The organism is Sulfitobacter undariae (genome assembly GCF_014196805.1).
In the GTDB taxonomy this organism is placed as follows: Bacteria; Pseudomonadota; Alphaproteobacteria; order Rhodobacterales; family Rhodobacteraceae; genus Sulfitobacter; species Sulfitobacter undariae.
On record NZ_JACIEI010000002.1, the window covers coordinates 1 to 113,347 of the forward strand.

Consider the following 113,347-nt stretch of genomic DNA (forward strand, 5'->3'; position numbering starts at 1 on the left):
AACGTATCTCTCTAGACAATGTTATAAATATAAACGCCGCGCAGCTCATCCTGCGCGGCGTTTATTCGTTCAAACAACAAAATAACATCAACAAAAAAACAAAAAATAGGCGCAAATTGTATCCAAATGCCACACGGGATGGTGGGTAAGGGCTTGAAGGAGACGACAATGTCTTTGTCGTAATTGTAGATCACGAGCTCACAAGCGCTGATTGAGCCTGCTGCAGCCAAACTTACATTCCTTACAGCGTAAAAGTAGGTGTGTCCCCTTGACTTCACAGGCTGTGCGCGGTGTAGCTTCGCGCGATATATTTGTTTGTTTTGGCCTCTGCCAAGAGACATTCACCGTCACAAGAGGGACCACTATGCACGCCTATCGTAACCAGACTTGCGCCGACCTAAACACAACAAACGTGGGGGACAAAGTCCGCCTTTCCGGTTGGGTTCACCGTGTCCGCGATCACGGGGGCGTTTTATTCATCGACCTACGTGACCATTATGGGATCACCCAATTGATTTGCGATGGCGATTCACCTGCATTCGCTGAGCTGGAAAAAGTTCGTGCTGAATGGTGCATCCGTGTGGACGGCGACGTAAAAGCGCGTGCAGCTGAACTGGTGAACGAAAAAATTCCGACGGGCGGTATTGAGATCTATGTCCGTGACGTTGAAGTCCTTGGGCAAGTAAACGGCGATTTGCCATTGCAGGTTTTCGGTGAGCAAGAATACCCAGAGGAAACCCGTCTGCGCTATCGTTACCTTGATCTGCGTCGCGAGAAGATGCAGCGCAACATGATCTTGCGCTCAGATGTGGTTAGCTCGATCCGTCAGCGCATGTGGGATCGGAAGTTTAAAGAATTCCAAACGCCAATCATTACCGCCTCCTCTCCTGAAGGGGCGCGCGACTTTTTGGTGCCGTCACGTTTGCACCCTGGTAAGTTTTACGCACTACCTCAAGCACCACAGCAGTTTAAGCAATTGTTGATGGTATCGGGTTTCGATAAATACTTCCAAATTGCGCCGTGCTTCCGTGATGAAGATCCGCGCGCAGATCGGTCGCCAACAGATTTCTACCAACTCGACCTTGAGATGTCGTTTGTTGAGCAGCAAGATGTGTTCGACACGATCCAGCCTGTGCTGACAGGCATCTTTGAAGAATTCGGCGGTGGCAAAGCTGTGGATCAGGAATGGCCGCAAATTTCTTATAAGGATGCCGCGCTCTGGTATGGTTCAGACAAACCTGATTTACGCAACCCGATCAAGATGCAGGTTGTTTCCGAACACTTCGCAGGTTCCGGCTTTGCAATTTTTGCAAAACTGCTGGAGCAGGAAGGCACCCAAATCCGTGCGATCCCAGCACCTACTGGTGGTAGCCGCAAGTTCTGTGACCGGATGAATGCCTTTGCACAAAAAGAAGGCCTGCCCGGCATGGGGTATATCTTCTGGCGTGATCAAGGTGAGGGCATGGAAGCGGCTGGCCCACTGGCCAAGAACATTGGGCCCGAGCGCACCGAAGCCATTCGCCAGCAACTCGGGCTGGGCGTCGGTGACGCGGCCTTCTTCCTTGGTGGTAAGCCGAAAGCATTTGAATCTGTTGCTGGCCGCGCCCGGAATGTGATCGGAGAAGAACTGGGCCTGACAGATCAGAACCGCTTTGCCTTCGCTTGGATCGTGGATTTCCCGATCTACGAAAAAGATGAGACAACGGGCAAGATTGACTTTGAACACAACCCTTTCTCCATGCCCCAGGGCGGGATGGAGGCACTCAACGGTGATCCGTTGGAAGTGTTGGGCTATCAATATGATCTGGCATGTAACGGGTATGAATTGGTTTCGGGCGCGATCAGGAACCACCGTCCCGAGATTATGTTCAAAGCCTTCGAAATTGCCGGTTATGGCCCCGAAGAAGTGCGCAAGCGTTTTGGTGGCATGGTCAACGCATTCCAATACGGTGCTCCACCCCACGGCGGTTGTGCGGCAGGGATTGACCGTATCGTGATGTTGCTCGCCGAAGAGAGCAACATCCGTGAAGTGATCTTGTTCCCGATGAACCAGCGTGCCGAAGATCTGATGATGAATGCACCAAACGATCCAATGCCGGATCAACTGATGGAATTGGGTCTGCGGGTTATCCCACAAGACTAAGTTTTAAAGCGCCGCAGGATACTGCGGCGCTTTTGCGTTAAGAACCACGTTGCACGCCGTATTCTGTGCTTGGCGCGGAGCGGTATGCATCATATCACTTTGCTATGAATGATTTTGATCAAACCACTGCGCCATTGGGCGCGCTTGTCCCTGACTGGACCCCGCCACCTGTTCCTGATTGGGATGAGGTTGAAGGGCAATTTGTCCGCTTGGAGCGGCTGGATGCGGATGAGCATGCCGCGTTGCTTTACCGTTCATTTGCTGGCCACGATGCCGTTTGGGACTATTTGGGCTATGGTCCGTTTTCCTCGGCGGCGCAGTATCACCGCTGGGTGCGTGATCAGGCAGAGCTTTCTGATCCACGGTTTTATGCGATTAAAAACCTGAAATCAGGAAACTGGGAGGGTGTGGCAAGTTACCTTCGTATCGCGCCGAGCGCAGGCTCGATCGAGGTGGGGCATATTAACTTTAGCCCTGCCTTGCAACGAACCCCTGCAGCGACAGAGGCCATGTATCTTTTGATGTCATGGGCTTTTGATGCAGGGTATCGTCGGTACGAGTGGAAGTGCAACGCGCAGAACGCAGGATCACGCAGCGCGGCGCAGCGGCTTGGCTTTAGCTTTGAAGGTGTGTTTCGTCAGGCGGATGTGGTCAAAGGACGCAATCGGGATACTGCGTGGTTTGCCGCCATTGATAGTGAATGGCCAGCGCTGAAAGAAGCCTATCGAGCGTGGTTGTCACCTTCGAACTTTGACAGCGAGGGGCAGCAGCGTGAAAGCCTCGGCGATATGACACGTCTTGTGCGGGTGTCGGATGACCCGTTCCTGAGCCAGCACCGCTAGATCGCGATTTTCTGAGAGAGGCGTTGCTGTATCAGACCTGCGATTTGCGCGGTTTCGGATGTAGCGGTTGCGCCTGCAGACCGTTTTTCGGCAAGTGCCAGTGCGGCCTGTTCCATTCGCGCATCTGCGACGGAGCGGGCAACGCCCTGTAAAAACTGCGCCACGTAATCCAGTGCTTGGTCGTTGGGCAAATTGTCCAGTATGTCAGCCACGTAATTGATATCATCATGGTAGGCCAGTTCGTCTGGCGATACTAATTCATCAACCATGCTGCGCAAACCGGGGGGATGGCGGTCAATAGGCAAGGCGGCCAGTACCAGCTGCTGAAAAACCGCAAGTGATGTGATGGGTTTGCTCAAGAAACCCTGCGCGCCTGCGGCCATAGCCTCGGCTTCCAGTATGTCATTCCCAGAAGTGGCAAGCACCACGCTTTTTTCGATTTCGGCATTTGCTATTTCAGCAATCAAATCGGCACCGTTGCCATCGGGTAGGCCCATATCAACCACGACAATAGAGGGGCGGTACACTTGCAGGTGACGCCGTGCAGACCGGATGCAGTCCGCTCTTCTGATCCGCGCACCAGAACGTAGGCACAGCAGGCGCATCGCCTCACAGGCGTATCTACTGTCCTCTACGACAAGGATGGTCAAACCTAACAAGGGGCGTGCGGCGGTTGGGGCCATATGCGGGGCAGAAAATGGATCGTTTGTGTCCATGGTGTTCTCCGATTCCTTATCAACTACCCTATGGTTACGTAAGCATAGCTAAGAGGGAGTTAACGCGCCGCATTGCACCGCCGCGTTTTGCATCGCATAACGATCCAAATTCATGCTGTGAGGAGAAAGTTATGATCGGACGTCTAAACCATGTGGCCATCGCTGTGCCTGACCTTGAGGCGGCAGCCAACCAGTATCGCAATGCATTGGGTGCAAATGTGGGTGCACCGCAAGATGAACCGGACCATGGCGTGACGGTCATTTTTATCGAATTGCCAAACACCAAAATCGAACTGCTCTATCCGCTTGGTGAAAACTCTCCCATTCAGGGGTTTCTCGACAAAAACCCATCAGGCGGGATTCATCATATCTGCTATGAGGTAGATGATATCATTGCTGCGCGTGACCATCTTTTGACAACGGGCGCACGTGTGTTGGGAACAGGCGAGCCGAAGATTGGCGCGCATGGCAAACCGGTGATTTTCTTGCACCCCAAAGATTTCAACGGCGCACTGGTAGAATTGGAACAGGTATAATGGGGCCGGTCTCAGCTATCGTTCTCTATGCGATCACTTGGTTCATGCTGTTCTTGATACTCATCCCGATCCGCGTGCAAACCCAAGGCGACCTGAACGATATCGTGCCCGGCACACACGCAGGTGCGCCAGAGCATCACAACCTCAAGAAGAAGGCGCTGTGGTGTACCCTGATCGCCTTTGTCATCTGGGGGGCGTTTGTGGCGATCATTCTGTCTGGCAAGATCAGCGTCGATGATCTGGAGAACTGGATGGGGCAGGGTGTCCCTGCGGCAGCAAGTGGAACAAGTGAGTAAACGTTGCCGCCCCTAAAATGGGGATCAACAAGTTAAGCAGCGGGATGGAAAGTGGCATGGCCATCAGAGTTCCCGCTGCCCAGATTGTCACGAAATTCTTGCGGCGCAATTGTTTTGCGCGCTTGCGGCCAACGCGGCGCATTGCGGCTAGAGTGTAGTATTCACGCCCCAACAAGAACCCGTTGACGGCCCAAAAGATGAAAATCGCAACGGGGGCGAAGACCACATAAAGGATCATCGCCAGAACATTTACGCCTATAATCACACCCAGAAAATTGACCGTATCACGCAATGCTTCTCCAAAAGGGGTGCGGGGGCTTTGTGGCATGTGGGGGTAATGCACCGCCTCAACCGCGTCGGCGACATCATCAAGGAACAGCGATGTGATCGCTGAGGCCACAGGGACCATTAAGAAGATTGACAGCACCAACATCACTAAGGCGGCGCTCCAGCTGAACAGATCGTTGATCCATCTGACTTCGCCTAGAACGGGCAGTAATGTGCTTTCGCCACTCAACCAGTCCACCAGCCAGATAAATCCAGACGCTACACCAATCAGAAGTGCCAATGTCAGGCCAACGCCGATCATCAAAACACGGCGAAATCGTGGATCACCGATTTGACCCAATGCGAGGCCAAATGCCTTAAAAACAGTATCTAAAGCCATGTTGTAAGTTCCTCTACATCGGGCCGGGGGCGATCAGGTGGGGTGCTGGTCTCAGTACCGATGTGGATCAGCCCGGCAATGCGTTCATGAGCGGCAAGGTGAAGCCCCTGCTGCATAAATTCGCGGTCATGACTGACCCAACCGCTAAGCCAATTCGCACCCCACCCCGAGGCAAGGGCGGCATTCACCAGCGCCAAGCATACGGCACCAGCAGAATAGGTTTGTTCCAGCGGCGGGATTTTTTCGGATGGTTTTTGTACTTCGATGATGGCGATCGCCAGATGGCCTTGATCGAACTGTGCACGGCCCTTGGCGGTCTGTTCTGGGTCCATGCCCAATGCCTCGCCACGCGCCTGCGCCAGCTGTGCCAGCGCGGCCATCGCTGCCGTATCAATTACGATAAACCGCCACGGCTCCAGCTTGCCATGATCAGGGGTGCGGGCTGCCGCCGTGAGTATCTGGAGGAGCGCAGGACGGTCGGGCACAGGTGTCGTCAAGGTCTTGGCCGGACGCGAGCGGCGGGTGAGCAGGAAATCAAGGGCGGCAGGATTTGGTGTGGGCATTTTTTATAGTCCTAACTCGGTGGCCATGTCGTCAATGAGCTGTTTCTGAAACGCCAGCACACGCGGGTTGGGCTGGCGGTTGCTGAGCGCCTTGTGCATCGGATCGGCGGCATGAATGTCGCTGCCTGACATCTCTTGCAATACAGCGTGTCCGCAGAAGGGGACATAAACTTCAGAATAGCCGCCTTCATGCACCACAACCAGTTTGCCGTCACAGATTTCTGTAGCTGTTTGTTTGATGCGCGCGGTCATAGCGCCAAAGGTCTGCGCCATGGCGAGCATAGACCCCAACGGATCAGGGGCGGCGCAATCATAGCCGCATGCAACAATGATGATGTCAGGCGCAAAAGCTTTGATTTGCGGAATCACAATGGTGTCGAGCGCATGTAAGTAGCCTTCATGGCCCATGCCCGCAGGCAAAGGGAGGTTCAGGTTGAAACCCTCTCCTGCACCTGTGCCACGGTCATGCAGCTTACCTGTTTCCAGAGGATAGTTGCCTTCTTGGTGTAGCGAAATGGTCAGCACATCGTCGCGGCCATAATACATGGCTTCTGTGCCGTTGCCGTGGTGCACATCCCAATCCAGAACCACCGCGCGTTTGATCAGGCCTTCGGCCTTGGCAGTTTCAATAGCGATAGGAATGTTGGCCAGCAGGCAAAACCCCATCGGGCTATCGGGCTCACAGTGGTGACCGGGGGGGCGGGAGAGGGAATAGGCGTTGTCCAGATCGCCGCTTGCCACGGCACGCACCGCAGCAATCGCGAGACCAGCGGAGAGCGTTGCGATTTCATATCCGCCTTGGGCAAAAGGCGCGTGATGCCCGATTTCGCCACCGCCTGTGTCGGAGGTGGCTTTGAATGCATCGAGATAGGAGTCTGGGTGAACGCGCAATAGGTCTTCGCGTGTGGCTTCTGGTGCTGTGCGCTTATCCAGCGTGTCCGTTAGGCCCGTGATATCCATTAAATTCTTCAGGCGGCGTTTGGTTTCCGGGCTTTCGGGCAAGCTACCTGCGGCGAGGGGCTGCACCAATCCGCCAATCGGCATAGTGCCTGCATAATTGCCGCCCGCGTGCCAGAATGTGCGTTCGTCCCAGAAAAAACCTGTGCGCATAATCGCCTCCTTTGTTTGGGGCGAAAGTGGCAAAGTGGCGGGGGATTGTCCACGGCCTATAAGGCTATTGCGATGTGTCCTACCTGCTGTAATGGTCAGCGCAAAAGAGGGAGAGGCACAGTGAAGATCAATATGGAAAACGGGCAACCCTTGATTGAAGCAACGGACCTTGGCCCGCTGTTGGGGTTAGAGCCTGCATCTGTGCCTGCGAAAATGCGCAGCGGCGAAATCACCAGCCGATTTGAGACAGGAGAGGGCGAGGATGCAGGCCGATTCCGCCTGACGTTTTACCACAATCAAAAGCGCATCCGCCTGACCTGTGCCCAAGACGGCACCGTTCTTTCGACCTCGCGCATCCCTGTTGGCAAGCCCGCCTGATAGGGTATCGGCACTATACATCTTTACAAAACTAGTTGTTTGGTTATGAGGGGGTATGACAAATGACCTATCTACTCAAAACGCCGCACAGGCGCTTGCCGCTTTGGGGCATGAAGCACGGTTGGATGTGTACCGCTTGCTGGTGCGGGCCGGTGTTGAGGGGTTGAACGTGGGTGAAATTGGCGAACAGTTGAACCTGCCTGCCTCAACCATGGCGCATCATTTGCGCAGCTTGGTTCAAGCGGGTTTGATTACCCAAGAACGCCAAGGCCGTGAGATTTTGAACCGTCCGGATTTTACCGTAATGAACAAGCTGACAGATTTCCTGACCGAGGAATGCTGTTCTGGCGTCGTCCGTCTGTGCGGCGCGGGCAAGTGAACAAGCGTGGCAAAAAGAACTATAAATCTAGAGATGTGATTGTTTAGAGCCTTATTGATGATACCCCTTTTCCAACGCTATCGGCCTGCCATCGGTTTGGGGGTCACCCAGATCATCGGATATGGCGCATTGTATTATGCCTATGCGGTGCTGTTGCCCCTGATGGCTACTGATTTAGGATTATCACTGTCACAGGTGTTTGGGGTCTTATCTATTGGATTGTTTGTGGGCGGGTTTTCCGCCCCGATCGCGGGTATTTTGGTGGACCGTTACGGCGGGCGCTGGGTGATGACAGGCGGGGCCTTAGCGGCGGGGATTGCGCTTGTATCGCTCTCTCAGGTGTACGGCAGTCGGTCGCTTTTGGTGGCCATCCTTGCAACGGAATTTGCGGCGATGTTTGTGCTCTATGATGTCGCATTTGCCACGCTAGCGCGGTTGAAAACCGATGTGCCAACGCAATCCTCGATATCGGTCGTGACCTTGTTTGGCGGTGTCGCCTCAACGATTTTCTGGCCACTGACGTTGTTTTTGTCCCATCAGATCGGTTGGCAATCCACATGGATGGTGTTGGGCGGCATCATGCTGCTGGTTTGCGTACCGATACATTGGTTGTGCCTAAGCGGTACGGTCAGGGGGCCAAGCGAAAAGGTGCAAGCAGACGTCAGAGAGGATTGGCCAGAATTGCCAACCGACCAACGTCTGCGCGGCATGGTATGGATGGTTTTGTCGTTTGTGCTGTCCGGTTATGTGATGGGCGCATTGATGACGTTATGGGTCACTAACGTCGAAAGCTTGGGCCACTCCGCCGCAGTGGCGGCTTTTGCGGGCGCGGTGATCGGGCCTGCAAAAACACTGGGGCGGGCGTTGGAACTGTGGTTCGGGCGCAATTTGCATCCGCTGACCACCAGCTACGTCAGTCTGGCGTTGATCCTTGTGGGGTTCAGCGCATTGTTAGGCTTTGGCACCACGTTGACGGGGTTGCTGTTCTTTGCATTTTTCTTTGGCATGGGCGATGGGATCAAAACGATCACCCGTGGCACGCTGCCCTTGGCGTTGTTTGGCGCAAAAGGGTATGGGGCGCGGCTGGGTTGGATTTCATTTGTGCGTATGGGTGTGAACGCTTCGGCCCCGTTTGTTTTTGCCTATCTGTCACAGGTATACGGCGGCTGGGTGTCTTTTGCGGCAATGGCGGCCTGTGTCGTGGCCGCGCTTGTGACGCTTGTCTTCATCCCCGATCCTAGAAAAATTACACGTCTGCTCGGGCGTTCGTAGCAGGGCGAGGGCCGCAGCATCTGCACGGCCCTCGCGATGTGTTAGCCAACCATGCCAACGATCTCATAAGTTTTCTTGAGGATCGGCGCCGAGATTTCACGCGCTTGTTCGGCGCCATGGGCCAGCAGGCGGTCAATCTCTGTGACGTCACTCATCAGGCGGGCCATTTCGGTTGAGATTGGGGCGATTTTGGAGACAGCCAGTTCTGCCAACGCAGGTTTAAACGTGCCGAACTGCTGTCCGCCGTGATCCGCCAGAACTTGCTCAACCGTTTGGTCGTTCAGCCCCGCATAGATATTCACCAGATTGCGCGCCTCGGGGCGGTCTTTCAGGCCTTCAACCTCGGATGGCAGTGCATCGGGGTCTGTTTTGGCTTTGCGGATTTTCTTGGCAATGGTGTCGGCGTCATCTGTCAGGTTGATGCGGCTGGCATCTGACGGGTCGGATTTGGACATCTTCTTGGCGCCGTCACGCAGCGACATGACCCGCGTTGCCGCACCCTCAATCACAGGTTCGGTAATCGGGAAGAAATCAACGCCGTAGTCATGGTTGAACTTGGCCGCGATATCGCGTGTCAGTTCAAGGTGTTGCTTCTGGTCTTCGCCCACTGGCACATGTGTTGCGTGATAGATCAGGATATCCGCAGCCATCAGGGCAGGGTAGGCGAACAACCCGAGCGAGGCCGCTTCGGCGTTTTTTCCTGCTTTGTCTTTCCACTGGGTCATGCGGCCCATCCAGCCCATGCGCGCAACGCAGTTGAAAATCCACGCAAGTTGCGCGTGCTCTGGTACTTGGGATTGATTGATCAGAATGGATTTTTCTGGCGATACACCCGAAGCGATAAACCCGGCAGCCAATTCACGGGTGCTGCGTTTCAGATCCGCAGGGTTTTGCGGAACAGTGATCGCGTGCAGATCGACCATGCAGTAGATGGATTGAACGCCCTTGTCCTGCGCATCGGCAAAACGCTTGAGCGCGCCCAGATAATTCCCCAAATGCAGGTCACCAGACGGCTGAATGCCAGAGAAAACGCGGGGGGTGAATGTGGTTTCGGTCATGGAACGCTCCGATGGGGCTGGAAATGCTGTTGCAACGGGCTTACCCATGGCACAGGTTCCCGTCAACTAGACCTGAAAGAAGCATAATGTCAGACCCTTTTAATACCAGTTTCGAACCCCCTGTTAACAAATTGCCGCCAGTTGTGATTATCCTCTTTGTCATCATGGCAGGAATTGAGCTGGCTCTCACCTTGGGGAGCGCGGGTTTTGTCGGCGGTCCGACTGCGATTGGCTGGCGTTTACAGCTGGTGCGCGACTGGGGGTTTTCGGGTGATATCTTTGATGCGATGTTGGCGCAGGGGTATTGGAGCTGGGAAAATCTGGCGCGACTGGTGACCTATCAGTTTATCCACCTCAGCTTTACCCACGCGTTGATTGCAATTGTACTGATGCTGGCGCTTGGCAAAATGGCTGCAGAAGTGATGGGGCAGTTTGCGATGCTGGCGCTGTTTTTACTGTCGGGCATCGGGGGCGCATTGGCCTATGCGCTGCTGCTAAATGATCCGGTGTGGTTGGTCGGGGCATACCCATCGGTTTACGGATTGATCGGGGGCTATAGCTTCTTGCTGTGGCGCAAACTGTCGGCCAGTGGTGGCCAGCAGTTGCAGGCGTTTAGCCTGATTGCGATGCTAATGGGCCTGCAACTGGTCTGGAGCGTGTTCACGTATGTTGGGTATGGCTGGGTCGCTGAGCTGGCAGGGTTTATCTGCGGTTTCGGGATCAGCTTCCTTTGCGCTCCCGGAGAGTGGGGGCGCATTCTGGCAAAGCTGCGGCAGCGTTAAACCTTAGGTCTTTGGGCTGCGGCGCATGGCGGATTTGAACTCGCTTAACTTGAACGCGCCGATCAATTGACCTGAGCCAAAGTAAGACACTGCGGCAATCACGATCAGGATCAACAGCCCAAGACCGCGCCAGCCGCGCATGGCCAGTAATGCCCCCATCTGCAAGTCGAAGAACCACAGCGTCACACCCATGATCAGGCTGGCGGCGATGATGCGCCAGATGCGCTTGCGGAAACGTGCATCGAATTTGGCGGCCTCCCCATAGCGCCGCGCCCCAATGGCCAATAGCGCGTACATAGCCCAGCCTGCGGTGGTGGCCGCGATGGCAGGTGACAGCCAGCCCACAACTGGCGCCAGACCAATCGCTAGCCCCGCGTTGATCACCATTGCCGCGACGGCAAAGTAAAAGGGGCGTTTGGTGTCGGCACGGGCAAAATACAGCGGTTGCAGCACTTTTTGCAGTACAAATGCAGGCAGACCAAGGCCATAGATCATCACTGCTGTCGCAATAGCCGCAGCATCGTCAACGGTTGTCGCGCCGCGCTCAAATAGAACCGAGACCAGTGTGAGGGGGATCACCACCAGCGCCACCGATGAAGGGATCGTGAGGGCAAGTGAGACTTCGGCAGCACGGCTGAGTGTGGTTTGTGAACCCGCAGTGTCATCAGCCTTGAGACGGCGAGACAGATCAGGCAGCAGCACAACCCCGATGGCAATGCCCACCACACCTAAAGGAAGCTGGTAAAGGCGATCCGCATAGCTGAGCCACGCAACCGCCCCGTCATAGAAACTGGCCACTTGGCGGCCCACCAGCAGATTGATTTGCACAACTCCCCCCGCCAGCGCAGCAGGAGCGGCGATGATTGCAAGGCGTTTGAGATCAGGTGTCAGGCGTGGGCGTTTGTTCAGCCGCAGAGTGAAGCCTGCCCGCCGTGCGGCCCACCAAACCAACGCCAGTTGCCCGATGCCTGCGATGGGAACGGCGATGGCCAAAAGGTTACCAACTTGCAACGCTTGGGTCAGATCATTGCCAACATCCGGTTGTCCGATAGCCGCGCCGATCAGAACTGCGGCTATGAAAATGATGTTCAGCACCACAGGTGCCGCCGCAGCCGCCATAAAGCGCCCCGTTGCGTTTAGGACACCTGAAATGAGCGCCGCCAGAGAGATGAATAGAATATATGGAAAGGCCAGCCGCCCGTATTCAACCGCCAGATCAAACCGCGCGTCTTCGGCAAAGCCCGAGGCCATCAGATAGACCAGACCGGGCATAGCTATAATGCCGATGATCGTGAAAACCGTCAGGATCAGGGCCATTCCCACAAAAGCGTCTTGTGCAAATCCCTCGGGGTCGTCGCCTGACTCCAGCCGTTTGGAGAACATCGGCACAAATGCCATGTTAAACGCCCCTTCGGCAAAGAAACGGCGGAACATATTGGGCAGGGAAAAGGCCACCAGAAAGGCTTCGGCCACGGGGCCAGAACCAAGATAGGCGGCGATCATGACATCACGCACAAAGCCCAGAACGCGGCTGAGAAGCGTCCATAACCCTACAGTGAAAAAACCGGACATCAGGCGGATAGGTTTCATGGGAGCGCGGCCTTTTTTGTGGATGTGTCTTGGCGTAGCGATTGCCGCGTGTCAGCGCAATTCCCTTTTACCCGCCTAATGAGCCCTCGGCGGGTTTTGCCGATCTGGTGCAGGGTGTAAGTGCCCTGCCAATACGCCGTTGATTGTCTGAAAATAGAGTCAGGTCTTCGCCCGCTCTACCCCTTCGGTGATGGCTTCACGCAAACGTTTATCAAGGGCGCGTTGTTTGCTCTCGGAATGGTATTTGAGGCCAAACATGTCCTTCACATAGAAGGTATCGACAACCTGCTCACCGTAGGTCGCGATCACGGCATTTGCGATATACACATTCGCCCCCGCCAACGCCCGCGCCAGATCATACAGCAATCCGGGACGGTCACGGGTATCGACTTCGATGATCGTGTATATTTCGGAGCCGTCATTATCAAAGGTGATGTGGGTGGGAACGCGGAATGCTTTTTCGCGCTTCTTGACCTTGTCACGTGATTTGAGAGCATCTTGCGCGATGACTTCACCGCGCAGGGTTTTTTCAATCATCTGTCGCAGGCGCGGCAGCTTGGACACCTCATAGGCGTTGCCTTCACTGTCCTGAATCCAATAGGCATCTGTGACATAACCGTCTTTTGTTGTGTAGCTGCGGGCATCCACAACATTGGCCCCTACCAGCGCCAATGCACCAGCCAGCCGCGAGAAAATGCCGTGGTGGTCGGCCATAACAAAACACGCACGAGTGGCATCACGGTCTTCGTCGGGGTGCAGATCAATCAGGATGGAGGAAGGATCAAGGTTGCGCAGCAGATTTGCAAAAGCCACATGTGCTGTGACGTGCATGCCTTGCCAATAGGGGTCGTAATGGCGGGCGGTCTCCGCTTTGAGATCTTTTTTCGGCCAATCAGGTAAGGCCGCACGCAGCGCCTTTTTAGCCTCGGTGCCGCGGCTGGTACGGTTGAGGTCTTCTAATCCGGTTTCAAGCGCGCGTTTTGTTTGTCTGTAAAGGCTACGGATCAATGCAGCCTTCCAGTTGTTCCACGTATCCGGCCCGACACCGCGAATGTCGCAGACAGTGAGGACGCACAACAGATCAAGCCGTTTCACCGTTTTCACAGCTTTTGCGAAATCACGCACAGTACGGGGATCGGAAATGTCGCGTTTTTGCGCCATATCGGACATCAGCAGGTGATAGCGCACCAGCCATTCAACGGTATCAACCTCATCGGGCTTCAGCCCCAGACGCGGTGCAACCTTACGTGCAATCTGGGCACCAAGGATCGAGTGATCTTCTGGCCGCCCTTTGCCGATGTCGTGCAAAAGCAATGCCACATAAATGACCTTGCGGTTTATACCGCGCTCCAGAATTGTTGAGCAAACGGGAAGCTCTTCTTCAAGCTCGTGCTTTTCGATCATTGCCAGATTGGCGATTGTCTGGATCGTATGTTCGTCGACCGTATAGCTGTGATACATGTTGAACTGCATCATCGCCACAATAGGCTCAAACTCGGGGATAAACGCGGATAACACGCCCAATTCGTTCATACGCCGCAAGGCGCGTTCGGGGTTCCCGTGTTTCAGCAGCAGGTCTAAAAACAGGCGCTGGGCTTCGGGTGAATTGCGAAGGCTGTCGTCGATCAAGTGCAAGTTGGCTTTGATCGTGCGCATGGCGTCAGGGTGGATCAACATGCCTGTGCGCAGGGCTTCTTCATAGACATGCAACAGATTGAGTGGATCATTCAGGAATGTGTCGGTGTCGCGGATGTCGATACGGTTATGCACAACGACATAACCCTCTTTGATCCGGGGACGGCGGCGGAACAGCCGCTCTAGTAGGGGTTCGGATTTAACGTGCATGTCTTCCAGCTTGGTCAGGAAAATACGTGTCAAATCGCCCACAGCGGTGGCGTGACGGAAATAGGCCTGCATAAAGACTTCGACGGCGCGGCGGCCTGCGCGGTCTTCGTATTGCATGGCTTCGGCAACGCTGACCTGCATGTCAAAAGTCAGCTGTTCTGTGGCGCGTTTGGTCAATAGATGCAGGTGCCCACGCACAGCCCAAAGAAAATTTTCGGCCGCTTTAAAGGTTTCGTATTCATCGACACGAAACACGCCTTTTTCCACCAAATCAGCCGAATGCTGGACCCCGTGGATGAATTTCGCAATCCAGAACAACGACTGCAAATCGCGCAATCCGCCTTTGCCTTCTTTTACATTAGGCTCAACAACATAGCGCTGGCCCTGTTTCAGGTGACGTGAATCGCGTTCTTCCAGCTTTGCCTCGATGAAGTCGCGACCAGATCCAGAAAAGAGTTCCCGAGTCAGCGTTTCATCCAGCCTTTCCGCCAATGCGGTATCGCCACAAACATAGCGGTGTTCCAGCAGGGCAGTCTGGATGGTGTAGTCTTCTTTGGCCAGTTCAACGCAATCATTGATTGTGCGGCTGGAGTGGCCCACCTTCAATTTCAGGTCCCACAGTAGATAGAGCATCGATTCAATGACGCTGCTGGCCCAAGGGTCGATTTTCCCTGGAAGCAGAAAGAGCAGATCAACATCCGAGAAAGGCGCCATTTCACCGCGTCCATACCCCCCTACGCCAATCACGCTCAGTACAGCGGCGTCAGAGGTCGGATGCAGGTAGCGTGTGGCGACCATCAAAACGGATTTGACCATGCCATCCGTGAGGTAAGTATAAGATGCCGTCATTGAAGCTGCGTCAAAGGGAGAGCGGGCAAAAGCTGCCGCAATCACTTCACGGCCTTTTGCTTGGGCATCGCGCAAAATTTTCACTGTTTGCGCGCGCAGTGTCGCTTCGTCGCTGTTGCTTGCGGCGGCAGCGATTTGCGCATTTACGTCTTCATGGTCGTAAATGTCGTTGGGTGCGGCACCCAATCTTGGCGCAGTTGCCATGTCTGAGTGCCACCTTTCTTTATATGTCGCAGGTTGCTTCAGAACCCTGCTCCGCCAAAGGCTTTGGGTGCAGCTTCCAGCAAGACAACTTGATTGTTGCGAATAGTCGCAACCGCAAGACCGCGCTGGTTTGTGCCATCAGGACGCAAACGGAAGATGCCATGTGCCCCCTTAAAGCCAGCACCTTGAGTCAGGGACGCTGTGGAAAGCGCCGTTTTCTTACCGCCTTTTACAAGCGAGCCAACAGCCGCGATGCCGTCAAATGCCAAACCTGCGATATCTAGAGGGCGTTCACCATATGCAGCCGCATAGCGCGAAGCAAATGCAGCGCTTGCACCGGGATCAGGCAGAGCAAACCATCCCCCTTGGATGCCAGGCAATGCCAGTGTTTGTGCAGGAATGTCCCAACGGCTCAGGCCTATGTACTGTGATGATGCGTTGGTCACACCCGCAGCAGGCAGCATATCTGCCAAGAGGGGAAGGGCGGTGGATGAATTGGCTGTCATGAACAACGCATTTGCACCGGTGCTTTGCATGGTTGCTTTGACACGCGGTACAGCAGCACGCACGGCCTCTTGGCTGAGGGCGTATTCAACGCTTCCCGATAGGGTTGCACCATTGGCCGAGATGGCTTGCTGGATGGCGTTACGGCCTAACTGTCCACCGATGTCATTGGCATGCAGAACGACAATTTTATCTTTTCCGGTGCGTTTGGCATAGCTCACCAGACGGTTGGCGGTGTTGTCAAATGTTGGCCCAAGCACAAAGACGTTGCCGCCAGCGATTGTTGTGTTGTTCGAGAAGGACAGAACATTCACGCCTGACGCTGCAACAGCAACACCTGCTGCGTTCGCTGCTTCGCCATAGACCGGCCCGAGAATGATTTTAGCGCCATCTGCAACAGCTTGCGACGCTGCAGTTGCTGCTGTGCTGGCCTGTCCGGCTGTGCCGTAAACACGCAGATCAATTTTGACACCGCCTAGATCACGAATTGCCAGACGTGCAGCGTTTTCCAGATTTTTGGCAAGTAGGTTGTCTGATGCTGAACCGCCACGCGGTACAAGCAGCGCAACCGCGACAGGAGCCGTCGGATCAATTTGAGGGCCTTTGTTGCTTGTCATCGCCGGATCACAGGCGGCTAGCAACATCGCGAAAATCGGCAACAAAAGTAGCCGGATCGGCTTTCGGATGGTGCGCAGGATGGCAAACATGGTAACAGTACTCCCCAGTCAGTGGTGTGTAGGAAATTTTCCTACACTATAATTGTCGCAATCATATCGTGTCCAAGAGGCGGGTCCAGCGTTGAATATCCATAAGCAGAAGTTAGCGCCCGGAATTACCTTTGTGGGTGTCCCTATTGGCACAGCACGCGACATTACATTGCGCGCACTCGATGTCTTGGCCAGCGCCGATATGTTGGCCGCCGAAGACACGCGCAGCTTGCTAAAGCTGATGGATATACATGGTATTCCGCTGGACGGGCGCAAGATTACGGCCTTGCACGATCACTCTAGTGAGGGCGCCATGATGCGACTTGTAAAGGCCGTTCAGGATGGAAAATCAGTTGCTTACGCGTCAGAGGCGGGGATGCCCCTGATTGCCGATCCGGGGTTTGAACTGTCACGTGCGGCTGCTGCGGCTGGCATTAACGTGACCTGCGCGCCGGGCCCGTCTGCTGTGGTGACAGCGTTGGCCTTGGGCGGTTTACCTACGGACGCTTTCCATTTTGCAGGATTTTTGCCCAGCACCAAGGCTGCGCGTCTGAGTGCGTTGGAAGGGTTGCGAGATGTGCGTGCGACGTTGGTTTTCTACGAATCGCCTAAACGTGTCGGTGCCATGTTGCGGGATGCAAAAGGCGCCTTGGGCGAGGGGCGTAATGCCGCGGTTTGTCGCGAGCTGACGAAAAAATTCGAAGAAGTCCGGCGCGGCACCTTGAGCGAGTTGGCGGAGTATTACGATACAACCACACCCAAAGGCGAGATTGTGGTCTTGGTGGATCGTGGAGATTTAGCGACTATTAACTCGGATGATTTAGAAACATCGTTGAAGGCCGCGTTGGAAGAATTGTCGATGCGTGATGCCGTGGATTTGGTTGCCAAGGCACATGCGCTACCACGTCGACAGGTCTATCAGGCTGCCTTGGAGCTAAATACAAAAAAAGGCTGAAACCTATGACCCTTCCAAATGGCCGCTCTCATCGCGGAGCTATGGCGTTTCACGCAGGGTTGGCAGCGGAAGGGTGTGTTGCGCAAGATTATGAACGGCGAGGGTTTCGAGTTGCGCGTCAGCGCTGGCGCGGAAAACGTGGTGAAATTGACCTGATTGTGCAGGATGGCGATGGCCTCATTTTCATAGAAGTGAAACAAAGCCAGAGTTTCGACCGCGCTGCGCAACGACTGAGCGCCGCACAAATGCGCCGAATATACGCCAGTGCCGAAGAGTTTCTGGGGACACAACCCTTGGGAAGTCTGACGGATGTACGTTTTGACGTGGCCCTAGTGAATGGGCACGGCGAGACACAAATAATTGAAAACGCCTTCGGACACGCTTGAAGGCATTGCGCCGAACGACTTGCTTTGTCATCAGTAGAACAACAGCAAGGAAGAACCCATGAAAATTGCATTTCAAATGGACCCCATCGGGGACGTGAATATCGACGGAGACAGCAGCTTCCGCCTCGCCGAGGAAGCACAGGCGCGGGGGCATTCATTGTTCTTCTATACGCCAGATCATCTGGCCTATCAGGAAGGCCGCATCACCGCGCGTGGGCATGACATGACCGTGCAGCGTGTGGCGGGAAACCCTGCTGTGCTGGGCGAAATGCGAGAAGTGGATTTGGCGGAATTTGACGTGGTTTGGCTACGTCAGGACCCGCCATTTGACATGCACTATATCACGTCGACGCATCTTTTAGATCGGATTTCTGATACTACTTTGGTTGTGAACGATCCGTTTTGGGTGCGCAATTTTCCAGAAAAACTTATGGTTCTGGATTTTCCAGACCTGACGCCGCCAACTACGATTGCGCATGATCTGGCGACGATCAAAGCGTTTAAGGAAAAGCATGGCGATGTGATACTCAAGCCTCTGTACGGCAATGGCGGCGCTGGTGTTTTCAAGCTCACCAAAGATGACCGCAACCTTAGCTCCCTGCATGAGCTGTTTACAGGATTTTCGCGTGAACCTTTGATTGTTCAAAAGTTTCTGCCTGATGTGGCAAAAGGCGACAAACGCGTGATTCTTGTGGATGGTGAACCCGTAGGCGCGATCAACCGCGTTCCTGCCGAAGGAGAGACGCGCTCAAATATGCATGTTGGCGGCCGTCCGGAAAAGATCGGCTTGACGGAACGTGACAAAGAAATCTGCGCACGTATTGGCGGGGTGCTCAAGGAAAGGGGGCAGATATTTGTCGGGATCGACGTGATTGGTGACTATCTGACCGAAATTAATGTCACTTCCCCAACCGGTATTCAGGAGCTTGAGCGCTTTGATGGTGTGAACATCGCGGGCAAAATCTGGGATGTGATCGAAGCAAAACGCGCATGAGCATGATGCTGCGGCTTATAAATCCGTGGCTGAGGTTTTTTGAAAAACGGCGTATCCGCAAGGGTACGCCGGCAGGCCTGCGCCGCGTACTTGAATTGCAGGCCCGCCTGTTCTTCCGTGCGCCGCGCGGTACTGTTCGAAAGTGGATCTCTTTGGGGGGTGTTCCCTGTTTGGAACTCTCCTCGCAAGACGTGCAGCCGCGTAAAGTTTTGCTTTATATCCATGGGGGAGGGTTTGTTTTTGGCAGCCCGAACACACATGCAGCGATGATTGCCCATTTGGGACAACGAATTAGAGCGCGCGCGATCATGCCCAAATACCGTTTGGCCCCCGAACACTCCTTTCCTGCGGCACCACAGGATGTGCGTGCTGCATGGGACGCGCTAATCAGGCAGGGGGTGGAGCCTGCCGAAATCGTTTTGGGCGGTGACAGCGCTGGCGGCGCGCTTGCTTTCGGGTTGATTGCGGCGTTGCAAGCTGAAGGGGCTGCACAACCGGCGGCAGTATTTGGGTTTTCGCCTTTGACGGACCTGACGTTTAGTGGTCAGTCGTTTAAGGAGAACGCCGACAGCGACGTGCTTTTGCCTGCGGACCGTGCTGCAGAAATGGCCGCAATGTTCCTGCATGGCCAATCTGCGACGCACCCGTCTGTCAGCCCGTTGTTTGGTGATTTCAAAGGCGGCCCCCCTGCATGGATCACAGTCGGGGATACCGAAATCTTGCTAGATGATTCTCGCCGATTGGCCGAGCGTTTGCGTGCAGATGGCGTTGCCGTTGAGATCACCGTGCGACATGATCTGCCCCATGTTTGGCCTGTGCTGCACAACATTCTGCCCGAAGCCCGCCAGACACTGGATACCTTGGCGGAGTGGATTACGCGACAATGGAGCTAGGGAGCCTGAAGCTCACTGCTTCAGCGACATGGGGTTTGCGTACGTCAGCGGAGGTGTCGAGATCGGCAATGGTACGGGCGACCCTGAGCACACGGTGGTAGCCACGCGCAGAGAGGCCAAAACGCTCTGCTGCGCGGATCAGTAAATCCTGCCCTTCCGCGTCTGGCGCGGCCATTTGCTCTAACACATCGCCCTCGGCATCCGCATTGCACCGCATATTGGGGTGAGAAGCAAAACGCGTTGATTGAACTGCACGTGCCTGCGCGACCCTTTCAGCCACATCCGCAGAACTATCGCCCGAAGCAGGTAGGTTCAGGTCCGTGTAGCTGACGGGGGGCACGTCTACGCGTAGGTCGAAACGATCCATCAAAGGGCCAGAAATGCGGCCCATATAGTCTTCGCCACAGTGGGGAACGCGTGCGCAGGCGCGGGCGGGGTCAGGCAAATAGCCGCATTTGCAGGGGTTTGCTGCGGCGACGAGCATGAAGCGGCAGGGGTATTTCACATGGGCATTTGCGCGGCTGATCATGACTTCGCCTGTTTCAATCGGTTGGCGCAGGGTCTCCAGCACGTTGCGAGGGAACTCGGGGAATTCATCCATGAACAACACGCCGTTATGCGCAAGGCTCACTTCGCCCGGCTTTGCGTTTCTGCCGCCGCCGATGATGGCGGCCATAGAGGCGGTGTGATGGGGTTCTCGGAAAGGGCGGGCGCGGCTGATACCGCCTTCATCCAGCAGCCCTGCGATGGAGTGGATCATCGACGTTTCCAGTGCTTCTGCGGCGGAAAGAGGGGGCAATATGCCCGGCAATCGCGCCGCCAACATGGATTTTCCTGATCCCGGGGTCCCAACCATCAGCAAATGATGTCTCCCCGCGGCGGCAATTTCTAGCGCGCGTTTGGCGCGCTCTTGACCTTTGACTTCGCGCAGATCTCGGCTGTGATCCATCGGGGCCACTTCGCCCGGTTCTGCGGGGGGCAGGGGGACTTGGCCTGTATAATGGCGCACCACATCCCCCAGTGATCGGGCGGCAATCACCTGACAGGCGTTCACCCATGCCGCTTCCGCACCTGACCCGTGCGGGCACAGCAGGTTGCGGTCTTCTTGGGCGGCGGCCATGGCCGCGGGCAGAGCGCCTAATACGGGGATCAGTGAGCCGTCCAAGGACAGTTCGCCTAGTGCGACAACGGTTTCGATCACATCTTTGGGCAAGATTTCCAATGCCGCTAGCAAGGCAAGGGCGATCGGCAGATCAAAGTGACTACCCTCTTTGGGCAGGTTTGCCGGGCTTAGATTTATCGTGATACGTTTGGAGGGCAGGGCGATGGCCATTGATGTCAGCGCTGTGCGCACACGGTCCCGCGCCTCGGATACGGCTTTGTCAGGAAGGCCGACAATCGAAAACGCGGGCAGTCCGGGGGTGACGGCGCATTGCACTTCTACAATGCGCGCCTCAACCCCCTGAAATGCAACGCTATAGGCGCGTGCCACCATCGTCCTGCCCCACACTTATCAAAGGATTAACGGTACAGGGTTAATGATTTAAGAATGGTTAACGCTGATTATGCGGGCCAAGCTTCTGCGCGTCCTACAGGGGCGTAGGGGAATGGATCATATGTGGTCTTTAGCCCTTCAGCACGCCATTGTTGAAAAGCAGGGTCGCTTATCGCTGTGTTACAATAGGTCTGTGCAGCCTCTGATACGGGTAGCGCATAACCTGTGATCCGTGCACAGACAGGCGCATAGAAAGCATCAGCCAGCGAGTAGGCGCCAAACAACCATGGGCCATCTGTGGCTTTTTCGCGGGCAAAGGCCCAGAGGGTTTCAACCCGCGCCAGATCGGACTTGATCTCTTCCGAGGCCACAAAATCTGCATCCACATGCGCCAGTTGCATTGGGCAACCGCCCCGCAGGGCGCCAAATCCAGCAACCATTTCGGCACAAAGCCAGCGGGCGCGCATACGTGCTGTCGGGTCAGCGGGCCACAACCCTGCATCCGGGTGCCGTTCGGCCAAAGTCTCAGCCATAGCGAGGCTTTCGCCAATCACGTCGCCTTCTGGCGTGCGCAGGGCAGGCACCAATCGGGCGGGCGCAAGCGTGGCCATGTCTTGTGCCATTGTCCCGCTATAGAGGCCGATCATTGTCTCGCGGTAGGGCAAATCAAATTTATGCAACATCAACCAGCCGCGCAAAGACCAGCTTGAGAAGGTGCGGTCACCGATAAAAAGTTCATATGTCATTGTTTATACTTCTTGCTACATCTGCGGTAACGCTATGCGTCTTTGTTCAAGCAGACAAATTCATTTGCGTTTGCAAGGCCATCACGGCACGTGATTGATCTGCGCGACCTCCCAATCGTCTTTCCCTTGATGTCGTAAAGTAGTGACCGAAATATTGTCGATTTTATGGGCCATCGCTGCAACGGCTGTGACGCCAAGTGCACGTTGAACCTGTGTCAGGATCACACCGAAATGCGCAACGGCGATGATGTGGGCGTCAGGGTGCTCCGCGTTCAACCGATCCACCACGGCGCTGACCCGCGCTTGGGTTTGGTTCCAACTCTCACCATCTGGGGCTTGGATGTCACCGGGGTTGTCCCAAAAGGCGCGGCTAAGCTGGGGGTCACGGGCTGCGACCGCATCAAAACGCATCCCGTCCCAAATGCCGAAATTGATCTCGCGCAGGTCTGTTTCATGGGCAAGGCGAGTGTGGCGGGGCAGGGTCAATACATCTGCCGTTGTGACCGAGCGGATAAGGTCGGATGACACCAGCAATGCTCTGTCAGGTAAGTGATTGCGCACGCGGTTAATCAAATCTGTGTCAGACAAATCAGCAGGGACATCGCGCCAACCCACAAAGGTTTTTTCATGTGTGGGGCCATGCCGGACCCAATGCCACGTGGTCATGAAAGCTGCCCCTTTAATATTTGCGGCAGGCCCGCAACCACCAACACCGCCACATCTGCTTGGCGGGCCAATGCGATGTTCAGCCGCCCTTGGGCCTCACGGAACTGGCGGGCCAGTTTATTGTCTGGAACGATCCCGTGTCCGACTTCGTTTGAGACGATGACCCACGGCGCGGCGCAGGTGCGTAGGGCGTTCAGCAATATGTCGGTCGCTTTACCTATATCCGCTTGCTGCATCATTTGGTTACTAAGCCACATGGTCGCACAGTCGATTAACACAGGCGTATCGGCGCTGAGATTGGCAAGGGGTAGCCCTAGATCAAGAGGCTCTTCTACCGTGTGCCAACGCCCGTCACGCCGATCTTTGTGGACCTTGACGCGCAATTTTGTTTCATCGTCACCAGCCCAGCCCGTGGCAAGGTAAGTGGCCTTCAAGTTATTGGAAAGAATGTAATTTTCGGCCCACTCCGACTTCCCAGAAGCAGCTCCGCCTAGAACGAATGTCCCATTGGGCAACATTTTTTTCGACCTTCCGTGAACTAATTCCCTGTCTGGTGCGTAGATATAACAAGGCGTCACCACAAGTCGACACAATGAAACAGGGATTTGGATCAAATGGCTAGGGCAATTGCGCAGGATTTTTCACTCACCCGCACGGCAATGAAGGCCGAGCTGCTGGATGCAGAGACAGAATTGAAGCTGGCTTATGCGTGGCGGGACGAGAAGGATGTTGAAGCGCTTCACAGGTTGATTAACGCTTACATGAGATTGGCCATCTCGATGGCGTCGAAGTTCAGACGTTATGGCGCCCCTATGAATGACCTGATCCAAGAGGCTGGACTGGGCCTGATGAAAGCGGCTGAAAAATTTGATCCTGACCGTGGTGTTCGGTTTTCGACCTATGCGGTCTGGTGGATTAAGGCGTCTATCCAAGATCATGTGATGCGCAATTGGTCGATGGTACGCACGGGATCTACCTCTTCGCAAAAGTCATTGTTCTTTAACATGCGCCGCGTGCAAGCGCGGATTGAGCGGGAGTCAAACAGCGCAGGCGAGACATTGGACAAGCATCAGTTGCTTCAGATGATCTCGGCTGAGATTGGCGTGCCTTTGCGTGACGTAGAGATGATGGATGGGCGTTTGTCTGGGTCTGATTTTTCGTTGAATGCAACGCAGTCCGATGAGGATGAAGGCCGCGAATGGATTGATGCGCTGCAGGATGATAGCGCACAGGCCGCTGAAAACGTTGAGCATACGCATGATACCAAACAATTGCGTGAGTGGCTGTTGGCTGCGATGGCGGCGCTGAACGAGCGCGAGCAGTTCATCATCCGAGAGCGCAAGTTGCGCGATGAACCGCGTACGTTGGAATGTCTGGGCAAAGAGTTGAGCCTGAGCAAAGAGCGTGTGCGGCAACTGGAGGCCGGCGCCTTTCAGAAAATGCGGAAATCGCTTGAAACGGAGTCCCAAGAAGTGTTCCACTTTTTAACATGAAAAGATTAAAAACGCCTCTCACAGTTCTAAGCGCTGGCCTAATGGTCGCGTTTTTCTCCACTTCCGTAGCTGCCGAAATTCCGGCGGTTGCCCGTGACGCACAAATTGTGGTGTTGGGAGAACAGCATGACAACCCTGAGCATCACCAAAGGCAGGCGGAATGGGTCGCGGCATTGTCGCCCCGCGCCGTGGTTTTTGAGATGCTCACACCTGAACAAGCCGAAGCCGCGAACTTTGAATGGACAGATCAAGGTGATCTTGATGCTGCGATTGGTTGGGCGGACAGCAACTGGCCCTCTTTTGACATGTATTTCCCGATATTTGCCGCTGCACCAAAGGCCGTGATATATGGTGCGGGCGTGCCCCGTGATGTGTTGAGTACCCAACTTCAACAGCCATTGGCGGATCACCCGCTTGCCCCCGCCTTTGGGCTTGATCAACCCACAGAACCTGACCAACAAGCCGCGCGCGAGGCATTGCAAGCTGTGGCGCATTGCAACGCGCTGCCAATAGAAATGCTGCCTGTGATGGTTGATGCCCAACGTCTGCGCGATGCATCCTTGGCGGATGCGGCCCTGCGTGCGGTTGAGCAAACGGGCGGTCCTGTGGTGGTGATCACGGGCAATGGCCATGCACGTATGGATTGGGCGGCGCCTGCTTTGATGGCATTTGCCGCGCCTGACGTAGAGGTGTTTGCCCTGGGTCAGGGCGAAGAGGGCAATGACGTAGAGGGCGAATTTTCTCTCACGTTGGATGCTCCTGCGCCAAAACGCGATGATCCCTGCGCAGCGTTTGCGCAGTAGGGTCTGGCGCTGTGGGGTAACGGCCCTTATGTTGTACCCAATTGCATAACGGGGGGCGCAACATGCTAGCTGGTAAACATATTCTGCTGATTATAGGTGGCGGTATTGCAGCATTCAAATCGCTGGATCTGATCCGCCGTTTGCGTGAAAGAGGCGCGGTTGTAACGCCGGTTCTGACACGCGCTGCGGAAGAGTTTGTAACCCCCCTTTCCGTATCCGCACTGGCAGGAAGCAAGGTTTTCCGTGATCTATTCGATCTGGGAGATGAAGCCGAGATGGGCCATATCCAGCTAAGTCGTGTGGCTGATCTGGTGGTGGTTGCCCCTGCCACGGCTGATTTGATGGCAAAGATGGCGGGGGGCTTGGCGAATGATCTGGCCTCAACGCTGTTGTTGGCCACTGACACACCGGTGATGATTGTCCCTGCAATGAACGTGCGCATGTGGGAACACGCCGCAACCCAGCGTAATCTTGCGACTTTGCTGGGGGATGGCATCGCTGTTGTAGGGCCTAATAAAGGCGATATGGCCTGCGGCGAACATGGTCCGGGACGCATGTCAGAGCCAATGGAAATCGTTGCCGCGATTGAAGCAAAGCTGGCAGATGGCCCGCTAAAGGGTCGCCGTATCCTTGTGACGTCCGGCCCGACCCACGAACCGATAGATCCCGTGCGCTATATCGCCAACCGCTCCAGCGGGGCACAAGGCACCGCCTTGGCGCGTGCTTTGGCAGCGCTGGGCGCGGAGGTGGTATTTGTCACGGGTCCCGCAGATGTGCCGCCCCCCGATGGGGTTGAAGTGATCGCGGTGCAAACGGCCCAGCAGATGAAAGAAGCGGTTGAAGCGGCTTTGCCCGCTGATGCGGCGGTGTTCGCAGCGGCGGTTGCCGATTGGCGGGTCAGTTCGGCCTCTGACCGCAAGCTGAAGAAAACCAAAGACGGATTGCCTGTGTTGGAATTTGCGGAAAATCCCGATATCCTTCACGGGGTAAGTCAGATGAAACAAGGCCGCCCTCCATTGGTTGTAGGCTTTGCTGCCGAGACAAACGACGTCCTTGAAAACGCGACCGCCAAACGCCTGCGCAAAGGGTGTGACTGGATCGTGGCCAACGATGTCTCCCCTGCTACGGGGATCATGGGCGGTGCTGAAAATGCCGTGACCTTGATCAGTGACGCAGGGGCCGAGGAATGGCCACGCATGGGCAAAGACGCAGTTGCGCAGAAATTGGCGGCCCGCATTGCCAGCGCGATCAACACCTGAGCGATGGTGTCAGCGCTTTCATTCTGAAAAAGATGTCCAGCGAGGCGCTGTACACTCCGTGTTCTTGACAAGTCACAAGGTTTGAGGCCATTTGCCCCAGTGTTGGTGCCTGTGCGAACAGGTGAAAAGGGAATGTGCGTCCAGAAACCTCTGGTGAAGTGCAGCCGCCCCCGCGACCGTGAACGAAAAAGGGTTCTCACCGCCACTGGCTATCGCTGGGAAGGCAGAGACACCGAAGGGCGATTGCCCCAAATTTCGTGAGCCGGGAGACCTGCCAGCACACATGCCAAGACCGGACGGGGTGTTCCGGTGCCGAGGTGCGCGCAGCATGTCAGCTGCAGCCTCGTCATCAGACCCGCGTCTCATTCAGAATGGGACCGTGGACTATGAAAGAACAAGCACTACCCTCAATCGGCGATGCGACGCAGCTATTGGTTTGTGTCAAATGTCGCCGTGGGCAGGAAATACCGGCGGATGATCGCCGCCCGGGCCAAGCCTTGTATGATAGGATTACAGACATGGCAGTGCCGGAAGGTGTGCGGGTGATGCCCGTTGACTGTCTGCAAAATTGCGATCACGGCTGTACCGTAGCCTTGCGGGGCGGCGACGACAGGTGGACATATGTATTTGCCAACGTTGATGAGGCAGAACATCCGGAAATGATCCTCAAGGGGGCCGCACGTTATAGTGCGACGTCAGACGGGGTGATCCCATGGCGTGAACGCCCCGAACACTTCAAACGCAACTGTGTTGCGCGTATACCCCCAATGAACCAGCCTCTGGAGGCCGAAAATGACTGATCTTGCAAAACTACCGGTGACTGTAATTACAGGGTTTCTGGGCTCTGGCAAAACAACCCTGATCCGCAGCTTGATGCAAAATCCAGGCGGCAAGCGCTTGGCTGTCATCGTCAACGAATTTGGCGATGTGGGTGTGGATGGTGAGATTCTGAAAAGCTGCGCCATTCCCGATTGCCCCGTTGAAAACATTATGGAGCTGGCAAACGGCTGTATTTGTTGCACTGTTGCGGATGATTTCATCCCCACAATTGAGGCCCTGATGGCGCTAGACCCGCGCCCCGATCACATCTTGATCGAAACCTCAGGGTTGGCGCTGCCCAAGCCATTGCTCAAGGCGTTTGACTGGCCCGATATCCGCTCCAAAATAACTGTTGATGGTGTGATCGCGCTGGCCGATGCTGAGGCGGTTGCCGCAGGTCGGTTTGCCCCGAATGTCGCCGCGGTGGATGCACAGCGTCTGGCCGATGACAGCATTGATCACGAGACACCTTTGTCGGAAGTGTTCGAAGATCAGATCGCCTGCGCAGATATCATCTTGCTGACCAAACCCGATCTGGCCGGCCCAGAAGGTGTGGCCAAAGCCAAAGCAATCATCGCCGCAGAAACCCCACGCCCTTTGCCCGTGATCGAAGTCGCCGAAGGTGCCATTGATCCGCGTATTATTCTGGGTCTTGAGGCGGCAGCCGAAGATGATCTGGATGCGCGGCCCAGCCACCATGATGAACATGATGATCACGAGCACGATGATTTTGAATCTATCGTTGTAGATATCCCCGAACAGGCTGATCCTGCTGATCTGGTGGCCGCCATCGAGGGTTTGGCACGCGATCACAACATCCTGCGGATCAAAGGGTATGCCGCAGTGACAGGCAAGCCTATGCGCCTGTTGGTTCAAGCGGTTGGTGCGCGGGTGCGTCATCAGTATGACCGCCCATGGGGCCCAGCCGAGGCGCGTCAGGGTCGTTTGGTGGTGATCGCCGAGCATGATGACATTAACCCAGATGTGATCCGTGCTGCCTTGGGCGCGGCGCAAACCCAAGCGGCGGGATAACCGCAGATGCATGTCATCTTTCGCGAAAGTCATGGGTTGGAAGAGACCGAGACACCCACAGATCTGGGGCAGGATGCTGCTGATCTGGTGGTGCTTTCGCTCTCGGATTCCGATCTGGGCGCTTTCGCGGAAGGCTGGCATCGCGGCGGCGGGCGCGAGGGCAATCTGCCCTCGCTTCGCTTGGCCAATATCGCCGCGCTAAAACACCCGCTGTCGGTTGATACCTATGTTGAACAAACGCTGGCTGGGGCGCGGGGCATATTGATCCGCCTGATCGGTGGCGTGCCTTACTGGCCTTACGGTCTTCAGCAGATCAAGGCCTTGGCCGAGGCACGTGGCATTGCTTTGGCGGTGCTTCCTGCCGATGGCCGAGAAGACAGCAGGCTAGATGAAATCTCGACTTTGCCTGTGTCCACGCTGCGCCGTTTAACACATCTGTGCGATACAGGGGGTGTCGTTGCAGCACAGGCTGCCTTGGCGCAGTTGTCTTTGGCCGCAGGTTTATATGCAGGGCCTGTCCCGGGCGATAAAGGTGTGCCGCCCTTTGGTGCTTGGACACCCGAGGCTGGCCCCGCCGCGTCGCTTGCTACCTTGGGGCAGGCACAAACGGGCACGCACCGCATTGCGATCATATTCTATCGCTCCTATCTGGTGGCGGCTGACCTTGCCCCCATGGCTGCGTTATTTAGTGAATTTCGGGCACGCGGTTGCGCAGTCACAGCCTTCTTCGCCCCCTCCCTGAAATCGCCAGAGGCGGCCCAATGGCTGCGCGAACAGCTTGCCGAATTCCAGCCAGATGCCATCGTGAATGCTACTGCGTTTTCTGGCAAAGGCGATGACGGGACTTCGCCGTTAGATGCGGCAGATGTGCCTGTTTTTCAAGTTGCGTTGGCCACTTCCACGCGGGAGGCTTGGGCAACATCGGAGCGCGGATTGTCACCCGCTGATCTTGCGATGCATGTGGTGCTGCCCGAGGTTGACGGGCGCATTTTGGCGGGCGTCGCATCGTTCAAAGAAATGGGCCAGCGTGACGACGATTTGCAATTCGCACGCAACGTGCACGCCCCAGACCACAGCCGTATCCACGCCATTTGCGGGCGTGTGATGGGGTGGCTTGGGTTGGCTGCAAAAACACCTGAACAGCGCCGCGTGACCGTGCTGCTGTCTACCTATCCGGGCAAAGACTGGAACATGGGCCATGCGGTTGGGTTGGATGCGTTGCAGTCCACCGATGCTATTTTGCAAGACCTGACAGACGCAGGGTATAATCTGGGCGGCGAGGCGCGCCTGCCTTTAGAGGATGCTCTTGCAGACAAGCACCTAAGTTGGCCTTTGTCTGAGTATAAATCCGCTCTGGAAAATCTTCCGCAATCCTTACAAGACGACCTGCAAGCAGCATGGGGCGCAGCCGAGGACGATGCGGATTGCCATGACGGCGTATTCTGGTTTGCCGCAAGGCAGCACGCCAATATCACAATCGCGCTTCAGCCCGAACGCGGCATGTCTCAAGGCCGTGAAGAAAGCTATCACGACCTGTCCAGCACCCCGCGTCATGCCTATGTGGCCTTTTACCTTTGGGCACAGCAAAGCAGTGATGCCTTGGTGCATATCGGCGCGCATGGCACGTTGGAGTGGTTGCCGGGTAAATCTGTGGCCCTATCCGATGCCTGCTGGCCCGAGGCGCTGACAGGGGCGTTGCCCGTTATTTATCCGTTTATCGTCAACGATCCGGGTGAAGCCGCACAAGCCAAACGGCGGATTGGCGCAGTGACTTTGGGCCATATTCCCCCGCCGATGATAGAGAGTGGCACGCCTGACCGTTTGGCGCGGCTAGAGGCTTTGTTGGACGAGTTTTCGAACGCCGACGGGTTGGACCCGCGCCGCCGCGATAGGCTGCAAGGTGACATTCGCGCAGAGGCGCAGGCGCAAGGGGTTGAACGTGATCTGGGCCTTGATGAGGCCAGTTGCAGCGCCGAGGTAATTTCCAGCATTGACCGTTTTGTCTGTGATATCAAAGAAAGCCAGTTTGGCGAGGGCCTGCACATTTGGGGCAGGGCACCCGCCACAGACGCGCCTTTTGCCACCGCTAATTCCGTACAAAGCGAACGCCAGTCGTTGTTGGATGCTTTGAACGGGCGGCGCATTTCTGCGGGGCCGTCTGGATCGCCTTATCGGGGGCGGCGTGATGTGTTGCCCACAGGGCGTAACTTGTTCACGACCGATCCACGCGGCGTGCCAACACGGGCGGCTTATGCGCAGGGTCAAACATTGGCAGAAGAGCTTGTCCGCCGCCATTTACAAGACGAAGGCGATTGGCCGCGCAATGTTATCGTTGATCTTTGGGGGTCGGCGACGATGCGCACCGCCGGAGAAGAATTCGGCATGGCGCTGTGTTTGCTTGGTGTGCGCCCTATCTGGGATGCGGGATCAGAACGTGTGTCCGGCATCGAAGTGCTGCCTATAACTGAGTTGAACCGCCCACGTATCGACGTGACGCTTCGGGTGTCTGGTCTGTTCCGTGATGTATTCCCGACACTGTCCGCCTTGTTCGCCCAAGCCATCCGCGCCTTGGCGCAGCGCGAGGAAGCTAGCGATTGGAATCCGTTTGTAGGGCGTGAGGATTTGGCGCGTGTTTATGGGCCTGCACCGGGGGAATTCGGCCTTGGCATGGGCAAGGCGTTGGACATCTATACCGAAGACAGCAGGCGGGCAGCAGGCGAAGCGTGGCTCAAGGCGAGCAGTTGGGCGCTGGATGGCGACCACGCGGCACAAGATGCGTCAGGCATCGCAATCCGCGTTGCGGCGGCGGATAGTTTTGTGCACCTGCAAGACCTGCCTGAAACCGATTTGCTATTGGCCAATGATTACGCGGCGCATGAAGCAGGCTTTGCTGCCGCGCAGCGGGTCACGGGTGGGGCGGCAAAACTTTACCATGTAGATAACACCGATCCGACGCGCCCTCGTGCTCGCGGTCTGAGTGAAGAAATTGCCCGTGTGGTTCAGGCCCGCGCAGCGCATCCCGCATGGATTGCAGGCATGAAACAGCACGGGTTTCGCGGTGCCGCCGAAATCGCTGCAACATTGGATCACATGGCCAGTTTTGCCCATCTGGCGGGGGCCGTGTCGCCACATCTGTTTGATCTCTATCATGATGTGACTCTGGGTGATCCTGAAACTGACGGGTTTTTACGGGACGCCAATCCGCAAGCGCATGCCGCGATGCAGGCTCGTTTTGCGGCTTTGCTGGAAGCGGGCCTGTGGCAAACGCGACGCAATTCGATTTTGGCGCATATGGAGCGGTTGGAATGACCGCCGCCCCCATGGTCAAGGGCTGGTGTCCGGGCGCGTATAAACCGATGATGTCGGTGGACGGGCTGGTTGTGCGTATTCGTCCGCGTATGGCGCGAATAGAGGCAGAGCAGGCCACAGGGCTTTGTGAAGTCGCGTTGCAATATGGCTCGGGTCACATTGATCTGACCAACCGCGCCAATCTGCAAATCCGTGGTGTTGCCGAAGCGGATCATGAGGTGGTTGTGGCACGGCTGGGCGCCTTGGGTCTGCTGGACGCCGACCCTGAGATGGAAGGCCGTCGCAATATTCTGGTGACACCGTTCTGGGAAGGGGGGGATTTAGCTGAGACTCTTGGACTGGAACTATTGGAACGGCTGGCAGAACTGCCCCGATTGCCTGCTAAAATCGGATTTGCCATTGATTGCGCGGATACGGGGCCGCTGTTGACCCAAGACCCCGCCGACATCCGTCTTGAACAAGGTGCAGATGGGCTGATCTTACGTGCAGAGGACTGCCCTGCTGGGCGAGCCGTCACACCCGAGACTGCAATACCTGCGCTGATTGAAATGGCACAGTGGCTGGCTGATCATATCACACCGGATGCGCGGCGCATGTCTGCGGTGGTTGCTAACTCGCCTCTGCCGGAAGAATGGACCGCCGTAAAAGCCTCTGCACCTGCCACAAGACCCGTTTTGGGTCTGTCACCGTTTGGGGCCTTGGTTGCTGCGCCGTTTGGGCAGATTGATGCGCAAGCGCTGCTGGCGTGCTTTGCAACGGGGGTTAAAGGGCTGCGCCTTACGCCGTGGCGTGCGCTGTTGCTGGAGGGTGGCCAGATGCCGTCTGGTCCTGCTTTCATTGCCAATCCTGCCGATCCTCTCTTGCGTGTTGATGCCTGCGTGGGCGCGCCGCACTGCGCCTCGGCCCATGCACAGACCCGCATTTTAGCGCGGCAATTGGCACCGTTGTCCAAAGGCAGACTACATGTCTCTGGCTGCGCCAAAGGCTGCGCACGTTCTGGCACTGCAGATGTTGTTCTGATTGCGCAAGGCGACACATTTTCACTCGTAAAAGACGGGCGCGTCAGCGATACGCCTGTTAAAACAGGGCTACGCCCGACAGACCTTTTGACCGGAGTTTTCTAGAGCCTGATGCCTTATAAATATGTCATGGATGGTGCGGCCATCTACAAAGAATCCTTTTCGATCATCCGCAGCGAAGCGGCGCTGGATGGGTTTTCGCCCGAAGAAGAACCTATTGTTGTACGCATGATCCATGCAGCGGGCTTGGTCGGGCTGGAAAAACATGTGCGCATGTCGCCAGATTTTGCTGTGGCTGCGCGCAACGCATTGGCCGCTGGTGCGCCAATTTTATGTGATGCGCATATGGTATCCGAAGGCGTGACGCGTACACGGTTGCCCGCAAATAACGAGGTGATCTGCACCCTGCGCCATGACGGTGTGCGCGAATTGGCAACCGAGACGGGTAACACCCGTTCCGCTGCTGCGCTAGAACTGTGGCGGCCCCATTTGGCGGGGGCATTGGTGGCGATTGGCAATGCGCCAACTGCGTTGTTCCATCTGCTGAACATGCTCGAAGACCCCGATTGCCCACGTCCTGCGGCGATCATCGGTTGCCCTGTTGGCTTTGTCGGCGCACGCGAGAGCAAAGATGCGCTATGGGCGGATCAACCCGTACCGTCGCTGATTGTTGAGGGCAGGTTGGGCGGTAGCGCGATCACTGTCGCCGCCGTCAACGCCATCGCAAGTTACGCAGAATGAGCGCGGGAACAATCCACGGCGTCGGGCTGGGATCGGGTGACCCAGATCTGATGACGGTACGTGCTCACCGCCTGCTGACGAACGCACGGCATGTTGCCTATTTCCGCAAGGCGGGCCGCGAAGGGCAGGCGCGCAAGATCATCGAAGGATTGCTGCGCCCTGATGTGATCGAATTTCCGATGGAATATCCCGTCACCACTGAAATCGCGTTGGGCGATCCTGCCTATAACGAACAGCTGTCTGGCTTTTACGCCGAATGCGCTGCGCATTTGCTGGCCTTGGCAAAAGGCGGCGAAGATGTTGTGGTGCTGAGCGAAGGCGATCCGTTTTTCTACGGTTCTTTCATGCACATCTATACGCGGGTACGTGACCATGTGCCTGTGCAGGTTGTACCTGCGGTCACGGGCATGTCCGCCGCATGGAGCGCCACAGGCGAGCCGATCACTTGGGGCGATGATATCCTTACGGTGTTGATGGCGACGCTGAGTGTGGAAGAGTTGACCGCACGGATGAAAACCACTGATGCGCTGGTGGTGATGAAGATTGGGCGCAACATTGACAAGGTGCGCGAGGCGCTGAAGGCGGCGGGTAAATTCGACGATGCTTGGTTGGTGGAATATGCCAGTATGCCAGAGCAAACCGTGCAGAAGCTGTCAGAAACACAAGGCCGCGCGGTGCCGTATTTCTCAATTGTTATTGTACACGGACAGGGGCGCAGACCATGACAGGCTGGGTGAAAATTGTCGGGCTTGGACCCGGCGCAGAGGAACTGGTCACAGCGCAAGTGCAGGATGCTTTGGCGCAGGCCACGGATGTCATCGGTTACATTCCCTATGTTGCACGGGTTGCGCCGCGTGTGGGGCTGACGCTGCACCCCAGTGATAACCGCGTAGAGATAGACCGCGCCAATCACGCGCTGGAACTGGCGGCGCAAGGCCGTCAGGTGGTGGTGGTGTCATCGGGTGATCCGGGTGTGTTTGCCATGGGTTCGGCTGTGTTTGAGGCGCTTGAGGCAGGGCCGTCAAACTGGCTTGAGCTGGATATCGAAGTGCAGCCGGGAATTACCGCGATGCTGGCAGCGGCGGCACGGATTGGTGCGCCCTTGGGGCATGATTTTTGTACAATCAACCTGAGTGATAATCTCAAACCATGGAGCCTGATTGAGAAACGCCTGCGGTTGGCCGTTGAGGGCGATTTCGCCATGGCGTTTTACAATCCGCGCTCCAAATCACGGCCAGAAGGCTTTGTTCGGACGCTGGAAATTCTGCAAGACGCCTGCAAGGATTCCCGGCCCATCATCTTTGCCCGTGCCGTATCCACGCCTGAGGAAGACATTCGCGTTGTGCCCTTGACCCAAGCCCGTCCCGAAATGGCGGATATGCGCACGGTTGTTATTGTCGGCGCGTCGAATACACGGATCATTTCCCGTGCACAGGGCCCGATTGTTTATACGCCACGGTCCGTGTTGTCATGACCCAACCACGCCATAACGGCGGCAACGTTGTAAACCTCTGGGCGGGGCGGCAGAACGGGTCTGTTGATCATGATCACGGGCAGGTTCAGGCTGCGTGCGGCCAGCAGCTTGGCCTGTGCGCCTGTACCGCCCGAGTTTTTGGACACGACGTGGGTAATCTGATGTTGGTGCATCAAGGCCAGATCCCCTTGGACGGTAAAGGGGCCACGGTCAACCACAACAGCATGGTCTGCAAAGGGCAGCGGGGCGTCTGGTGCATCCACAAGCCGCAACAGATAGAAGTGCTGGGGGTTCGGTGCGAAGTCTTGCAAATGCATACGCCCCACGGCCAGCATAATACGCGCCTGCGGCATGTTCAGCGCGGCAACAGCGGCAGGAATATCGGCGACATCGGCCCAGTTGTCACCCGCTTCGGCATGCCACGGCGCACGGGTCAGTGCGATCAGCGGAATCTTGGCCGCTTGGCTGGCCAGAACCGCATTCAGGCTCATCTGCGCGGCAAAGGGATGGGTTGCGTCAATCAGATGGGTGATTTTGTGATCTGTGATATAGCGCGTCAACCCATCGGCATCGCCAAAGCCACCAACGCGCTGCGGAAGCGGATGTCTGATCGGGCGGGCCACACGGCCTGCCAGCGAAACAGTGCCCGCTTGCCCCGCTTCGCTAAAGGCTTTGCACAGGGCGGTGGCCTCGGTTGTGCCGCCAAGGATCAAAGGGTTCGGGCGCATGGGTAGGTCTCCTTGGTTAAGCATCGTGGGTCTGGGCGAAAATGGCGCGGACGGGCTGTGCACCGCAAGCCTTAACGCGCTGCAAACCGCAGAAATTATCATGGGGCCGCCGCGGCATCTGGCTTTGCTGCCCGATGTGAGCGCGCAACAGGTCACTTGGCCTGTCCCTTTTACCAACGGCATTGCGCAACTGATGTCGTTTCGCGGCAAACGCGTTGTGATGCTGGCCTCTGGTGATCCTTTTTGGTTTGGCGCAGGCAGCAGCGTGATGCGCGATTTACAGGCCGACGAATGGGTTGCCTATCCTTCGGTTTCGACCTTTTCGCTGGCCGCTAACATGATGGGCTGGCCGCTGGAGAAAACGCATTGTTTGGGATTACACGCCGCTCCGCTGGCAAGGATGCGGTCGGCTTTGGCGCATGATGCGCGGTTGATTGTTTTACTGCGCGATGGCGGGGCGGTTGCCGATGTTGCGGCCTATCTTGATCAGCTGGGTTGGGGCGCGTCAACGATCTCTGTGCTTGAATCTCTTGGTGGTCCAGACGCGCTGCGCACAGATATTTGTGCGGCGGATCAGATCACAGACGCATTTTCCCATCCTGTTTGCGTGGCGGTTGAGGTGGCTGGCACAGGTGATGCAATGCCGCTAGCCAGCGGCCGCCCTGATGGGTTGTTTGACAGCGATGGCACCATGACAAAACGTCCCGTTCGGGCCCTGACCCTTTCGGCATTGGCCCCGCGTGCAGGGCAACATTTGTGGGACATTGGCGGAGGCTCCGGTTCTATCGCGATCGAATGGTTGCTGAGTGACCCAAGCCTGAGTGCAACCACAATAGAGCCTAATGCGGAGCGTTCTGCGCGTATCGCGGCCAATGCCGCAGCGCTTGGGGTGGACCGCTTGCAGGTTATCCACGGGTTTGCGCCAGAGGTGCTGCGTGATCTGCCCAAGCCCGACACCGTTTTCATCGGAGGTGGCCTATCGGCGGAGATGTTGGTGTGGCTGGAAGCCCATCTGGCTAAAGGCACACGGCTGGTTGCGAATGCTGTGACACTGGAAAGCGAAACCCTGTTGATGCAGGCCCAAACGCGGCTGGGCGGGGAGTTGCTGCGGATTGAGCTGTCAAATGCTGCGCCTCTGGGGTCCAAACGCGGCTGGAAAGCCAGCTATCCGATTGTGCAATGGAGCGTGGTCCTGTGATCGTTGCAGGTTTCGGATTTCGCAGTGGGGCAAGTGCCGATAGCCTGCGTGCGGCGCTGGCGCTCTGTGATGTTACGCCTGATTGCGTGGCCACCGCAGAGGCCAAAGCCGAGGCCGCGCCTTTTGTCGCCTTGGCACAGGCGCTTGGTGTTTCTGCCGTTGCGATTTCCGAAGATGATCTGAAACGCATGCCTGTGCACACAATTTCCCAAGCTTCGCTTGCGCGCTACGGCACAGGAAGTGTTGCCGAAGCCGCCGCCCTTGCCGCCGCAGGCCCTAATGCACGGTTGCTGGCCGTGCGCCAAATTTCCCCCGACAGAATGGCCACCTGCGCCATCGCTACTGGAGACCAAATATGACCATCCACTTTATCGGAGCAGGCCCGGGTGCCGCCGATCTTTTGACATTGCGCGGGCGTGATATCATCGCCGCCAGCCCTGTCTGCCTCTATGCAGGGTCGCTGGTGCCCGAAGCGATCCTGACCCATTGCCCCGCAGACGCCAAGGTGATCAACACCGCCGCATTGGACCTTGATACGATCATCGGCCACATGCGCGAGGCGCATGAGGCGGGCCATGATGTGGCAAGGCTGCATTCTGGCGATTTGTCAGTTTGGTCTGCGATGGGCGAACAGATGCGCCGATTGCGGGCGTTGGATATTCCCGTATCCGTCACGCCGGGGGTGCCGTCCTTTGCTGCTGCCGCTGCGGCGCTGGGGGCTGAGCTAACCCTGCCGGGCCTTGCACAATCGGTGGTTTTGACGCGCACACCGGGGCGGGCATCAAACATGCCAGAAGGCGAAACGCTCAAGAATTTTGCGGCAACGGGAGCGACGTTGGCCATTCACCTGTCGGTGCAAAACATCAGCACAGTCACTGCTGATCTGACACCTGCTTATGGCGCGGCATGTCCTGTTGCCGTGGTTTACCGCGCCAGTTGGCCTGATCAGCAGATCATTCGTGGCACGTTGGCGGATATCGAAGCACGTCTGGGCGTAGACATCACCCGCACGGCACTGATCCTTGTCGGCCCTGCGCTTGCGGGAGAGGGGTTTGACGAAAGCTGTCTTTACGCAGAGAATTACGACAGGCGCTACCGCCCGCAAACCGCCGATAGCCCTTGGGCAAGCTGGAGCCACAATGATGACTGATCCCCAAAACGCCCCCGTTGGCCTGATGATTTCTGCCCCATCTTCGGGAACGGGCAAAACCACTGTGATGCTGGGCCTGTTGCGGGCTTTGTCCGAAGACGGATTAGAGGTTCAGCCCTATAAATCAGGCCCTGATTATATTGATCCGGCTTTTCACCGTGCCGCTTGTGGGCGCGCGTCCTTTAATCTGGATACTTGGGCGATGGGGCCACAGTTGCTGGGCGCGGTTGCGGGTAAATCTGCTGGGGCGGATATCTGCGTGGCCGAGGGCTCTATGGGGCTCTATGACGGTGTGGCCACGGCAGGGCAGAGCGGCTTTGGCAGCAGTGCCGAAACCGCATTGCGGATGGGCTGGCCCGTAGTTTTGGTTGTTGATGTGAGCGGGCAGGCGCAATCTGCGGCTGCTGCGGCATTGGGGTTTCGGATGTATAACCCCGATGTGCCTTTTGCGGGTGTGATCCTGAACCGTGTGGCCTCGCCCCGTCATGAGCGTCTGGCACGGTTGGGGATGGAGCAGGCAGGCCTGACCGTTCTGGGAGCATTGCCACGGCGGGGTGATTTGACCTTGCCAGAGCGGCATTTGGGCCTGATCCAAGCGGTTGAGCATCCTGATTTGGAAGCCGCGATTGTTGGCTATGCCGAGTTTTTGCGCGCTCATGTTGATTTGGAAGCGATCAAACAGGCCGCACGCAGCAAGGGGCAGCCGCTTGGCGGAGGCGCTTTGCCTCAGCCGCCCGCACAGCGCATCGCGCTTGCCCAAGACGCGGCATTCTCCTTTGCTTATCCGCATCTGGTTGAAGGTTGGCGTGCTGCTGGGGCAGAGGTATTGCCTTTCTCGCCGCTGGCAGATGAGGCACCTGACGCGCAGGCTGATCTGGTTTGGTTGCCGGGCGGGTATCCTGAATTGCATGCAGGGCGGCTGGCCGATGCCGATGTTTTCCGCGCTGGAGTGCGCAAGCACGCAGAAACCCGCCCTGTGCACGGCGAGTGCGGCGGTTACATGGCGCTGGGCGAAACATTGATTGACAAAGAAGGCGTATCGCACCGGATGGTGGGGCTGCTGGGCCTTGTGACCAGCTATGAAAAGCGCAAGCTTCATTTGGGGTATCGGCGGGTTAATCTGCTTGCGCCCGCGCTGGGTTATGACGTTGGTGCGCAGTTGTTCGGGCATGAGTTCCATTATTCCACGATCCTTGAACAGCCCGACTTGCCGCTGGCAGAGGTCACAGATGCCGATAGGAACGCGGTTGTAGAAACCGGATCACGGCGCGGTAATGTGACGGGAACATTCTTTCACCTGATTACCGCAGACGAGGGACAGGCATGACCGGATTTGTCAGCTTTGTGGGCTCTGGCCCCGGCGACCCAGAGCTATTGACGCTCAAAGCTGTTGACCGTTTGCAACGGGCCGATGCGGTTTTGTTTGATGATCTAAGCGCGGGCCCCATTCTGGAGCATGCTCGCGCAGGGGCGGACCTGATCGGGGTGGGCAAACGTGCAGGGCGGGCGTCGCCGCGGCAGGACCACGTGAGCCGCCTGTTGGTTGATTATGCCAAGATTGATCAACGTGTCGTTCGGTTGAAATCTGGTGACAGTGGCATGTTTGGCCGTCTGGAGGAAGAACTGACCGCACTGCGCGAGGCGGGCATTCCATATGAAATTATTCCCGGTATCCCTTCCGCCGTGGCAGCCGCCGCCGCGATTGGCATTCCACTGACCCGCAGAAACACAGCGCGACGGGTGCAGTTTGCTACGGGGCATGACGTGACGGGTAAACTTCCGGGGGATGTGAATTTGGTAGCTTTGGCCGATCCTATGGCCTCAACTGCGATTTTCATGGGAAAACGTACTTTCCCTGAGTTGCTTGAGAAATTGCTGGCGCATGGCCTGCCTGCGGATACGCCCGCGATCTTGGCCGAAGATGTCAGCCGCCCGGAACAGAAAATCACCCGCGCTACGGTGAGTGTTCTGGCGGAAAAACTGGCCCAAGAAGTGGGCAGCAGCGCGGGATTGATCCTATATGGTCCGCTTGCTGAAGAAGGGGATGGTTTTGAGCCAAATCAATGATCTGTGGTTGGTGGGTATCGGCACAGGAAGCCCTGCCCATGTGACGTTGGAAGGGATGCAAGCCCTGCGCGATGCCGCCGTTATTCTGGTGCCGAACAAAGGGGCAGGCAAAGACGATCTGGCGGGGATGCGCCATGCCATCTTGGCCGTCAGTAAATCTTCGGCGCAAGTGATCAGCTTTGATTATCCTGTGCGGGACGACAGTTTGCCTTATGGCGAAAGGGTGGATCGTTGGCATGATGAAATCGCCCTGCGTTGGCAGGCTGCGATGAAGAACGTGCAGCGTGCTGGCCCCGTGGCGTTGTTGGTCTGGGGTGATCCGTCACTTTATGACAGTACCTTGCGCATTGCGCAGCGGTTGCAGCCTGCACCGCAGTTGCGTGTTGTGGCGGGCATCACCTCGATCCAAGCGCTGACAGCGGCACATGCTATTCCGCTTAACACGATCAACGGCGCGGTGACGATCACCACAGGGCGGCAGATCAAAGATCATGGCTGGCCCGAAGGGGCTCAGACCGTGGTTGTGATGCTGGATGCCCATTGCCAATTCCAAGCGATGCCGCCTGATGCCGAAATTTGGTGGGGCGCGTTTTTGGGGATGCCTGAACAGATATTGATCAAAGGACGTATTGGCGAGGTCGCAGCCTCCATCGTTGCGCTACGGGCGGCGGCCCGTGCAGAGCATGGTTGGATTATGGACAGCTATTTGATGCGTGCGGCTTAGATGCTGGGCACAATGACGTCCGGTACAATGCCGGAACGTGCGATGAACGGCGCGGTGTCGTGGCCCGCCATGATACCATGATCCGTCACCAGCGCTGTGCGTAAACCTGCGGCGGCACCGCCCAATATGTCGGTATGAAGCGTATCACCCACCATCAAAATACGGGCGGGGGCGATATCGGGCAAACGCGCCAGCGCAGCGTCAAAGGCGTTGCCGAAAGGTTTGCCGTAGAACTGTGGCGCAATGCCCAGCGTGTCGATGAGGCGGTGCACAGCAAGGCCCGGCTCAGGGTAAATGCCGTCCTCACGCGGTGCGACCAGATCGGGGTTGGCGACATAGACAGGGCGGGGGTGTCTGCGCAGGGCTTCTTCTAGCTGGGCGAGGGTGTCAGGTGTCAGCGCAGTCCGCGACATCAATAGAAAGCCAGCGGCATTATCCACATCCGTGGCGTCCCAGCGGATTACATTGTTTCCAAAATCGGCCAACGTGTCGATTGTTTCACATATGGCAACAATTGGCCCCGCCATTTCAGCCATATGTGTGATCGCAACCGCACGGCTAGAGACAACTTCTTGCGCTGTAAAGTCAAAGCCAAAGCGCTGATACCGCGCCATTGCCACCTCTAAGGGATAGCTGGCGGCATTGGTCAGTACGATCACGGGCTTGCCCATTGCGCGGAGCTGTTTGATACAGGCTGCTGCACCGGCAATTGCGCGTTCGCCTATGTTTAATACGCCGTAGCTGTCAAACACGAAGGCATCGAAATCATCTGCAACGTCGATCAAGCCCGTCGCGCGGCGAGACGCCGACGGAAACCGTGCCGCGACAAGGCGGTCGCGTATCCGCTCGTATTCATCAAAGACAGCATCAACTGACAGCTTGTGCATTATTTTACTCCGGCGGTTAGGAAGGCCTGCACAAACTGGCGCTGAAAGATCAGAAAGCCAATCAAAAGCGGTGCAATCATCATGACAGTGGCAGCCGAAATCACCGATATGTCAACGCCGTTTTCGGGCGCACCAAACAAGGACAAGCCCACGGTTAAAGGCCGCGCGCTGTCCGAATTGGTGACGATCAGCGGCCATAGGAAATTGTTCCAATGGGTCGAAACGGAAACCAGCGCATAGGCCAGATAGGTTGGGCGGGCAGCAGGCACATAGACTCGCCACAGCACACCCAGAGTTGAGCAACCCTCAACGCGGGCGGCTTCGTCCAGATCCTTGGGGATGGATTTGAACGCTTGCCGCATCAGGAATATTCCAAAAGCAGAGGCCATATAGGGCGCACCGATACCCAGCAGACTGTCGATCAGCCCAAGTGACGCCGCAACGCGGTAATTCTCAACGATCAGGACTTCGGGTAGGATGAACAGCTGTAAGAGGACCAAGACGAACACCGTGTCACGGCCTTTGAAGCGGACCTGTGCAAAGGCAAATCCTGCCAAGGTGCACAGCACAAACTGCCCGATCAGGATCAAGGTGACCAAGAGAAACGTATTCATGAAATACTGGAACCACGGTGCGCCATTCCATGCGGTGCGGAAGTTATCCAGCGTCAGCGGCGCGGTCAGGCGGAAGTTCACGGCATCACTGACATTGTGAAAGGCAGCCCAGCAGGCAAACAACAGCGGCGATATCCACAATAGGGCCAGCACAATGGCCATAGCTGCTTCGAATTTACGGCTCATCTATAATGTGTCCTTTTTTCCAGCATGACAAACTGGAAGGCGGCCACAGCCCCTAGCAGTGCCAGCACAAGCACGGTCATTGCTGCCGCAGAGGGGCGATCAAAATAGGCGAAGGCGTGTTCCCAGATGTAATAGAGGATCAGTTTGGAACTGTCAGATGGGCCTCCTTTGGTCAGGATGAACAGATGGTCGATGAGTTTGACCGAGTTGATCATTGCGTTGACCAGAATGAACAGCGTTGTTGGCATCAACAGGGGCAAAACAATGCGGCGTGTGTAGGTCCATGCCGATGCGCCCTCAATGTCAGATGCTTCTTTCAGGTCTGGCGGGATGGTTTGCAGGGCCGCCAGATAGAAAATCATGAAGAAACCGGATTCTTTCCAGATCGTGACGGCGCATATCGCCCAAAGGGAGGTGCTGGGTTGGCCCAGCCAGTTCACAGGGGCCGCGCCAAAGATTGCACCGATCTGGTTGAGGACGCCAAAGCTGGGCGTATAGAAAAACAGCCACAGGTTCGCCGCTGCGATCATCGGCAACACGGTAGGTGTGAAATAGGCGGTGCGGATAAAACCGCGCACAGGCAGCTTTGAGTTCGCCCAAAGCGCCATCGACAAGGCCAGCGCGATAGAGATGGGAATGGTGATCGCCGCATAGAGAAAGTTATTCCATGCCACGAGCCAGAATGTCGGATCATCAAACAGGTATTGGTAGTTCTCCAGTCCTACAAACTCAGAAGGATTGCGCCGTGTGCCGCGTGACCAAAGCGAGGTCCAAACCGTGGCGATAGAAGGATAGAGCGCAAAGACCGACAACAGGATCAACGCAGGGCTGAGTAAGAGCCAGCCGTGGATCGCCTTGCGGCGGCGTTCGAGTGTAAAAGGGTCGGTCATATGCGTCTCCGGTGGGGGAAGGGCCGATCCGCTTGAACCGGCCCCAGATTGTGTTTGTGTGCTGTCTTACTTGTAAGGGCGCAGCAGGCGCTCAGCAGATGCCTGTGCTTCGGCCAGTGCGTCTTGGGCTGTCTTGTCGCCTGTCAGAACAGACTGGATTGCGCCGTTCAAACCGTCTCGTACACGGGCGGTCTCAAAGGTCGAAAACTCGGCCACGGCATGTTCCAGCTGATCACGTGCAACCAAAGCTGGCGGGAAGTCCTTAACATAGGCTTTCAGCGCATCGGTTTCATAGGCGGCAGGGGAAACGCCCATATAGCCTGTAGAGATTGACCATTCAGCAGCTTGTTCGGGGGCTGTCATGAACTGGATCAGATCAAGTGCGGCTTGTTTTTCTTCGTCAGTGGCGTTTTTGAAAACGTAGAAGTTGCCACCACCTGTAGGTGAGCCGAGGCGCTTGTTGGCGGGCAGCATTGCCACACCAAAGTCAAACTCGGCGGCGTTTTTAACAGCGGTCAAGTTTCCTGTGGAGTGCCACATCATCGCGGTTTTGCTCTCCAAGAAAGCCTGCCGCAAGGTGCCCCACTCAACCGTGCCTTCTGGCATGATCTTGTGCTCTTGGCTGAGGGATTTCCAGAATTCGAGTGTTTCGACAGTGGCAGGGTCGTCAAAATAGGTGGTTACACCATCGTCTGACATGAGCTCTTTGCCGTTCTGGATCGCTAGCGCCTGAAGCATCCAATAGGGATAACCTGTGGAGGGGATCATGATGCCGTATTGGTCATCAGTGGTCAGGGCCTTGCCCATAGAGACCATTTCATCCCATGTGGTCGGCGCTTTTTCAGGGTCCAAACCAGCGGCGCGGAACAGGTCTTTGTTGTAATAGGCCACGATGGTCGAGCGCTGGAAAGGCACGCCCCATGTCTTGCCCTCTACTTGGCCGTTGGCCATCAATGCGGGGTAAAAGCTGTTCAGCCACGTGGTATCCGCTTCGTCTTTGATCAGGTCGTCAAAAGCGACGATGTGATCCTGTTCGATCAGGTCATAGGCATCGATCGAAAACATGACGGCCAGCTGTGCAGGCTCGCCTGCGTCTAACGCAGCCAGCGCTTTGATGCGTGTATCGTCGTAGTTGCCTGCGTAGATCGCATTCACTTTGACATCAGGGTTTTGTGCTTCGAATTTGGCTACGATGCCGTCGACTACTTGGGTAAGCGCGCCGCCAACAGCAATCGGATAATACATGGTGAGTTCGGTTTCAGCCACCGCCGGAGAGACGAGGGCAGTGGAAGCGGCCAGAAAGGCTGCTGCAGGTGTAAATCGGGTCATTTCATAGGTCCTCTTTGACAGGTTGGGTCGGAGTAGGGGCCTCATGGCCACCCATTGACGCGCTGTTTGGTTTGATGTGCGCCATGGGATTTTGTGCAGGCTTGGTTTCCAGCATGCCGGTGAGGGCGCTAAAAAGGAGCCTGTTTTCTGCGGGTATTTGCACGCCAACGGTTGCGCCGATGTCCGTCCTGATCGTGTCAGGCAAGAACGCGGCCAACCCGATGGCGGCAGGATGGATCAAGGTCAGTTGTGTGCCATTGCCCAGAAACTCTCTATCTTCGATGATGACATCCAGATCGCCCTTGCCCGCAGGCACCACGGTGACGGATTCTGGACGTATCCCCACAGTATAATCAGCGCCATGGTCCAAAGCAGGCCCGTCGATCAGCGCCATGGGCGGCTCTCCGATGAACTGCGCGGCAAAGATGGAGGCGGGGGTGTTATATAGCTCGGCGGGGGTGCCGATTTGCTCAATCCGGCTGTTGTTCATCAGTACAACCACGTCAGACAGGCTCATCGCTTCACCTTGGTCATGGGTGACATAGATTACCGTCAGGCCCAGTTTGCGGGCGAGAGCGCGGATGTCGCGACGGACCGAGTTGCGCAGCTTGGCGTCCAGATTGGACAGGGGTTCATCCATCAGGCACAGTGGTTTTTGTGCGATGGCAGCGCGGGCAAGAGCCACCCGTTGACGTTGCCCCCCTGACAGTTCTGAGGGTTTGCGCTGCTCCAACCCTTTTAGACCCGTCATATCCAATACATCGTTTAAGCGTGTGTCACGCTCGGCGCGGGGGATGCGGCGGACTTTTAGACCAAACAACACGTTTTCGGCGACGCTTAGGTGGGGGAACAAGGCGTAAGATTGAAACACCATCGAAAGGTTGCGCTGGGCGGGGGGCAGGGCGGTCACATCGCGGCCATCAATCATGATTTTGCCTTCTGTGGGTTGCTCCAACCCTGCGATAAGACGCAATAGTGTTGATTTGCCACAGCCTGACGGCCCGAGAATGGACAGGAATGCGCCCTTTGGGAGAGATAGATTGATGTCTTGCACGCCGCCTTGGCCTTCCCACTGGCGGGCGATGCCGCATAGCGTCACAAAGCTCATGTCATTTCTCCTGCAATAATCAATTGGTCGTTGAGCGGGGCGAGAACCGTGTCAAATGTGGCGGGGGGGCGGCTGTCTATGACGATGTGATCTGCTTCGGAAAGATGTCCGCCGACAGCGGCAGCACGGCGACCGAACTTGGTCGCGTCCGCTACTAGTATATTGTGACGGGCGTTTGCGCAGAGCGTCTGGCGGATCTGTACTTCGGTTGTGTGGAAATCCAGCAGACTGCCATCGCCATCAATGCCACCAACGCCGTATATCGCATAATCGGCACGGTAGCCTTCAAACAGCGCGAGGGCTGTGGTGCCAAGGATGTCACGGTCTGGCAGGCGCAGCTCGCCACCGGGCAATATGATCCGCACGTCGGGGGCTTCGGATAATGCCATTGCCGCGTTCAGGTTGTTGGTAATCACAGTGAGTCCTTGGCGGTGAGACAAGGCATCAGCGACAAGCGCAGGGGTGGTTCCAATTGAGAAAAACAGGGTTGCCCCATTGGGGATCAATTGCGCAACCTGGCCTGCAATTTGCTTTTTCGCATTCAGGTTCAGTGTTGTGCGTGCCGCATAGGGTAGGTTTGATGCGCCCTCAATGAATTCGGCACCGCCATGCAACCTGCGCAGCCTGCCTTGTTCGCACAGGGCATTGATGTCGCGCCGGATGGTATGGGGGGAAACAGCATGTGCCGCTGCGAGGCTGTCAACGCTGACCCGTCCGTCTGTGCGCGCTGTTTCAAGAATCATCAACTGTCTGTTCATATGCACTCCTGAATGTTCATATGAGCACCTTTGATTTCAAATTTGTGACGGTTTGCTCGATATCCGAAAATATGCGCGAAGGGTCTGATTCCCTAACTGCCCAAATTTGTTGCACACTGCATAAGATTTCCCTCCCCTTGCTGCGCTGCAGCAGGGGGGGGTGCAGCGCATTAAGCGCGTGTGGAGCTTTATTGTTTAAGGTGAGTAGCTTATGGATTGGTATTCCGAGGTGACATGGCTGCTATGTCATATCCGCCGGTTGCGGTGAGCAAATACGCCGCTTATCTCTGCAGTGCGGCGTAAATACTGCACCGCAGCAGTTATCGCGCATAAATGGAGACAGAAAATGGCTGATCGTTCACAAATGGCAGGCTCCCAAGGTAGCCACGGCAGTAACCTTATGGTTTCGGTATGGGCACTTGCGTCCGATTTCGCAGATTTCTTAACAAACGGTGCAAGCAAGGCGGGCCGTATCGCCAAAGCGGGTATCCACGCCATCCAAGTGGGTCGTATGCAATCGGTCTTGTCGCAGATGAGCGACGAACAGCTTGCTATAGTGGGTATCAGCCGTGATGAAATCCCGGCCCATGCTGCGCTTTTGATCGAAATGGACCCCGAACAATAGGGTATTGATGCAAATCTAGATCTCGACATCCGGTTCCGCCTCTCTGATAGGGTGCGGCGGAACATCTGGCCTTTGCCGCGTTGGGATCAGCAAGGTGCCAAAAAATTGCCTGATTGTAGGCAAATTGGCGACAATTATTCAGTATAGACACCTCTGTGTATCTAATTGATTTAATGGCTTAAATTTAACATAAATTCTCCATCTGACTGCCGCATAGTATTGCGAAGGAATTACATCAATAATTTCGCAAATGGTATGGGCAGATGGTAGTATCCTCAGACAATTCATCTAAAGAAACGACTGCGACAGAGCTAGAGCTTGACGAAAGCTCGCTTGAGGCAATCCGCTCGATCCTGACGGAAGAAATCGCACCTAAGCCTCGCCGTGGGCTGAGGCTTGGCGGAGGAAGTGACGCAGAGCCAGAGGCCGTGTCAAAGCCCCGTTCAAAAGCAGATATATTTCCGCCTCTCCAACGTCCAATCACGCAGGCCGAAGAGGACTTGCGTACCGAAGCTGCGCCCCGCAGCCGATTTTCACTGCGCCGCAAGCCCAAGGCGGCGAAGCCTAAGGCGATCCCAAAACCAAAGGCCCAGAAGGCAATCCCCGCCGCGCCGCGCGACTCTGCGAATATCGGAGATGGCCTTATAAGCCGGCTAAAAGGGTATCGCCCCAAGCCAGCCCATATCGCGCTTGCCTGTTTGGTGTTGTTCACCGTGTTTCGCCCTTGGTTGATGGCTGCGATCCTGTTTTTGATGGTGTTTACCGTCGTGGGTGTCTTCCTTGTGCTTGGGTACGACGGATTCTGGCAAGCTGCGTTGAAAATCGGCCGCTGGTACGCTAACCGCCGCCCCGAGCGGGCGGTGGAGTTACACGCGCGGCTGGATCGTTTTGCTTTGAAATGGGACGCATTCTTGGACCGCTTTCCAGACGGTACTGTTGACAGTTTATATCTACCTGACTTCGGTGAGATCGCCACAGCTGACGATCGTCATTCAGAAGCTGTGGAGCGTCGCCTTGCAGGGTTGCATGGGAAAGGTGCGTAGGGCATCTGCAAATTGCAGCCTTGAAACACAAGTCCACAGAGGCTAGATGCACCTAACTCGTTATTTCAGGATATGATCCATGGCCACCACCAATCCACTTCAATTTATTCAGCAAGTCCGCGCCGAAGTGGCCAAGGTCGTTTGGCCAACGCGCCGCGAAGTCATGTTGACCACTGTGATGGTATTCATCCTTGCGGCGCTTACCGCAGTATTCTTTGCACTGGTTGATATCATCATCCGCGGCGGGCTTCAGTACGTGTTGAATATGTTTGGCTAAAGCCAGACGTCGACAGTATGTGAAAAGTAAGCCTGCAAAAACTTCGGCAAACACTTGATTCCCCATGGCGTGTGGGCTAGTTCGCAGGCCAGCCTGTGGCATAAGCGTGCCGATTCGAGTAATGTTTCGCGCAGCGTTGCAGGCGGCATAGGCAATGCCTATGAATTTTAGGAATTCGCAAGCGTAGTTAACACGCTTCAGAACAAGGACGGAAAGAACAAATGGCAAAACGGTGGTATTCGGTCAGTGTCCTTTCCAACTTTGAGAAAAAGATCGCCGAACAGATTCGCACAACGGTTGCTGAACTGGAATTGGAAGATCAGATCGACGAAGTGCTGGTTCCGACCGAAGAAGTGATCGAAATCCGTCGCGGTAAGAAAGTCACAACCGAACGTCGCTTTATGCCGGGGTATGTGCTGGTGCACATGGAGATGTCCGATCGTGGCTATCACCTGATCAACTCGATCAACCGCGTCACAGGGTTCTTGGGCCCACAAGGCCGTCCAATGCCGATGCGCGATGCCGAGGTAACTGCGATCCTTGGCCGTGTTCAAGAGGGCGAAGAAGCACCCCGTACGCTTATTCACTTTGAAATTGGTGAGCGCGTTAAGGTTGCTGACGGTCCGTTCGAAGACTTCGACGGCATGGTTGAGCAAGTTGACGAAGAAAACCAGAAGCTCAAAGTTATGGTGTCCATCTTTGGTCGCGAGACTCCGGTTGAGCTGGACTTCACTCAGGTGAATAAGCAAGTTTAGTCGGGCATAGCTTGACGATAGAAATGATAGGCACCGCAGCAGCAAGCTGCGGTGTTTTTTTGTCTTTGAGGTTGAGGTGCTGTGGTTACGGGTGAAGGGCAGCTTGGAGCCCACACTTACTCTTGAACTCATCTTCACACTGCCTACTAAAATCACATATAAAAGTTGTCATATAAAGGGAGCGGACCATGCGAAAATCTGGACTTCTAGCTGCAGCAATTTCTTTGATGACGACGACGATAGCTAATGCTGATGACATTCGTTGGAAGCCTGAAACATTAAAAAAAGGCGATCACACCAGCATCAATCAAAGTCAAAATGGTTTGATCCATCATGTGTTTCGAGGAAAGTCTGGGAGATATTATGTGCTGGACAGCTATCGTGGCAAAACGCCTTCTGGGAAACCTGTCTTCATTACCTACCTAGATAAAGACGGCAATCAGGTCAGATGGGTGCGGAAAGATGGCTTTGAACTGAGGTTTTAGCCACACGACTGCACTCGAACACTTGGGCGCTGCCAGTACACGCAAACTAGTTCAGATGGAAAACGCGAAGTTCGTCTTAGGATCACAGAAGTTCACAGCAAGGGCTTCAAATTCAATGAGTATGATCAAAACGGCAAACGATTGTTCGGTGGTCAAATCGAACTAGACACCAAAGGGAATGCTGGAAACGGACGTCTCAGCGGAAACCAAGGTAATCAGCTCTTTCGCCTCGTAGCAAAGTCCTACAAATAGCGGTGCTCTTTTTGGTCGTAAGAGCCCACCTTCTCCTTAAGGGCTGTTCAGTTTGTCATGGCTCAACGACTGCAAAGTCCCGCTTAGCCGCTATTGCCCTTTTTGTGCGGGCAAAGTCGGAGTTACTTAAGCAATAAAGATATCATTTGATTTTGTGCTGTAAGTCCCCTAACATGCTGGTTCTAACGCTACGTGGCTTGCCGCGTGGCGAATCGTTTGTGGGAGGTGAAATGCGCGCGCGCAGTGAGCCAGACCACGCTAGAAAATGGACCACAACGCGTTGTGGTCTTGTAGGGCAGGGGAAACCTTGCCGATGACAAAGGAGAAGGCCAATGGCCAAGAAACTCGTCGGTACGATGAAGTTGCAAGTTAAAGCGGGTCAAGCAAACCCGTCCCCGCCAGTCGGTCCAGCATTGGGTCAACGCGGCATCAACATCATGGAATTCTGTAAGGCGTTCAACGCTAAAACTGCAGATCTGGAGCCAGGTGCGCCTTGCCCAACTGTGATCAGCTACTATCAGGACAAGTCCTTCACAATGGACATCAAGACGCCACCAGCGTCCTACTTCCTGAAGAAAGCTGCCAAAGTGAACTCCGGCGCGAAAACACCAAGCCGTGAAACTGTTGGTACCATCACAGCCAAGCAACTGCGCGAAATCGCAGAAGCAAAAATGGCCGATCTGTCTGCGAATGACGTAGAGCAGGCGATGAAAATCATTATGGGCTCCGCAAAGTCCATGGGCATCGAGGTTAAGTAATATGGCTAAACTTGGTAAGCGCACAGTCGCAGCTCGCGAAGCATTCGTTGGCAAAGAGAACCTCACAGTTGAAGATGCTGTGGCACTGATCAAAGGTAACGCAAACGCAAAGTTTGACGAAACCATCGAGATCGCAATGAACCTCGGCATTGACCCACGTCATGCTGACCAAATGGTTCGCGGCGTTGTTGGCCTGCCAAACGGCACGGGCAAAGACGTTCGAGTTGCTGTTTTTGCACGCGGCCCCAAAGCCGACGAAGCAAAAGAAGCTGGCGCGGATATCGTAGGCGCAGAAGACCTGATGGAAATCGTTCAGGGCGGCAAGATCGACTTTGATCGTTGCATCGCAACACCTGACATGATGCCTGTTGTTGGTCGTCTGGGCAAAGTGCTCGGCCCACGCAACCTGATGCCAAACCCAAAAGTCGGTACTGTGACTATGGATGTGGCTGCTGCTGTTAAAGCGGCCAAAGGTGGCGAAGTGCAGTTCAAAGCTGAAAAGGGCGGTGTCGTCCATGCAGGCGTTGGCAAAGCATCTTTTGACGCGGCCAAACTGGTTGAAAACATCCGCGCATTTGTAAGCGCAGTTGCCAAAGCACGTCCAACAGGCGCCAAAGGTGCCTATATGACAAAGATCGCATTGAGCTCCACAATGGGCCCGGGCGTGACTGTTTCAGTGGATAACGCTGCATCCGAGTAATCTCGGGTTTGTTGATTTGAGAAAGGGCGCTCCGATGGGGCGCCCTTTTTCGTTTTAGTATTCTTGATTTATCCCAAGGTCCGCTGTGCGGACAAACCTGTTAACGCACAGAACGTTAAGTGGTGGTTACTTCAAGTAATTCAATGCGATTTCCAAACGGATCGTTTACATAGATCCGCTTGATGTTGGGTAGGTCGATATCAGTTCGAAACTCAACACCTGATGCCTTGAGGTGGGCAATCGCGTGATCCAGTGAACTAACTTTAAAGCCCGGATGCGCCTTTTTGGCAGGTGAAAACGGGTTTTCCACTCCCAGATGCAGATGCACATTCTGGCTTTGAAACCAAACACCTCCGCGACCACGAAGCTCTTTCGGTTTTTTAACTTCATCGAATCCCAATGTTTTGCAGTAGAAGCCACGGGCGTCATCCTCCCTACCCTTGGGCATCGCAATTTGGATGTGGTGAAGTTCTTCAATCATATCGCCCAGTCTCCAGCCTTCATTGGCTCACTGAAGTTAGCATACAATTACATACAATAACGCATAGCCAAAAATTAATACGGTCATTTTGGGCTCAAACCAGACATTAGCTGCACTGCACTGACGCGTTGTTGCGGTTCTTCTGGCTTTAGCCCAAGTTTCGCTCTTGGCATTCCGTTCAATTCAGACTAATTCAACCCTTGCAACCAAGCGCACGATTCGTCGTGCGCTTTTTGCGCTTCGTCCGAGATGGCGGGTAGGCTGGGTAACCAGTCTATAATTCCTGCCTGAGATGGGGAATGACTATAGATTTTTCAGGGCTTTGCTCTCGGATGATCTTGGGAAGGACCCGTAAGGACCCGACGTCGGGCATTTGTCCGGCAAAACGAGCCCGGAGGGTCACCCCTCCGATAACTTTGGAGAGAAACTGTGGATAGAGCACAAAAAGAACAGTTGGTCGACGAACTCGGCCAAATCTTTGAAAGCTCTGGCGTAGTAGTGGTTAGCCACTACGTCGGTCTGACAGTTGCTGAAATGCAGGATCTTCGCGCGCGGGCAACCGCTGCGGGTGGGTCTGTGCGTGTTGCCAAAAACCGGCTCGCCAAGATCGCCCTTGAGGGCAAGCCATGCGCAAGCATTGCTGACCTTCTGACGGGTATGACCGTTCTGACCTATTCTGAGGATCCTGTAGCTGCGGCTCGGGTTGCTCAAGAATTCGCCAAAGAGAATGACAAACTTGTTATTCTCGGTGGTGCAATGGGTGAGAATGCGTTGGACGCCGCCGGTGTTGAAGCCGTGTCCAAGATGCCTTCGCGCGAGGAGCTTATCTCCACGATCGCTGGCATGCTGGGCGCACCTGCTTCCAACATCGCGGGGGCCATTGGCGCACCTGCAAGCAACATCGCATCCATCTTGTCTACGATCGAAGACAAGGCTGCGTAAGCGACAATATCGTCAAATCGGCGTGTTAGTTGATACTACACGTTGGAACACACATATCGTTAACGGAAAGAGCTAAAACATGGCTGATCTGAAAAAACTGGCAGAAGACATCGTTGGTCTGACACTGCTTGAAGCACAAGAACTGAAAACAATCCTCAAAGACGAGTACGGCATCGAGCCTGCAGCCGGTGGCGCAGTCATGATGGCGGGCCCTGCAGACGGCGCAGCCGCTGCTGAGGAAAAAACTGAATTCGACGTCGTTCTGAAGAACGCCGGCGCATCCAAAATCAACGTGATCAAAGAAGTTCGCGGCATCACAGGCCTTGGCCTGAAAGAAGCCAAAGACTTGGTTGAAGCCGGTGGCAAAATCAAAGAAGGCGTTGATAAAGCCGAAGCAGACGAAATCAAAGCCAAGCTGGAAGCAGCTGGCGCAGAAGTCGAGCTGGCCTAAGCCTAGCGGTGGGTTCACACCCACCCTACATGGCAAACGCCTGGTAGGGTGGGTGAAACCCACACACGTGACTGGCTGGACGGGGTTAATTCCTCGTCCAGCCAAACCTTTCTTGAAAGGCACTTTGTTCAAGTGTCTCTCTGGAGAGGTCCAATGGTCGGAAGGGGTGCGGTGGGACGCGCTCCAGCATAGACTGGACTTAACCGCTCTTATGGGTGTGCATCGCGGCCCCGGCGATGGCGCATTCGGCAAGAGACACGAAAGGTGACACGACACATGGCACAATCCTTCCTTGGCCAGAAGCGTTTACGTAAATATTATGGCAAAATCCGCGAAGTGCTGGAAATGCCGAACCTCATTGAGGTTCAGAAGTCTTCATATGACTTGTTCCTGAATTCAGGCGATGCTGAAACCCCCACCGATGGTGATGGTATTCAGGGCGTTTTCCAGTCGGTTTTCCCGATTAAGGATTTCAACGAGACATCCATTCTTGAGTACGTAAAATACGAGCTCGAAAAGCCGAAATACGACGTAGAGGAATGCCAGCAGCGCGACATGACATATGCCGCACCGCTTAAGGTCACGCTCCGTCTGATCGTGTTTGATGTGGATGAAGATACTGGCGCCAAGTCGGTCAAGGACATCAAAGAGCAAGACGTCTTTATGGGCGACATGCCGTTGATGACGCCAAACGGTACGTTTGTTGTAAACGGTACCGAGCGTGTTATCGTGTCCCAGATGCACCGTTCACCGGGTGTGTTCTTTGACCACGATAAAGGTAAAACGCACTCTTCAGGTAAACTCCTGTTCGCTTGCCGTATTATTCCTTACCGCGGTTCGTGGTTGGATTTTGAATTCGACGCAAAAGACATCGTGTTCTGCCGTATTGACCGTCGTCGCAAGCTGCCTGTCACCACGCTGCTGTATTCTCTTGGCCTTGACCAAGAAGCGATCATGGATGCCTATTACAACACCGTTACCTACCGTCTTGAGGCGGGCAAGGGCTGGGTTGCACCGTTCTTCCCGGAGCGGGTTCGTGGCACACGTCCCACCTATGATATCGTAGACGCAGATAGCGGTGAGATCCTGTTCGAAGCAGGTAAGAAAGTGACGCCTCGCGCGGTTAAGAAATTGATCGACGAAGGCAACGTGACATCCTTGCTGCTGCCTTACGATCACATTCAGGGCACGTTCGTATCCAAAGACATCATCAACGAAGAAACGGGCGCGATTTACGTCGAGGCCGGTGACGAGATGACACTGGAGTATGACAAAGACGGCACGTTGATCGGTGGCACAGCCAAAGAACTGATCGACGCGGGCATCACCGAAATCCCATTGTTGGATATCGATAACGTCAACGTTGGCCCCTATATGCGTAACACCATGGCGGCAGATAAAAACATGAACCGCGACACTGCGCTCATGGATATCTACCGCGTGATGCGTCCGGGTGAGCCGCCCACAGTTGAAGCCGCGTCGAACCTGTTCGACACGCTGTTCTTCGATTCCGAGCGTTATGACCTGTCGGCTGTTGGTCGTGTGAAGATGAACATGCGTTTGGCATTGGAAAAAGAAGACACCCAGCGCACGTTGGACCGCGATGATATCGTTGCATGTATCAAAGCGCTGGTTGACCTGCGCGATGGCCGTGGCGACATCGACGACATTGACCACCTTGGTAACCGTCGTGTGCGTTCCGTTGGCGAATTGATGGAAAACCAGTACCGTGTTGGCCTGCTCCGTATGGAGCGTGCGATCAAGGAACGTATGTCTTCTGTCGAAATCGACACCGTCATGCCACAAGACTTGATCAACGCAAAACCAGCGGCTGCTGCGGTACGTGAATTCTTCGGCTCTTCGCAGCTGTCGCAGTTTATGGACCAAACCAACCCGCTGTCCGAGGTCACGCACAAGCGTCGCCTTTCAGCGCTTGGACCAGGTGGTCTGACACGTGAGCGTGCAGGCTTTGAAGTACGTGACGTTCACCCGACCCACTATGGTCGGATGTGTCCGATTGAAACGCCTGAAGGTCCAAACATTGGTTTGATCAACTCGCTGGCTACTTTTGCCCGCGTGAACAAATATGGTTTCATCGAAACACCTTACCGCAAGGTAAAAGACGGTATCGTTTCGGATGACGTTCAATACATGTCCGCGACCGAAGAAATGCGCCACACTGTGGCGCAGGCCAACGCGCACCTTGATGAAAACATGAAGTTCGTAAACGATCTGGTTTCGACACGTAAATCGGGTGACTATACACTGTCACCTTCGATGAACGTAGACCTGATCGACGTTTCGCCAAAGCAGTTGGTCTCGGTCGCTGCGTCTTTGATCCCCTTCCTTGAGAATGACGATGCGAACAGGGCCTTGATGGGCTCGAACATGCAACGTCAGGCTGTGCCATTGCTGCGTGCAGAAGCGCCGCTGGTGGGTACAGGTATCGAAGAAGTTGTTGCACGCGATTCCGGTGCTGCCTATATGGCCCGCCGCGCTGGCGTGATTGACCAAGTGGATGCGACACGTATCGTTATCCGCGCAACAGAAGACCTTGAGTTGGGCGACGCAGGCGTAGACATCTACCGCATGCGCAAGTTCCAACGCTCTAACCAGAACACCTGCATCAACCAGCGTCCGCTGGTGAAAGTGGGTGAGACGGTTACAAAAGGTCAGGTTATTGCTGACGGTCCATCCACAGACATGGGTGAACTGGCTCTTGGTAAAAACGTGATTGTCGCGTTTATGCCTTGGAATGGTTATAACTACGAAGACTCCATCCTGATCTCCGAGCGTGTATCGCGTGACGACGTGTTTACTTCGATCCACATCGAAGAATTTGAAGTCGCCGCCCGTGATACCAAGCTTGGGCCAGAGGAAATCACACGCGATATTCCAAACGTTGGTGAAGAAGCGCTGCGCAACCTCGACGAGGCTGGCATCGTGTATATCGGTGCAGACGTTGAGCCGGGTGACATTCTGGTTGGTAAGATCACGCCAAAAGGCGAAAGCCCGATGACGCCGGAAGAGAAACTCTTGCGCGCCATCTTTGGTGAAAAAGCATCGGACGTGCGTGATACCTCGCTGCGTGTGAAACCGGGTGATTTCGGTACGGTCGTAGAAGTACGTGTGTTCAACCGCCACGGTGTGGAAAAAGACGAACGTGCGCTGCAAATCGAGCGTGAAGAAGTCGAACGTCTGGCGCGTGACCGCGACGATGAGATGGCGATCCTTGATCGCAACATCTTTGCGCGTCTGCGTGAAGTGATCCTTGGCAAAGTAGCTGTCAAAGGTCCACGCGGCGTCAAGCCAAACGCACAGATCACCGAAGAAGTGTTGGACGAAGTCCTGACACGCGGTCAGTGGTGGCAGATCGCCCTCGAAGACGAGGACGATGCGAAAATCGTTGAAGCGTTGAACGAGCAGTACGAGATCCAGAAACGGGCCTTGGATGCGCGCTTTGAGGACAAAGTCGAGAAAGTACGCCGTGGCGATGATCTGCCCCCAGGTGTGATGAAGATGGTCAAAGTATTCGTAGCGGTGAAGCGCAAGCTGCAGCCGGGCGATAAAATGGCCGGTCGTCACGGGAACAAGGGTGTTATCTCCAAAGTGGTCCCGATGGAGGACATGCCGTTCCTCGAAGACGGTACACCGGTCGATTTCTGTCTGAACCCGCTGGGTGTTCCATCGCGTATGAACGTTGGTCAGATTTTGGAAACACACATGGGCTGGGCCGCACGCGGTCTGGGCATCAACGTGGACGAGGCGCTGCAAGAATATAAGCGTTCCGGCGATATGACCCCTGTGCGTGAAGCGATGAAGCTGGCCTACGGCGATGATGTCTACGACGAAGGCATCGCTGGTATGGAAGAGGATGACCTTCTGGAAGCGGCGGGCAACGTGACCCGCGGTGTGCCAATTGCGACACCTGTTTTTGACGGGGCCAAGGAAGCGGACGTAAATGACAGCCTTGCACGTGCAGGCTTCGATACATCCGGTCAATCGGTTCTGTTCGATGGTCGCACAGGCGAGCAGTTTAGCCGCAAGGTTACTGTTGGCGTGAAATACCTGCTGAAACTGCACCACCTTGTGGATGACAAAATCCACGCGCGTTCGACCGGACCATACTCGCTGGTTACCCAGCAGCCATTGGGCGGTAAAGCACAGTTCGGTGGTCAGCGCTTTGGTGAGATGGAAGTCTGGGCACTTGAAGCCTACGGCGCTGCATACACCTTGCAGGAAATGCTGACCGTGAAATCGGATGACGTTGCTGGCCGTACAAAAGTGTACGAGAGCATCGTCAAGGGCGAGGACAACTTCGAGGCAGGTATTCCTGAATCGTTCAACGTTCTGGTCAAAGAAGTCCGGGGCCTCGGCCTGAACATGGAACTCCTGGATGCGGAGGATGAAGAGTAGGGCATAGCCGGAATTTAACATTCCAGACTGCCCTTTGAGAGAAGGGCAGTCCCTCTCTCCACCGCTTTCGAGAATAAATCTAAGGATTGAAAATGAACCAGGAACTTACAAACAACCCGTTCAACCCGGTTGCACCTACAAAAACGTTTGACGAGATCAAGGTTTCCCTTGCTTCGCCAGAGCGTATTTTGTCGTGGTCTTTCGGTGAGATCAAAAAGCCAGAAACCATCAACTATCGTACGTTCAAGCCAGAGCGTGACGGTCTGTTCTGTGCGCGTATCTTTGGACCAATCAAAGACTACGAATGTCTGTGCGGCAAATACAAACGCATGAAGTATCGCGGCGTTGTCTGCGAAAAATGTGGTGTTGAAGTTACGCTGCAAAAAGTGCGCCGTGACCGTATGGGCCACATCGAACTGGCATCGCCAGTGGCACACATCTGGTTCCTCAAGTCTCTGCCATCGCGGATTGGCTTGATGCTGGACATGACCCTGCGTGATCTTGAGCGTGTTCTCTACTTTGAAAACTACGTTGTCATCGAGCCGGGCCTGACGGACCTCACCTACGGTCAAATGCTGACCGAAGAAGAGTATATGGATGCGCAAGACGGCTATGGCATGGATGCGTTCACCGCTAACATCGGTGCAGAAGCGATCCGTGAAATGCTGGCCGCGATCGACCTCGAAGCCGAGGCCGACCAACTGCGTGAAGAGCTGAAAGTCGCCACAGGTGAGTTGAAGCCGAAGAAGATCATCAAACGCCTCAAAGTGGTTGAGTCCTTCCTTGAATCTGGCAACCGTCCTGAGTGGATGGTTCTGACAGTGATCCCCGTGATCCCGCCAGAACTGCGCCCACTGGTACCGCTGGATGGTGGCCGCTTTGCGACCTCCGATCTGAACGACCTGTACCGCCGCGTAATCAACCGTAACAACCGTTTGAAGCGTCTGATCGAACTGCGCGCGCCCGATATCATCGTGCGTAACGAAAAACGTATGTTGCAGGAATCTGTGGATGCGTTGTTTGACAACGGCCGTCGTGGCCGTGTGATCACGGGTGCCAACAAACGTCCGTTGAAATCACTCTCCGACATGCTGAAAGGTAAGCAAGGTCGCTTCCGTCAGAACCTTTTGGGTAAGCGCGTCGACTTCTCTGGCCGATCAGTCATTGTGACGGGCCCCGAGTTGAAGCTGCACCAATGTGGTCTGCCGAAAAAGATGGCCTTGGAGCTGTTCAAGCCGTTCATCTACTCGCGCCTTGAAGCAAAAGGTCTGTCTTCGACAGTCAAGCAAGCCAAAAAGCTGGTGGAAAAAGAGCGTCCCGAAGTGTGGGACATCTTGGATGAAGTTATCCGCGAACACCCAGTCATGCTGAACCGTGCGCCTACCTTGCACCGTCTTGGTATTCAGGCGTTTGAACCCGTCTTGATCGAGGGTAAAGCCATCCAGCTGCACCCGCTGGTTTGTTCGGCCTTTAACGCTGACTTTGACGGCGACCAAATGGCGGTTCACGTGCCGCTTTCGCTGGAAGCCCAGCTGGAAGCACGCGTCTTGATGATGTCCACGAACAACGTTCTGTCGCCTGCAAACGGCGCGCCGATCATTGTTCCTTCACAGGATATGATCTTGGGCCTCTATTACGTCACGCTTGAGCGTGAAGGTATGAAAGGTCAGGGCAAAGTGTTCGGCACCGTCGACGAAGTGCAGCACGCACTCGACGCGGGTGAAGTACATCTGCACGCCAAAATCCAAGCGCGGATCAAACAGATCGATAACGAAGGCAACGAAGTTATCATTCGTTTCGACACCACTCCGGGCCGTATGCGTCTGGGTGCCTTGCTGCCGCTGAACGCAAAAGCGCCGTTTGACCTGGTCAACCGTTTGCTGCGTAAGAAAGAAGTGCAGCAGGTCATCGATACGGTTTACCGTTATTGTGGTCAGAAAGAATCCGTCATCTTCTGTGACCAGATCATGACATTGGGTTTCCGCGAAGCTTTCAAAGCCGGGATTTCGTTTGGTAAAGACGACATGTTGATCCCAGACAGCAAATGGCCACTGGTTGAAGAAACCCGTGACCAAGTGCGCGACTTTGAACAGCAGTACATGGACGGCCTGATTACTCAGGGTGAAAAGTACAACAAAGTGGTCGATGCATGGTCAAAGTGTAACGACAAAGTCACCGACGCGATGATGGGTGCGATTTCCGATACCACATACGCCGAAGACGGTTCCGAAAATGAACCAAACTCGGTTTACATGATGGCTCACTCCGGTGCGCGTGGTTCGGTTACGCAGATGAAACAGCTGGGCGGTATGCGTGGTCTGATGGCCAAGCCGAACGGCGATATCATCGAAACACCGATCATTTCGAACTTTAAAGAAGGTCTGACCGTTCTTGAGTACTTCAACTCGACACACGGTGCGCGGAAAGGTCTGTCGGATACGGCTCTGAAAACGGCTAACTCCGGTTACCTGACACGTCGTCTGGTGGATGTGGCGCAAGATTGCATCGTTCGTATGCATGATTGTGGTACAGACGTTGCGATCACAGCAACCGCTGCGGTCAACGATGGCGAAGTTGTTTCTTCGCTGGCCGAGCGTCTGTTGGGTCGTGTTGTTGCAGAAGACATCATGCGTCCAGGTACAGAAGAAGTTCTGATCGCCAACGGCACAATCGTTGACGAACGTCTGGCTGACATCATCGACGAAGCCTCTGTTGCCTCTGCACGGATCCGTTCACCACTGACATGTGAGGCCGAAGAAGGCGTCTGCGCAATGTGCTACGGTCGTGACCTTGCACGTGGTACACTTGTGAACCAAGGTGAAGCGGTGGGTATCATCGCGGCGCAGTCGATTGGTGAACCGGGTACACAGCTGACAATGCGGACATTCCACATTGGTGGCGTTGCGCAGGGTGGCCAGCAGTCCTTCCAAGAAGCAGGTCAGGCCGGTAAAATCCGCTTTGAGAACAGCAACACGCTGCAAAACTCTTCGGATGAAACCATGGTCATGGGCCGCAACATGAAACTGTTGATCATCGATGAAAACGGTGATGAGCGAGCGAGCCACAAAGTGGGTTACGGTACCAAGCTGTTTGTCAAAGAGGGCCAGTCTATTGCCCGTGGCGACAAACTGTACGAATGGGACCCCTACACGCTGCCGATTATTGCGGAAGCCAAAGGTATTGCCAAACACGTCGATCTGATCTCAGGCATCTCTGTCAAAGACGAGACCGATGACGCGACAGGCATGACCCAGAAAATCGTGATCGATTGGCGCTCTGCCGCCAAAGGTAACGAGCTGAAGCCAGAAATCATTCTGGTTGATGCAGATGGTGAACCTGTCCGTAACTCTGCTGGCAATCCGATCACCTACCCGATGTCCGTAGACGCGATTATGTCTATGGAAGAAGGTAGCGACGTTGAAGCGGGTGACGTTCTGGCGCGTATTCCGCGTGAAGGCGCCAAGACCAAGGACATTACCGGTGGTCTGCCACGTGTTGCGGAACTCTTTGAGGCACGCCGCCCCAAAGACCACGCGATCATCGCGGAAATCGACGGCTATGTGCGTTACGGCAAAGACTACAAGAACAAGCGCCGCATCGCGATCGAGAGCTCGGAAGATCCGGATCACAAGGTCGAATACATGGTGCCCAAGGGCAAGCACATCCCAGTGGCCGAAGGCGACTTTGTCCAGAAGGGCGATTACATCATGGACGGCAATCCAGCGCCGCATGACATTCTCGCCATTATGGGTGTCGAAGCTTTGGCTGACTATATGATCGACGAAGTTCAGGACGTTTACCGCCTGCAAGGTGTGAAGATTAACGACAAACACATCGAAGTCATCGTGCGTCAAATGTTGCAGAAATGGGAAATCCAGGAATCTGGTGATACCACGCTGCTCAAAGGCGAACACGTAGACAAGCTGGAATTCGACCAAGCCAACGAAAAGGCGATCTCTAAAGGGGGCCGTGTTGCCAAAGGCGAACCGATCCTCTTGGGTATCACCAAGGCGTCGCTGCAAACCCGCAGCTTCATCTCGGCGGCATCCTTCCAAGAGACCACACGTGTTCTGACCGAGGCATCTGTCCAAGGTAAGCGCGATAAACTGGTTGGCTTGAAAGAGAACGTCATCGTGGGTCGTCTGATCCCTGCGGGTACTGGTGGGGCAACCCAACAGATGCGCCGTGTGGCTGCTGATCGTGATAACGTTGTTGTCGAAGCACGCCGTATCGAAGCGGAAAAAGCTGCTGCACTTGCTGCACCAGTTGCGCCTGCGTCCGATGTGGTTGGCGGCGATGTGTTCTCTGACACGTCCGGGTTTGACGAGGAAAGCCGCGATTAAGTCGCGCCTTTTCTAACTGATCTGATAGGCCCCCGTATCCCAAGGATGCGGGGGCTTTTCTGTTTGCGGGTGGTTTGAAATACGAGAGAACTGCATGCTATGGATTGCTCTGTCTGTGATGTTCGCGCACAGTCCAAGGGAAGCATAGGAATGACCGATGTCCCCAAATACTGCCGGTGCGTTACTCATGATGGCCTCTATGGCTGCGTTTGTTACAAATGACACTTTTCTAAAACTGACAGGTGGCACATTGCCCCTGTTTCAGTTGGTTTTTATGCGCAGCATTATGGGAACCATACTCATCCTCATAGTAGCGCGAAGCCTCGGACCTTTGCGCCTCTATGCCTCAACGCATGACAAATGGGTTATCGTTCTGCGGAGTTTGGCCGAGGTTCTGACAGCCTATCTATTTCTCAACGCGTTGTTCCACATGCCATTGGGGAACCTCACCGCGATCATGCAGGTTGTGCCGCTTACAGTAACACTCGGCTCTGCGCTGATCTTTCGCGAAGCTGTGGGTTGGCGCCGCATGCTGGCCATTGCCGTAGGGCTAGGGGGGGTGTTGCTGATTATCCGCCCAGGTGGCGATGGTTTTAATGTGTGGTCAATCTATGCGCTGGGGGCTGTTGCTGGCGTCACTGTGCGTGACCTTATAACGCGTAGTCTGTCACATGAAGTCTCGGGCATGACGGTTACGCTGGGCACTATGGTATGTGTCCTTATCGCGACGGGCCTTGCTTCGCTTACGGAGGAATGGCAGCCCGTCTCAGGTGAATCTGTGAAATTCATTGGCGGCGCCGCTGTCTTTGTCTCCATCGGGTATTTTGCGGGCATTCAGGCCATGCGTAGGGGTGATGTCGCCTTTAACGCGCCATTTCGCTATACGGGATTGATCGCCGCGATGATCATCGGATTTCTTGTGTTCGACGAAGTCCCCAAACCTCTGACGTTTCTTGGCGCGGGCATAGTCATGACGACAGGCTTGTTCACCTTCTACCGCGAGCGCAAGCTGTCAAAGAGCGCGTGAGAACACCTCTCGTACATGGCTGTCCTTGATCCCGAAGGTCGCCTCGATATGGGCTGCCTGCGCGGCGGACACGGGTTGGTAATCAAAGTCGTTCTTACTGCTCTTCATCCGGCTGTCGTTATAGCCATTATGGCCGCGCAGCATCATGTCTTCACCTGTGTAGGTGAGTGTGGGCATAGTTTTCCACAGATTGTGATGGCCGTGGCTCATGATGGTATCATCGCTACCCGCCTGCACGATAATCCCCAGTGCAATGGCCGAATAGGGGTAATGATAGGGCCAAAGCTTCAGCCCCTCTCGGTCAGCCTTAAAGACATAGCCTTGGTTGAAGTCGATCGCGACCGAACTGTGCCGCGCGGTAATTGCGCTTAAATCACGCGCGGCCTGCTTGAACTTCTCAACAAAGCTCAATGCCATTGCATCATCGTCGTCCAGCCGGAATTGCAGGCATGGTGTGTCAGGGGGCCTCGCCAATTATTGATGGCTTTTGCCATAATCTTGCGATGTGGCCGCGGCGGAAATTGTTTAATCACACATTGTGGGACATGCGCAGTGAGATCCTGTAACCGCTTGAGGTGTTGGGGAGGGAGCCACTTTCCAGTTACAATAAGAAAGGTAAAGTCGGGATCGGTTTGCGCCGCGACACTGGGAAGGGTGATGGCTTCGAACAGGAGAAAGCGTTCTTCTATACGGGCGTCGTCAAAAAGGTATGCAGCCACGTCAGTCTGGTTGTCCCGTCCATTCTGAAAACCGCCACGCCCGACACATGAGAACCGGCAGAGCCCGACTGTTCGCATCTTAACTGCCCTTAAAAATTTGCTGAACGTGGTCGATGTCTATGGCAAAGCGTTTGTGAAATCTCTTGGCATCTTCAAAACTCAACGGTGTGACCTGCACACCTTTGACTGCTTTTTGTCTACTGTCATTGGATTCATTATGTCCACGTACAAACATCCGCGGTTCATCAAAGCTGACGGCGGGCATGAAGCGATTGATCTTGTTATGGGCAAAATTCATGATCGTCAGGTGACAATCGCCCTTCACCCACATGCCAAGAGCCGCGACATCAAAAGGCCGAAAGATTTCCGTGGCCGCAATACCATCTGCGCTGTACTCGGCGATGTAACCTTTGGTCCAGTCAAACGCGACGGATTTATGCTGGGCAGTCAGTACGGCACAATCCGCTGCCGCTTTACGCAAGCGTTCAACAAAATCCACAGCAACAGCGTCATCATCGTCCAACCGAAATTGCAGGCAAGGCTGTGAAAAATCGCGCCGTGCGGCGTTTAGAATTTGTTTCATCACTTCGCGTTGCGGGCGCGGAGGTTCGGCATGGATGCAGGCCTGCGGGATATCTGAAATCAGAGCTTCAAGCCGCTTCACGTGGTGGGCGGGAAGTTGATCACCGATGACGATGATCAATTCAAAGTCAGAATCGGTCTGGGCGTGGAGAGAGGGCAGGGCCACTGCCTCAAACAACCGGAACCTTTCCTCCAAGCGGGACTCACTATAAAGATACGCGATCCGCTCTTCTATGGTGTCGTGATCAACCTGAAACCCGCCAATTGCGGGGTATGAAAACCGGCATAGACCAATTACTTGCAGTGTCACGGCATCCCTCATTCGCTTTTTGCGAACTATGGAGGGGTAAGGCAGTGCTTGGCAAGGGATGGCTGGTATTGACACGTCTGGCGACTCTGCGTATATGCCCAATATCTCGCTAATGGGGGTCGCCCCTGACGCGCATATCATATCGCATGTGGTCAAGATCCAGGCCGCCTTAATTGGCCCGATCCTCTGAAAGCATAGCCGCCTCGCTTACCTCGGTACGGAAGCGTCGCGGCCATATTGCTTTGGATCATGTGTTTCAGTCACGCTGCCGGACGCGCGCAGCATACTATTCACCGCAGGGGCTTTGCTTCTGCACTAAAGACAGCAACACGGGGATAAAACCGGAATGCCAACAATTCAGCAGCTGATCCGCAAACCGCGCCAGCCGAAACGCAAAACATCGAAATCCATGCACCTGCAGGAATGCCCGCAGAAGCGTGGCGTATGTACGCGCGTTTATACAACCACACCTAAAAAGCCTAACTCCGCGATGCGGAAAGTGGCCAAGGTTCGCTTGACCAACGGTTTTGAGGTCATCTCCTACATCGGCGGCGAAAGCCACAACCTTCAGGAACACTCTGTGGTTCTGATCCGTGGCGGCCGTGTAAAAGACCTTCCAGGTGTACGTTACCACGTCGTTCGCGGTGTTCTCGATACGCAAGGCGTTAAAGATCGTAAGCAGCGTCGCTCCAAGTACGGCGCCAAGCGTCCGAAGTAAGGTCATTGCTGGCCGGGTGCGTGTCATCCGGCTGTTACATTCCGACAATATGCAACGCCCAGCGATGCACCCCGCTAAGAGGAAGACAAAAAGATGTCACGCCGTCACGCCGCTGAAAAACGCGAAGTACTGCCAGACGCCAAGTTCGGCGATCTGGTTTTGACCAAATTCATGAACAACCTGATGATCGATGGTAAGAAATCGACCGCAGAGCGTATCGTGTACAACGCATTCGATCGCGTTGAAGCCAAAATCAAACGCGCACCAGTGGAAGTATTCCACGAAGCGCTTGAAAACATCCAGCCATCCGTCGAAGTGCGCTCGCGCCGCGTCGGTGGTGCGACTTATCAGGTTCCAGTAGAAGTTCGCCCAGAGCGCCGCGTTGCTCTTGCGATCCGCTGGTTGATCAAAGCCGCACGTGCGCGCAACGAAAATACCATGGAAGAGCGCCTTGCAGGCGAGCTGATGGACGCAGTTCAGTCCCGTGGTACAGCCGTTAAAAAGCGTGAAGATACGCATAAAATGGCCGACGCGAACAAAGCATTCAGCCACTACCGCTGGTAATATATCCATTGTCAGGGCTGCGATACGCGTAGCCCTGAACCTTTATCAAAGCAAAACCTCTTAAGGAAGCTTTACAAATGGCACGCGACTACACCCTCGAAAAATATCGTAACTTCGGTATTATCGCGCACATCGACGCTGGTAAAACCACCGTTTCCGAACGCATCCTGTTCTATACGGGCAAGAACCACACAATGGGCGAAACCCATGATGGTGCTGGCACGATGGACTGGATGGAGCAAGAGCAAGAGCGTGGCATTACGATCACCTCGGCTGCGACAACCACGTTCTGGGAACGTACCGAAACTGGCACCGAGCCAGACGGCCCAAAGCACCGCATGAACATCATTGACACACCAGGCCACGTTGACTTCACAATCGAAGTTGAGCGTTCGCTGGCTGTTCTCGATGGCGCGGTTGTGGTTCTTGACGGTAACGCTGGTGTTGAGCCGCAGACCGAAACCGTATGGCGTCAGGCTGACCGCTATAAAGTTCCGCGTATGGTTTTTGTTAACAAAATGGACAAAATCGGCGCAGACTTCTTTAACTGCGTTACCATGATCGAAGACCGCACTGGTGCGCGTGCTATTCCTATCGCACTGCCAATCGGCTCTGAAACCGCACTTGAAGGTTTGATTGATCTTGTGACCATGGAGGAATGGTTGTGGCAGGGCGAAGACCTTGGCGCGTCATGGATCAAAGCACCAATCCGTGCGGACCTTGCTGATGAAGCTGCTGAATGGCGCGAAAAGCTGCTTGAAGCCGCTGTTGAGCAAGACGACGATGCAATGGAAGCCTATCTTGAGGGCAACGAACCAGATGTGAAAACACTGCGCGCGTTGATCCGCAAATCTTGCCTTTCCTTGTCTTTCGTTCCTGTTCTTGGTGGTTCTGCGTTTAAGAACATCGGTGTTCAGCCGTTGCTGAACGCTGTTCTTGACTATCTGCCAAGCCCGCTGGACGTTGTTGATTACATGGGCTTTAAGCCAGGCGACGAAACAGAGACGCGTAACATCCCGCGCCGTGCCGACGACGATATGGCCTTCTCTGCGCTTGCGTTCAAAATCATGAACGACCCCTTCGTGGGTTCCTTGACCTTTACACGGATCTACTCCGGTAAATTGGCCAAGGGTGACACAATGCTCAACTCTACCAAGGGTAACAAAGAGCGTGTTGGTCGTATGATGATGATGCACTCCAACGAACGCGAGGAAATCAGCGAAGCGTTTGCTGGTGACATTATTGCGCTTGGCGGTTTGAAGAACACAACAACAGGTGACACAATCTGTGCACCAAACGACCCAGTTGTTCTTGAAACGATGACCTTCCCTGATCCAGTGATCGAGATCGCTGTCGAGCCAAAGACAAAAGCAGACCAAGAAAAGATGGGCATCGCCCTTCAGCGTCTGTCGGCAGAAGATCCATCCTTCCGTGTTGAGACCGATATTGAATCTGGTCAAACCATCATGAAGGGCATGGGCGAACTTCACCTCGACATCCTTGTTGATCGTATGAAGCGCGAATTCAAAGTTGAAGCCAACATTGGTGCGCCTCAGGTTGCTTACCGTGAGACCATCAGCCGCGAAGCTGAAATCACGTACACGCACAAGAAACAGTCGGGTGGTTCAGGTCAGTTTGCTGAAGTGAAGATGATCATCTCACCAACAGAGCCAGGCGAAGGTTACTCCTTTGAAAGCCGCGTTGTTGGCGGTTCGGTGCCAAAGGAATACATCCCAGGCGTCGAAAAGGGCATCAAATCTGTTATGGACTCCGGTCCATTGGCGGGCTTCCCAGTTATCGACTTCAAGGTTGCGCTCATCGAGGGCAAATACCACGATGTTGACTCCTCGGTTCTTGCATTCGAAATCGCGGCCCGTATGGGCATGCGTGAAGGTATGCGCAAAGCCGGTGCGAAGATGCTTGAGCCCATCATGAAAGTCGAAGTTGTCACACCAGAAGAATACACTGGTGGCATCATCGGCGATCTGACATCACGTCGCGGTCAGGTACAGGGTCAGGACACCCGCGGTAACGCGATTGCCATTGACGCATTTGTGCCTCTCGCGAACATGTTCGGCTACATCAACAACCTGCGCTCCATGTCTTCTGGCCGTGCGAACTTTACAATGCAGTTCGGTCACTACGATGCGGTCCCACAGAACCTCTCCGACGAGATTCAAGCCAAATTCGCTTAACAAGGACGGCTCGCAGCAGTGCTGCGGGCCTGTCCAAACGGTGGGCGACACGTCGCGCACTGCCTCTATCTGAATTGAACATTAAGGAGCCAACACCATGGCAAAGGCAAAGTTTGAACGTAACAAACCACACGTCAACATCGGCACAATTGGCCACGTTGACCACGGCAAAACGACACTGACAGCTGCGATCACGAAGTACTTCGGTGACTTCAAGGCGTACGATCAGATTGACGGCGCGCCCGAAGAAAAAGCACGTGGCATCACGATCTCCACAGCGCACGTTGAGTACGAAACCGAAGCACGTCACTATGCACACGTTGACTGCCCAGGCCACGCTGACTATGTGAAAAACATGATCACCGGTGCGGCGCAGATGGACGGCGCGATCCTTGTTGTGAACGCAGCAGACGGCCCAATGCCACAGACGCGCGAGCACATCCTGCTCGGCCGTCAGGTTGGCATCCCGTACATGGTTGTTTACATGAACAAAGTTGACCAAGTAGACGACGAAGAGCTGCTGGAACTGGTCGAAATGGAAATCCGTGAGCTGTTGTCTTCCTATGACTACCCTGGCGACGATATCCCAATCATCCCTGGTTCTGCACTTGCAGCCATGGAAGGCCGCGATCCAGAAATCGGTGAAGAATCCATCAAGAAATTGATGGCAGCTGTTGATGAATACATCCCGACACCAGCACGTGCTGTTGACCAGCCGTTCCTGATGCCAGTGGAAGACGTATTCTCGATCTCTGGTCGTGGTACAGTTGTGACAGGCCGTATCGAGCGTGGCGTGATCAACGTTGGCGACGAAATCGAAATCGTTGGTATCCGCGACACCAAGAAAACGACCTGCACAGGCGTTGAAATGTTCCGCAAGCTGCTGGACCGTGGTGAAGCAGGCGATAACGTTGGCGCATTGCTGCGTGGTGTTGACCGTGAAGGTGTTGAGCGTGGTCAGGTTCTTTGTAAGCCTGCGTCGGTTAAGCCGCACACCAAGTTCACAGCCGAGGCGTATATCCTCACCAAAGAAGAGGGTGGCCGTCACACGCCGTTCTTTGCGAACTACCGTCCACAGTTCTACTTCCGTACAACTGACGTGACCGGCACTGTTCAGCTTCCTGAAGGTACGGAAATGGTTATGCCAGGCGACAACCTTCAGTTCGACGTTGAGCTGATTGCACCAGTTGCGATGGAAGACGGTCTGCGCTTTGCGATCCGCGAAGGCGGCCGTACGGTTGGCGCGGGCGTTGTGTCCAAAATCAACGAATAATGAGGGCGAGGCGGGGCAACCCGCTTCCTCTGATATCTACAAAGGCCGCCCCCTAGGGGGCGGCCTTTTGCATGCGCTAGACAATAGCGTGCGTGGTCAGGCAAAATAGTATCGTAGTGTATGAGGTGAACATGTTTGGTCGATTGATAGTAAAATTGGTTCCGTGGTGGGTCTTCGCCTTCATGGGTGCTTCATTCGCTCCGACGACTGTAGGTTTTGTCCAAAGCTATCACCAATCCAAGTCCCTCATTGCAGACGCGCGACAGGCTGATGCGCCTCCCTTGGTGGCGGTGTCCAATTTTTCACGCGACTCGGGTGTGGCGCTTTTGGATGAGGTGTATCTACAAGGTGAACTCCGCGAAGATGTTGGGCCCTATGAGAAAGCGCAGAAAGGTGTGAATTTCTCCTATCTGGCCCTTCAAGACGGGTCTGATTATGTGTTGCTATATTTTGAAAGCTATCTGACGGATCTGACGTTAGAGCGGCTGGCCAAGACCAAGGATACTGGCGGTCGCGTGCAGGTGCGCGGGTTTTTGGCACCACGCTACCGCGCTGCGCCGCCTAAGGAATGGTTGGCGAAATTCGGAGCAGGTGCAAAGTACAAAGCCATCGTTGAGCCATATTTTGGTACACGCGAAGCTGCTATCAGTGAACAAGCGCAAGATGGTCTGATGATTGCAACCATTGCTGGGGTGATGAACCTTGCGTTGTTTTTTGTCGCGGCAATCAAGTTCCGTTCATGGCGCAAGCTGGTTGCCGTGAGACGTCCTGCAAAACCGAAACTTCCAACCAAAGCACCGCCGTTACCGATGCCAAAGGCTGGCGCAATCGAACGCGCGAGAAAAATAACCGAATTGGCCGTAGTCAGCACTCCTCAAAAGCAGGATAAATTTCAAGATGGGCCGATCAAGTCTAAGACGGGGTGGTTTCGCAAATAGCTGCGGCTGCTAAAATTGACATAGGAGACCTCATGACAGACAGTTCGTCCCGCTTTCCATCACCGACAGAGCTGCATCCGATTCAGCTTCCTGATGGCAGCAGCCATGGGGGCACAGTGTTTCTTGCCGCGGCCATCAGCCACCCACAGTTTGAGGTTGGCGCATATACTTATGCAAGTGCCTTTGATCCGCCAGCCGATTGGGCTGCGCGTTTGGCACCCTATCTGTTCGATTTCAGCCCTGAGAAGTTGCAGATTGGCAAATTCTGTCAGATTGCCGACGGGGTCCAGTTTATAACATCTTCCGCCAATCACCGCTATGATGGCATATCATCTTTCCCCTTTGCGGTATTCGGTGGCGGCGCCCGCGAGGGCCGCGCGTCCATGCCTGCTGCGGGCCCGGATACCTCGATCGGGCATGATGTTTGGATCGGTCAGGGTGCTCTAATCTTGCCCGGCGCGAACATCGGTAATGGCGTGATCGTAGGCGCTGGGGCCGTGGTGGCGGGGGATGTGCCTGCTTATAGCATTGTTGCGGGTAATCCGGCGACCACGTTGCGCCGTCGCTTCACAACAGGCCAGATCGCCATTTTAGAGCGCATTTGCTGGTGGGATTGGCCTATAGAACACATCCTGAGGCATGAAGCTTCAATCTGCGGTGGGGACGTAGATGCATTGGCTGCAGCAACTCCTTCAAAGGATTCGGGGGCCGCTGATAAGGCGCCATAAGCGTGAGTTGGTAGGATAAATTTTGGGACTCCGTATGAAACATAGGGAATCCGTGAAAATATAAACGCTTGGGGCATGATGCCTCTTGATCCCAAGCCCGATCCAGACTACTCCATCCATCGGCATAGGGGTTTAGCTCAGTTGGTAGAGCATCGGTCTCCAAAACCGAGGGTCGTGGGTTCGAGTCCCTCAGCCCCTGCCAATTATCCAACAAAATCATATAATTACATTACGCCTCGCTAGGGGCGTATGATGCTTGTGAAAAAGTAGCTACTAAAGCTTGAACACTTTAGCCGAATCTTATGGCTTAGTAATATTCACGCTTTCCAACTTCGGCATGATCGCTCATGCAGGTCCTCAATTCCAGAATACTGGCATCGGGATTCGGTTTGAAAGGTAGCGCCGGATTTTTTGCGGACATTATCCTGCGTTCCGAATGGTGGGTGGGTTAGTATCGTCAACGGCACTACAATCAAACCGCATGGCTACGCCCATCACATCAGCACTGTGCAGGCTGTTCATACTGTAAAACCGCCAGCCTAACTCAATCATGCCCAGGAAAGGTTTCAACTTGATGTGGATTGAAGGCATTTCCTTCGAGTTTACTTCTCATGTTAGTCAAAATCACTTAACCATCGAAAAAAAAGCATCCGTGGCTCGGAGCTTACGCTTCGATGCCAAGCAAAATACGTCTTCTGAATGGGTTTCAGGCAGTTGCGTAACGGGTATCCGGACGACGCCATCACGTCGGGTGGATGCTGCATCAAACATAAACCCAATGCCTACGCCCTGCGCACAGGCTTCGTAGATTGCTTCACGTGCTTCGAGGACCAACAGAGGCCTGATATTTAAGTCGTATTTTTTCAAGACGGCATCCACTGCGCGTTGTGTTTGTGAATTCCCTGTTCGAAACAGGATCGGCTCACCAACTAATTCTTCAAGAGATAATTTTCGCCGCTGTGCAAGTGGATGGTCCTTTGGAACAAGCGCCACAATTTTTTGGGTGGTAAAAGGTTGCTTAATGATATCGTCGGCATCGGGCGCATCGGTTAGTAGGCCCAGATCGACTTTACGATACCTAACTGCGTTCACGACTTCTTGCCAGTTCCCAAATAGTAGCTGCAGCCGGACGCCTGGATATGATTTTTGAAATCGAGAAACGAGCTGCATGGCAGGTCCAGCGGCGCCGCAGGCGATGGAGAGTTCACCTACTTCAAGCATGTGGGCGCGGCTTAAAATTTCGGCGGCTTCTCTTTCAGTATCTCGCATAGATGCCGTGCGCTGAAAAAGTCTTCGACCGATCTGGGTAAGCACTGCGCCCGCCCCAGTTCTTTCAAACAGTTTAACGTCATAAGCTTTTTCGATGGTACGAATGTGAGCGGTTATGGCTGGCTGTGAGACGCCAAGTACACGTGCGGCATCGGAAAAACTGCCTTGGCTGGCGATTTCATTAAAGACGCGAATTTGAGAAGAACTGAGCCGTTTCATGTGATGATTTCGCTACCATACCCATAATCAAAACTTATATCGCGTCACCTGTATCGCACATTCACATTCTATACATCCCTCGAATCACAATTTTCTGGGGATGGCATATGGCCGAAGTATCAATCAAAGGTTTGCATAAGGCCTTTGGCGATGTTCAAATATTGAAGGGCATTGAGCTCAACATTGCCGATGGTGAATTTGTCTCTCTGGTGGGGCCTTCTGGTTGCGGCAAGTCGACCTTATTGCGCATTATCGCAGGGCTTGAGGAGGAAAGCGAAGGAAGCATTTCCATCAACAATGAACCTGTTTCAGGCATCCGTGCTTCGGATCGCAACCTGTCGATGGTTTTTCAGTCATACGCCCTATATCCGCACCTAAGCGTAGCAGAGAACATTGCGGTACCATTGCAGATGCGAAACTTGAATGGTTGGCAGCGCCTGCCGTTGGTGGGGCGTTTTATGTCAGGGGCCAAGGCGCGGACGCAGGAAATCACCGCCGCTGTCATGGAAGCGGCCCAAACCCTCGAGATTGAAGCACTTCTCAAGCGGAAGCCGGGGGAACTTTCTGGAGGTCAACGTCAGCGTGTTGCGCTTGGCCGCGCTCTCGTACGTAAACCTGCTGCCTTTCTCTTAGATGAGCCGCTCTCGAACCTTGATGCAAAATTGCGTGTTCACACGCGTACCGAGATTGCCGAACTGCATCGAAAACTAGGCGCTACGTTTATCTATGTGACCCACGATCAGGTAGAAGCAATGACGATGTCTGACCGGATTGCGGTCATGATGGGCGGGGAGATCTTACAATGTGCGCCGCCTCAAATTGTATACTCTGACCCTAATGATCTCCGAGTAGCCGAGTTCATCGGCTCACCCAAAATCAACGTTCTACCTGTTGAGGCTGGCGATGAAGGTCGCTTGTCGTTGATGGGGCGGTCATTGCCACTTTTGGCAGGTAGCCTTCGCGGGCCGCTTCAAATGGCTCTGCGACCCGAAATGCTGACGCTTTCGATGGTTGATCCTATGTTGAAAGGACGTGTCGTTCATTTGGAACACCTCGGCTCAGAGCTTTTTGCGCAAATAGTGATTGAAGATTTGGGGGTGAGACTGGTCATCAGGGCAGACCCCGCCAAATATGAAGCGCTGAAACCTGACCTGCATGTCGGTATGAATTTTGATCCCAATGCTGCTTTGTTTTTTGATGCCAATGGCAAACGTATTCGTCAGGTTGTCCCGGCAAAGCAACTTGCAGAGGCGGTTTGAAAATGGCCGTTGTAGAAACTTTGCCCCAAAATCACACCCGCCGCCGTACGCGTTCTCACAAAAGTACTGCTTGGCTTTTAACTGCACCCGCACTGGCCCTAATGGTGGTGATTTTGCTCGTGCCAGTCCTGAGCGCCTTTGTCCTGAGCTTCACTGATTATTCGCTGGCCGCCCCAGAGGTAAACTGGGTGGGTTTCGATAACTACGAAAAGCTCTTTACGCGATCCTCCTATGAGAAAATGCTCTGGGCAACCTTCACATACGTTGCTGTTGTCGTCCCGCTTTCGGTGGGCCTTGGCTTGGGGGCCGCGCTGTTGATTAACTCACTGGCACGCGGGAAAGAAATCTACAAAACTATCTATTTTCTACCAGTGATGGCGACACTTTTGGCCATGGCAATCGTGTGGGAATTGATGCTGCATCCTACCATCGGGATCGTTAACCGCACATTAGAATTGGGCTGCGGCACTGTGATTGAGAGCCTTTGGCCATGGCTGGCGAATGGCTGCGCCAATGGGATGCCATTGTGGCTGGGTGACAAAGATTATGCTCTTTGGGTCGTTTGCTTTATCGGCATCTGGCAAGGGTTTGGCTTTAATATGGTCCTCTACCTTGCAGGGCTAACAGGTGTGCCGCGTGATTTATATAACGCTGCTGAAATGGATGGGGCACGTAGCGCTTGGGAACGCTTTCGCTTGGTGACTTGGCCGGCTCTCGGACCAACAACCGTTTTCGTGGTCACTATTACTTGCATCCGTTCTTTTCAGGTATTTGACACTGTCGAAGCCCTATTCCCGCAGGGCGGCGGGCCTTCAAAGTCCGCCTACATGATGATGTTTGCGATCTATGAAAAAGGCATCAAGCAAAATCTCATCGGGATTGGCTCTGCGATCACAATGCTATTCCTGGTTTTTGTGATGATCATCACCCTCATCCAACGGCGATTGACAGAACGTAAGGTACATTACTCATGACACGTATTGGCGAATTTTTCAAACATGCCTTACTACTACTTGGGGCGTTCATTGTTATCGTCCCCTTCTACCAAATGGTTAGCTACTCGCTTAAATCTCCTGCCGAAATCGAACGTGGCATTGGCGGGTTTATGGGGTCACAAGCCCTGATGATTGATGAGCGCTGTGTCGGTAGCAACACGCCAGACCGTGTAGATGTCGAAGCTGCCCGCACGGATTACCCCAGCCTTAGTGATAGCGATATCCTCGGGGCCTTGCTTGAAAAAGTGCGCGAGGATTGCAAGGTCCGCCCTGCCATCTTTAACTATAGAAGCGCCTTCAAAGAAGCGCCTTTAATGCGCTATTTGTTGAACGGGTTGATTGTTACAGGATCAATCTTTTTGTTGCAGGTCATCGTGGCATTACCCGCGGCTTATGCCCTCTCAAAGCTGAAATTCTGGGGGCGCGAAACAGTCTTTGGTTTGGTCCTTTTTTGCCTTTTGATCCCTGTTCATGCAATCGCTTTGCCTCTTTATATCGGCCTCGCGAAGTTGGGCTTGATCAACACATACGCGGCGCTGATCATCCCTTGGACCATTTCGGTTTTCGGCATTTTCTTAATGCGGCAATTCTTCATGACCGTTCCGGACGAACTCATCGATGCCGCGCGAATGGACGGGATGGGAGAACTCAACATCGTCTGGCGTGTCATGTTGCCTACGGCTGTGCCGGCGCTGATGGCTTTTGCGATCTTTAGTGTGGTTGCGCATTGGAACGATTATTTCTGGCCCCGCATGGTCGTTACTGGGGATCGCAGCCTTTTCACTCCGCCGCTTGGGTTGCGTGAATTCAAAGCTGACATCGACGGAAGCCTTTATGGCCCGATGATGGCCACGGCCACCGTGATAGTGACACCTCTGATCGTCGCTTTCCTACTGGCCCAGAAAAAATTCATCGAAGGCATAACGCTAAGCGGCATGAAATAGCCAATTGGCCTTTCCCAATCCGGCATCGCCGGAACAACAGCTCTGGTGTCAATTCACCCTTGCCAGAGCATTTTGCAAACTGGAGACAGACAAATGATCCGTACCACCCTCGGCGCTGTTGCAATGGCAGCTGTCACGACGCAGATCGCACTGGCCCAAGAGCCCGTCACCATCGAATTCGCCTATCCATATGCATCTTCTTTTGATGTGACGTTTGATGCAATAGTCCCGAAATTCAAGGAGCAGTATCCGAACATTGAGGTGAAGTTCCGCTCTGCATATGAACAATATGAGGATGGCACCAACACGATCCTGCGAGAGTCAATTTCGGGTAACTTGCCTGATGTCACCATGCAGGGCCTGAACCGTCAGCAGATCCTAGTTGAAAAAGGCATCGCTCGTTCACTCACACCTTTCATCAACAAGGAAGCAAACTTCGAAACCGATGGGTATCATGCTGCAATGCTTAAGCTGTCGACGTTTGATGGCGAAGTTTATGGCTTGCCTTTCGCGGTGTCTCTGCCCGTTGGATATTACAACATGGATGCACTGGCGCAGGCCGGAGTGACGGAAACGCCAAAAACATGGGATGAAATGATTGGCGTATGCAAGAAATTGATCGCAAGCGGGTCTAACAATCCAGTTTACTGGAACTGGGCAATCACGGGTAATTGGTTCTTGCAGTCCTTGATGTGGACCCAAGGCAAACCTACTGTTGAAAACGACCGCTTGACGTTGGATAGCCCTGAAGCACTCATCGCTCTCAAGACGATAAAATCCATCGTTGACGGTTGTGAGATGAAAAACCTGACTCCAGATCAAGCGGTTGCATCATTTTCGGCGGGTGACTTGCCAATGTTCTTCTCGTCGACTTCTTCAGTGGGGCGGGTTGAACGTGCCAAGAGCGATTTCAACTTCTCCACTGCGGCATTCCCTGGCTTAGTTGGGACGCCCAAAGGTCTCCCCGCTGGCGGCAATGCTGCAATGCTAACCTCCACATCCGAAGATCCAGAAGTTCTGGCTGCGGCATGGACTTGGCTCACCTTTATTACATCGGGCGAAGGTGCCGCAGAAGTCGCCAAAACAACAGGCTACATGCCGCCAAACCAAGCCGCCAATGACATCATCTTGGCTGACTTCTATGGCCAGAACCCAAACAAGAGAACAGCTGTTGATCAATTGCCGCTACTTAGCGACTGGCAAGCGTACCCTGGGGCGAATGGTTTAGCTATCACGCAGGTGATCTATGACAGCCTGGAAATGATCGCCACCGGTGAGGCCGATGATATGGAAGAGTTGCAAGAAGAGATGGTTGAACAGGTCAACGATCTTTTGCCTGCCAACTAAACCAACTTTGCGCCGAACCCCGTCAAGGGTTCGGCGCTTTTCTCATCAAAGGTTAGAACTATGACAAATCCATTGAAATTCATCAACTTGACAGACACCCATGTAATCGGTGGCGACCGGCTGTTGTATGGCGCCAATCCCGCGCGTCGTCTTGCCCGCGCAGTGGATAGTATTATTTCAGATCACGCTGACGCGGCTTTCGTTGTTGTGACTGGTGACATGACTCATTGGGGCGATGCCGATGCATATGACGCGTTTGCGCGTGAAATCCATCGGTTACCGATGCCAGTGCATCTGATGGTTGGCAACCACGACGATGGTGTTGCTTTTGCTGCGACTTTCCCTGATGCCCCACGTGATCCGGCAGGATTTGTCCAGTTCACTTTTGACACCCCGCACCACAAAGCCATCTGTATTGATACTAAAAAGCAGGGCACTCACGCAGGAGCATATTGTGCTGAACGATTGTCTTGGCTCAAACAGCAGCTTGAGCAATCAGAAGAGCCGGTTTTGTTGTTTATGCACCACCCTCCGTTTCCAGTTGGTATCAAGGCGATGGACAACATCATGATGCAAGACGCTGATGTGTTTCATGCAGTGATTGAGCCACATAAACACCGTATACAACATCTCTTTTTTGGCCATGTTCATCGCGCCATCTTTGGCAATTGGAGGGGTGTTTCCTTTTCGTGTATGCGCGGGTTGAACCATCAGGTGGCGTTAGACCTAAATCCGGAAGCCAACAATGTACCAGGTGACCTAGCGCAACCCGCATACGGTGTGGTTCTTCTTTCAGATGACCTTGTGGTTGCACATATGTTTGAGTTTGCCGAAGCGTCGCCACGGTTTTCGCTTGGTGCGCCTGAAGGCGTGGACAACGTAAGCTACCAACTGAACATGCGACATGAAGGTTTTACAGATCTATGAACGAACCCGAGATTCATTCAGATGTAGGAAGTCGGCAAGATAAAACGCGCGTCCAATCTGCCCAGAAAATTCTGTGCGATATCGATGGGTGCCTGATTTCGGGCTCCCGCGTTCTGCCCGGCGGGCATGAGTTTGTTAGGCGCTTCGCCGATAAGCTGGTGCTGGTTTCAAACAACTCGACGGACACAAAAGTGAGCTTGCAAGCGCGTCTGAGTTCCCTTGATTTGAACCTGCATACGGATCAATTTTTTCTGGCAGGGGAGGAGACTTTGGCTTGGTCGGTAGATCATTTTGGCCCGGGTCCGATGTTTCTTTTGGCCAATTCTCAAATGCAGGCTGCCGCCGCTGCAATAGGTCTTGTCCACTGCGCTGATCAGCCGCGTGCAATAATAATTTGCCGTGATACGGAACTAACGCTTGGACGTCTTGAGGCGGCTCTGTTGCATATTGTCAAAGGCTGCCCAGTTATTTTGGCTAATGACGATATCACTCATCCTGGTGAAAACGGGCCGGCCATCGAAAGCGGGGCGCTGTTACATCTGCTGGAAAAATGTCATGCTCCCAGTCAGGTTATCCGTATCGGCAAGCCGATGCCGAGGTTGCTGTTGAGGGCCTTGGGGCAAGTCGATGCAGATCAAGCTGTCATGATCGGTGACAACCCGAAAACAGATGCGTTAGCCGCACGTGCCGCTGGCATTCATCCCATACTTGTCGGCGCAACAACACAGCGCTGGTTGGAACATTTCTTATGATTGAACGGCCACCAGTTTCTTAGACAGCTTGCAATTTCCGTTGCTGTTCTCTTTCAAAACAATGAATGGATATTTCCAAAACGGAAGAACTATGCGTCGCCCCACCTGTCTGGCTAGCTAGAGCGTATCTCCTACGACCGCCAATTCAGTAAATGGCAATGTTGTGAAGAGGACCGTGCCAGATCTAAGGCGCTGAACATGCGTGGCTGCGAAAGCGGATGTTGCAGCAATACTAGGAGCCTGCCTTATCACCCCGATGCACGCAGTGCGGCGGTTAATGGTAAGCGTGTTGCGGCAAATGCGGGGATCGCGCCGCCCAGAGCTCCAATTGCAAGGCCAAGCAGGCCGGCGTTCAGCATGACATCGCCTGTGACCGAAAGTTGAAATCCAATGCTGGCATTGTTGGCGCCCACGGTGCTGGCCTGCCAGCCGTTGAAGCCCAGCCATGAGGCTAGAATGCCGAGTACGGCACCGATACAAGCCAGTGCGATGGCCTCAAACCAAGTTGCCAGACAGGCCGACAGACGGCTAAATCCAAGTGCGCGAAGGGTGGCTATCTCGACGGTTCGGTCGGCAACTGAACTCATCATGGTGTTCAACGCCCCCGCCGTCGCGCCAATGGCCATAAGCAGTGCAAGCGGCCAACCGAAAAGCTGAATAATATCCGCTGTGCGCCCCGCCTGAGCGGCGTAAAGATTAGCCTCTGAGACGGCCAGCAGGCGTGTTTGCGAGATGTTTTGGAGCTGAACATTGAGAGAAGAAAGGCTTGATGCATCGTGCAAACGCAAGCGCAGGCTTTGAACTTGGCCTTGGCGATCAAAGGCGGCGCGTGTGGTCTCAAGATCGGCCCAAATCTCGGATTCAAATGCACTTCCATTGGATGCGAAATGTCCAACGACAGTCCAATCTAACGCCCCCAGTCGTACCGTTTCACCGATTTCGAACCCGGGAAAGTCCGCTGCAATGCGCGCACCGACCACAATTTCACGGGCACTAGGGCGAAAAAGACGCCCGTCGGAAAGGGTAACGCCGTCGCGGATCAAAGGCCCGCTTGCATCCATACCGCGCAGTGCCAATGTTCGCGGCAGCGTGTCTGCTTCAGGGGTGAAACCGATCGTGACAATGATCTCGCGCGATGCAATCAGGCTGCCTGCCGCATCACGTGTCACGCCGAAATCACCGCTCATGGCTTGCAGATTTCGGATTGCATCCGCTGGAATATCCGAACCCATTTCTTGATTGGTCCCGCCGCCCAGAACGACGGCGATATCTGACGAACCTGCCCCTTCAAGAGCTTGCTCAAACCCTTTGCTCATGGCCAAAAAGCCAGCAAGTACCGCGACGACCAGTGCCACTGACAGGACCATTGACGTTGAAATCGCAAGGCGACGTGGCAGGCTGAACAGGTTTGCACGCGACATGATGAAGGTCTGTTTGATGTGATTTGACATGATATTACCTTGTTCTAAAAGCAGAAACGATGGGTGTACGCATTGCGTTGAATGCAGGCAAAGCGCCGGTTGCTATTCCCAGAATGAAAATGATGGCGGAGGCTTTGGCGATAATCATTGGCGTCAGCGTCAGGCCAATTGCAGGTCCTGCAAGCACCGTGGCTAGTTTGGTTAACGCCAGCCCTACGCCGCCACCGACGATAAACACCAATAGCGTTTCAGCCAGCACCAGCATCATGATCCGCCGCCGCGAGACCCCAAGTGTTTTCAATACACCGATCTCAAACCGTCGTTCGCGGACCGCGAAAATCATCGTGTTGATGATGATCATCAACAGCGTGACAAAGGCCGCACCAGTCACGAGGTTTACGATCATCCCGACATCCGCATATTGCCGCATAAAGGCTTCGAGAAACTGTTTTTCCGACTGGGTGCGTGTTGGCGTGGCTGAATTCGCAAAGAGCGCGTCAATCTGCACGGCGAGTTCACTGGGACTGACGCCCGCACGGGGACGCAGAATAAACGCGCTGACTGTATCTTGTGCCAAGGCCCTGCTGGCATTGACATAATCATAATGTGCGATTGCGAAATAGGTATCTGTACTGGTGCTTTCACCCTCAAATATGCCTGCTATTTCAAAACGCCAGTTTCGGATGCCGTCTTGTTTGGCGATCTGAAAAGACGTCACGGTAATACGCTGGCCAACAATCCATCCATTGGCATTGGCAAGCGCTCGCCCAACCAATAACCGGTCGCGTGCCCCGCCAAGTGCCTCGATCAAAACTGGCGTCAGGCCAAGCTGTGGGCCAGTGACGGCCATGAGCCTCGCGGGATCAGTCGCGCTGACTGAAACGACGTTGTTTTCTGTTTCAACAAAACCACGCAGACGGGTCATATATCCGACAGTCTCGACATCCGGTTGCGACGTGATCCGTCCCAGATAGGCAATCGGCAACGGTTGGGATTGGCCTGCCACGCTTGTGACCCCAAGGACATCCTCGCTGGCGGCAGACGATCCTTGTGATCCAGCGACAAAACTCGCTGTCAGCCCATAAATGAGAAATGCCACCGCAACGCAGATGATCAAAAGCACAGTGCGGAGTGGCTTTCTCCACATATTTTTTCTTGCCAGTTTGGAAAATGTCATCACGCGGCTCTTTTCTCTTCAACGAAATTCCCTTTGTCGAGGTGCAAGACCCGCTTGGCGTATTTTGCAGCCTCGGGATCATGCGTGACCATGATGATGGTTTTTCCCAGTTCTTGATTGAGAAACCTCAGCATCTGCAAAACGTCATCCGCAGATTTGCGGTCCAGATCACCGGTCGGCTCATCACACAGCAACAGGCCGGGATCTGAGACAATGGCGCGTGCAATCCCAACGCGTTGCTGCTGACCACCGGACATCATCGACGGATATTGCCGTTCGCGACCTGACAGGCCGACCAGATCCAGAACTTTGCGGACTCTGTCGCGTCGATCCTTTGCCGACAGAGGTTTAAGAAGTAGTGGCAGCTCGACGTTTTCGGCAGCGTTCAGCATCGGCAAGAGGTTATAGAATTGGAAAACAATGCCCATGTTATGCGCCCGCCAAGACGCTCGAGCACCTTCGCCCATCTGGTTCAGATAGCTGTTGCCAATCCTCAGCTCGCCTGCATCGGGGCGGTCAATCCCCGCAAGCATGTTCAGCAGCGTCGATTTGCCAGAACCAGAAGGTCCCATGATCGCAACAAAATCGCCATTTGGAATATCCAGATCAAGGCCGTCAAAGATAGAGATCGCCTCGCCGCCGATCTTGTAGCCCTTTTGTAGGTGGCGAATGGAAATATAGGGTTGGGTATTAGTCATGGTCTCACTCTCCTAATGTGTTGCGGGGATGGGGGCGGAAATGCGGATGCGCACCGCCATGTTGGGGCGAATGCCTGTCGGCGGTGCATCAAAACGCAGTCGAATAGACACCGTCCCTTTCGCGGCGGAAACCACGGGGGCGATGCGGCTCAGCTCAATGGCAAAGGGCGTGTCGGGGAAGCCATCCAAGACCGCCTCACCACGCAAGCCGGTTTGCAGTAATGCTATGTTTGCCTCGGCCACATCGGCGTCGATGACCATCGCATTAGTATTGGTAATCGTTAGCAGGCCTTGGGCATCGCTGCTCGCAAGGACCCTGTCACCGACACTTGTATTCAATTGTGTGACGGTGCCGCTGATTGGCGCACGGACAGACAGGGCGTCGACGGGTTCACGGGCGATGCGGATTGCCAGTTCTGCAAGCAAAACGCTTTGCTTGCCTTGCGCCACTACGTTCTGTGCGATTTGCAAGGCGCTGTTTGCCTCATCAACCTGTAAACCAGAGGCGACATTACGTGCGGCAAGCGCAGTGACACGCTCAAGCGATGCCTGAGCCTGAGCCTGTGCAATTTCATACCCCGCCAAAGTAAGTTTTGCCGAAACCAATGCGGCCCTTGCCTGCTCTAGGGCAAAACGGGCCTTTGCATCTTCAAGCACAGCGACAATCTGGCCAGCTTCAACCCGCGTGCCGACCTCAACGGCGAGGTCATCCAATATGCCCCCGTATTTGGGAAACAAAGCGATTGAATGCGGCGCGACCACATAGCCAGAACCAGCAATTTCCTGTGGCATTGCGACGGGCAGCCGCCTAACGGCAGACCCTTCGTTTGTTTGGATTGCAACCTGTTCGGCTGGCGTCGCGATTTCAGTCGCTGCCGCGTTGGCAGACAAGGTCGCAGGATCACGCCCGCCCAATCTTGTGGACGTCATAATCTCGGGCCAAAACATAACGGTCAGGCTTGATATTGCCACCAAAGAAATCAGGCCGACAATAATGATGAAGCGTCGGGCCTTTTTGCCCGATGTTTCTATTGCTGATGCCACTGGCTCAAACGAAAGCGATTTGAGGGTCTCGGCGATTTTGCGGTCATGTGGGTTTATCTGGTTCATACCGCCAAGATGGACAAACCGGATCAGCGGCGAGACCTAAAACAGGATTCAGGCGGCCTCGATCACGATTTAGTCCTTGAGGGCCATCGTATCAGACAGGGGTTTTGTGCGTTTCGCGCCATTGAATCGGCGACATATCTGTGACGCGCCGGAATTCACGGTTGAAGTTTGATTTGGTCTGAAACCCCACATCAAACATGATCTCTGTCACCGAGTTTTCGGTTTTCTGTAGCAATATACATGCTTCGGAGATTCGGTATTCATTCACATATTGCGACACGTTTTTTGCCATGGCGCGGTTGATTGCCGAAGATATGTGGCGGGCTGTTATACCAGTTTTGCGCGCTAGCCGGTCAAGGTTAAGATCGGGGTCACGGTAGATGCGTTTCGCCTCCATTATGGCCTGCAATGCTGTAAGAACCTCGCGATCTTCACTGGTGTCGACTTCCTGCTCGCTTCCTTTAGGCTCGGTAGGCGTCTGGCTTTGACTTGCCGAAGCCGCCGCAACCGACAAAAATAAAAGCCCGGCAAGGTTTCCCGCGGTAATCGCAGGTATTGCATAAGCGCCCCGCGCCCGCACAAAATCCAGAAAGACAAAACCATCCAGTGCCGCCGTGAAAAGCAGAGCGCCAGCGGCGAACATGATCGCACGATATGCAGGCTGCACACCTTCAAAGGGCGCAAGCTGCAGCGCATCCGTGCCAGGCCGTATCAGGAAAATAATCGCCAGTGCATATCCAACAAACAGCAAGATAAGCGCTGGATCAATAGCGTCGCGCCACAGCACAGTCATGCATAAAATTGTCACAGCCGGAATCGCATTCAACCCGCTGCGCCGCGCCAATGACTGTCGTGGTACCCTGACCAATTTGGACACCCCAGCATAAGCCAGCGCAGGAATTGTGGCTGCAAGAGTCGGCGAGATATACTTGATAGCCTCCACCCCGTATCCCCAGCGAAGTCCGGACAAAAACGATTGCACAGCAACTGCGAAAATCAACGCGAGAAATGGCCAATTGCGAGGCTTTTCATCACCGTGCCTTGCGACGGCCAGCAGCAAAACAAGTAACAAGATCGCAACAATAAATGGAAATGGAACAAACAGCACGGGCAACCCTTGGAAATACGATGAATTATCTGGGCAAGTATGGCTTGCCCCGCCAAAGTTCGCGACCTTTATCGTGATCGAGGTATTGTTCTGCAAGTAATAGGGTGAAGCGTGCCAGAACAGCATCGCTGTCTGTTCTCAAAGCCGTCGTTCAAGCCAGCGCAACTGCTGTAGAATGGTTCAAGTGCATCCGAAGCTTTGACTTAGGGAACCGTGACACCCCACGACAGGCAATGGACGTGAATGTCGCAGGCAACGGTACTGGCGTTGGCGTTGGCACTGCTGTAATTGCGAGGCATGATCCGCTCTCTATATATCTTGCTTAGGCATAGTGTGCTGGCCGCCTTTGTTTTGGCGATGCTGGCCTTGCCTTTTGTACAGCGTGCCGGTGCGGAGCCTGTGACAGCAGAACTCACCCAATTTATTTCGATGGGTGGCAAACTGTCGGATATTTGTGGCGAATTCGGCGGTCATCGGGCAGGGGGCTGCGAAAGCTGCAACATCTGCGCTGGGATGGTCCTGCCGCAGTTTGCGCAACTGCTACGCCCGTTGTCCGCGCCAACCCCACTGGATGTGGTGACGGTAGGTCAGACAGATTCACATCCCCCAGCGGCTGAGACAACACCCCCTGTACGCGCGCCACCGCGCGCGTGATGTAGTGCCCGATTTACTTATATTACATCACGCGCGGGTTACCCGACGCGATCTACAGGAAAACACATGAAAACTCTTATTAAAGCTACCGTTGCGACTTTTCTTTTGGCCACTGCCGCACAGGCACATGATTATACGAAAGAGGGGATCGCAGTCGGGCATCCGATGGCGTTTGAAACGGCTAAAAATGCCAATGTCGGCGGCGGCTATATGACTATCGCAAATACGTCTGATAACGCGGACAAACTGTTGGAAATCCGTGCCGACGACATCCCGCGGGTGGAACTGCACCTGTCGCAAACCGATGAAAACGGTGTTGCACGTATGATCAAACAAGAAGGTGTCGACATCCCCGCAGGCGAAACTGTTATGTTCCAGCCGGGCGGTCTGCATGTCATGTTCATGGAACTGGGCGGCGATCCTTTTGAGTTGGGTGAAAAGATCAAAGCGACATTGGTCTTTGAAAAAGCAGGCGAGATTGCAGTGGAGTTCAACGTGGAAGAACGCTCATCTAATGGTCACGGCGAAATGGATCACGGTAAAATGGACCACTCCAATATGAAGAAATCTGACTAACCACACCGCCATATCCACAGGCAGGGCGCGGATAGCTGCGGCCTGCCTATAGTTTGGCGATCTTATTCAGGCAGCGATTCAACACCTCACGCTCTTGTGGCGTGAAATGCGCCGCCAGTGAGGCGTCGTAGGACCGTGCTGACTTGTACAAATCCGCATAGACGACCAACCCTTGTTTTGTCAGTGACAATGTTTCATGGCGGCGGTCTTGTTCTTGGGTTGAGCGTAACAGATACCGTTTTTTCTCCAACGCGCTCACGGCGCGACTGACTTTGGTTTTATGCAGGGTTGCGCGTTCACATATCGCCTTGGCTGTCATTTCGCCATAACGCCCCAGATGAAACAACACCCGCCATTCCGTGCGCAGCATACCATACTGCTGGCGGTAGAATTTTTGAAAACCGATGCTGGTTGCCTCTGCAGCTTGGTTCAGGGCGTAGGGCAGAAAGCTGCTTAGATCGAAGTCTTCATCTGACATTTTTGGAACTTACCTGTTGTTAGTTACAAAACTAACTAATACCTGCTAGGGTAACGTGTAAAGGGGGAGCCACATGACCAAAGATATTGCACCGCATAACATGCAAACCGGAGCCACCACTGTTGGAACAACAGAGGGATATATGCCCGGTTTTGGCAATGACTTTGAAACCGAGGCCCTGCCTGGCGCGCTGCCGCAGGGGATGAACTCTCCGCAAAAGGTCAATTATGGCCTGTATGGAGAGCAGCTCAGCGGGACAGCATTTACCGCCCCCAGCCACCAGAACGAGCGGACATGGTGTTACCGTATTCGCCCCTCGGTGAAACACACGCACCGCTTCGAAAAGATCGATCTGCCGTATTGGAAATCCGCGCCCCATGTTGACCCTGATGTGACTTCTCTGGGTCAATATCGTTGGGATCCTGTACCGCATTCGGACCAGCCGCTGACATGGTTAACTGGCATGCGTACAATGACCACGGCGGGGGATGTGAATACCCAAGTCGGCATGGCCAGCCACATTTATCTCGTCACAGAGTCGATGAAAGACGCTTATTTCTATTCCGCCGATTCCGAATTGCTGGTTGTCCCCCAAGAAGGCCGCCTGCGTTTCGCAACAGAGTTGGGCGTGATCGACATTGAGCCGCAAGAAATCGCTATCATTCCACGGGGTCTGGTGTACCGCGTCGAAGTGCTGGAGGGGCCTGCGCGCGGCTTTGTTTGTGAAAACTACGGGCAGGAATTCCACCTCCCGGGCCGTGGCCCGATTGGAGCCAACTGCATGGCCAACCCGCGCGATTTTAAAACGCCTGTTGCTGCGTTTGAAGACCGCGATGCGCCTTCAACTGTCACGATCAAATGGGCGGGCCAGTTCCATGAGACCAAGATCGGCCATTCGCCATTGGACGTGGTCGCGTGGCATGGCAATTACGCGCCGTGCAAATACGATCTGCGCACCTATTGTCCCGTTGGTGCGATCCTGTTTGACCACCCTGATCCGTCGATCTTTACCGTGCTGACCGCCGATAGCGGTGTTGAAGGCACGGCGAACATTGATTTTGTGTTGTTCCGTGACCGTTGGATGGTGGCCGAGGATACCTTTCGTCCGCCATGGTACCACAAGAACGTCATGTCGGAGCTGATGGGCAATATATTTGGCATTTATGACGCCAAGCCCAAAGGCTTCATTCCGGGCGGGATGAGCCTGCACAATATGATGTTGCCGCACGGGCCAGATAAAAACGCCTTTGAAGGGGCTTCCAATGCTGATCTCGGCGCGGAAAAGCTGGAAAACACTATGTCGTTTATGTTTGAAACCCGCTTCCCCCAGCATCTAACCCAGTTCGCGGCCAAAGAGGCACCGCTACAAGATGATTACATCGACTGCTGGACTGATCTGGAAAAGAAATTCGATGGAACACCGGGTAAAAAATAATGGAAACTGCACTGATCATCATCGGGTTTATCGTGTTGTGCATCATCGGCATCGCATGGGACTATTATAAGCCAGCGCGCTTCCGTTCCAGCTATCGCAATGTCAAAACACGCGGCGAAATCGGCGGAGGTACTGGCGGTAGCGGTGGTTCAGACTGGTCCGGTGACAACTGGGGTGGTGACTGTGGCGGCGGTGATGGCGGCGGCGATTGATACACATGTGAAACCTTCACACAAAGACCAAAGGAATGAATATGACACTGATGAAATCTTGGGTAGAAAGCGCCAACAGCGCTGACAGTCAATTTCCCCTCAACAACTTGCCTTACGGCGTGTTCACCACCAACAGCCTTGAGCCGCGGTGCGGTGTGGCCATCGGTGACATGATCCTTGATATGTATGCCGCCGAAGAATCCGGCTTGATCGAACTGGCAGAAGAACCTGTATTTGACGTGCCGTATTGGAATGACGTGATGGAGCTGGGGCCAGAAGCATGGGCCGCCTTGCGCAGCCGTTTGCAACAACTGCTGGCAGATGGCTCGTCCGAGCAAGCCACCGTTGCGCCTTTGCTGGTTCCAATGGCCGATGCCCGTATGGAACTGCCGATGGTCGTGGCGGAATTTACTGATTTTTATGCAGGCAAACATCACGCGACAAATGTAGGCACGATGTTCCGTGGGGCGCAAAACGCGCTGCCGCCGAACTGGTTGCACATTCCGATCGGTTATAATGGCCGCGCTTCTACCGTTGTTGTATCGGGCACGGACATCAACCGCCCCAACGGCCAGACCAAAGCCCCCACCGCAGAGCTTCCCTCTTTTGGGCCGTGCAAACGTTTGGACATTGAGCTGGAAATGGGCGCGATTGTCGGCAGTGCTTCGGAAATGGGCCACCCTGTTTCGGTTGCCCAAGCGGATGAAATGATCTTTGGTTACGTTCTGCTGAACGACTGGTCCGCCCGTGACATTCAGGCGTGGGAATACCAACCGCTTGGGCCGTTCCAAGCCAAAGCATTCGCCACATCCATCAGCCCGTGGATCGTGACCCGCGCCGCATTGGAGCCTTTCCGCACCTCAACCCCCGAGCGTGAGTTTGAATTGCTGCCGCACCTGCAAGAGCCTTCGCCGATGTTGTATGACATCGATTTGAGCGTAACCTTGCAGCCTGAAGGCGGCGATGCGGTGACGATCTGTGAAACCAACTATAACGAAATGTACTACTCTGCTGCGCAACAGCTTGCGCATCACGCCAGCTCGGGCTGTGCGATGACGCCGGGTGATTTGCTGGGTTCTGGCACCATCTCGGGCGAAGAAAAAAACCAGCGCGGCAGTTTGCTTGAACTCAGCTGGGGCGGCGAAGAGCCGATAGATATTGGCGGCGGTCAAACCCGCAGCTTTATCGAAGACGGCGATACTCTCACCCTGCACGGCGCTGCAAAAGGCGATGGCTATCTGATCGGTTTCGGCACCTGTGCCGGCACGATCAAACCCGCCGTTAAATTCCCATAAATCTACGTTAGGACACTAAAATGGCCAAAGCATTTGCCTCCCAAGGCGACATGACCGAAAAAAACATCACCTTTGACGAGATCGGCCGCGATCTCTGGGCGTTTACCGCCGAGGGCGACCCGAACTCTGGCGTGATCATCGGCGACGACAGCGTGATGATCGTTGAGGCGCAAGCGACCCCACGCCTTGCGAACAAAGTGATCGAAAAAGTACGCAGCATCACCGACAAACCGATCAGCCATGTTGTGCTGACGCATTATCACGCGGTGCGCGTACTGGGTGCATCGGCGTATGGTGCGGATCAGATTATCATGGGCGAAGCCGCCCGTGGCATGGTGATGGAGCGCGGCCAAGAAGATTGGGATTCCGAATTCCAGCGCTTCCCCCGCCTGTTTGAAGGCCATGAATCGATCCCCGGCCTGACCTTCCCAACCACTACCTTTAACGACCGCATGACAGTGCATTTGGGAAACCGCCGCGTTGATCTGATGCACCTTGGCCGCGCACATACGGCGGGTGATATCGTCATCCATGTGCCAGATGAAAACGTGATGTTCACGGGTGATATCGTCGAAGACCACTCCGCCTGCTATTGCGGTGACGGGCATTTCGCCGATTGGGGCAACACGCTGGACGCGATCAAAGCCTATGATGTGAACTCCATCGCGCCGGGTCGTGGTGGTGCGTTGATCGGCAAAGAAGCCGTGAACCGTGCGATCGAAAGCACCCGTGATTTCGTCAACTCCACCTACGCCCCAGCCGCACGTGTGGCTGCCCAAGGTGGCACGCTCAAGCAAGCATGGGACGCAGTGCGCGCCGAATGTGATCCGAAGTTCGCTGATTACGCGATCTATGAGCATTGCCTGCCCTTTAACGTGGCCCGCGCCTATGACGAAGCACGCGGCATTGCGCATCCCCGCATCTGGACTGCTGAGCGCGATCTGGAAATGTGGGCTGCGCTGCAAGGCTAAGCTGCGCCATGAAAACGACAGCGGGCGCATTCTGAGGAGGGCGCGCCCGCCTATCACCATCGGGAGGAACATAAATTGGTCGCTACACGCTACAAAACCGCTTTCCAACTCTACCCCTATGCCAAAGTCGCGGCCCAAGACAGCGCGGCTGTGCGTCACCCTGTCGTGATCGTCGGGGGCGGGCCAATCGGTCTCGCTCTTGCGCTGGATTTGGGCCTCAAGGGTACGCCTGCGCTGGTGTTGGATGATCATGATGGTGCGGGCCTTGGCTCCAAGGCGATCTGTTTTGCCAAACGCACGTTGGACATTGCCAACCGTCTGGGCGCCAGCCAACCGATGGTGGATAAAGGTGTGGTGTGGAATGTCGGCAAGGTGTTCCATGCCGATGACAAAGTCTTTGATTTCAACCTGCAACCAGAAGCAGGCCACCGCAACCCTGCCTTTATCAACCTGCAACAACCGTATTTTGAAAAATACCTTGTGGACGCGATCAACACAGCGCAGGCAAAAGGCGCACCGATTGAAATTCGGGGCCAAAACTGTGTGACTGCGCTGGAAAATCACGGCAACTATAGCACGCTGACAGTGCATACCCCCGATGGCCCTTACCAACTAGAGGCGGACTACCTGATCGCCTGTGATGGTGCGCGCTCGCCCCTGCGCGACATGATGGGCCTCAGCTTTGATGGCCGCGTGTTTGAAGATAATTTCCTGATTGCTGATGTGCATATGAAGGCCGACTTCCCGACCGAGCGTTGGTTCTGGTTTGAGCCACCCTTTAAGGGCGCAGGCCAGTCCGCCTTGCTGCACAAACAACCCGATGACATCTGGCGGATTGATTTCCAATTGGGGTGGGATATTGACCGCGAAAAGGAACTGGACCCCGCCCGCATCCGTGCGCGTGTGGATGCAATGTTGTCTTCGCAGGCGGGTCATGTGCCTGAGTACGAACTGGAATGGACTTCCATTTACACGTTCCAATGCCGCCGCATGCAAAAATTCCGCCACGGCAATGTAATCTTTGCGGGCGATAGCGCCCATCAAGTTTCGCCGTTTGGCGCACGGGGTGCGAATTCCGGCGTGCAGGATACGGATAATCTCGCGTGGAAGCTGGATCTGGTGCTGAAGGGGGTGGCCGATGACAGCCTGTTGGACAGTTATGCCTCCGAACGTGAACATGGTGCAGATGAAAACATTCTGAATTCCTCACGTGCTACGGATTTTATGACGCCCAAATCAGACGTCTCCAAAACCTTCCGTAACGCGGTGCTGGAACTGGCGGGCAAACATGCTTTTGCGAGGCCAATGGTTAATTCTGGACGCTTGTCTGTGCCGTGCAGTTACATCGGTTTTGATCTGTTTGGCGAAGACGCGCTGCAAGGTCCCGACACCGCACGTCCCGGCATGACCTGCCCCGATGCGCCACATGGCGAAGGGTTTATTCTCGATCACCTTGGCGGTGGTTTCACCCTGCTGGCAATAGGCTGTGAGGCAACAGAGGTTGCGGCGCATGGGCTTAACGTTTCAACAGTCAACGTTGCCACCCCATCACCCGAATTGCGCAGCCGCTATCTGGGCGATACCCCTAGCGCGGTCTACTTGATCCGTCCTGATCAGCATGTTGTTGCGCGCTGGGCGGGCTTTGATAGCGGTGCAGTTTCAAACGCGCTTAAAATCGCAATCGGAAAGGCCTGATCATGCTGAACCTTACTCCCAATTTGCCTGATCCTGACGGATTTTACGAAGAATTGATCCGCGCCCATACGGACCTGAGCAAAGAGCAAAGCGATGCGTTTAACGCGCGCCTGATCCTGACGCTGGCCAATCACATCGGCGACCGTGCAATCCTGACCGCCGCGCTGGAGGCCGCCAAATGAGCGGCGTTGTTCTATGGGATTATCCCAAATCGTCAGCCAGTTACCGTTTGCGCATTGCGCTGAACCTCGCGGGCATCGACTATGAGATCAAAACGGTCGATTTATTGGCCAAGGACCACCTGAGTGCGGATCATCTGGTGCGCAATCCGCAGGGTTTTGTGCCTGTGCTGGATATTGACGGCCACCGCCTGACGCAATCTCTGGCGATCCTTGAGTATCTGGACAGTACCCGTAATCTTGGGTTTTTACCCACCGATCCCGCTCTAAGGGCAAGGCAAACTGCACTAGCACACGCTATTGCAGTTGATCTGCACCCTGTCTGTAACCTGTCGGTTGCGGGCTATGCCACCCAAGGCCAAGAACCGGCCCGCACCAACTGGATGCGCCATTTTATCGCGCCGCGCATGGCAGCGTTTGAAACGATGTTGGAAGGGTTCGATCAAGCGCCTTATTGCTGTGGCGATAGGCCTAGCCTTGCCGATATCGTGCTGATGCCGCAGGTTTATAACGCAGACCGATGGGGCGCGGATTATGCGGGTTGCACCCGCATCAAAGGGGCAGCACAAGCCTGCGCTGCGCATCCCGCCTTTGTCGCCGCGCATCCTGACCGCTAGATCTCTTGTGGATGAAGTGATGGCTGACGCCTATCACTGCATGACAGCCGAAGAAAAAGGCGAGGGTGGTATCGCTTGTTGGGGAGCCATTGTGCAAAAGTAAAAAGCCCCGACGCTCTGGAGGGCATCGGGGCAATCTGCCGATTGAGGGAGGACTCGGCAGTTGGCGCACTGCGAGGCTCAGTGCGCCAAAAGGGTGTTAGGTTTTTTGCGGGGCAAGCACGCCGATGGTGACATCCATCTTCATTTCCTTGCCACGGCGCAGCACGGTGAGGGAGGTTTTATCATCGGGATCTTTTGCCGCTACAGCGCGGGTTAGATCGCGTAGCGTGTCGATTGCAGTGCCGTCAAAATCAAGAATGATATCCCCACGTTCCAATCCTGCTGTATCGGCGGGGCTGTCTGCTGAAACTGCTTCGACAACAGCCCCTTTAGAGGCGTCATAGCCCAGAACATTGGCGACTTCATCGCTCATCGGGCGGATGCTGACGCCCAACCAGCCACGTGTGACCGATCCGTCAGCGCCCAAATCGGCAACAACTTCGCTCACAACATCGGAAGGTACAGCAAATCCGATCCCTACAGAGCCGCCGTCCGGTGACAAGATTGCGGTGTTCATGCCGATCACATCGCCTGCATTGTTAAACAGCGGTCCACCCGAGTTGCCGCGATTGATCGCTGCGTCGGTTTGGAGAAATTCATCATAAGGGCCAGAATTAATGTCTCGTGCCTTGGCGGAAATGATGCCCGTGGTCACGGTTGAGCTGAGGCCAAAAGGATTGCCCACAGCGACAACTTCGTCGCCCACGCGCATATCATCGGAGGCACCGAATTTGACAAATGGCAGGTCCACATCCGCTTTGATCGACAGCAGCGCGATATCTGTGGCCACATCGGTACCGACAACCTCAGCGTCAAACTTGCGGCCATCCGTTAGGGTCACCCGCACGGTTTGTGCGTCTGCGACGACGTGATTATTCGTTACAATCTTGCCGTCAGCCGAGATCAAAAAACCCGATCCCAAACCGCCCCTTGGGGCGCCTTGTGACATTTGATCTTCCAGCTGTTTGCGCAGGGCTTGGGGGATATTTGGGGGCAGTTGCATGCCTGCTTTGGCGAGGCTGGTCACTTCAATGAACACCACGGCAGGTGCAACTTCTTCCACCAGATCGGCATAGCCGCCTGCGGGCACGGCAAAAGCTGCGGTCGGTGCTAGCATTGGCGAGAGGGCCATTGCGGCTGCAAGGGCAAGGGGGGCGGATTTGGAGAGCAAAGATGTCATTGTTGTTCCTCGTGCATCTGGTTGCGATTGAGCTAAAGATAGGTACCCCAGATTACGGGAAAGCCCCTCTCTCCTATACAAAACTGTAACCCTCAATCTGGATGCAGTGCGCCGCGAGTCGCGCTATATAGGGTGGTATGAAAATACTAGTGATTGAAGATGACACCACCACAGCGACCTATATTGCACGCGGTCTGCGTGAGGAGGGGCACGTTGTGGATGTGGCAAGCAATGGCCGCGACGGGCTGATTGCGGCAACAGGCGGGGGCCATGATGTGTTGATCGTGGACCGGATGTTGCCGCAGGTGGATGGGCTGTCGTTGGTTAAAACTCTGCGTGGTACCGGCAATGCAACGCCTGTGCTGTTTCTCACGGCGATGGGATCGGTCGAAGACCGCATCGGCGGGCTGAACGCTGGGGCGGATGATTATCTAGTCAAACCTTTTGCTTTTGGTGAACTCTCGGCACGGGTTGCAGCGCTTGGCCGTCGCCCGCAGGCGGTTGAGCAAGAGACAACATTGCAAGCAGGTGATCTGACGTTGGATTTGCTGACGCGCCGAGTCACACGCGAAGGGCAGGTGATTGATCTGCTGCCGCGTGAATTTACACTGCTGGAGTTTTTGCTGCGCCGTAAAGGGCGTGTACAGACCCGGACCATGCTGTTGGAAGGGGTTTGGGACCTGTCGTTTGATCCGATGACCAATGTTGTTGAAACCCACGTCAGCCGTCTGCGGGCAAAGGTGGATAAACCTTTTGCAACAGAGTTGATCAAAACCGTGCGCGGTGCTGGATACAGGATCGACGGATGAGGCGGCTATGGCGGTCTATGCCGCTGCAATTGGCGCTGGTGTTGGTGGTCTTGTTTGGCACGGTAAGCCTGCTGAGCCTTGGTGCCAGCTATGCGTTCAGCCGTTCTGCGTTTGAGCAATCCATTCGCGACGATCTGGCCCAAGACATGGCGGGCTTTCGCGCGGCCCCTTCATCGCGGGCACTGGCTGCACTGGTGCAGGCCGAATCCGAGGGAACAGACCCCGACCGATTGGTGCTCAGCTATGTGACTCGCACAGGCCAAATTTACGGTAATGGAGCCGTGGCGCGAGATGATGTCGGCTATCACATCATTTCATTGGAAGACGGGCGTGCCGCGCTGGACGGTGAATATCTGGCGCTCAGCTCGCTACTTTATGGCGGGCGTTTGACGGTGGCCCGCAGCCGTGCCGAGATTGAGGCATTGCAGCCGGTGTTTTTGAATATCCTGTGGATCAGTCTATTGCCAACGGTCTTGATTGCGTTGTCTGGTGGTCTGTTCCTTGCGCGGCGTTCACAGCGTCATGTGGAAGTGGTGGGCGGCGCGCTAGAACGGTTGACCGGGGGGGATTTGGCGGCGCGGGTTGTGATCGGCCCACGGTGGTCGGATGATCTGTTGCGCATCGGTGCTGCGGTGAACGGCATGGCAAATGCCCAAGAGCGGTCGGTCACGGCACTGCGGCAGGTTTCATCGGACATCGCCCATGACCTAAAAACCCCTGTGCAGCGGGTGTCCTTGCAGTTGGACGAATTGGCAGGTGTGGTGGCCGAGGGCGCAGCGGCTGATCTGGTGGCGCAAACCCGTGCTGAGGTGGATGGCATTTCAGCGGTATTCAACTCTTTGCTGCAATTGTCACAAGTGGAAAATAGTGCGTTAAAAGAAGGGTTTGCACCCGTTGATTTGGCACGTTTATGCAGCACGATGGTCGAAGTTTATGAACCATCCGCAACGACACAGGCGCAAGCCTTGGTCTATGTTGGCCCTGAACATCTGGAAATACAGGGTGAGAAAAATCTGCTGGGGCAGATCGTTGCCAATTTATTGGAAAATGCCCTGCGCCACACAGGCGAGGGTGCCGCAATTGAGGTTGCATTGGTCAACGGCGTTGATGCGGTCGCGCTAACCGTCACCGATAACGGGCCGGGTATTCCCGCGGATGAACATGCCCGTGTGACGCAGCGCTTGTATCGCTTGGACCGCAGCCGTAACACGGCGGGGAATGGCTTGGGGCTCAGTCTAGTTGAGGCCGTAGCAAAGCTGCATGAGGCGGAATTGTCTTTTGTGGATATGCAGCCTGGATTGCGGGTGCAGTTGCGCTTTCCGGTTTAATCCGCAGGAACGGCGCGTCACTTGTGCGTGGATGGCTTGAAAACGGTTAGGCTGCGCGACAGTGTGGCGGAAACCAAAATTCAAGGAACCGCCACTATGTACGCCATGCAAGTCACCGCCTTTGATACCCCATTGTCCCTGTGTGAATTAGAAACTCCAAAGCCTGCGGCAGGCGAAGTGGTGATCCAAGTCGCGGCCTGCGGTTTAAATTTTGGCGATACATTGTTGATCAAAGGCACCTATCAGGAAAAACCGCCGTTGCCTTTTACGATGGGCATGGAAATGGCCGGAACGATCAGCGCTGTGGGGCAGGGGGTGCGCCATTTGCACGTGGGTCAACGCGTTGCGGCCTATAGTGGCAAAAACGGATTGGCGGAATATGCGGCTGTGTCTGCTTCGGTCTGTGTACCGATCCCTGATGCCATGCCTTTCACGGATGCGGCGGCGTTCTTGATCACCTATGGCACCAGCCATCTGGCCCTAGAGGACCGCGCAGGTCTGAAACCGGGCGAGCGGTTGCTGGTTCTGGGTGCGTCAGGCGGTGTGGGCCTGACGGCGGTTGAACTGGGCAAACTCATGGGGGCTGAAGTGATCGCCTGTGCGCGCGGCGCGGCCAAATTGGAGATATGCAAGCAGATGGGGGCCGACCACCTGATTGATTCCGATACGGCTGACATTCGCGACACCGTCAAAGCGCTGGGCGGGGCGGATGTGCTGTATGATCCCATTGGCGGCGACCAATTCAAGGCCGCATTTCGCGCCTGTAACCCCGGTGCGCGGCTGTTACCCTTGGGATTTGCCAGTGGTGAGGTGCCGCAAATTCCTGCGAATATTTTGCTGGTGAAAAACATGACTGTGCTGGGTCTGTACATCGGTGGCTACGCCAAGCTGAACCCGAAAGCACTGACCGACAGCTTTGAGACACTGATCAACTGGTATGTGGCGGGCAAGATTAAACCGCATGTGAGCAATGTGCTACCGCTGCGTGATGCAAACGCAGGGCTGGACCTGCTGCGCCGCCGTGAGGCGACAGGCAAGGTTGTGATTGACGTGATGGCCTAGGGTTAATGCGGTCTGGGCACGGCGCGTTTGGTTATCCGTTTGGCTTTGGCGCGTTCGCGGAAGAATACAAACAGACCTGATGACAGGATCAGCGCGATGCCTGTCCAGACTTCCCATGTGGGCAGTTCGGCAAAGATGATCACGCCCCACATCACAGCCAGTGGCAGGCCCACGTATTCGAACGGCGCAACTGTTGCTGCATCGGCGAGGCGGTAGGCTTGGCTGAGGCAGTAGCCGATCAATGCGCCGTTCACGCCCATCCCGATCAACACCCACCAGTCTTCGCGTGCGGGCCAGACCCACGCGCGCAACAAGAACTGCACAGAGCCATTGGTTGACCCTTCTGCGAACCTGCCATCGCCCGCAACAAAGAAAAAGCCGATTGAGACGATCAGAAATGTGGCCTGAATATAGATAGAGAGCATAGAAGCGGGTGCCTTGATCCCGAGTTTGCGCGTCATCAACTGATTGAGCGCATAGGCCAGCGCCGAGAGAACAGGCAGCAGCAAAACAAGGCGCGATACTTCGAGGGACTCTGAGGGCTCCCAAGGGCGCTGCATGATCACCACCCCGATGAAGCCGACCAGCACGGCGCCTAAACGTAAGGGGCCTACTTTTTCTCCCAAGATGGGAATCGACAGTAGGGTGATAAACAAGGGGGCTGCAAAAAACAGAGCGGTGGCATCGGCCAGTGGCAACACGGCAAGTGCAACGAAATAGGACATGTTGGCAATCACAACCAACACGCCGCGCGCGATGTGCAGCAGTGGCTGGTCCGTGCGCAAAGCGGCCCAACCGCCCTCGAATTGCAGGAAAACACAACTGACCATAATTGCGATCAGCGCTCTGAAAAATACAATCTGGTGCAGTGGATAGCCGCTGGAGAGTTGCTTGATCAGCATGTCATTGAGGGAAATGCACAGTACGCCGAACAGCACAAAGGCAATTGCGGGGCCTGCGCGGTTCGCGGCTTGTATCATGTGTTCACATTCATCAATTCCATTGCGACTGTCCAGAAAAATTCATAGCGTAGACAGCAACCAGCTGAGGAGCCTAAGCCCATGCAAATGTCCGACACCCGCCAGATCGCCGCCACACCCGCGCAGGTTTATGCTGCCTTGCTGGATCCCGAAATGCTCAAATCTTGTGTGCCCGGCGCGACAGAGGTGGAGGGATCACCCGAAGAAGGGTTTGTAGCGACAGTTGTGCAAAAAGTTGGGCCTGTGAAGGCAACCTTCAAAGGTGAAGTCACGATCAGCGATATGGTGCAGGACGTTTCTTTGCGTCTTGATGGGGCAGGCAAAGGCGGCGCCGCGGGCTTTGCAAAAGGCGGGGCAGATGTGCGCTTGGTTGAAACCGAGGGCGGTTGTGAGCTGAGCTATGATGTAGAGGCCAAAGTTGGCGGCAAGCTGGCTCAATTGGGCAGTCGGATCATTGACGGTTTTGCAAAGAAAATGGCGGATCAGTTTTTCAACAACCTGCAAGAAACGCTTGAAGGCCCTGCTGAGGGAACAAGCGTTGAAACCGCCGAGGAAGAGCCCGCCAAGAAGGGCTGGTTCGGTCGCGCCAAGTCGTAAGGCGCCAGCTACTTGTTGGGGGCCGCATTTCGGACTAGGTAGATGGGCCTAGAGCCGGAGACTGCCATGCCCCCAATCCTTAATGTAACAGACTTGCGTAAATCCTATCCAGACGGGTTTGAGGCGCTTAAAGGGATCGATCTGCAAATTGATGCAGGTGAAATCCTTGCCTTGCTTGGCCCCAATGGGGCGGGAAAAACGACCTTGATTTCAACGATTTGTGGCATCGCGACGGCCACCTCTGGAACCGTGACTGTCGGCGGGCACGATACGATCAAGGATTTCCGCGCTGCGCGGGCGATGATCGGTTTGGTGCCGCAAGAAATCAATCTGGAACCCTTTGAGAAAGTGATCAGCACAGTTAATTTCTCACGCGGGCTGTTTGGCAAACCTGCCAATCCTGCGTTGATCGAAAAAATTCTGCGCCAGCTTTCGCTTTGGGATAAGCGCGATAGCCAAATTCGGGCATTGTCAGGCGGCATGAAACGCCGTGTGTTGATTGCCAAAGCGCTTAGCCATGAGCCGCGTGTGCTGTTTCTGGATGAACCCACTGCCGGTGTCGACGTAGAGCTGCGCCGCGACATGTGGGAGATTGTCGCCGATTTGAAACGGGACGGTGTCACGATCATTCTGACAACACATTACATTGAAGAAGCCGAAGCAATCGCTGACCGCATCGGTGTGATCGCAGATGGTAAAATTCTGTTGGTCGAGGATAAGGCCAAGCTGATGGCGCGGATGGGCAAGAAGGAGCTTGAGGTTCAGCTGTCCCAACCGATCACTGAAATCCCTGCTAGCCTTGTTTCGGATCGGTTGCGCCTCTCTGATGACGGCACTGCCTTGATCTATAGCTATGACACACAGAGCGAGCGGACGGGGATCACCACACTGCTATCAGATGTGGCTGCTGCTGGTTTGGTTTTGCGCGATGTGGTGACACGACAATCAAGCCTTGAAGATGTTTTTGTGGACCTCGTCCATGAGGGGGAAACACGATGAACTGGATCGCCGTAAAATCAATCTACATCTATGAGATGACGCGGTTTTTCCGCACACTCACGCAGAGCTTCATCTCCCCTGTGCTGTCAACATCGCTCTATTTTGTGGTGTTCGGCGCAGCCATCGGCAGCCGCATCCAAGAGGTCGAAGGTGTGAGCTATGCATCTTTCATCGTGCCGGGCTTGATTATGCTGAGCGTGATCACGCAGGGGATCTCTAACGCCAGCTTTGGCATTTATTTTCCGAAATTCATCGGGACGATATTTGAAATGCTCTCGGCACCCGTGAGCTTTCTTGAAATTGTCATGGGCTATGTCGGGGCAGCGGCCAGCAAAGCGTTGTTCATTGGTCTGGTCATTCTTGGCACTGCCTATCTATTTGTCGATTTTGAAATACAGCATCCCTTTGCTATGGTCGGCTTTTTGGTACTGACCTGCATCAGTTTTTCGCTGATGGGGTTCATCATCGGCATCTGGGCAGGCAGTTTTGAGCAGTTGCAACTGGTGCCATTGCTGATCATCACGCCACTGGTTTTCCTTGGCGGCTCTTTCTATTCAATCTCGATGTTGCCACCCGTTTGGCAAATAATCTCGCATTTTAACCCTGTCGTATACCTGATCTCGGGTTTCCGCTGGTCGTTTTTTGGTGCGGCCGATGTGCCAATCGGGCTGAGCCTGCTGGCCATTGCGGGTTTTACGGCGCTCTGCCTGTCCGTTATTTGGTGGATATTCAAAACAGGGTGGCGCATCCGGCAATAATCTTTGTGTGCGCCTTGTTGCCAGCGGTCTGCGACTTTACATGGAGTGTATGAAACAATGGCTCCCCTTTTTGAAAAGCGATCCGACTGTTGCCGTGATACGGCTGTCGGGAATGATCAGTACATCCGGTCGCGGTGCACTGAATGACCAAGGGCTTGCCCCGCTGATTGAAAGGGCCTTTACCAAAGGTAAACCCGTTGCGGTGGCGCTTGAGGTGAACTCGCCCGGAGGCAGCCCAGTGCAATCGTCGTTGATCGGGGCGCGGATCAGGCGGTTGGCCGACGAAAAAAACATCCCCGTGATTGCCTTTGTCGAAGATGTTGCCGCCTCTGGTGGCTATTGGCTGGCAGCGGCAGCGGATGAGATTTACGCAGATACATCGTCGGTGGTTGGGTCAATCGGGGTGATCTCTGCTGGGTTTGGCCTGCATGAGTTGATGGCGAAAAACGGTGTTGAACGGCGCGTGTATACGGCTGGTAATTCCAAATCCATGTTGGACCCGTTTCGCCCTGAAAAACCCGAAGATGTCGCACGGCTTAAAGAGCTTCTGGAAGATATTCATGTCAATTTCAAAGAGCACGTGATGGCGCGCCGCGAAGGCAAGCTGTCGTTGGAGCGTGATCTGTTCACTGGTGAAATCTGGCTGGCGCGCAAAGCGATCGAAGTTGGGCTGATCGACGGGATCGGGCATCTGGTGCCGTATTTAGAAGACCGATTTGGTAAGAAGGTAAAGCTACGCCGTTACGGAGCTAAAAAGGGCCTTCTGAGCCGCTTTGGCGCGCAGATTGTAGGCGATGCACTGCATGGTGTCGAAGAACGTGCGCAATTTGCGCGGTTCGGGTTGTGATATGATCCTCAAGATTGTTGCCCTGTTTTTGGTATTTATCGGCGTTCTGGGGTGGTTTGGTAAAATGCACTGGCTTGGGGCTAAATCCCTGACCCAGCGAAAATGTAACAGCTGCGGTCGCTACCGCATCGGAAAAGGGCCATGCGCCTGTGGAGGAAAACGGGGATGATCACTGCTTGGCTGTTGTCGGGTCTTGGCTTGCTAATTTTGTTGCTGGCGGGGGATGCGTTGGTAAAAGGTGCGGTGAACCTGAGCCTGAGGATCGGTATTCCTGCGCTGATCGTCAGCCTGACCATCGTTGCGTTTGGCACCTCTGCGCCCGAACTTTTGATTTCGGTCAAAGCGGTTTCGGACAATCTGCCGGGTATTGCGCTGGGTAATGTGGTGGGGTCGAATACGGCCAATATCCTGTTGGTGCTGGGTATCCCCGCTTTGATGGCGACGATGCACACCTCAGAATGCGACACGCGAAAATCGTTCAACCAAATGATTGCAGCGACCATATTGTTTATTGGCTTGGCCTTTCGCGGTGTGTTTGACTGGGTTGCGTCAGTGGTGATGCTTTTGGTCCTTGCTGTGATCCTTATTGATGCGGCACGTGACGCGCTGGCGCATAAAAAGGGCGATGCTACCTGTGCCGCAGTGGGCGAAGACGATCTGGAAGGCGTTGACCCGGATATGCCCAGCTGGCGCATAGCTTTGTTCTTGCTACTTGGGCTGATTGGCCTGCCTTTGGGGGCGTCCTTGCTGGTGGATAACGCCACGGTCATTGCCAAAGCGTTTGGCATCAGTGACACGGTGATCGGCCTGACGTTGGTGGCGGTCGGGACTTCTTTGCCTGAATTGGCTACAACTGTTGTTGCTGCTTTGCGGCGTCAGGCGGATGTGGCGCTGGGCAACGTTATCGGGTCCAACATGTTCAATCTGCTAGCAATCATCGGTATTGCAGGGTTCATCGGGCCAATCGAAGTTGATCCGGAGTTCTTGCAATTTGACCTATGGGTCATGTTGGCGGCGTCTTTGATGCTGATCCCTTTTGTTTATCTGGGGAAAAATATCACCCGCCTCTGGGGGATCGGGCTGAGCACTCTATACGCCATCTATCTGGTTGTTGTTTTAGTTGGCTAAGGAGGCTTCTATGAAGCGCGCATTAGTGACCGGTGCAGGCAAGCGGCTGGGCCGCGCTATGGCGCTTTATCTGGGCGACCGTGGTTTTGATGTGGCCATTCATTACGCCACTTCACAAGACGAAGCCGCGGAAGTCGTGAAGCTGATCCATGCAAAGGGGCAGCAGGCGGTTGCGATACAAGCAGATCTGCTTGAATTGGATGCGATGGAGGGGCTTCTACCCGCTGCTGCAAATGCGCTGGGCGGTCCTATCACCTGCTTGGTTAACAATGCTTCGATATTTGAATATGATTCAGTTCTTAGCGCCACGCGGAGCAGTTGGGACCGTCACATGAACTCAAACCTGCGTGCGCCTTTTGTCCTGACACAAGCCATGGCCGCGCAGGGCTTGCAGGCGGTGCAGGATGAGGCAGGGGAGCCGGTTTCTTCGGGTTTGGTCGTCAATATGCTCGACCAGCGCGTGCGCAAGTTGACACCTGAATTCATGACATACACGCTTGCGAAAATGGGGATGTGGGCGATGACACAAACCACAGCACAGGCGCTGGCCCCCCATATGCGTGTTAACGCAATCGGCCCCGGACCGACGTTACAAGGCAGCCGCCAATCGCAAGCGCATTTTGAGGGGCAAAGGGCCGCTACAATCCTGAAACGGGGTGCCAATGCAAGCGATGTCACCGCAGCGCTAGGCTATTTTCTGGACGCACCTGCAGTCACGGGACAATTGCTCTGTGTGGACGGGGGGCAGCACCTTGGGTGGCAGACGCCTGATGTCTTGGGGGTAGAGTAAGGCGCGACCTACGAGAGTTTTGCACCTAAGGTGAGTTTACAGCCTTTGGGGGCACATAAAGAGGCCGTAATATGCTATTTTACATAGCTGAAATAAAAATATCCAATTAAATCAGTATGATGTGGATGTGCCTAAAAATTGAACAAATTGACGAAGCAGTTAAAATGTAACGAAAAAACACGAGTATACGAAAGTTATCATCAGAGTTATCCACAGGATAAGTGGACAGGTTTGTGGTTGCCGTTCGGTTGTAAGTGTGGGCGAAAAGGAAGAATCGGGAAACAATGCCAGATCGCGAAAACATCCCTTTAACAGGCTATGACCGTATTCAGAGTTATCTGAACACGATTGATGGCTCACCGGGTGTTTACCGGATGCTAGATAGCGAAAGTCGCGTTTTATACGTGGGCAAGGCCCGCAACCTGCGTGCCCGCGTTAGCAACTATGCGCGGCCCAATGGGCATAGCCCGCGTATTGCGCGGATGATCGAAAATACGGCATCGATGATGTTTCTGACAACCAAGACCGAAACAGAAGCACTGCTTTTGGAACACAACCTGATCAAGCAGCTCAAGCCAAAATACAATGTGATCTTGAGGGACGATAAGAGTTTTCCCAGTATCGTCGTCACCACTCAGGACGACTATCCATTGGTGAAGAAACATCGCGGTGCGAAAAAGGAAAAAGGGGCGTATTATGGCCCTTTCGCGAGCGGCGGGGCGGTGACAAGAACGTTGCACCAACTACAGCGGATTTTTCTGCTCAGAGATTGTAGCAACGCGGTATTTGCGGGCCGTACACGCCCCTGTTTGCAATATCAAATCAAACGCTGTTCTGCCCCCTGCGTAGGGAAAATCAGCCAAGAAGAGTACAAACAGACTGTAGATGACGCGCGGCAGTTTTTGGCAGGCAAGACCACGGGTATCCAGACGCGGCTTGCCAGTGAAATGATGGCCGCATCTGAAGAAATGGAATTTGAACGGGCTGCTGCGCTGCGTGACCGGATCAAGGCGCTGACGCAAGTTCAGACGGCGCAGGGCATCAACCCGAAAGGCGTGACTGAAGCCGATATCATTGGGCTGCATATGGCAGACGGACAGGCCTGCGTTCAGGTGTTTTTCATCCGTTCGGGCCAGAATTGGGGCAACCACGACTATTACCCACGGCTTAGCGCGGATGTCGAAGCACCCGAGGTGCTGGAAGCCTTCATCGGGCAGTTCTATGATCAGCGCGATCCCCCACGCCAGTTGATCCTGAGCCATGAGATTGAAAACCCTGATTTAATGGCAGGGGCGCTTGCCAGTAAAATTGACCGTAAAGTTGAAATACTGGTGCCCCAGCGCGGGGAGAAGGCTGAACTGGTGGAGGGGGCGCTGCGCAACGCGCGTGAAAGCCTCGCCCGTAAGATGGCCGAAAGCGCGACACAGGCCAAGTTGCTGAAAGGGCTGGCAGAGGTATTCGATCTGCCCCAAGTACCTGCGCGGATCGAAATCTATGACAACTCCCATATTCAGGGGGCTTTTGCTGTGGGTGCGATGGTTGTCGCAGGGCAAGAGGGGATGATGAAAAACCAATACCGCAAATTCAACATTCGGGGCGAAGACCTGACGCCCGGTGATGACTTTGGCATGATGAAAGAAGTACTCACGCGGCGCTTTAAGCGGCTGATCAAGGAAGACCCCGAGCGCAAAGAGGGTCATTGGCCTGATCTACTGCTGATCGATGGCGGCGCGGGGCAGGTCAGTGCTGTGCGTGACATTATGCGCGAATTTGGTGTTGAGGATATTCCGATGGTCGGTGTGGCCAAAGGGGTGGACCGTGATGCAGGGAAAGAAGAGTTCTACCGCACGGGCAAACCTGTGATGGCGTTGCGGCACAATGATCCGGTTCTCTATTTCATCCAGCGCATGCGAGACGAAGCCCACCGCTTTGCGATTGGAACGCACCGTGCCAAACGCGCAAAAGCTGTTGGTGCTACGCCGTTGGACGATGTGCCGGGGGTAGGGGCGGCGCGCAAGCGGGCGTTGCTGGTGCATTTTGGCTCAGCCAAAGCGGTGAGTCGTGCCAACCTGAATGACCTGAAGGCCGTGGAGGGGGTATCGGGGGCATTGGCCGAAACGATCTATGGCTATTTTCACGAAAAAGGATAGTACCGCGTAAGGCCTTGGTTTTCATGAAGCATATGAAACTGGGTTTTAGAATGAAACGAAGAAGCAAGACGGCGCTTTTTATGTGAAGCTGTGTAGCGGGCAACTGTTCATGCTTTTACGTTAATGTTGCACAGTGTAGGGTGATGGAATGAAGTGGAACTTACCAAATATCCTGACCGTCATTCGCTTGGCCGCAGCACCTGCTGTCGCGGTGATGTTTTTGTATTTCACGCGGCCCTACGCCGATTGGTTTGCGTTGATCTTATTCGTGTCGGCTGCGGCAACCGATTGGATCGACGGCTATCTGGCACGGGCATGGAAGCAAGAAACCAAGCTGGGCGCGATGCTGGACCCAATCGCGGATAAGGCGATGGTGGTGATCGCACTGATGGTCATTATCGGCTTTTCCAGTTGGTCACCTACGCTGGTTTTACCTGCCACAGTGATCTTGTTTCGCGAGGTTTTTGTCTCGGGACTGCGGGAATATCTGGGGGATACGGCGGGTACGTTGAAGGTTACGAAACTTGCAAAGTGGAAAACCACCCTTCAGATGACAGCAATTGCTGTGTTGTTCAGCCAAGGTGTGTTTGAACATTACCTTGGTATGACGATCTATGGGATGGATGATGCTTTGGTTGCTGCCATTTTGAATGGCACCGAAGAAGACATTCTGGGCCTAGCTTGGAAAGCTATGGCGATGGAATGGTCTGGCCTGATCGGGCATTGGTTGCTGTGGGGGGCTGCGGCGCTGACAGCAATCACGGGTTGGGATTACCTGATGAAAGCAATGCCCTTTCTCAAGGAGGGACGTTGATGGATGTGTTGTATTTCGCTTGGGTTCGTGAGCGGATCGGGGTGCCGCGCGAAGTTGTTGAGACGTCGGCGGCAACGGTCATGGAGCTGGTAGAAGAACTGCGCGCCCGAGAAGAACGCTACGCGGTTGCGTTTGAGGATATAAGCGCGCTGCGCGTTGCATTGGATCAAGAACTCTCCGAGTTCGATGCACCGCTTGCCGGTGTGCGGGAAGTGGCATTTTTTCCGCCAATGACAGGCGGCTAAGATGCGGATTTCGGTACAAGAGCAGGCTTTTGATCCCGGGGCAGAGCTGACTTCTTTCTCGGCAGGGCATCGAAATTTGGGGGCGGTTGTCACCTTTACCGGTATCGTGCGTGATCTGGCTGATGGTTCGATGGACGTCATGGAAATTGAACATTATCCTGGCATGACCGAGAAAGCGATCACTGCGATTGCACAGGACGCGATGGCACGTTTCCGGCTGGGCGATGTGTTGGTGATCCATCGCTATGGGCGGTTGCATCCTAGCGATATGATTATGATGGTTGCTACAGCGGCCCGACACCGCAAGGATGCTTTTGACGCTGCAAGTTTCTTAATGGATTATTTAAAATCCCGCGCCCCTTTCTGGAAGCGTGAAGTCTCTTCAAAAGGGGCGGCATGGGTTGCTGCCACGGATGAAGACGAAGCGGCCTTGGAACGATGGTGACGCTGGGGCGTTGATCCACATCAAGGTGGTAGATGCTGTAAATTGTTAGGCTGATGCCATCATTTACAGGAGGACGAAATATGTTCACTTCGATTGTTGTCGGTATCGACGGCTCTGACGCGTCAGAGCGCGCATTGATCATGGCATGTGGTATTGCCAATAAGTTCGATGCTGGTTTGGAAATTGTTCACACCCCACGCGATGAAACGGTGACCTATGCGGCGGATGCGATTTCGGGTTTTTATATCGGACCCAATGTCGCACAGCAGGACATGTTGCTCGAAGCTGCGGAAAAGCTGTGTGAAAAAGCCTTGGCGATTGCCGCAACGGAGCGGGTGCAAAATGTTACGGCCCATGTCGGGCGTGGCGACCCCGGTAATGACGTGTTGAACAGAGCCGAAGCCGTCTCAGCAGATTTGATTGTCACAGGTCGGCGTGGTCTGGGCGATTTCAGAGCATTGGTCTTGGGCAGTACGTCGCACCAGATTGGCAAACATGCAAAATGCGCGTGTATGACTGTACCGTAAGCAAGCAGAGTTTAACCTGCCATCTGGCTCTCTATGTAGGCACGCATTTCCTCTGCCTCACGACGCGCGTCGCGTAGACCATCCATCGCGGCCCGCAATTCGGCTTCGGTTTGAGAGAGCTGGTTGGTCAACTCTGCCTCACGTTGTTGAAGATACGTGATAGCTTGATCGCGGGTTTCTTCTGCTTCGTGAAGCTCTTGGCTCATCCGGTCCAGCTGGGCAACGTCGTCTGCGGCCACGCGTGTGAAGCGGTGCAAAAGCCAGTTGGCAAACCAGCCCATACAAAATGCGACAAACAGAATAATGGCTGTTGCGAGTTTAAATTGAAATCCGTTCATTCGGTAGCACTCTCTTCTGTCGACTCTTCGGAAGGTGTATCACCGTTTTCGGCAGTGTTTTCCAGCGTTGTTTCGGTCGGTGTCTCCGCGGTGTCAGGACGGATCAAGTGAAATTCGATGCGACGGTTTGCTTCTCGGCCCACTTCAGTGCCGTTATCGGCAACGGGACTTTCCTCGCCGTAACCGACGGCTTTGAAAGATCCGGTAACCACGCGACGTGCACGCAGTTCGTTTAGAACTGATTCTGAGCGGCTTTGGCTTAGGGCGAGGTTCATTTCTTCGCGGCCCTGACTGTCAGTATAGCCCTGAATTTCAAGCGGCAGATCACCACAGCGCTTTAGCAAGGTCGCGATACTGTCCATTGTGCCCAATGCGGATGCGTCAATTGTGGCCGACCCCGGCTCAAAATTAATTTTCCCAGCAGCAACAATTTCGCCAATCTCTGCTTCACACTCGCTGGGAGTAGGAAGGCCCAAGACTGGATCAAGCTGCTTTTGATAGATGACGTTGATGTCAAAACGTGCGCCTTCTCCCAATTTACCTGCCAGCAGGGATGCTGTTTCAGTGGAGGCATCGGGGTTACCGGTGTTGCCAGTGAGGACAAGGTTATCAGGCAGTACCCGCACAGAGCCATTTTCGAGTTTACCCAAGGCTTCGAGACCAGCAAGCACACGCGTGGGCCAATCTTGGGGAAGGTCATCAACAACGCGGGTGGCTGTATAAACCTTATCGGACCCGAAACGCGCCTTGGCAAAGCTACTGGCAAGTTCACGCAAAGCTTCGTTGTTCACCCGGCCGCGTAATTGTATCTGGCCTTCGGCGCTGAGTGTTGCTGTAAACTCTGGTGGGCCAGCATTTGGGTCCTGCGCCTCAGGTAGTTTCGATTGCAGGGCAAAGACAGGGGGGAGGGCATTTTCGAGTTCGCCAACAACCGTGTCAAAGTCGGCTTGGCTGGTGCCGGGCGCTGCGAGCAAGGAAATGTCTGCATCAACGATGGTGATCGATCCTTGACCCAGTTTTGTAAGTGCATTGATCGAAGCGGTAACGGCATCTGCCCACTTGCGGCTTGGGACGCCAAGGCCAACAGTGCAACGCGGTGCAGTCGCGCCAGCAGCTTTTGCCGCGTTGATAATGCGTTCCGCCGCCACATCTGTATCAGCCGAGCAGGCATCAAAGCTGGCGCCGTCTTCTGTGATCTGGAAACGGGTTGTGAAGGGGGTAATGACGGGGCGCGGCGCAGAGATGTTCAAATCCAACGCCATACCTTCGGGGGCCATTTGCCTCAGATTTTTTTCCAGACGGGCCTTTTCAGGGGCGCTATCGGTAATGGCGGTAATGGCCACATGCTGGGCGCGGATTGAAATTTTGGCGCGGGGCAGGCTGATCATGGCAGACAGCGCATAATCCAGCGCGGTGGTCCACCCGTCGGGCGATGGATAGTCAGCTGATTCCAGAAGATCGGTCACCCCAGCAGAGCCTGCAATGTTATTGAAGCGAGCGATCAGATATTCACGATCAGTGCTGGTTGGGATTAATCCAATGACGGAGAGGCCGCTGTCATTACGCAGGATTTCAGCCGAGAACTTTGGCGCAGCCAGTGCCTCTTGCGCGGCAACTCCCATGTCATCAATAACGCGGGTTGCGTCGACGACAGATCCCGCAGTTGTCAGTGCCGAGAAACGTACAGCCTCTGTTGGGGCGATGCCCGACAGGGAAACTTGTAGCCCGTTGGCCTCAACTTCGGCCCATGTCATGCCTTTGGCATCCAGCGCGTCACGTACGCCAATTTCTGATGAATCTTCGATCAGGCTGACTGAAAAATTAGCTGCCACAAGCGAAATCATGGCGGCAGCGGCGAAGGTCAGGAATATTGTGAGTAGTGAGGAGAGGCGCATAGGCACTTTCGCGATAGTTTAAATATTAAGCATGGTGATAGCCCTGTGTGACTTGTGGTGCAATCACAGGAGTAGGGCCAAACCGAAGAATAGAAGCGGAATTATGCCTGTGTCGCGATTAACGCGAAACAATTGCAGCATTTTATCGGAATTGTGGATATCCAACCCGCGCAATTGCCATGCCATATGCCAGCCCATGGCCCACGGCCCCACGATGGCAGCGCCTAACGCCGGAACGGACACGCTATTCACAGTGGAGAAAATCACGGCAATGCCCATGAGGCCAACTGTTGCCACCAGAAAACGGCGCAGCCAGTGGTTGGTGTTTTCTCCAAACAGTCGTGCGGTGGATTTCACGCCAATCAGCGCGTCGTCTTCGGTATCTTGATGGGCGTATATGGTGTCGTAGAACAAGGTCCACGCAATCCCTGCAAGGTATAAAACAACCGCAGGCGCATCCAGCCGCCCTGTATGAGCCGTCCAAGCCAGCAAGGCGCCCCAGTTGAATGCGAGCCCCAAAAACACCTGCGGCCACCATGTAAAACGTTTGGCAAACGGGTAAATTGCAACAGGAATAAGTGCCAGCACGCCAAGACGGATCGCCGCAGCGTTGTAGGTCAGCAGGATCGCGAAGGAGATGAGGGCCTGTATTGTCATCCAGACGGCAGCGCCTTTGACACTCACTTGGCCAGCGGGAATCGGCCGCGACCGCGTTCGGGCAACCTGTGCGTCTATGTCGCGGTCTGTGATGTCATTCCAAGTGCAACCAGCACCGCGCATCAAGAAGGCACCGATGCCGCAACTGACAAAAATCCACAGATCACCCCAGCTTGTCTGCCCGTCATAGAGCATGACCAGTGATAACCCCCACCAACAGGGAATCAGCAAAAGCCATGTCCCGATCGGCCTGTCAGCACGGCTTAGCCTCAGGTAGGGGCGGGTGGCGGCAGGTGCATAAAGGTCAACCCAGTTACGCGAATAGGCATCTGCGACCACTCCATTTTCTTGTGGCTCTGGCGGTGGGGCACTGTCTTGCATATATCCAACCCTATGGACGCGAAAATTAGACTGTATGTAGAGCACCCTTTGGGTGTGGGGCAATCGGTTCCTTTGGATCGAGGGCAGGCGCATTACCTCTTTGGGGTGATGCGGCAATCTTTGGGCGCGCATTTGTTGCTGTTCAACGGCACAGATGGCGAATGGCGCGCCGAGGTGGTGGAGGCAGGCAAGCGCGGTGGCGTGTTGCGCTGCGTCGAGCAGACCAAACCTCTGCAACTGCCGCCCGATCTGTGGCTGTGTTTTGCCCCGATCAAAAAGGCCCGTACAGATTTCATTGTGGAAAAAGCCACTGAAATGGGCGCGGCGCGAATCGTGCCAATGCAGACGGAGTTTACCAATTCGGGTCGTATCCAGCGTGACCGGCTGCAAGCGCATGCCGTAGAAGCCGCCGAGCAATGCGGCGGCACCTGTGTGCCCGAGGTTGTCGATTTGGTCCGTTTCAGGAGCTTGATGGATACGTGGGATAGCACGCGGAGAATCATGTTCTGCGATGAGGCATTGGCAACAGCAGCCCCTGCCTTGCTGCAAGGGGCTGTCGGGCCTTGGGCAATCTTCATCGGACCAGAGGGCGGTTTCTCGGCGCGCGAGCGCGAAAAATTGAACGGATTGGAGTATGCGGGCGCGGTGTCTCTTGGACCACGGATTTTGCGTGCGGACACGGCTGCGGTGGCGGCGATGACCGTTTGGCAACAAACTTGCGGTGATTGGGTCTGATGTCGGCGCTTGTTCACTTGCGCGAGGTGCAGCCTCAGGAGGCCGCTGCCTTGGATGCGTTTTTGGCGCAGCACCCTGAAACCTCAATGTTTTTGCGTGGCAATCTGGCGGCGCATGGCATCGGCAACCGTGACCACCAACATGGTACAACCTATTGGATCAATGCGGCTGGACCGATTGAGGGTGTTATCGGCTGTTCCAACGGCGGGTATTTGATGTGTCAGGCCCCAAGGGCGGATGACGCGTTTTGGCGAGCGGCGGCGGATGTATTGCTAGGCCGCGAAATTGGCGGGCTGACGGGCGTACCCGATCAGGTCAATGCATGGATCGCTGCTTTGGGATTTAGCGATGATGCGTTTCAGGTCAAAGAGACTGAGCCGCTTTATCGTTTGAAGTTAGATCAGGTGATCACGCCCGAAATGGCAGGGGTGCAGTTACGCGCGCCACAGATGTCCGATCATGCGATTCTGGTCGAATGGTTCGCTGGTTATGCCCAAGATACAGGCTTTATGCCCTCAGGCGGGACATCGTCAGACGAGGCCGCAACGCGCTTCATTGCTCATGAGGCAGCGCGTGTATTGGTGCAAGGCGAGACACTTGTCGGGATGGCATCTCTTAATGCCTTTGTGGGGGAAACCGTTCAAGTCGGCGGGGTATATGTGCCCCCTCATCATCGCGGGCAAGGATTCAGCGGTGCTGTTGTTGCAGCGCTTTTGGCCGGCTTGCAGGGGCAAGGCATCACAACAGCTGTGCTTTTCGCGGCCAGCGCCATCGCGGCACGGGGTTATGAGCGTATCGGTTTTAAGCACATCGGAAGTTATGAACTGGCGATTCTGAAATCTCCGGTGTTGATAAAAAGGGGCGCATGATGTTTTTCAGACCTGAAGCAAAGGCCGCTCTTTGGCGGTGGCGCGAGGTGCTGGTTGCGGCTGCGATGGCGCTGTTGGGCTTGTGGCTGATCACAGGGCCGGGCCTGCTGCTTGCGGTTCCCGGATGGGCGCTGGTGCTGGGCGGTATGGCTTTGTGTTTTGTCGGATTTCAACGGGCGCGGTTTCGCGGTACGGGAGATGGTGTGGGTGCAGTACAGGTGGACGAAGGGCAGATTTCATATTTCGGGCCGCTTACTGGCGGCGTTATCGCGCTGCAATCGCTTGAGCGGTTGACGCTGGATGCCACCCTTCACCCGCCGCATTGGAAGCTGGATGCAGCAGGGCAACCACCTGTGCTCATCCCTGTAAACGCGGCAGGATCGGACGCGTTATTTGATGCTTTTGCGACCCTGCCTGATCTGCGGACCGAACGAATGCTGACCGAGTTGCGTGCCAAACGTGGCCACGCAGTTGTGATTTGGGAGCGCAAGCCCTTGCGCCCTGCCCACGCCCTGCTGCATTGACGAAGCAGAGATTCTCCGCAAGGCTGCGGTTAAACCCCTAAAGTGAGTGCCTAACATGTCTATCCCACAATCCGGCGGCGGCCCGATCGAACATTTTGACCAATTGGCCGAGTATCTATCGGATGGCTGCAAGCCTAAGGACCAGTGGCGGATCGGCACTGAGCACGAGAAATTCGGCTATTGCAAAGACACGCTGCTGCCGCTGCCCTATGAGGGTGAGCGCTCTATCCGTGTGATGCTGGAAGGGCTGCGTGATCGCCATAACTGGACCCCGGTTGAAGAAGGCGGCAAGCTGATCGGGTTGGAAAAAGACGGTGCCAATGTATCGCTTGAACCCGGCGGTCAGTTGGAGCTGTCAGGCGCTCCTGTCGAAACAATCCATGAGACATGCGATGAGGTGAACACCCACCTGCGTGAAGTCAAAGACGTAGCAGATGAGATTGGCGTCGGCTGGATCGGCCTTGGGGCCGCACCTATTTGGACCCATGAACAAATGGATCTGATGCCCAAGGGCCGCTACAAGCTGATGAACGACTATATGGAAAAAGTCGGCACAATGGGGCGTACCATGATGCGCCGCACCTGTACTGTTCAAGTGAACCTCGATTTTGGATCAGAAGCGGACATGGTGCAAAAAATGCGCGTGGGTGTGGCCTTGCAGCCCGTCGCCACAGCGCTATTTGCGAACTCTCCGTTTTTTGAGGGCAAGCCGAACGGCCATAAATCATGGCGCAGCCGTGTTTGGCGCGATTTGGACAATGCCCGTACTGGGATGATTCCCTTTATCTTCGAAGAAGGTTTCGGTTTTGAGGCATGGGTGAACTACGCGCTGGATGTGCCGATGTATTTTGTCTACCGCGATGGTAAATACATCAATGCGCTGGGGATGTCGTTCCGTGACTTTCTTGAAGGAAAACTTGCGGCCCTACCGGGCGAAACGCCAACGATGAGCGATTGGGCAGATCACCTAACCACCGCCTTCCCCGAAGCACGGATGAAGAAATATATCGAGATGCGCGGCGCTGATGGCGGCCCGTGGCGTCGCCTGTGTGCGCTGCCTGCTTATTGGGTGGGCATGATGTACGACCAAAATGCGTTGGATG

At 54.8% G+C, this 113,347-nt stretch carries 112 protein-coding genes, 1 tRNA gene, 1 pseudogene and 1 riboswitch (1 of these 115 cut by a window edge); of the genes and pseudogenes, 80 read left to right on the forward strand and 34 right to left on the reverse strand.

From position 1 onward, the window contains the following. Positions 1-364 precede the first annotated feature (364 nt). Entirely contained in the window at positions 365-2,143 is a 1,779-nt protein-coding gene (gene aspS / locus GGR95_RS03380; RefSeq protein ID WP_184562816.1) for an aspartate--tRNA ligase, read from the forward strand. A 104-nt stretch (positions 2,144-2,247) separates the two neighbouring features. After that, positions 2,248-2,985 (forward strand): GNAT family N-acetyltransferase, encoded by a 738-nt coding sequence (locus GGR95_RS03385; protein WP_184562818.1) that lies wholly within the window; start codon positions 2,248-2,250, stop codon positions 2,983-2,985. Here the strand turns inward: GGR95_RS03385 and GGR95_RS03390 are convergent. Then, on the reverse strand, positions 2,982-3,701 hold the full coding sequence (locus GGR95_RS03390) for a response regulator (RefSeq protein WP_184562820.1): 720 nt from the start codon (positions 3,699-3,701) through the stop codon (positions 2,982-2,984). The two genes, GGR95_RS03385 and GGR95_RS03390, sit on opposite strands and share 4 nt — an antisense overlap. Positions 3,702-3,832: 131 nt before the next feature. On the opposite strand from GGR95_RS03390, the gene mce reads away from it, so the two are divergent. Both mce and GGR95_RS03400 read left to right on the forward strand, forming a co-directional pair. After that, positions 3,833-4,237, forward strand: coding sequence for a methylmalonyl-CoA epimerase (mce, locus tag GGR95_RS03395; RefSeq protein WP_184562822.1), 405 nt, complete (start codon positions 3,833-3,835; stop codon positions 4,235-4,237). After that, positions 4,237-4,533, forward strand: coding sequence for a DUF1467 family protein (locus GGR95_RS03400; protein ID WP_184562824.1), 297 nt, complete (start codon positions 4,237-4,239; stop codon positions 4,531-4,533). The genes mce and GGR95_RS03400 overlap by 1 nt, the downstream gene beginning before the upstream one ends. On the opposite strand, the gene GGR95_RS03405 is transcribed toward GGR95_RS03400, so the two are convergent. From GGR95_RS03405 to GGR95_RS03415, 3 genes are read right to left on the reverse strand one after another with little or no spacing between them, the layout of a single operon-like run. Further along, positions 4,463-5,200 carry an EI24 domain-containing protein gene (locus tag GGR95_RS03405; protein ID WP_184562826.1) on the reverse strand — a complete coding sequence of 246 codons (738 nt, stop codon included), beginning with the start codon at positions 5,198-5,200 and terminating at the stop codon, positions 4,463-4,465. The genes GGR95_RS03400 and GGR95_RS03405 overlap by 71 nt on opposite strands. Continuing rightward, positions 5,191-5,763, reverse strand: coding sequence for a nitroreductase family protein (locus GGR95_RS03410; RefSeq protein WP_184562828.1), 573 nt, complete (start codon positions 5,761-5,763; stop codon positions 5,191-5,193). Before GGR95_RS03410 ends, GGR95_RS03405 begins: the two co-directional genes overlap by 10 nt. A 3-nt stretch (positions 5,764-5,766) precedes the next feature. Continuing rightward, positions 5,767-6,873 (reverse strand): class II histone deacetylase, encoded by a 1,107-nt coding sequence (locus tag GGR95_RS03415; protein WP_184562830.1) that lies wholly within the window; start codon positions 6,871-6,873, stop codon positions 5,767-5,769. Positions 6,874-6,993: 120 nt separating this feature from the next. Here GGR95_RS03415 and GGR95_RS03420 point away from each other — a divergent pair, with 120 nt between their 5' ends. From GGR95_RS03420 to GGR95_RS03430, 3 genes are read left to right on the forward strand one after another with little or no spacing between them, the layout of a single operon-like run. Beyond that, positions 6,994-7,251, forward strand: a complete 258-nt coding sequence (locus GGR95_RS03420; protein WP_343042048.1) for a DUF6522 family protein — start codon at positions 6,994-6,996, stop codon at positions 7,249-7,251. Between the two features lie 55 nt (positions 7,252-7,306). Next, positions 7,307-7,630, forward strand: a complete 324-nt coding sequence (locus tag GGR95_RS03425) for an ArsR/SmtB family transcription factor (RefSeq protein ID WP_184562832.1) — start codon at positions 7,307-7,309, stop codon at positions 7,628-7,630. 57 nt (positions 7,631-7,687) lie between these two features. Beyond that, positions 7,688-8,902 (forward strand): MFS transporter, encoded by a 1,215-nt coding sequence (locus GGR95_RS03430; protein WP_184562834.1) that lies wholly within the window; start codon positions 7,688-7,690, stop codon positions 8,900-8,902. A 41-nt stretch (positions 8,903-8,943) separates the two neighbouring features. Here GGR95_RS03430 and trpS read toward each other — a convergent pair whose 3' ends face one another. Beyond that, complete coding sequence (gene trpS, locus GGR95_RS03435) at positions 8,944-9,960, reverse strand: tryptophan--tRNA ligase (protein WP_184562836.1); 1,017 nt, start codon at positions 9,958-9,960, stop codon at positions 8,944-8,946. 86 nt (positions 9,961-10,046) lie between these two features. On the opposite strand from trpS, the gene GGR95_RS03440 reads away from it, so the two are divergent. After that, a complete protein-coding gene (locus GGR95_RS03440; protein WP_184562838.1) occupies positions 10,047-10,742 on the forward strand; it encodes a rhomboid family intramembrane serine protease in 696 nt (231 codons plus the stop codon). 3 nt (positions 10,743-10,745) lie between these two features. Here the strand turns inward: GGR95_RS03440 and murJ are convergent, their stop codons facing one another. From murJ to GGR95_RS03455, 3 genes are all read right to left on the reverse strand, one after another. Continuing rightward, on the reverse strand, positions 10,746-12,332 hold the full coding sequence (gene murJ, locus GGR95_RS03445; RefSeq protein WP_184562840.1) for a murein biosynthesis integral membrane protein MurJ: 1,587 nt from the start codon (positions 12,330-12,332) through the stop codon (positions 10,746-10,748). Positions 12,333-12,491: 159 nt separating this feature from the next. Further along, positions 12,492-15,230, reverse strand: coding sequence for a [protein-PII] uridylyltransferase (locus GGR95_RS03450; protein ID WP_184562842.1), 2,739 nt, complete (start codon positions 15,228-15,230; stop codon positions 12,492-12,494). A gap of 38 nt (positions 15,231-15,268) precedes the next feature. After that, positions 15,269-16,441: a penicillin-binding protein activator gene (locus tag GGR95_RS03455; protein ID WP_184562844.1), complete on the reverse strand. Its 1,173-nt coding sequence runs from the start codon at positions 16,439-16,441 to the stop codon at positions 15,269-15,271. Between the two features lie 91 nt (positions 16,442-16,532). Here GGR95_RS03455 and rsmI point away from each other — a divergent pair, with 91 nt between their 5' ends. The 4 genes from rsmI to GGR95_RS03475 are packed head-to-tail and all read left to right on the forward strand — an operon-like array spanning position 16,533 to position 19,669. After that, positions 16,533-17,396, forward strand: a complete 864-nt coding sequence (gene rsmI, locus GGR95_RS03460) for a 16S rRNA (cytidine(1402)-2'-O)-methyltransferase (protein WP_184562847.1) — start codon at positions 16,533-16,535, stop codon at positions 17,394-17,396. 5 nt (positions 17,397-17,401) lie between these two features. Further along, the gene (locus GGR95_RS03465; protein ID WP_184562849.1) at positions 17,402-17,782 is read left to right on the forward strand and encodes a YraN family protein; all 381 of its coding nucleotides are present in this window, start codon (positions 17,402-17,404) and stop codon (positions 17,780-17,782) included. 58 nt (positions 17,783-17,840) lie between these two features. Continuing rightward, positions 17,841-18,776 carry a glutathione synthase gene (gene gshB / locus GGR95_RS03470; RefSeq protein WP_184562851.1) on the forward strand — a complete coding sequence of 312 codons (936 nt, stop codon included), beginning with the start codon at positions 17,841-17,843 and terminating at the stop codon, positions 18,774-18,776. After that, positions 18,773-19,669 (forward strand): alpha/beta hydrolase, encoded by an 897-nt coding sequence (locus tag GGR95_RS03475; RefSeq protein ID WP_184562853.1) that lies wholly within the window; start codon positions 18,773-18,775, stop codon positions 19,667-19,669. The genes gshB and GGR95_RS03475 overlap by 4 nt, the downstream gene beginning before the upstream one ends. Here the strand turns inward: GGR95_RS03475 and GGR95_RS03480 are convergent. The 4 genes from GGR95_RS03480 to cobU all read right to left on the reverse strand — a co-directional run bounded on the left by GGR95_RS03480 (position 19,650) and on the right by cobU (position 23,094). Beyond that, a complete protein-coding gene (locus tag GGR95_RS03480) occupies positions 19,650-21,164 on the reverse strand; it encodes a YifB family Mg chelatase-like AAA ATPase (protein WP_184562855.1) in 1,515 nt (504 codons plus the stop codon). The two genes, GGR95_RS03475 and GGR95_RS03480, sit on opposite strands and share 20 nt — an antisense overlap. 68 nt (positions 21,165-21,232) lie before the next feature. Next, positions 21,233-21,910 (reverse strand): glutathione S-transferase, encoded by a 678-nt coding sequence (locus GGR95_RS03485; RefSeq protein ID WP_184562857.1) that lies wholly within the window; start codon positions 21,908-21,910, stop codon positions 21,233-21,235. A gap of 81 nt (positions 21,911-21,991) precedes the next feature. Further along, entirely contained in the window at positions 21,992-22,576 is a 585-nt protein-coding gene (locus GGR95_RS03490; RefSeq protein ID WP_184562858.1) for a histidine phosphatase family protein, read from the reverse strand. Further along, positions 22,573-23,094, reverse strand: a complete 522-nt coding sequence (gene cobU, locus GGR95_RS03495; RefSeq protein ID WP_184562860.1) for a bifunctional adenosylcobinamide kinase/adenosylcobinamide-phosphate guanylyltransferase — start codon at positions 23,092-23,094, stop codon at positions 22,573-22,575. The genes GGR95_RS03490 and cobU overlap by 4 nt, the downstream gene beginning before the upstream one ends. A gap of 96 nt (positions 23,095-23,190) precedes the next feature. Between cobU and GGR95_RS03500 the strand changes: the two genes are divergently transcribed. The 10 genes from GGR95_RS03500 to cobJ all read left to right on the forward strand — a co-directional run bounded on the left by GGR95_RS03500 (position 23,191) and on the right by cobJ (position 34,525). After that, positions 23,191-24,069: an RNA polymerase factor sigma-32 gene (locus GGR95_RS03500; RefSeq protein WP_184562862.1), complete on the forward strand. Its 879-nt coding sequence runs from the start codon at positions 23,191-23,193 to the stop codon at positions 24,067-24,069. Next, positions 24,066-24,872: a ChaN family lipoprotein gene (locus GGR95_RS03505; RefSeq protein WP_184562864.1), complete on the forward strand. Its 807-nt coding sequence runs from the start codon at positions 24,066-24,068 to the stop codon at positions 24,870-24,872. The genes GGR95_RS03500 and GGR95_RS03505 overlap by 4 nt, the downstream gene beginning before the upstream one ends. Positions 24,873-24,934: 62 nt before the next feature. Beyond that, positions 24,935-26,131, forward strand: a complete 1,197-nt coding sequence (gene coaBC, locus GGR95_RS03510) for a bifunctional phosphopantothenoylcysteine decarboxylase/phosphopantothenate--cysteine ligase CoaBC (protein WP_184562866.1) — start codon at positions 24,935-24,937, stop codon at positions 26,129-26,131. A gap of 86 nt (positions 26,132-26,217) precedes the next feature. Then, positions 26,218-26,424, forward strand: a riboswitch (cobalamin riboswitch). Positions 26,425-26,517: 93 nt separating this feature from the next. After that, positions 26,518-26,931 (forward strand): DUF1636 family protein, encoded by a 414-nt coding sequence (locus tag GGR95_RS03515; RefSeq protein WP_184562868.1) that lies wholly within the window; start codon positions 26,518-26,520, stop codon positions 26,929-26,931. Continuing rightward, complete coding sequence (gene cobW, locus GGR95_RS03520) at positions 26,924-27,982, forward strand: cobalamin biosynthesis protein CobW (RefSeq protein WP_184562870.1); 1,059 nt, start codon at positions 26,924-26,926, stop codon at positions 27,980-27,982. The genes GGR95_RS03515 and cobW overlap by 8 nt, the downstream gene beginning before the upstream one ends. 6 nt (positions 27,983-27,988) lie before the next feature. Next, positions 27,989-31,291 carry a cobaltochelatase subunit CobN gene (gene cobN / locus GGR95_RS03525; RefSeq protein ID WP_184562872.1) on the forward strand — a complete coding sequence of 1,101 codons (3,303 nt, stop codon included), beginning with the start codon at positions 27,989-27,991 and terminating at the stop codon, positions 31,289-31,291. Further along, positions 31,288-32,415 carry a cobalamin biosynthesis protein CobG gene (locus GGR95_RS03530; RefSeq protein ID WP_246423272.1) on the forward strand — a complete coding sequence of 376 codons (1,128 nt, stop codon included), beginning with the start codon at positions 31,288-31,290 and terminating at the stop codon, positions 32,413-32,415. The genes cobN and GGR95_RS03530 overlap by 4 nt, the downstream gene beginning before the upstream one ends. Positions 32,416-32,421: 6 nt before the next feature. Further along, the gene (locus GGR95_RS03535) at positions 32,422-33,051 is read left to right on the forward strand and encodes a precorrin-8X methylmutase (protein ID WP_184562874.1); all 630 of its coding nucleotides are present in this window, start codon (positions 32,422-32,424) and stop codon (positions 33,049-33,051) included. Continuing rightward, entirely contained in the window at positions 33,048-33,776 is a 729-nt protein-coding gene (gene cobI, locus GGR95_RS03540; RefSeq protein ID WP_184562876.1) for a precorrin-2 C(20)-methyltransferase, read from the forward strand. The genes GGR95_RS03535 and cobI overlap by 4 nt, the downstream gene beginning before the upstream one ends. Continuing rightward, positions 33,773-34,525 carry a precorrin-3B C(17)-methyltransferase gene (gene cobJ / locus GGR95_RS03545; protein ID WP_184562878.1) on the forward strand — a complete coding sequence of 251 codons (753 nt, stop codon included), beginning with the start codon at positions 33,773-33,775 and terminating at the stop codon, positions 34,523-34,525. Before cobI ends, cobJ begins: the two co-directional genes overlap by 4 nt. On the opposite strand, the gene GGR95_RS03550 is transcribed toward cobJ, so the two are convergent. Further along, the gene (locus tag GGR95_RS03550; RefSeq protein WP_184562880.1) at positions 34,498-35,253 is read right to left on the reverse strand and encodes a cobalt-precorrin-6A reductase; all 756 of its coding nucleotides are present in this window, start codon (positions 35,251-35,253) and stop codon (positions 34,498-34,500) included. The genes cobJ and GGR95_RS03550 overlap by 28 nt on opposite strands. Between GGR95_RS03550 and cbiT the strand changes: the two genes are divergently transcribed. Genes cbiT through cobF form a run of 6 tightly spaced genes read left to right on the forward strand, consistent with a single transcriptional unit; the run spans position 35,252 to position 40,392 of the window. Continuing rightward, positions 35,252-36,451, forward strand: a complete 1,200-nt coding sequence (gene cbiT / locus GGR95_RS03555) for a precorrin-6Y C5,15-methyltransferase (decarboxylating) subunit CbiT (protein WP_184562882.1) — start codon at positions 35,252-35,254, stop codon at positions 36,449-36,451. The genes GGR95_RS03550 and cbiT overlap by 2 nt on opposite strands. Continuing rightward, positions 36,433-36,810 carry a cobalamin biosynthesis protein gene (locus GGR95_RS03560; protein WP_221384693.1) on the forward strand — a complete coding sequence of 126 codons (378 nt, stop codon included), beginning with the start codon at positions 36,433-36,435 and terminating at the stop codon, positions 36,808-36,810. The genes cbiT and GGR95_RS03560 overlap by 19 nt, the downstream gene beginning before the upstream one ends. After that, positions 36,807-37,601 (forward strand): precorrin-4 C(11)-methyltransferase, encoded by a 795-nt coding sequence (gene cobM / locus GGR95_RS03565; RefSeq protein WP_184562884.1) that lies wholly within the window; start codon positions 36,807-36,809, stop codon positions 37,599-37,601. The genes GGR95_RS03560 and cobM overlap by 4 nt, the downstream gene beginning before the upstream one ends. After that, positions 37,594-38,928, forward strand: coding sequence for a cobyrinic acid a,c-diamide synthase CobB (locus GGR95_RS03570; RefSeq protein WP_184562886.1), 1,335 nt, complete (start codon positions 37,594-37,596; stop codon positions 38,926-38,928). Before cobM ends, GGR95_RS03570 begins: the two co-directional genes overlap by 8 nt. Then, on the forward strand, positions 38,925-39,668 hold the full coding sequence (gene cobA / locus GGR95_RS03575; protein WP_184562888.1) for a uroporphyrinogen-III C-methyltransferase: 744 nt from the start codon (positions 38,925-38,927) through the stop codon (positions 39,666-39,668). Before GGR95_RS03570 ends, cobA begins: the two co-directional genes overlap by 4 nt. Beyond that, the gene (gene cobF, locus GGR95_RS03580) at positions 39,661-40,392 is read left to right on the forward strand and encodes a precorrin-6A synthase (deacetylating) (RefSeq protein WP_343042095.1); all 732 of its coding nucleotides are present in this window, start codon (positions 39,661-39,663) and stop codon (positions 40,390-40,392) included. The genes cobA and cobF overlap by 8 nt, the downstream gene beginning before the upstream one ends. Here cobF and GGR95_RS03585 read toward each other — a convergent pair. The 6 genes from GGR95_RS03585 to GGR95_RS03610 form a co-directional block, all read right to left on the reverse strand. Beyond that, positions 40,389-41,279 (reverse strand): HAD-IIA family hydrolase, encoded by an 891-nt coding sequence (locus GGR95_RS03585; protein ID WP_184562890.1) that lies wholly within the window; start codon positions 41,277-41,279, stop codon positions 40,389-40,391. The genes cobF and GGR95_RS03585 overlap by 4 nt on opposite strands. Then, on the reverse strand, positions 41,279-42,079 hold the full coding sequence (locus GGR95_RS03590) for a carbohydrate ABC transporter permease (protein WP_184562892.1): 801 nt from the start codon (positions 42,077-42,079) through the stop codon (positions 41,279-41,281). The genes GGR95_RS03585 and GGR95_RS03590 overlap by 1 nt, the downstream gene beginning before the upstream one ends. Further along, positions 42,076-42,969 (reverse strand): carbohydrate ABC transporter permease, encoded by an 894-nt coding sequence (locus GGR95_RS03595; RefSeq protein WP_184562894.1) that lies wholly within the window; start codon positions 42,967-42,969, stop codon positions 42,076-42,078. Before GGR95_RS03595 ends, GGR95_RS03590 begins: the two co-directional genes overlap by 4 nt. Before the next feature lie 66 nt (positions 42,970-43,035). Then, positions 43,036-44,298: an ABC transporter substrate-binding protein gene (locus GGR95_RS03600; protein WP_184562896.1), complete on the reverse strand. Its 1,263-nt coding sequence runs from the start codon at positions 44,296-44,298 to the stop codon at positions 43,036-43,038. A gap of 1 nt (position 44,299) precedes the next feature. Further along, entirely contained in the window at positions 44,300-45,406 is a 1,107-nt protein-coding gene (locus GGR95_RS03605) for an ABC transporter ATP-binding protein (protein WP_184562898.1), read from the reverse strand. Continuing rightward, the gene (locus tag GGR95_RS03610; RefSeq protein ID WP_246423274.1) at positions 45,403-46,149 is read right to left on the reverse strand and encodes a DeoR/GlpR family DNA-binding transcription regulator; all 747 of its coding nucleotides are present in this window, start codon (positions 46,147-46,149) and stop codon (positions 45,403-45,405) included. Before GGR95_RS03610 ends, GGR95_RS03605 begins: the two co-directional genes overlap by 4 nt. Before the next feature lie 361 nt (positions 46,150-46,510). Between GGR95_RS03610 and GGR95_RS03615 the strand changes: the two genes are divergently transcribed. The 7 genes from GGR95_RS03615 to rplA all read left to right on the forward strand — a co-directional run bounded on the left by GGR95_RS03615 (position 46,511) and on the right by rplA (position 51,059). Further along, a complete protein-coding gene (locus tag GGR95_RS03615) occupies positions 46,511-46,789 on the forward strand; it encodes a DUF1127 domain-containing protein (RefSeq protein ID WP_184562901.1) in 279 nt (92 codons plus the stop codon). Between the two features lie 263 nt (positions 46,790-47,052). Further along, positions 47,053-47,832, forward strand: coding sequence for a hypothetical protein (locus GGR95_RS03620; protein ID WP_184562903.1), 780 nt, complete (start codon positions 47,053-47,055; stop codon positions 47,830-47,832). 79 nt (positions 47,833-47,911) lie between these two features. Next, the gene (gene secE / locus GGR95_RS03625) at positions 47,912-48,109 is read left to right on the forward strand and encodes a preprotein translocase subunit SecE (RefSeq protein WP_184562905.1); all 198 of its coding nucleotides are present in this window, start codon (positions 47,912-47,914) and stop codon (positions 48,107-48,109) included. A gap of 221 nt (positions 48,110-48,330) precedes the next feature. Next, a complete protein-coding gene (gene nusG / locus GGR95_RS03630; RefSeq protein WP_184562907.1) occupies positions 48,331-48,864 on the forward strand; it encodes a transcription termination/antitermination protein NusG in 534 nt (177 codons plus the stop codon). Positions 48,865-49,052: 188 nt separating this feature from the next. Next, the gene (locus tag GGR95_RS03635) at positions 49,053-49,349 is read left to right on the forward strand and encodes a hypothetical protein (protein WP_184562909.1); all 297 of its coding nucleotides are present in this window, start codon (positions 49,053-49,055) and stop codon (positions 49,347-49,349) included. Positions 49,350-49,933: 584 nt separating this feature from the next. Further along, complete coding sequence (gene rplK / locus GGR95_RS03640; RefSeq protein WP_184562911.1) at positions 49,934-50,359, forward strand: 50S ribosomal protein L11; 426 nt, start codon at positions 49,934-49,936, stop codon at positions 50,357-50,359. Between the two features lies 1 nt (position 50,360). Continuing rightward, a complete protein-coding gene (gene rplA / locus GGR95_RS03645) occupies positions 50,361-51,059 on the forward strand; it encodes a 50S ribosomal protein L1 (protein ID WP_184562913.1) in 699 nt (232 codons plus the stop codon). A 115-nt stretch (positions 51,060-51,174) separates the two neighbouring features. Here the strand turns inward: rplA and GGR95_RS03650 are convergent, their stop codons facing one another. After that, complete coding sequence (locus GGR95_RS03650; RefSeq protein ID WP_184562915.1) at positions 51,175-51,540, reverse strand: VOC family protein; 366 nt, start codon at positions 51,538-51,540, stop codon at positions 51,175-51,177. A 429-nt stretch (positions 51,541-51,969) separates the two neighbouring features. Between GGR95_RS03650 and rplJ the strand changes: the two genes are divergently transcribed. The 5 genes from rplJ to GGR95_RS03675 all read left to right on the forward strand — a co-directional run bounded on the left by rplJ (position 51,970) and on the right by GGR95_RS03675 (position 62,719). Next, entirely contained in the window at positions 51,970-52,482 is a 513-nt protein-coding gene (gene rplJ, locus GGR95_RS03655; RefSeq protein ID WP_184562917.1) for a 50S ribosomal protein L10, read from the forward strand. 79 nt (positions 52,483-52,561) lie between these two features. Next, complete coding sequence (rplL, locus tag GGR95_RS03660; protein ID WP_184562919.1) at positions 52,562-52,933, forward strand: 50S ribosomal protein L7/L12; 372 nt, start codon at positions 52,562-52,564, stop codon at positions 52,931-52,933. Positions 52,934-53,209: 276 nt separating this feature from the next. Further along, positions 53,210-57,349, forward strand: coding sequence for a DNA-directed RNA polymerase subunit beta (gene rpoB, locus GGR95_RS03665; protein ID WP_184562921.1), 4,140 nt, complete (start codon positions 53,210-53,212; stop codon positions 57,347-57,349). Between the two features lie 92 nt (positions 57,350-57,441). Further along, the gene (gene rpoC / locus GGR95_RS03670; RefSeq protein WP_184562923.1) at positions 57,442-61,692 is read left to right on the forward strand and encodes a DNA-directed RNA polymerase subunit beta'; all 4,251 of its coding nucleotides are present in this window, start codon (positions 57,442-57,444) and stop codon (positions 61,690-61,692) included. Between the two features lie 157 nt (positions 61,693-61,849). After that, positions 61,850-62,719, forward strand: coding sequence for a DMT family transporter (locus GGR95_RS03675; protein WP_184562925.1), 870 nt, complete (start codon positions 61,850-61,852; stop codon positions 62,717-62,719). On the opposite strand, the pseudogene GGR95_RS19140 reads toward GGR95_RS03675, so the two are convergent. Then, a pseudogene (locus GGR95_RS19140) lies at positions 62,705-63,516 on the reverse strand (putative rhamnosyl transferase). The gene GGR95_RS03675 and the pseudogene GGR95_RS19140 overlap by 15 nt on opposite strands. Before the next feature lies 1 nt (position 63,517). After that, entirely contained in the window at positions 63,518-64,324 is an 807-nt protein-coding gene (locus GGR95_RS03690) for a putative rhamnosyl transferase (protein WP_184563684.1), read from the reverse strand. A gap of 352 nt (positions 64,325-64,676) precedes the next feature. Between GGR95_RS03690 and rpsL the strand changes: the two genes are divergently transcribed. From rpsL to GGR95_RS03725, 7 genes are all read left to right on the forward strand, one after another. Further along, entirely contained in the window at positions 64,677-65,048 is a 372-nt protein-coding gene (gene rpsL / locus GGR95_RS03695) for a 30S ribosomal protein S12 (RefSeq protein ID WP_184562946.1), read from the forward strand. 93 nt (positions 65,049-65,141) lie between these two features. Next, on the forward strand, positions 65,142-65,612 hold the full coding sequence (rpsG, locus tag GGR95_RS03700) for a 30S ribosomal protein S7 (protein WP_184562948.1): 471 nt from the start codon (positions 65,142-65,144) through the stop codon (positions 65,610-65,612). 77 nt (positions 65,613-65,689) lie between these two features. After that, the gene (fusA, locus tag GGR95_RS03705) at positions 65,690-67,807 is read left to right on the forward strand and encodes an elongation factor G (RefSeq protein ID WP_184562949.1); all 2,118 of its coding nucleotides are present in this window, start codon (positions 65,690-65,692) and stop codon (positions 67,805-67,807) included. A 97-nt stretch (positions 67,808-67,904) separates the two neighbouring features. Beyond that, entirely contained in the window at positions 67,905-69,080 is a 1,176-nt protein-coding gene (gene tuf, locus GGR95_RS03710; RefSeq protein WP_184562054.1) for an elongation factor Tu, read from the forward strand. Positions 69,081-69,262: 182 nt separating this feature from the next. After that, entirely contained in the window at positions 69,263-70,018 is a 756-nt protein-coding gene (locus GGR95_RS03715) for a hypothetical protein (protein WP_184562950.1), read from the forward strand. A gap of 32 nt (positions 70,019-70,050) precedes the next feature. Continuing rightward, the gene (locus GGR95_RS03720) at positions 70,051-70,746 is read left to right on the forward strand and encodes a CatB-related O-acetyltransferase (protein WP_184562951.1); all 696 of its coding nucleotides are present in this window, start codon (positions 70,051-70,053) and stop codon (positions 70,744-70,746) included. Positions 70,747-70,872: 126 nt separating this feature from the next. After that, a tRNA-Trp gene (locus GGR95_RS03725) sits at positions 70,873-70,948 on the forward strand. Positions 70,949-71,370: 422 nt separating this feature from the next. Here the strand turns inward: GGR95_RS03725 and GGR95_RS03730 are convergent. Next, positions 71,371-72,234, reverse strand: coding sequence for a LysR family transcriptional regulator (locus GGR95_RS03730; protein WP_184562952.1), 864 nt, complete (start codon positions 72,232-72,234; stop codon positions 71,371-71,373). Positions 72,235-72,341: 107 nt separating this feature from the next. On the opposite strand from GGR95_RS03730, the gene GGR95_RS03735 reads away from it, so the two are divergent. The 6 genes from GGR95_RS03735 (at position 72,342) to GGR95_RS03760 (ending at position 78,458) form a co-directional block, all read left to right on the forward strand. Then, the gene (locus GGR95_RS03735) at positions 72,342-73,493 is read left to right on the forward strand and encodes an ABC transporter ATP-binding protein (RefSeq protein ID WP_184562953.1); all 1,152 of its coding nucleotides are present in this window, start codon (positions 72,342-72,344) and stop codon (positions 73,491-73,493) included. 2 nt (positions 73,494-73,495) lie between these two features. Further along, a complete protein-coding gene (locus GGR95_RS03740) occupies positions 73,496-74,467 on the forward strand; it encodes a carbohydrate ABC transporter permease (protein WP_184562955.1) in 972 nt (323 codons plus the stop codon). Further along, on the forward strand, positions 74,464-75,432 hold the full coding sequence (locus GGR95_RS03745; protein ID WP_184562957.1) for a carbohydrate ABC transporter permease: 969 nt from the start codon (positions 74,464-74,466) through the stop codon (positions 75,430-75,432). The genes GGR95_RS03740 and GGR95_RS03745 overlap by 4 nt, the downstream gene beginning before the upstream one ends. 93 nt (positions 75,433-75,525) lie before the next feature. Continuing rightward, positions 75,526-76,779 carry an extracellular solute-binding protein gene (locus GGR95_RS03750; RefSeq protein ID WP_184562959.1) on the forward strand — a complete coding sequence of 418 codons (1,254 nt, stop codon included), beginning with the start codon at positions 75,526-75,528 and terminating at the stop codon, positions 76,777-76,779. A gap of 60 nt (positions 76,780-76,839) precedes the next feature. Beyond that, positions 76,840-77,706: a phosphodiesterase gene (locus tag GGR95_RS03755; protein ID WP_246423276.1), complete on the forward strand. Its 867-nt coding sequence runs from the start codon at positions 76,840-76,842 to the stop codon at positions 77,704-77,706. Further along, positions 77,703-78,458: an HAD-IIA family hydrolase gene (locus tag GGR95_RS03760; RefSeq protein WP_184562961.1), complete on the forward strand. Its 756-nt coding sequence runs from the start codon at positions 77,703-77,705 to the stop codon at positions 78,456-78,458. The genes GGR95_RS03755 and GGR95_RS03760 overlap by 4 nt, the downstream gene beginning before the upstream one ends. A gap of 248 nt (positions 78,459-78,706) precedes the next feature. Here GGR95_RS03760 and GGR95_RS03765 read toward each other — a convergent pair whose 3' ends face one another. From GGR95_RS03765 to GGR95_RS03785, 5 genes are all read right to left on the reverse strand, one after another. Beyond that, positions 78,707-79,909, reverse strand: a complete 1,203-nt coding sequence (locus GGR95_RS03765; RefSeq protein ID WP_184562963.1) for an ABC transporter permease — start codon at positions 79,907-79,909, stop codon at positions 78,707-78,709. A gap of 4 nt (positions 79,910-79,913) precedes the next feature. Then, the gene (locus tag GGR95_RS03770) at positions 79,914-81,026 is read right to left on the reverse strand and encodes an ABC transporter permease (protein ID WP_246423277.1); all 1,113 of its coding nucleotides are present in this window, start codon (positions 81,024-81,026) and stop codon (positions 79,914-79,916) included. 29 nt (positions 81,027-81,055) lie between these two features. Further along, positions 81,056-81,754 (reverse strand): ABC transporter ATP-binding protein, encoded by a 699-nt coding sequence (locus GGR95_RS03775; RefSeq protein WP_184562967.1) that lies wholly within the window; start codon positions 81,752-81,754, stop codon positions 81,056-81,058. A 12-nt stretch (positions 81,755-81,766) separates the two neighbouring features. Further along, complete coding sequence (locus GGR95_RS03780) at positions 81,767-82,864, reverse strand: efflux RND transporter periplasmic adaptor subunit (RefSeq protein ID WP_184562969.1); 1,098 nt, start codon at positions 82,862-82,864, stop codon at positions 81,767-81,769. A 91-nt stretch (positions 82,865-82,955) separates the two neighbouring features. Beyond that, positions 82,956-84,098, reverse strand: a complete 1,143-nt coding sequence (locus tag GGR95_RS03785; RefSeq protein WP_184562971.1) for a helix-turn-helix domain-containing protein — start codon at positions 84,096-84,098, stop codon at positions 82,956-82,958. Between the two features lie 171 nt (positions 84,099-84,269). On the opposite strand from GGR95_RS03785, the gene GGR95_RS03790 reads away from it, so the two are divergent. After that, positions 84,270-84,626, forward strand: a complete 357-nt coding sequence (locus GGR95_RS03790) for a hypothetical protein (RefSeq protein WP_184562973.1) — start codon at positions 84,270-84,272, stop codon at positions 84,624-84,626. Between the two features lie 66 nt (positions 84,627-84,692). Further along, positions 84,693-85,202 carry a copper chaperone PCu(A)C gene (locus GGR95_RS03795; RefSeq protein WP_184562975.1) on the forward strand — a complete coding sequence of 170 codons (510 nt, stop codon included), beginning with the start codon at positions 84,693-84,695 and terminating at the stop codon, positions 85,200-85,202. Positions 85,203-85,248: 46 nt separating this feature from the next. Here GGR95_RS03795 and GGR95_RS03800 read toward each other — a convergent pair whose 3' ends face one another. Next, complete coding sequence (locus tag GGR95_RS03800; protein ID WP_184562977.1) at positions 85,249-85,680, reverse strand: MarR family winged helix-turn-helix transcriptional regulator; 432 nt, start codon at positions 85,678-85,680, stop codon at positions 85,249-85,251. A 73-nt stretch (positions 85,681-85,753) separates the two neighbouring features. Between GGR95_RS03800 and hmgA the strand changes: the two genes are divergently transcribed. From hmgA to maiA, 7 genes are all read left to right on the forward strand, one after another. Then, entirely contained in the window at positions 85,754-87,115 is a 1,362-nt protein-coding gene (gene hmgA, locus GGR95_RS03805) for a homogentisate 1,2-dioxygenase (RefSeq protein WP_184562979.1), read from the forward strand. Then, positions 87,115-87,327: a hypothetical protein gene (locus tag GGR95_RS03810; RefSeq protein WP_184562981.1), complete on the forward strand. Its 213-nt coding sequence runs from the start codon at positions 87,115-87,117 to the stop codon at positions 87,325-87,327. The genes hmgA and GGR95_RS03810 overlap by 1 nt, the downstream gene beginning before the upstream one ends. Before the next feature lie 41 nt (positions 87,328-87,368). After that, positions 87,369-88,622 (forward strand): fumarylacetoacetase, encoded by a 1,254-nt coding sequence (gene fahA, locus GGR95_RS03815; protein WP_184562983.1) that lies wholly within the window; start codon positions 87,369-87,371, stop codon positions 88,620-88,622. Between the two features lie 20 nt (positions 88,623-88,642). Continuing rightward, on the forward strand, positions 88,643-89,593 hold the full coding sequence (locus GGR95_RS03820; RefSeq protein ID WP_184562985.1) for an MBL fold metallo-hydrolase: 951 nt from the start codon (positions 88,643-88,645) through the stop codon (positions 89,591-89,593). Positions 89,594-89,668: 75 nt separating this feature from the next. Next, on the forward strand, positions 89,669-91,288 hold the full coding sequence (locus tag GGR95_RS03825) for an FAD-dependent oxidoreductase (RefSeq protein WP_184562987.1): 1,620 nt from the start codon (positions 89,669-89,671) through the stop codon (positions 91,286-91,288). Between the two features lie 2 nt (positions 91,289-91,290). Then, positions 91,291-91,470, forward strand: a complete 180-nt coding sequence (locus GGR95_RS03830; protein ID WP_184562989.1) for a DUF2783 domain-containing protein — start codon at positions 91,291-91,293, stop codon at positions 91,468-91,470. After that, complete coding sequence (gene maiA / locus GGR95_RS03835) at positions 91,467-92,084, forward strand: maleylacetoacetate isomerase (RefSeq protein WP_184562991.1); 618 nt, start codon at positions 91,467-91,469, stop codon at positions 92,082-92,084. Before GGR95_RS03830 ends, maiA begins: the two co-directional genes overlap by 4 nt. A 199-nt stretch (positions 92,085-92,283) precedes the next feature. Here the strand turns inward: maiA and GGR95_RS03840 are convergent, their stop codons facing one another. Then, positions 92,284-93,366, reverse strand: a complete 1,083-nt coding sequence (locus GGR95_RS03840; protein WP_184562993.1) for a trypsin-like peptidase domain-containing protein — start codon at positions 93,364-93,366, stop codon at positions 92,284-92,286. A 137-nt stretch (positions 93,367-93,503) separates the two neighbouring features. On the opposite strand from GGR95_RS03840, the gene GGR95_RS03845 reads away from it, so the two are divergent. The 3 genes from GGR95_RS03845 (at position 93,504) to GGR95_RS03855 (ending at position 96,565) form a co-directional block, all read left to right on the forward strand. Further along, the gene (locus GGR95_RS03845) at positions 93,504-94,175 is read left to right on the forward strand and encodes a winged helix-turn-helix domain-containing protein (RefSeq protein ID WP_184562995.1); all 672 of its coding nucleotides are present in this window, start codon (positions 93,504-93,506) and stop codon (positions 94,173-94,175) included. Next, positions 94,172-95,503 carry a sensor histidine kinase gene (locus tag GGR95_RS03850; protein ID WP_184562997.1) on the forward strand — a complete coding sequence of 444 codons (1,332 nt, stop codon included), beginning with the start codon at positions 94,172-94,174 and terminating at the stop codon, positions 95,501-95,503. The genes GGR95_RS03845 and GGR95_RS03850 overlap by 4 nt, the downstream gene beginning before the upstream one ends. Before the next feature lie 96 nt (positions 95,504-95,599). Continuing rightward, on the forward strand, positions 95,600-96,565 hold the full coding sequence (locus GGR95_RS03855) for an NADPH:quinone oxidoreductase family protein (protein WP_184562999.1): 966 nt from the start codon (positions 95,600-95,602) through the stop codon (positions 96,563-96,565). Between the two features lie 2 nt (positions 96,566-96,567). Here the strand turns inward: GGR95_RS03855 and GGR95_RS03860 are convergent, their stop codons facing one another. Next, on the reverse strand, positions 96,568-97,545 hold the full coding sequence (locus GGR95_RS03860; protein ID WP_184563001.1) for a DMT family transporter: 978 nt from the start codon (positions 97,543-97,545) through the stop codon (positions 96,568-96,570). Between the two features lie 81 nt (positions 97,546-97,626). On the opposite strand from GGR95_RS03860, the gene GGR95_RS03865 reads away from it, so the two are divergent. From GGR95_RS03865 to GGR95_RS03915, 11 genes are all read left to right on the forward strand, one after another. Beyond that, positions 97,627-98,142 (forward strand): SRPBCC family protein, encoded by a 516-nt coding sequence (locus tag GGR95_RS03865; RefSeq protein ID WP_184563003.1) that lies wholly within the window; start codon positions 97,627-97,629, stop codon positions 98,140-98,142. A gap of 66 nt (positions 98,143-98,208) precedes the next feature. After that, positions 98,209-99,141: an ABC transporter ATP-binding protein gene (locus tag GGR95_RS03870; protein ID WP_184563005.1), complete on the forward strand. Its 933-nt coding sequence runs from the start codon at positions 98,209-98,211 to the stop codon at positions 99,139-99,141. After that, positions 99,138-99,899, forward strand: a complete 762-nt coding sequence (locus tag GGR95_RS03875) for an ABC transporter permease (protein ID WP_184563007.1) — start codon at positions 99,138-99,140, stop codon at positions 99,897-99,899. Before GGR95_RS03870 ends, GGR95_RS03875 begins: the two co-directional genes overlap by 4 nt. A 49-nt stretch (positions 99,900-99,948) precedes the next feature. Next, positions 99,949-100,746 carry a S49 family peptidase gene (locus GGR95_RS03880; protein WP_184563009.1) on the forward strand — a complete coding sequence of 266 codons (798 nt, stop codon included), beginning with the start codon at positions 99,949-99,951 and terminating at the stop codon, positions 100,744-100,746. 165 nt (positions 100,747-100,911) lie between these two features. Continuing rightward, positions 100,912-101,874 (forward strand): calcium/sodium antiporter, encoded by a 963-nt coding sequence (locus tag GGR95_RS03885; protein WP_184563011.1) that lies wholly within the window; start codon positions 100,912-100,914, stop codon positions 101,872-101,874. A 10-nt stretch (positions 101,875-101,884) separates the two neighbouring features. Next, positions 101,885-102,664: an SDR family oxidoreductase gene (locus GGR95_RS03890; protein WP_184563013.1), complete on the forward strand. Its 780-nt coding sequence runs from the start codon at positions 101,885-101,887 to the stop codon at positions 102,662-102,664. Positions 102,665-102,948: 284 nt separating this feature from the next. Continuing rightward, on the forward strand, positions 102,949-104,814 hold the full coding sequence (uvrC, locus tag GGR95_RS03895) for an excinuclease ABC subunit UvrC (protein WP_184563015.1): 1,866 nt from the start codon (positions 102,949-102,951) through the stop codon (positions 104,812-104,814). Positions 104,815-104,962: 148 nt separating this feature from the next. Continuing rightward, a complete protein-coding gene (pgsA, locus tag GGR95_RS03900; protein ID WP_184563017.1) occupies positions 104,963-105,628 on the forward strand; it encodes a CDP-diacylglycerol--glycerol-3-phosphate 3-phosphatidyltransferase in 666 nt (221 codons plus the stop codon). After that, entirely contained in the window at positions 105,628-105,873 is a 246-nt protein-coding gene (gene moaD, locus GGR95_RS03905) for a molybdopterin converting factor subunit 1 (RefSeq protein ID WP_184563019.1), read from the forward strand. Before pgsA ends, moaD begins: the two co-directional genes overlap by 1 nt. Position 105,874: 1 nt before the next feature. Next, entirely contained in the window at positions 105,875-106,318 is a 444-nt protein-coding gene (locus GGR95_RS03910; RefSeq protein WP_184563021.1) for a molybdenum cofactor biosynthesis protein MoaE, read from the forward strand. Positions 106,319-106,398: 80 nt separating this feature from the next. Further along, on the forward strand, positions 106,399-106,845 hold the full coding sequence (locus GGR95_RS03915; RefSeq protein ID WP_184563023.1) for a universal stress protein: 447 nt from the start codon (positions 106,399-106,401) through the stop codon (positions 106,843-106,845). A gap of 11 nt (positions 106,846-106,856) precedes the next feature. Here GGR95_RS03915 and GGR95_RS03920 read toward each other — a convergent pair whose 3' ends face one another. The 3 genes from GGR95_RS03920 to ubiA form a co-directional block, all read right to left on the reverse strand. Then, positions 106,857-107,183 (reverse strand): hypothetical protein, encoded by a 327-nt coding sequence (locus tag GGR95_RS03920; RefSeq protein WP_184563025.1) that lies wholly within the window; start codon positions 107,181-107,183, stop codon positions 106,857-106,859. Beyond that, complete coding sequence (locus tag GGR95_RS03925; RefSeq protein WP_184563027.1) at positions 107,180-109,078, reverse strand: OmpA family protein; 1,899 nt, start codon at positions 109,076-109,078, stop codon at positions 107,180-107,182. Before GGR95_RS03925 ends, GGR95_RS03920 begins: the two co-directional genes overlap by 4 nt. Positions 109,079-109,141: 63 nt before the next feature. Continuing rightward, positions 109,142-110,116, reverse strand: coding sequence for a 4-hydroxybenzoate octaprenyltransferase (gene ubiA / locus GGR95_RS03930; protein ID WP_184563029.1), 975 nt, complete (start codon positions 110,114-110,116; stop codon positions 109,142-109,144). A gap of 12 nt (positions 110,117-110,128) precedes the next feature. On the opposite strand from ubiA, the gene GGR95_RS03935 reads away from it, so the two are divergent. The 4 genes in view from GGR95_RS03935 to GGR95_RS03950 are tightly spaced (at most 55 nt apart) and all read left to right on the forward strand, a layout consistent with a single transcriptional unit that may run on beyond the window. Continuing rightward, the gene (locus GGR95_RS03935; protein WP_184563031.1) at positions 110,129-110,851 is read left to right on the forward strand and encodes a 16S rRNA (uracil(1498)-N(3))-methyltransferase; all 723 of its coding nucleotides are present in this window, start codon (positions 110,129-110,131) and stop codon (positions 110,849-110,851) included. Further along, entirely contained in the window at positions 110,851-111,720 is an 870-nt protein-coding gene (locus GGR95_RS03940) for a GNAT family N-acetyltransferase (RefSeq protein WP_184563033.1), read from the forward strand. Before GGR95_RS03935 ends, GGR95_RS03940 begins: the two co-directional genes overlap by 1 nt. Further along, on the forward strand, positions 111,717-112,244 hold the full coding sequence (locus GGR95_RS03945; protein WP_184563035.1) for a hypothetical protein: 528 nt from the start codon (positions 111,717-111,719) through the stop codon (positions 112,242-112,244). Before GGR95_RS03940 ends, GGR95_RS03945 begins: the two co-directional genes overlap by 4 nt. A 55-nt stretch (positions 112,245-112,299) precedes the next feature. Next, on the forward strand, positions 112,300-113,347 hold the 5' portion of the coding sequence (locus GGR95_RS03950; protein ID WP_184563037.1) for a glutamate--cysteine ligase. The gene runs 323 nt beyond the window's last position; the window shows 1,048 of its 1,371 coding nt (coding positions 1-1,048); its start codon is at positions 112,300-112,302; its stop codon lies beyond the right edge, outside the window.

Coding starts and splice junctions, on each gene's coding strand:
- aspS (WP_184562816.1), top strand. CDS start 365: ATGCACGCCTATCGTAACCAGACTTGCGCCGACCTAAACACAACAAAC.
- GGR95_RS03385 (WP_184562818.1), top strand. CDS start 2,248: ATGAATGATTTTGATCAAACCACTGCGCCATTGGGCGCGCTTGTCCCT.
- GGR95_RS03390 (WP_184562820.1), bottom strand. CDS start 3,701: ATGGACACAAACGATCCATTTTCTGCCCCGCATATGGCCCCAACCGCC.
- mce (WP_184562822.1), top strand. CDS start 3,833: ATGATCGGACGTCTAAACCATGTGGCCATCGCTGTGCCTGACCTTGAG.
- GGR95_RS03400 (WP_184562824.1), top strand. CDS start 4,237: ATGGGGCCGGTCTCAGCTATCGTTCTCTATGCGATCACTTGGTTCATG.
- GGR95_RS03405 (WP_184562826.1), bottom strand. CDS start 5,200: ATGGCTTTAGATACTGTTTTTAAGGCATTTGGCCTCGCATTGGGTCAA.
- GGR95_RS03410 (WP_184562828.1), bottom strand. CDS start 5,763: ATGCCCACACCAAATCCTGCCGCCCTTGATTTCCTGCTCACCCGCCGC.
- GGR95_RS03415 (WP_184562830.1), bottom strand. CDS start 6,873: ATGCGCACAGGTTTTTTCTGGGACGAACGCACATTCTGGCACGCGGGC.
- GGR95_RS03425 (WP_184562832.1), top strand. CDS start 7,307: ATGACAAATGACCTATCTACTCAAAACGCCGCACAGGCGCTTGCCGCT.
- GGR95_RS03430 (WP_184562834.1), top strand. CDS start 7,688: ATGATACCCCTTTTCCAACGCTATCGGCCTGCCATCGGTTTGGGGGTC.
- trpS (WP_184562836.1), bottom strand. CDS start 9,960: ATGACCGAAACCACATTCACCCCCCGCGTTTTCTCTGGCATTCAGCCG.
- GGR95_RS03440 (WP_184562838.1), top strand. CDS start 10,047: ATGTCAGACCCTTTTAATACCAGTTTCGAACCCCCTGTTAACAAATTG.
- murJ (WP_184562840.1), bottom strand. CDS start 12,332: ATGAAACCTATCCGCCTGATGTCCGGTTTTTTCACTGTAGGGTTATGG.
- GGR95_RS03450 (WP_184562842.1), bottom strand. CDS start 15,230: ATGGCAACTGCGCCAAGATTGGGTGCCGCACCCAACGACATTTACGAC.
- GGR95_RS03455 (WP_184562844.1), bottom strand. CDS start 16,441: ATGTTTGCCATCCTGCGCACCATCCGAAAGCCGATCCGGCTACTTTTG.
- GGR95_RS03465 (WP_184562849.1), top strand. CDS start 17,402: ATGACCCTTCCAAATGGCCGCTCTCATCGCGGAGCTATGGCGTTTCAC.
- gshB (WP_184562851.1), top strand. CDS start 17,841: ATGAAAATTGCATTTCAAATGGACCCCATCGGGGACGTGAATATCGAC.
- GGR95_RS03475 (WP_184562853.1), top strand. CDS start 18,773: ATGAGCATGATGCTGCGGCTTATAAATCCGTGGCTGAGGTTTTTTGAA.
- GGR95_RS03480 (WP_184562855.1), bottom strand. CDS start 21,164: ATGGTGGCACGCGCCTATAGCGTTGCATTTCAGGGGGTTGAGGCGCGC.
- GGR95_RS03485 (WP_184562857.1), bottom strand. CDS start 21,910: ATGACATATGAACTTTTTATCGGTGACCGCACCTTCTCAAGCTGGTCT.
- GGR95_RS03490 (WP_184562858.1), bottom strand. CDS start 22,576: ATGACCACGTGGCATTGGGTCCGGCATGGCCCCACACATGAAAAAACC.
- cobU (WP_184562860.1), bottom strand. CDS start 23,094: ATGTTGCCCAATGGGACATTCGTTCTAGGCGGAGCTGCTTCTGGGAAG.
- GGR95_RS03500 (WP_184562862.1), top strand. CDS start 23,191: ATGGCTAGGGCAATTGCGCAGGATTTTTCACTCACCCGCACGGCAATG.
- GGR95_RS03505 (WP_184562864.1), top strand. CDS start 24,066: ATGAAAAGATTAAAAACGCCTCTCACAGTTCTAAGCGCTGGCCTAATG.
- coaBC (WP_184562866.1), top strand. CDS start 24,935: ATGCTAGCTGGTAAACATATTCTGCTGATTATAGGTGGCGGTATTGCA.
- GGR95_RS03515 (WP_184562868.1), top strand. CDS start 26,518: ATGAAAGAACAAGCACTACCCTCAATCGGCGATGCGACGCAGCTATTG.
- cobW (WP_184562870.1), top strand. CDS start 26,924: ATGACTGATCTTGCAAAACTACCGGTGACTGTAATTACAGGGTTTCTG.
- cobN (WP_184562872.1), top strand. CDS start 27,989: ATGCATGTCATCTTTCGCGAAAGTCATGGGTTGGAAGAGACCGAGACA.
- GGR95_RS03530 (WP_246423272.1), top strand. CDS start 31,288: ATGACCGCCGCCCCCATGGTCAAGGGCTGGTGTCCGGGCGCGTATAAA.
- GGR95_RS03535 (WP_184562874.1), top strand. CDS start 32,422: ATGCCTTATAAATATGTCATGGATGGTGCGGCCATCTACAAAGAATCC.
- cobI (WP_184562876.1), top strand. CDS start 33,048: ATGAGCGCGGGAACAATCCACGGCGTCGGGCTGGGATCGGGTGACCCA.
- cobJ (WP_184562878.1), top strand. CDS start 33,773: ATGACAGGCTGGGTGAAAATTGTCGGGCTTGGACCCGGCGCAGAGGAA.
- cbiT (WP_184562882.1), top strand. CDS start 35,252: ATGGGTAGGTCTCCTTGGTTAAGCATCGTGGGTCTGGGCGAAAATGGC.
- GGR95_RS03550 (WP_184562880.1), bottom strand. CDS start 35,253: ATGCGCCCGAACCCTTTGATCCTTGGCGGCACAACCGAGGCCACCGCC.
- GGR95_RS03560 (WP_221384693.1), top strand. CDS start 36,433: ATGGAGCGTGGTCCTGTGATCGTTGCAGGTTTCGGATTTCGCAGTGGG.
- cobM (WP_184562884.1), top strand. CDS start 36,807: ATGACCATCCACTTTATCGGAGCAGGCCCGGGTGCCGCCGATCTTTTG.
- GGR95_RS03570 (WP_184562886.1), top strand. CDS start 37,594: ATGACTGATCCCCAAAACGCCCCCGTTGGCCTGATGATTTCTGCCCCA.
- cobA (WP_184562888.1), top strand. CDS start 38,925: ATGACCGGATTTGTCAGCTTTGTGGGCTCTGGCCCCGGCGACCCAGAG.
- GGR95_RS03585 (WP_184562890.1), bottom strand. CDS start 41,279: ATGCACAAGCTGTCAGTTGATGCTGTCTTTGATGAATACGAGCGGATA.
- GGR95_RS03590 (WP_184562892.1), bottom strand. CDS start 42,079: ATGAGCCGTAAATTCGAAGCAGCTATGGCCATTGTGCTGGCCCTATTG.
- GGR95_RS03595 (WP_184562894.1), bottom strand. CDS start 42,969: ATGACCGACCCTTTTACACTCGAACGCCGCCGCAAGGCGATCCACGGC.
- GGR95_RS03600 (WP_184562896.1), bottom strand. CDS start 44,298: ATGACCCGATTTACACCTGCAGCAGCCTTTCTGGCCGCTTCCACTGCC.
- GGR95_RS03605 (WP_184562898.1), bottom strand. CDS start 45,406: ATGAGCTTTGTGACGCTATGCGGCATCGCCCGCCAGTGGGAAGGCCAA.
- GGR95_RS03610 (WP_246423274.1), bottom strand. CDS start 46,149: ATGATTCTTGAAACAGCGCGCACAGACGGACGGGTCAGCGTTGACAGC.
- GGR95_RS03615 (WP_184562901.1), top strand. CDS start 46,511: ATGGCTGATCGTTCACAAATGGCAGGCTCCCAAGGTAGCCACGGCAGT.
- GGR95_RS03620 (WP_184562903.1), top strand. CDS start 47,053: ATGGTAGTATCCTCAGACAATTCATCTAAAGAAACGACTGCGACAGAG.
- secE (WP_184562905.1), top strand. CDS start 47,912: ATGGCCACCACCAATCCACTTCAATTTATTCAGCAAGTCCGCGCCGAA.
- nusG (WP_184562907.1), top strand. CDS start 48,331: ATGGCAAAACGGTGGTATTCGGTCAGTGTCCTTTCCAACTTTGAGAAA.
- GGR95_RS03635 (WP_184562909.1), top strand. CDS start 49,053: ATGCGAAAATCTGGACTTCTAGCTGCAGCAATTTCTTTGATGACGACG.
- rplK (WP_184562911.1), top strand. CDS start 49,934: ATGGCCAAGAAACTCGTCGGTACGATGAAGTTGCAAGTTAAAGCGGGT.
- rplA (WP_184562913.1), top strand. CDS start 50,361: ATGGCTAAACTTGGTAAGCGCACAGTCGCAGCTCGCGAAGCATTCGTT.
- GGR95_RS03650 (WP_184562915.1), bottom strand. CDS start 51,540: ATGATTGAAGAACTTCACCACATCCAAATTGCGATGCCCAAGGGTAGG.
- rplL (WP_184562919.1), top strand. CDS start 52,562: ATGGCTGATCTGAAAAAACTGGCAGAAGACATCGTTGGTCTGACACTG.
- rpoB (WP_184562921.1), top strand. CDS start 53,210: ATGGCACAATCCTTCCTTGGCCAGAAGCGTTTACGTAAATATTATGGC.
- rpoC (WP_184562923.1), top strand. CDS start 57,442: ATGAACCAGGAACTTACAAACAACCCGTTCAACCCGGTTGCACCTACA.
- GGR95_RS03675 (WP_184562925.1), top strand. CDS start 61,850: ATGTCCCCAAATACTGCCGGTGCGTTACTCATGATGGCCTCTATGGCT.
- rpsL (WP_184562946.1), top strand. CDS start 64,677: ATGCCAACAATTCAGCAGCTGATCCGCAAACCGCGCCAGCCGAAACGC.
- rpsG (WP_184562948.1), top strand. CDS start 65,142: ATGTCACGCCGTCACGCCGCTGAAAAACGCGAAGTACTGCCAGACGCC.
- fusA (WP_184562949.1), top strand. CDS start 65,690: ATGGCACGCGACTACACCCTCGAAAAATATCGTAACTTCGGTATTATC.
- tuf (WP_184562054.1), top strand. CDS start 67,905: ATGGCAAAGGCAAAGTTTGAACGTAACAAACCACACGTCAACATCGGC.
- GGR95_RS03715 (WP_184562950.1), top strand. CDS start 69,263: ATGGGTGCTTCATTCGCTCCGACGACTGTAGGTTTTGTCCAAAGCTAT.
- GGR95_RS03720 (WP_184562951.1), top strand. CDS start 70,051: ATGACAGACAGTTCGTCCCGCTTTCCATCACCGACAGAGCTGCATCCG.
- GGR95_RS03730 (WP_184562952.1), bottom strand. CDS start 72,234: ATGAAACGGCTCAGTTCTTCTCAAATTCGCGTCTTTAATGAAATCGCC.
- GGR95_RS03735 (WP_184562953.1), top strand. CDS start 72,342: ATGGCCGAAGTATCAATCAAAGGTTTGCATAAGGCCTTTGGCGATGTT.
- GGR95_RS03740 (WP_184562955.1), top strand. CDS start 73,496: ATGGCCGTTGTAGAAACTTTGCCCCAAAATCACACCCGCCGCCGTACG.
- GGR95_RS03745 (WP_184562957.1), top strand. CDS start 74,464: ATGACACGTATTGGCGAATTTTTCAAACATGCCTTACTACTACTTGGG.
- GGR95_RS03750 (WP_184562959.1), top strand. CDS start 75,526: ATGATCCGTACCACCCTCGGCGCTGTTGCAATGGCAGCTGTCACGACG.
- GGR95_RS03755 (WP_246423276.1), top strand. CDS start 76,840: ATGACAAATCCATTGAAATTCATCAACTTGACAGACACCCATGTAATC.
- GGR95_RS03760 (WP_184562961.1), top strand. CDS start 77,703: ATGAACGAACCCGAGATTCATTCAGATGTAGGAAGTCGGCAAGATAAA.
- GGR95_RS03765 (WP_184562963.1), bottom strand. CDS start 79,909: ATGTCAAATCACATCAAACAGACCTTCATCATGTCGCGTGCAAACCTG.
- GGR95_RS03770 (WP_246423277.1), bottom strand. CDS start 81,026: ATGTGGAGAAAGCCACTCCGCACTGTGCTTTTGATCATCTGCGTTGCG.
- GGR95_RS03775 (WP_184562967.1), bottom strand. CDS start 81,754: ATGACTAATACCCAACCCTATATTTCCATTCGCCACCTACAAAAGGGC.
- GGR95_RS03780 (WP_184562969.1), bottom strand. CDS start 82,864: ATGAACCAGATAAACCCACATGACCGCAAAATCGCCGAGACCCTCAAA.
- GGR95_RS03785 (WP_184562971.1), bottom strand. CDS start 84,098: ATGCTGTTCTGGCACGCTTCACCCTATTACTTGCAGAACAATACCTCG.
- GGR95_RS03790 (WP_184562973.1), top strand. CDS start 84,270: ATGATCCGCTCTCTATATATCTTGCTTAGGCATAGTGTGCTGGCCGCC.
- GGR95_RS03795 (WP_184562975.1), top strand. CDS start 84,693: ATGAAAACTCTTATTAAAGCTACCGTTGCGACTTTTCTTTTGGCCACT.
- GGR95_RS03800 (WP_184562977.1), bottom strand. CDS start 85,680: ATGTCAGATGAAGACTTCGATCTAAGCAGCTTTCTGCCCTACGCCCTG.
- hmgA (WP_184562979.1), top strand. CDS start 85,754: ATGACCAAAGATATTGCACCGCATAACATGCAAACCGGAGCCACCACT.
- GGR95_RS03810 (WP_184562981.1), top strand. CDS start 87,115: ATGGAAACTGCACTGATCATCATCGGGTTTATCGTGTTGTGCATCATC.
- fahA (WP_184562983.1), top strand. CDS start 87,369: ATGACACTGATGAAATCTTGGGTAGAAAGCGCCAACAGCGCTGACAGT.
- GGR95_RS03820 (WP_184562985.1), top strand. CDS start 88,643: ATGGCCAAAGCATTTGCCTCCCAAGGCGACATGACCGAAAAAAACATC.
- GGR95_RS03830 (WP_184562989.1), top strand. CDS start 91,291: ATGCTGAACCTTACTCCCAATTTGCCTGATCCTGACGGATTTTACGAA.
- maiA (WP_184562991.1), top strand. CDS start 91,467: ATGAGCGGCGTTGTTCTATGGGATTATCCCAAATCGTCAGCCAGTTAC.
- GGR95_RS03840 (WP_184562993.1), bottom strand. CDS start 93,366: ATGACATCTTTGCTCTCCAAATCCGCCCCCCTTGCCCTTGCAGCCGCA.
- GGR95_RS03845 (WP_184562995.1), top strand. CDS start 93,504: ATGAAAATACTAGTGATTGAAGATGACACCACCACAGCGACCTATATT.
- GGR95_RS03850 (WP_184562997.1), top strand. CDS start 94,172: ATGAGGCGGCTATGGCGGTCTATGCCGCTGCAATTGGCGCTGGTGTTG.
- GGR95_RS03855 (WP_184562999.1), top strand. CDS start 95,600: ATGTACGCCATGCAAGTCACCGCCTTTGATACCCCATTGTCCCTGTGT.
- GGR95_RS03860 (WP_184563001.1), bottom strand. CDS start 97,545: ATGATACAAGCCGCGAACCGCGCAGGCCCCGCAATTGCCTTTGTGCTG.
- GGR95_RS03865 (WP_184563003.1), top strand. CDS start 97,627: ATGCAAATGTCCGACACCCGCCAGATCGCCGCCACACCCGCGCAGGTT.
- GGR95_RS03870 (WP_184563005.1), top strand. CDS start 98,209: ATGCCCCCAATCCTTAATGTAACAGACTTGCGTAAATCCTATCCAGAC.
- GGR95_RS03875 (WP_184563007.1), top strand. CDS start 99,138: ATGAACTGGATCGCCGTAAAATCAATCTACATCTATGAGATGACGCGG.
- GGR95_RS03880 (WP_184563009.1), top strand. CDS start 99,949: ATGAAACAATGGCTCCCCTTTTTGAAAAGCGATCCGACTGTTGCCGTG.
- GGR95_RS03885 (WP_184563011.1), top strand. CDS start 100,912: ATGATCACTGCTTGGCTGTTGTCGGGTCTTGGCTTGCTAATTTTGTTG.
- GGR95_RS03890 (WP_184563013.1), top strand. CDS start 101,885: ATGAAGCGCGCATTAGTGACCGGTGCAGGCAAGCGGCTGGGCCGCGCT.
- uvrC (WP_184563015.1), top strand. CDS start 102,949: ATGCCAGATCGCGAAAACATCCCTTTAACAGGCTATGACCGTATTCAG.
- pgsA (WP_184563017.1), top strand. CDS start 104,963: ATGAAGTGGAACTTACCAAATATCCTGACCGTCATTCGCTTGGCCGCA.
- moaD (WP_184563019.1), top strand. CDS start 105,628: ATGGATGTGTTGTATTTCGCTTGGGTTCGTGAGCGGATCGGGGTGCCG.
- GGR95_RS03910 (WP_184563021.1), top strand. CDS start 105,875: ATGCGGATTTCGGTACAAGAGCAGGCTTTTGATCCCGGGGCAGAGCTG.
- GGR95_RS03915 (WP_184563023.1), top strand. CDS start 106,399: ATGTTCACTTCGATTGTTGTCGGTATCGACGGCTCTGACGCGTCAGAG.
- GGR95_RS03920 (WP_184563025.1), bottom strand. CDS start 107,183: ATGAACGGATTTCAATTTAAACTCGCAACAGCCATTATTCTGTTTGTC.
- GGR95_RS03925 (WP_184563027.1), bottom strand. CDS start 109,078: ATGCGCCTCTCCTCACTACTCACAATATTCCTGACCTTCGCCGCTGCC.
- ubiA (WP_184563029.1), bottom strand. CDS start 110,116: ATGCAAGACAGTGCCCCACCGCCAGAGCCACAAGAAAATGGAGTGGTC.
- GGR95_RS03935 (WP_184563031.1), top strand. CDS start 110,129: ATGGACGCGAAAATTAGACTGTATGTAGAGCACCCTTTGGGTGTGGGG.
- GGR95_RS03940 (WP_184563033.1), top strand. CDS start 110,851: ATGTCGGCGCTTGTTCACTTGCGCGAGGTGCAGCCTCAGGAGGCCGCT.
- GGR95_RS03945 (WP_184563035.1), top strand. CDS start 111,717: ATGATGTTTTTCAGACCTGAAGCAAAGGCCGCTCTTTGGCGGTGGCGC.